The sequence below is a fragment of the Pseudomonas sp. NFX98 genome, from assembly GCF_047784845.1.
Taxonomy (GTDB): Bacteria; Pseudomonadota; Gammaproteobacteria; order Pseudomonadales; family Pseudomonadaceae; genus Aquipseudomonas.
Genome location: NZ_JBLNNF010000002.1, coordinates 344,438 through 459,780, shown reverse-complemented (window position 1 = coordinate 459,780; position 115,343 = coordinate 344,438). Strand labels below are relative to the sequence as shown.

Sequence of the window (115,343 nt, the reverse complement as noted above, 5' to 3'; positions counted from 1 at the left end):
CCTGAAGGAAGGGGCATCGACATGGCCGACCTGAGCCAGCAGCAAATCGACTTTCGCAACGCCATGGCGCAACTGCCTGCTGCGGTGAACATCATCACCACCAACGGCCCCGGCGGTCGTTGCGGTATCACCGCCAGCGCTGTGTGCTCGGTGACCGACTCGCCGCCCACCGTGCTGGTCTGCGTCAACCGCAACAGCGCCACCCACGATGTGTTCCGTACCAATGGCCACCTGTGCGTCAACGTGCTGTGTGGCGAACAGGAAGAACTGGCCCGACACTTCGCCGGCATGACCAAGGTGCCGATGGATGAGCGTTTCGCCTGGGACTTGTGGGACGACGGCGCGGCCGATGTGCCGGTGCTGCGCGACGCTCTGGTGCAACTGGAAGGACGTATCAGCGAGTGCAAGGAAGTGGGTTCGCATTCGGTGATGTTCGTGGAACTGACGAAGGTCGGCGTGCGCGAACCGCGTGACAGCCTGGTGTATTTCAACCGGTTGTTTCATCGTGTTGAGCATGCCAGCGCGGCTTGATTGAGACCGCGTTATCGTTCATCGCGGGCAAGCCTTGCTCCTACAGGATCTCCTGCAAACACAGAGTTTGTGTACGCAGAAGATCCTGTAGGAGCAAGGCTTGCCCGCGATGGCGGTCTATCAGACCTGCAAATACTCCCGAGCCAACAAGCAAGCCCGTTCAATCAACATCGGCGCCATCTCAATCGCCGTCGGCGTGCCCTGGCGGGTGTGAATCCAGCCCAGGTACGTGGTGCCGCGCAGCATCAGGAACAACGCCAGGGTCTTGCGATCCGCCTCGGTCAGTGGCTTGACCGCGTTGTAACCGTCGAGCAGCGCCGCCTTGATCTGCTCGTATCGCGGATCATCCAGACAGAAATACAGCGCCGTCGCCAGTTCGAACATGTGCCAGCCAAACCCGGCGTCGTCGAAGTCGATCAAACGCAGTTGCGGCCCTTCGACCAGCAGGTTCTCCGGCACAAGGTCAGCGTGAATCATGCCGAAGTTGCCCAAGTGCCGACCGTACTGGCGCAGGTCCGTGCGCGCCGTGCGCCGGGCCTGTTGCAACAAATCCCGCTGCTCATCGCTGAGCTGCGCAAGCTCCCAGAAACGCCCCCAGAACGGGTTGGCGCCAATCAAGCCTTCCTCGTCCCAAGCATGTCGGACAAATTCGTCCGGCTGCTGCCAATCCGCCGAATGCAGGTGAATGCGCGCAGCAATTGCACCGGCTTCGTTGAACAGGAAATCGATTTCGGTATCGGCCTGCACGCCAGCCTCGGAGGTGCCAGCGGTGGCGCCGGGTAGCCAGGCGAGCATGTCGATATGACGCGGCTCGCCGATGTCCTGGTGGGTGACTTCGATCAAATGACTTTGATTCTGCGCACGGATGATCTGCGGCACGGTGATACCGGCACCCGCCAGCGCTTCCATCCATTGCAGCTCGGAGCGTAGCGCGGCCTCGCAGTGATAGCCGTTGCGATGAATGCGCAGGGCTACCCGCTGACCGTCATGGCGACGGGCGGAGAACACCGCGTTTTCGCGGAATTTCACCAATTGAATGTCGGCGAACTCGCCGTCCCAATGTTGCAGGGCATGGCGCGCCAGATCGTGCAGCCGGGCGACTTGTTGTTCGTGGTTCAAAGCATGGAAATCAGTCATGGCAAGGCCTCAAATCGCGCTGAGCGCGTGATCCAGCGTGTCAACAAACAGGTCGGCGTGATCGCGGCCGAACACCAGCGGCGGGCGCAACTTGAGAATGTTGTCGCCGGCGCCGATCTTGCTGATCAGCACACCGTTGTCGCGCATGTCGTTCACCACCTTGCGCGCCTCAAGTCCGGCCGGCTCCTTGCTGGCGTGGTCGCGTACCAGTTCCATGGCGAAGAACAGGCCTTTGCCGCGCACGTCGCCGATGATCGAGTGTTTGCCGGCCAGCACTTGCAGCCGTTGCTGTACATAGGCGCCGACGCTTTGCGCATTGCGCAGTAGTTGCTGATCTTCAATCACATCCAGTACCGCCATGCCGACTGCCGCCGCCACGGGCGAACCACCGAAGGTGTTGAAGTACATGGCGTGACGGCCAAACGATTCGACCAAGGCCTTGTGGGTGATCAACCCGGCCAGTGGATAGCCGTTACCCATCGGTTTGCCGAGGGTCACGATGTCCGGCACCACGCCGTGGGCCTGATGGCCCCACAGGTGATCGCCGGTGCGACCGAAACCGGACTGCACTTCGTCAGCGATGAACAAACCGCCCGCCGCGCGGATCAACGCGGCGGCCTTGTTGACGAAACTGGCCGGCACCCGTGGCAGGCCTTCGTTGGCGAACAGGGTGTCGATCAGCAACGCTGCCGGGCGAATCCCTTGGGCCTGCATCGAGGCAATTGCCGCCGCGATGTTGGCCGCATATTCCTCGGCCAGTTGCGCTTCAGTGGTGCCGGCCGCCGCGTGGTACAGGCACGGAATCGGCACCGCACGGGCGTGGGCGGCGAAGGGTTCCGGCGAGGGCAGGGCAGTGGTGACTTCGGCCAGCGACGCCGAGTTGCCGTGGTAGTTGTAGTCGCTGACGATGATGCCGGTGCCGCCGCTGGCGAAACGCGCCAGACGCAGCGCCAGTTCATTGGCCTCGCTGCCGGTGCAGGTGAACATCGCTGTGTCCAGCGGCTCTGCGAAGGTGGCGGTCAGACGTTCGGCGTAACGCACCACTTGCTCATCGAGGTAGCGGGTGTGGATGTTCAGCGTGGTGGCCTGACGGTGCATCGCCTCGGTTACGTGCGGGTTGCAGTGACCGACGCAAGGTACGTTGTTGTAGACGTCGAGGTAGCGGCGACCGTCGACATCGAACAGCCAGACGCCTTCGCCGCGTACCAGGTGCAAGGGTTTGTCGTAGAACAGCGGCGAGGCGCTGCCGAGTACGCGGTGACGGCGTTGCAGGAGAGTGTCTTCAGGCATGGTCTGGAACCTCGATAACGCTGCGGCGAGTGCGCAGCAGGTAATTGAAAATGCACAGGGTGAAGGTCACAGCGAGGGCGATCAGCATCAGCATGTCGAGCTGGAAGCAGGCGGCGATCACCACCAGGGTCAGGGCCAGGCCGAGCCATGCCACCAGTTTTCCGCCGATCAGGGTGAACGGCCGAGGCAAGTCCGGCTGGCTGTTTTTGATGCGCAGGTAAGCACCGAAAATGAACAGGTAGCAAACGTTGAGCAGCAGCACGACCGCGAGCATCACCGTGGCTGGGTCGACTTCGGAAAGCGGCAGGCCGATGGCGCCGATCAGCAGGAGTGCCGGGTACGGCGTGCCGCGCTTGCCGGTCTTGCCCAGCCATTGCGGGAACAAGCCGTCGCGGGCCATGGCGAACAGTTGCCGTGATGCTGCGTAGACCAGCGAAAAGAAGGTCGCGATCAGACCAAACACGCCACCGCAGCCAATCACCTTGGCCAGCCATGAGCCTTCGCCGAACGCGCTGTTGCTGGACATCGCCGCGTACAGCGGGTCGCCCGCCGAGCCCACCAACTCGACACCGCCAGCACCCGGCGCGCACACCAGCACCACCAAAGCAGTCACCAGCAACGTGCCGATGGCCGCGAGAATGCCGCGTGGCATGGTGCGACCGGGGTTTTCCGCCTCTTCCGCCGCCGAGCCGGTTTGCTCGACGGTGATGAACAGCCAGATGGCGAACGGCACGCAGGCGAAGATGCCGCCGAGGCTGACCGGGGTTGTGACATTGGCTGGCAACGCCAGCAGGTTGGCCAGTTCGACATGCGGCGCCATGGCCACGCCGAAGGTCAGCAGGGCGACGACAGCGATCACACCGGCAATGAACGTCAGCCCCATGGCTTCACCGACACCGCGCAGGTGAATGCCGATGATCACCACGAACAGGGCGATCTTCACCGGCCAGCCACCGATGCCGAAAATCGACTCGGTGTAGGCACAAATGAACGTCGCTGCCGCGCCGGTGCCAATGGTCAGGGCCAACGCGCAAGCCACGCCAACCAGATAACCCACGAACGGCCCGAAGGCACTTTGCGCATAGACGAACACACCGCCAGCGCTTGGCAACGCCGTGGACAGTTCCGCCACACACAACGCCAGCCCGCCACAGAGCAGCGCCATCAACAACGTGGCGATCAACATGTTCAACCAGCCCCCGGCCGCCAGCCCGAAGTTCCAGCCGGAAAACTGCCCGGCCACCACCAACGCAATTCCAAGGCCGGCGATCTTTGGCCAGCCCAACGCACTTTTCTTGAGCACAGAAGTCTCCCGCGACCCGAAGGCCGATTTATTGTTTTAGTGAGAAATGAAGGGGGTTCAGCGTTGCTTCGCGCCCACTGGATGGGGCAGTCTCGATACTACGCCGGGGGTGCCGCGCGGCATGTTTGCGTGCATGCCATGTGGTTGGTTGTGGGTGCCAGATTCGACACGAACCCTGTGGGAGCCAGCCAGCCAGCCAGCCAGCCTGCTTGCGATGGCGGGTTGTCAGTCGATAGTGATGTTGGATATGCCGGCCTCATCGCGAGCGGGCTCACTCCTACACGGGATCTTCAGTGAGCACAAAATCTATGTACGACGAAAATCCAATGTAGGAGCGAGCTTGCTCGCGATGGCGGGGTCTCGGTCACCATTAATGTTGAATATATTGGCGTCTTTACGGGTATGCCCGCACTTTCAGGGGAAGCTTGTTGGTTTTGGTAGCTATTGATATGTGGGAGCAACGTTTACCGATGGGCTGAGGAAGTCTATGTGATAGCCAGAAGAGCCATCCCCAATAGCCAAGTGAACTCCACTGATGCCCTCGTTTAATTGAGAGTTGGTTTTGTAGTTGATGCTCGTGGCGATGCTGTCGTTTACTCCAATGGCAAATTCAGTCAGTTTGAGTCCTCGACGGCCCGCGGCTAGATCAAGCAATTTCACATGCTCGTCATCGTTTATTTTTAGTGAGGTAACGGTGTTGTTTTTAACGGATAGCACGGCTCCTTTCTCGGATATCAGATCGCTCAACCACTTTAGAGAGTTTTTTAGCCCGTCAGGTAATTTTGAATTTGGTTTTCTGAGAACTGTAAGTATGCCGGCTATCTTCATGGTTCCATGAAAACAGAATGGACTTGGATTTTGTGAGTTCATGTGGGCGTAATGAACTTCGAAAAATTCTGCTACAGACTGAATAAAATCGATTTCAATATCTTCTGCAATCAACGCGTAGGGCTGTGCGTGAGAAAAAATCGTTACCTGTGCGTCGGCGTCATTTCCCGTCAACGCAAAAGAGTCGTGTGAGTTCAGCATGTTCAGCACCCGTCTCTGTGCAATTAAAGCCCGCTCAAAGTCACTCCTCAATAGGAGGTTCAGGCTATAAAGTGCGCTATCCAGAGTGGGGTCGAATACTTGCACGGCACAAAAAACGATTTTCTTGTTTTCAGTGTTTTTCGCTATCTCAAATACCCGTTTTGCTGCGTCATTGGTGAAAGAAAAAACGATGCTGTTTTTTGGAAGAGCAGCAATATCGGAAATGTTGGCTGTCTTGAATCCAAGCTTTGAGCATTCCTGTAGGAATACTTCAGAGTCAGCGATTATCGAAGGTTCCTCTGTGCCGAAGAGCGTTTTTATCATTGTTGATGTTGACATGAATACCTCCTTGTTTAATCGATGGGCGGCAAGATTTCTCTTGGCGCCCATTGGCATCATTTATCCTTCAATGTGAGCCCAGGCTAACGGAGCCCAACCAAAGTTCTCCGGACCAGAAGCGATGCGGTTGAGTTTTTCTTTAGACGTGATTTTGTTAGTCATTTGATCATCCTTTTTCATTTTGTTGGTTTGTGCTACCCCGTTGATTTGCAGGGGCGGAATAATTAATACAGATTTTCTTGATGTATTAAATGATTAATTTTGAACTTTTTAGACTTAATAATGCTTTGGAAAGCTCGTATACGGCGTTGTGAGTTATTTGTGTAGTTCGCAGCTGTAGTCCACTTCTGAAAACTGAGTGTTTCGCCGCATTTTGGTTGTAGCTGTAGAGCCGAAATCGTTAGTTTGATTGATGGGGTCGGTTTTTAGGGGATCTCAAACTCCAACGGTTAATAAGGAGCTTTTCAGTGCAGGAATCGAAGAAATATCTGACGGAAATGTCCATACAAAAAGCCTTGTTGCTGGCTGACTTAACAGAACCTGCCACACCCGATCACGCCGTCCGGTTATTGCTGAATGAAATCCTTCAAGGATTGGCTAATCAGGGTTGGCCAAAAGCGCAAGTGCAGACAGGAGCGAGAATTGTCTCGGCGGAAGAAAACTACGGTTTGCTTGGTTATGACCCATCTGAAATCACCCTTGGAAGTGCGCATACCCGGTGGGTTGACGCGTGCTCTCTGCTGCGCACGCAAACCACTAGCCAAATTCCGGTAGCGCTTCAGCGAGCGGCCAAAATACGACAGCCAGGTCAGACAATATTGCTAGCCGCGCCCGGCATCACTTTCCGTCGCGATAGCCGTGACCGTTGGCATTGTGCGGAGCCGCATCAGATGGACATTTGGGTTCTGGGTGATCCCGAGTTGGCGACCCCTGAACACTTGTTGCGCCTGGTAAGCGATATTCTCAAATCTGCCGTGCCTGACAAAGCCTGGATCTACAGCGACAGCCCCCACCACTACACCGAGGGCGGGATCGAAGTGAATGTGCTGAATGATGGTGTCCCGGTGGAGGTCCTGGAGTGCGGTCGAATTGCCAAATCCTTGTTGGAACGGCTGGAAATCGATCCTTCGCTTCATGGAGGACTGGCCTTGGGAATGGGCCTGGATCGCCTGACCATGCTGCGCAAAGGCATCCCGGATATTCGCTTGTTGCGTGACCAGAACGAACGAGTGAGGGCGCAAATGCAGGATTTGAATCCTTGGAACGCTGTCTCACGTCTGCCTTCGATTGCCCGTGACATTTCGTTAGCTGTAACGCCGGGACAAAGCGAAGAAGTATTGACCGAAAAAATGCTGCAGGCTGCTGGCGATTGTTCTGACTGGATCGAAGAGATGCAGGTAAGGGGACGGTGGAAAATCTCTGATCTGCCATCGCAGGCCATTGATCGACTGGGGATGTTACCGGGGCAGGAGAATGTTCTGCTGCGCGTTGTACTGCGTGATTGTTCGCGGTCAATCACCACAGCCGAGGCAAATACCTTGTACTCAAAAATCCAGGCGGCGCTGCATGAGGGCACGCCGGGAGCGGGTTACAAAATGGATCTTCCCGCTGTTTAACGGGCATTGGTGTTGCCAGTGTCGGCCTCATCGCGGGCAAGCCCGCTCCCACAGGTTTCTGCGGTGACTGCAAAAATTGCATTCATCACAAATCACTGTGGGAGCGGGCTTGCCCGCGATGGTGGCCGGTCAGACACCATCAAATTCAGATGCGAAAACTCCCCACCAACTGATTCAACCTTGCCGCCTGTTGCTCCAGCTCGGTACACGCGCGCAATGTCGCTTGCAGGTTTTCCACGCCTTGCTGGTTCAGCGTGTTGATCTGGGTGATGTCGACGTTCAGCGCTTCGACCACGGCAGTCTGTTCTTCGGTGGCGGCGGCGACGGACTGGTTGACGTTGTCGATCTCGCCGATGCGTTGGGTGACGCTGCCCAGGCGGGTGCCGGCGAGGTTGGCGATGGTGACGCTTTCTTCGCTGTGTTGCTGGCTTTCGGTCATGGTGATGACCGAGTCGCGGGCGCCGACTTGCAGCTCTTCGATCATCTGCTGGATCTCCAATGCCGAGGCCTGGGTGCGTCCGGCGAGGCTGCGCACTTCGTCCGCCACCACGGCAAAACCACGTCCCGCTTCACCGGCGCGGGCCGCTTCGATCGCGGCGTTGAGCGCCAGCAGGTTGGTCTGCTGGGAGATGCCCTTGATCACTTCGAGGATCTGCCCGATGTTCACGGTCTTGTCGTTGAGCACTTCGATGTTGGTGCACGACGCACTGATCTTGCCCGACAACTCGTTCATCACCTCGATCGTGCGTTGCACCACCTGGCGACCGTCTTCGGCTTGTTGCCGGGCGCTGGACGCCTGATGCGAAGCGTCGGAGGCGTTGTTGGCGATTTCCTGGGCAGCGGCGCCCAATTGATTGATCGCGGCGGCCACGCTGTTGGTGCGGCTGGATTGATCGTCGAAATTGCTCAGCGACGAGTTGGACGCGTCCAGCACGCGGCGGGCGCCTTCGTTGACGCCGAGGGCCGCTGACGACACCTCGCGCATCGAATGGTGAATGCGCTCGACGAAGCGGTTGAACGCCGTCGCCAGTTGGCCGATCTCATCCCGCGATTGCACCTGCAGGCGTCGGGTCAGGTCGCCTTCGCCCAGGGAAATGTCTTCCATGACCCGCGTCAGCACTTGCAGCGGCCGGGTGATGCGTTGCGCGGTGTACCAGATCAATAGCAGGCCGAGCAGTGCCGAGCCGCCACCGAGCAGCAGTTCCAGCGCCGTGCTCTGCACGCCTTGGGCGTCGAGTTCCTTTTGCAGCGTCGCGACCGGCGCCAGCAACACGTCTTGCGGCACGCCCACCAACACTCCCCACGGCGCGGCGCCGGCAATCGGCGGCAGTGGTTCGAGGACCTTGATCTGTTGCGGGTCGACAAACACCTTTGGCTGGCCCTGACGCAAGACGTCCATCACCTCGGTATTGTCCATCGGTTGGCCGAGGCGGCTGACATTCTGACTGTCGGCGGAGATCACGCCACGGGGGCTGACGATGCTGATCTGACCGTGACCGTCGAACAGTTCAAGCGCACTGGCTTCGCTGTTCTTTTGCAATGCGGCGAGGTTGATGTCGAGGCCGACCACGGCGATGACCTTGCCGTTTTCCATCAGCGGGAAGGCGACGCTGGTCACCAGTTTTCGACTGCCGGAGGCCTCGTCGAAATAGGGCTCCAGCACACAGGCCTGACGGGTGTCGCGGGCGCAGGTGTAGAAGGCGTTGTACGGTGCGCCGCTCGGGCCGGGCTCGGTGTTGGCCAGCAGGCCTTCGTCGCCGATCACCGCTTGCAGTTCGCCGGGTTTGCTCTGCACCCAGTACAGGGAGAAACGACCGGTTTCGTTGCTGCCCAGATCCGCTTTGTCGACGAAACCAGCGTCGGCGCCGTCCAGGGCATCGGGTTCAAAAATGACGTAAAGCCCGAGCAGGTCGGGCTTGTCGATCAGGGCCTGGTGAAGCTGGGTACTCAGCTCCTGGCGCAGTTGTTGGCGGGTCAGATTGCCCTGATGTTGAAGTTGCCTGAGGTACAGCAGATACCGCGACAACCCCTGGCCGAATTCGTGGGTTTGCATGAAGGTGCGTTGCACCTGCATGGCCTGCACTTTGCCCAGCGCCTGCATGTGTTCCTTGGCGGCGTCGGCGAGCATTTCACCGCTGGCCTCGGCCACTTGCTGGCTGCTTTTGTGCGTCTGGTAGAGCGACAACCCCATCAGCAAACCGACCACCAACAACAGGCAGAGGCCGGCGAGCAGGGCGATCTTGCTCTGGATCGTGAGGAAACTTTTCTGCATTGGAAATACCTTTTTCCTTGGAGAACAATGGCGCTGCCGTCACGACCTTGTAGGAGCTGCCGCTGGATGCGATATTTTGACTTTTAAAAACAGGGTCAAAAGATCGCAGCCTGCGGCAGCTCCTACAGGGCGTGTGTGACCGCCGGCGAGTTTAGAAAGTGGTGGCGAAAATCAGCTGGCTGTAGAGGTTCTTGTCGTTGTTGCCCAGCTGCGTACCGCCCTGATCAGCGCTCTTGTCCGGCTGGAACAGACCCACCAGCGGCATGACCGTGATGTGGTCGTTGAGGTGCCATTCGGCGTACAGGTCGATTTCGTGGCCGTCGGTGTTGCCCAGGTCGCGGTCGATGGTGTCGAAGTTGAAGTACATCGCGCCGACGGTCAGGTTCTCCAGCGGCGAGACAGTGAACTTGAGTTGCTGGATGCGCGAGTTGCTGTTGAACGGGCCGGCGTAGTTGCCCGCCACTTCACCCTGGAACCAGGTGCCGAAGCCACGGCTGAAACCGTAGAACAGGGTGTCGTAGCCTTCCGAGAAACGGCTGTAGCGGTAGCCGGCATACGGCGTCCACGGTGCGTCGGAAAAGGTCCAGCCAGCTTCCAGATACCAGGCGTCTTCGGTAGCGGTGTGCGGTTTGTCCTGCTTGGCGTATTCGCCGGAGAGGAACAGGTCCTTGACCCCGGCGTTGCCGGTCGCGCGCAGGCTGTAGGTTTTCATGCCGTCGCGTTCGAGTTGCGCGGGGGAGGCGTACTGCTCGTCGATGTCTTTGGTGTCGACGTAGGTCAAGCCGACGGTGCCGGCTTCGGACACGTGCTCCAGGGTGCCGACGTACATTTCGGTCATGGCCTGGGCGCGGTTGTTGGATTTGAGCCACATCAGGTCGCTGCGCCAGCCTTCCTTGCCGCCGATCCGCAGCACTGCCGTTTCGTCGAAGGCCTTGCGCGCGGCCAGCCAGTAGGCGCCGCCACGGTTGAACTCGCCGTCGGCCAGGCCTTTACCCATGTTCAAAGCGTCGCCGTCAATCAGGAAGCCGTCGCCGACCACAATGTTCTGGCGACCGAACGACAGGTCGATGCCATCGGCACCCAGGACCGGGAACAGGTCAGCCGAGCGCCAGCCGAGGTAGGCGTCTTCGAACTTGGTGGTGCGTTCCGAACCATCGCTGAAACCTGCGGCATCGCCGTCGCCCCAGGTGCCGGAGCTGAGCATGTTCGCCGCGCCGTAAGCGGTGCCGACACCGCCCAGGCCTTGGTCGAAACTCAGGCCGTACTTGATGTAGCCCTCGCGCCACGACGACGAACCTTCGTCGAGACGACCCGACAGAGCATAGTTTTCCTGGCTGTGGAACACGCCGAAAACCGCTTCCAGCGTGGCGTTCAGGTGACTGTCGTCATCGGCGTAGAGTTCGTAGGCTCCGGCCTGGCCAGCGCTGATCATCAGCGCGAGAGTCGAAAGGCGAAGCAAGGGGGACTTGAGCATGGTGTGGCATCCGTTCTTGTTCTTGAGCGCAGGTTTGCGATCTGCCCGGATACTAAGTCGCGGCTTTTTTCCAGCCTTTTGCCTGTTTGCCAATTAGTTGGTCGTGCGTGCCAGATTGGTCGGTTTGGCAGAAGCGCCAACACAACTGGCACGCAGGGCAAAACCTGCAAGCCAATGACCACCGACAATCCCGCTCAACCTGCCGAAGCACCGTGGTGCCGGCATCTTCAGTGTTGGCGTTCGTCTGCTGGCGAACGCGTGGATTTTCAAGGTCGTTTCTTATGTTCACCGCCCTGCGTTTGCCCCTCATTGGTTTGTTGTCTTTCACCCTGGCCCAGGCCGCACTGGCGGCCGATTGCGCACCGGTCAAAAGCCGTGGCGCCGAAGTCTTCGCCAATGAATGCGGGGTTTGCCATGCCGTGAGCAAAGGCACGGCCGGCATGATGGGGCCAAACCTGGCGGGTGTGGTCGGGCGCAAGTCCGGCTCGCTGGAAGGCTTCAACTACTCGCAAGCCATGCGCAACAAGAACATCGACTGGCAAGCCGAGAACATCGAACAACTCATCACCCAACCCCAGGCCTATGTGCCTGGCACCTACATGCCCTACATGGGCATGGCCTCGGCAGATGATCGCCAAGCGGTCGTGTGCTTCCTCAAAGAACAAAAGTAATCAGCCGGATCACCGACTGAACAACTCATCTGCATGAAAGGTGATTTATGAGCAACGTTGAAATTCTGCCGCAGGTCGCTGCATTCCTGGATCGTCGTCACGGCTGCTTCATTGATGGGCAGTGGGTGTTTGCCGAAGGCGAGAGCATTGCCGTGGTCAACCCGGCCACCGGGCAAACCCTGTGCGAAACCCTGGACGCGCCGCTGGAAATCGTCGAGCGCGCCGTGCAGTCGTCGCACAAAGCGTTCAAGTCCGGTGTGTGGTCTGCGCTGCGCCCGGCTGATCGCGAGCGCATCCTGCTGAACTTCACCCGTCTGGTAGAAGAACACGCCGAAGAGCTGGCGCAACTGGAAACCCTGAGCCAGGGTAAGTCGATCAACATGGCTCGCGCCCTGGATTTGAACGCCACCGTGGAGTTCATGCGCTACATGTCCGGATGGGCAACCAAGATCGAAGGCCAGACCTTCGATGTGTCGATCCCGCTGCCGCCAGGTGCCAAATTCACTGCGTTCACCAAGCGTGAGCCGGTGGGTGTAGTCGTTGGCATCGTGCCGTGGAACTTCCCACTGCTGATCGCTGCCTGGAAACTGATGCCGGCGCTGGCCACCGGTTGCACCGTCATCATCAAACCAGCCATGGAAACCCCGCTGACCGCCATGCGTCTGGCTGAACTGGCGCTCGAAGCCGGGATTCCCGCAGGCGTGTTCAACGTCGTGACCGGCGGCGGTGCTTCGGTCGGTGGCGTGCTGACTTCGCATCCGCTGGTGAGCAAAGTGTCGTTCACTGGCTCCACCGCCGTGGGCAAAAGCATCGGTGTGGCGTGCATGGAAAACATGACGCGCTTCTCTCTGGAACTGGGCGGCAAGAACCCGATGATCGTGCTCGCCGATGCCGATATCGAAAAAGCCGTGCAGGGCGCGATCCTAGGCGGCCTGCTGAACAACGGTCAGGTGTGTGCGGCGGCCTCGCGTTTCTATGTGCATCGTTCGATTCACGACAAATTCGTCGAAGCGCTCGCCGCGGCAGTCTCGGCCATGCCGATTGGCGACGGCATGAACTGCGACGCAGCGATCAACCCGCTGGTGTCGCGCAAGCAGCAACAAAGCGTGCTCAAGCACATTGAACTGGCCCGTCAGGAAGGCGCTCGGGTCGTGACCGGTGGCGAGTTGCTGGAAGGCGATGGCTTCTTCGTGCAGCCGACCATCCTGGCCGATATCGACCACAGCATGGCCGTGGCCCGCGAAGAAGTGTTCGGTCCGGTGCTGGGCGTGATGCCGTTCGACGATGAAGATGCCGTCATCGAACTGGCCAACGACAACCGCTACGGTCTGGCCGCCAGCCTGTGGACCAACGATCTGGGCAAAGCGATGAACCTGGTGCCGCGCATCGAGGCCGGTACGGTTTGGGTCAACGCCCACGTGCTGCTCGACCCGGCGATGCCATTCGGTGGCGTCAAGCAGTCGGGCATGGGCCGCGAGTTCGGCCGCGCGGTGATCGAGGCTTACACCGAGCTCAAGTCGGTGTGCATCGCGCATTGATGTTCGACTTGTAGGAGCTGCCGAAGGCTGCGATCTTTTGATTTTGGTTTTTCGAAACCAGATCAAAAGATCGCAGCCTCGTTGCACTCGACAGCTCCTACAGGATTGGCGTCACGCCGCAGGCGGTTTCGCCAGTTCTATCCCGGCGGCGCTCAGCCGCTTGAGAATTTCGAACAGCAGCTCGCTCTTGATCGCGGTGACCATGCGCGGGCTGCTGACATAACCGGTGATGGTCAGGGTAATGCCTTCAGGCTTGAGCTGGCTGAAACGCACCATCGGTGCCGGTTTGTCCAGAATGGTTTCGTGCTCGATGTAGGTGTTGTACAGCAGGTTGCGCACTTGCTCGGGGTCGATGTCCAGCGGGAACATCAGTTCGAGTGTCGCCACCCCTTGGGCGCTGCCGCCGAGGGTGACGTTGCGCAGGTTCTGCGAGATCAACTGCGAGTTGGGCACGATCACGATCGAGCGGTCGGCCAGTTGTATTTCCGTGGCCCGCACGTTGATCCGGCGGATGTCACCCTCGACCCCGCTGATGCTGATCAGGTCGCCAACCTTCACCGGGCGTTCGGTCAACAGGATGATGCCGGAGACGAAGTTCTTGACGATTTCCTGCAAACCGAAGCCGATCCCCACCGACAAGGCGCTGACGATCCAGGCCAGATTCGTCCACTTGACCCCCAGCGACGACAGCATCAGCAGAATCACCAAGGCGTAGCCGATGTTGGAGAACAAGGTGCTGAGCGAGGCGCACATGCCGGGGTCCATTTCGGTTTTCGGCAGGAATTCATTGTCCAGCCAGCGGCGCAATGAGCGGATCAGGTAGATGCCGATGATCAGCGCGAGCAAGGCTTGCAACAGGTTGGCCGGGACGATGTTCAGTTTGCGCAGGCCGTCGCCCCCGAGGATGGCGAGGATGTTGGTGGCCAGTTGGCCGAGCGTCGACCCGACCCCACCCACCACCAGCGTGATCAGCGCCAACAGCAACAGCATGGCGCGGCCGAAACCGGACAGCAGGATCGAAATCTGCTCCAGGCGCGTGTCACCAATGCCCAGTAATTGCTTGAGGGCCTTGCCCGTGGAATAGCGGGGCGAAAACAGGAATTCGCAACCGTCCTTCACGATCTGGATCAACAAGTAGAAGCCGGCAAAAATGATGAAGAACCACACCAGCTCGTAAGTGATGAAGCGCGACAGCGACACATAGCCGATAAGCAAGGCAACGAGCGAAACCACAATCGCTATGCTGGCGAACGAATAAATCACTCCGGCCAGCGTCCGACCCGCTTCCGGGGCGACGCCGGCAATGACCATGGCTCGGCGGGTTTTGCTGACGCGCAACAGCAGCAACGCGATCAATGACGAGACAATCAGTGCAACCAGTCCCCGGACAGAGATCACCATCTGCGAGCTCATGCCGGTGGCATTGGTCATTTGTGCCAGCGATACCAACACCAGCAGCGCAAAGGACAACCGTACCGGGTAGGGTTTGATGGCCAGGGCGAGTGGGTCGGCAAAGGCCGGCAGTCGCCACGAAGGGTGTTGCGTGGACAGCAGCGCGCGGCTCAGACCGGTGATCAGCACACAGGTATAAACGATCTTTTCGAAGTCTTGGGAAAACCCCAGCAGTTGCGGCGTCAGGGGCAGTTCTCGGGTAACGGTAAAGAACAGCAACTGCAGGGCAATCCAGGCAGACAGGATCGTGGCCACGACCGAGGCCAGCGCCAGGGCACTGCGCCGCAGGCGACCTTCAGGCATTCGATGAACGCACAACCAGGTCAGCCCGCGTTCGGCCACCCTGCGACCGAAGATCCAGAAAACCAGGGCCACGGCGAGCAACAGGCTGGTCAGCAGGCGTTCGCCGGGTTGCCAGGTGGCGCCTAGCGTGGTGCCGATCTGCTGGATGAATGCGCTGAATTTTTGCCGGTCTTCCTGCGGCGGATTGAACAGGGGGGCCCAGAACCAGGGATTGAGCACGCTCCGGGTTTGCTGGGTCACTTCGGTTTCCAGCAGGCTGCGGCGGATGGCGGCGATCTGGAGCAGCAGTTCGGCGGCGCTGGTTTTGAGGGTCGCCAGGGTTTTGAGCCGGGAGTCGATGCGGTTTTTCTGCTCGGTCAGGGCCGTTCTCTGATTGGCGATTTCGGATTTTTCCGACGCGGCCTCTGCCAGCGGGGTTGGCCCCAACACACCCAGTTGCGCCTGCAATTGAGCCTGTTCGGGCAACAGCAGTGCCGTCAGCCGATCAACTTCCCGGATCAGTGCCTGGACCAGATCCTGCGGGCCTTCGAGCTGGCTGTAGTTGCTGACCAGGGACACCTGCTGTTTCAGGTTGCCGAGCTGGTTGAGCAGCGCATCCAGATCGCCTTCGGAAACGCTGGCGGGGGCTCTCGTGAGGCTGTCGGCCGGAGCGTCTGGTACGGGCGCCGCCGCGAGCATCGCGGCGCTCGACGCGAACAGCAGCAACGCCATGACCATCATTAACTTCAATGCATTACGCATAGGAGCGCTCGACTGGTTGTTTGTCACTCAGCCTATGAGGTTAGGTCATGACTCACGTTATCGAGGCTTTTTTGATCGGATGCGCTACAGCAAGAGCAAAAGATCGCAGCCTGCGGCAGCTCCTACAGGAGATCGCATTCCAATGTAGGTGCTGCCGCAGGCTGCGATCTTTTGACTTTTCAGGCGTTATTCACCTGGCCGCCGCGCCGGGAAAACCAGCTCAAAACAGGTAACGCCATCAGCGCTGCTGACGCTGTACGCGCCGTTGTGCAACTGCATGATCGTCGCCACTATCGACAGGCCCAGGCCGTTGGATTGCGCCGAGCGTTCGCGGGATTCGTCGACCCGGTAGAAGCGTTCGAACAGCCTGGGCAGGTGCTCGGCAGGAATGGTCTGGCCGTGGTTGCGCACTTGCAGGTGGATGCCGTCGGCCTGCGGTGCGGCGTGGATGTGCAGCGCCGAGTCAGGCGCGCCGTACTTGATCGCATTGGCGCACAGGTTGGCCAGGGCGCGGCGCAGCAGCATCGGTTCGGCCCAGATCACGCCGCTGCCCCGGGCATCGATGCGGATTCCGACATCCGCCGCGAGCCCTTCGAAATAGTCGGCCATGCGTTCCATCTCGTCGGCGGCGTCCAGCTCCTGGCGTTGACGCAGGGCGCTGGCCGGGTCGGTGCGCGCGAGGAACAGCATGTTGTCGAGCATGCGCGCCAGGCGTTCGAGTTCCTCGACATTGGACGCGAGCAACTGTTGATAGGCCTCGATGCTGCGGTTCTGCTGCAAGGCGACCTGGGTTTCGCCGAGCAGATTATTGATCGGCGTGCGCAGCTCATGGGCCATGTCGGTCGACACTTGTCCCAGTTGCACGAAGCCTCTGCCGAGGCGATCGAGCATGGCATTGAAGGCGTCGATCATCGGCAGCAGTTCCAGCGGTGCACCCTGGCTGTTGAGGCGCTCACCGAGGTTGCCCACGCCGATGCCTTGGGCATGTTGGGCCACGCGCCGCACCGGCAGCAGACCGCGCTGCACCAGCACGTAGCCGGACAGTGCCAGCAGAATCGCCGCCACGCTGGCGAACAGATAGACGTTGAGCCGATAGTTGGCGAGCACCGCCGTGCGCTCGGTCATCAGGCGCGCGGTGACCACTTCCAGGGTGCCCTGGTCGCCGGAGTCGATGGTCGCCGCCAGTGCCGAAAAAGGCACGCCGTTGATGCTGGGCAAGTGATGCACGTCGCCAAGGCTCAGCGGGTGATTGAGAGGCATCGGCGCCAGCGTTGGCATGCTCAGGTTGCCCGGATTGACCACCAGCAACGGTGTTTGGCCGGGCGCGCCTATGGTCAGAAGGGCCTCGCGGTTGCCCAGCATGTTCTGGAACAGCGCCGGTTTGGTGCGGATAAGCTCCAGGGTGTTGCTGTCGTTGAGGAACGTGCGCAGTTGATCGATGCGGGTGATCAGGGCGGCATCGTCGCGACGGATCAATTCGTGCTCCAGGTCGTGGTACAACGCCACGCCCAATGCGGTCAGTGAAACAAACGCGAGAAACGCAAACACCAGCGCCAGATGCAGCGTCAGGGAATGGCGCAGACGCGACAGGCGGTTCATGGCTGCGTATCGAAGCGGTAGCCGATACCACGCACGCTGTGGATCAACTTGAGCTGGAACGGGTCGTCGATCTTCAGCCGCAACCGGCGAACCGCTACATCCACCACGTTGGTGTCACTGTCGAAGTTCATGTCCCAGACCCGCGAGGCGATCATCGAGCGCGACAGCACTTCACCCTGATGCGTGGCGAACAGGTGCAGCAGGGCGAATTCCTTGTTGGTCAGGGTAATGCGCGTGCCGGCGCGGGTGACGCGGCGCTTGAGCACGTCGATTTGCAGGTTTTCGATCTGCAACTGTTCTTCTTCACGGGTGGGACCGCGGCGGGTCAGGGTGCGCAGGCGGGCGACCAGTTCGGCAAAGGAAAACGGCTTGATCAGGTAATCGTCGGCGCCCAGTTCCAGGCCCTTGATGCGGTCGGCGATGTCATCGCGGGCGGTGAGGAACAGCACCGGTGTGTCGGCTTCCTTGCGCAGGCGGCGCAGGACTTCCCAGCCGTCCATTTTCGGCATCATCACGTCCAGCACGATCACATCGAAATCGTGCTCCAGCGCCAGGTGCAAGCCATCGACGCCATCGCGGGCCAGGCTCACGGTGTAACCGAGTTCCTGCAAGCCGTTGAGCAGGTAATTACCGGCCTTGGGTTCATCTTCGACGACGAGAATGTTCATGGGGTTCTGCCAGGTGTGGGGTCAGCAAGGTTCAGCGCCGAGCAGGCGGGCTACAGCGGCATGTCCGTGCCGCCAGTGTAGCCCGTTCATCTGCCGATACGCAGGGATGACGATCAATGCTCATTGGTGCAACCGCTGCCCTGGACCAGGTAATCCAGCTCGTGCTGGCGACCCTGATGGTCGAGGTAGCTCAGCTCGGCGGGGATGATGCCGCATTGCTGCGAAATGTCGGTTTCGCCGGTGACTTTGGCGATGTCGAGGTGGACGAACGCAGCGTCTTTGTCGTGGATCACTGGCGCGGTGCTTTGGGTATCGGCAAAGGCCGAACCGGTGGCGAGGAGGGCAGCGAAACCGAGGATGTACATTTTCATGATAAGTCTCTCTTTTAAAGGTGGTGGTGGCTGTCGGCGAGTGGGCCTGGCAGTGAGTTCAGGTTAACCAGGCGATCCGAACAGCCAGCCAACAGCTTGATGACAAAGTTGTAATAAACCGGCGGCGGGTTATGACTGGCGACCGGCGGCAGCGAGGATCAGGTCGGCGATTTCCTTGGAGTGGGACACCAGCGACAAGTGGCTCGACGGCAATTCGATAGTGGTCGCACCCATGCGCTTGGCGAGGAAGCGTTCCAGGTCCGGATTGATCGTCTGGTCCAGGCTCGACACCGCGTACCACGACGGCTTGGTGTGCCAGGCTGCGGCGGTGATGCGCTCGCTGAACAGGGTCTTGGCGATCGGTTGCTGCACGGCGAACAGCTCCATGGCCCTGTCGTGGGGCACGTCGCTGGCGAAATACTTGAGGAAGGCGTCTTGTTTGAGGCTTACATAACCGTCGTGTTCTTCAGTGCCGGCACGCACGGGCATGGTCGGGTACTTGGCCGAGAGAGCGACGAAATCTTCCCCGGCATCCGGTGCCCGCGCGGCGACATACACCAGCGAACTGACCTTCGGATTGACCCCGGCCTCGCTGACCACGGTGCCGGCGTAGGAGTGGCCGACCAGTACCGTCGGGCCATCCTGCTGATCGAGTACACGCTGGGTGGCGGCGACGTCGTCAGCAACTGAAGTCAGCGGGTTTTGTACGGCGGTGACGTGCAGGCCGGCAGCCTGCAAACGGGAAATCACGTCCGACCAGCTGGAGCCATCGGCCCAGGAACCGTGCACCAGCACGACGTTGTTGGCCTTGACCGGAGCAGTCGCGGTGGCAGCCATGGCGGAGCCGGTGCCCAACACGAACAGGCTGGCGGCGATCAGGCAGAGTTTGCTCAATGGATTCATGGTATCGACCCTTGTGATCATCAGTGGATGGCGTGTCACCCGGTGTGGGTGACTGACGACTCCACTGTACGAAGCGAGGGTGCTGGCTTCGCTGACAACTCAATGACAAGTTTGTAATGAACTGCTTTTTGTAGGAACACGGCTTGCCGGCGATGCCGTTCTCAAGGGCGCCATCGCCGGCAAGCCGTGCTCCTACAGGTGATAGGCGGCATGCAGGTTTAGGTGTACGCCAGCAATCGGCCGCAAAGGATCACGCTGACCCAGATCACGATGGAAACCAGCGCCTGCAACTTGGCCACGCCGGGTGCCGGGGCGTCGGTATTCCAGGACGTGACGGATCGGTATACGCCGACATGGAACAGCACGGCGTTCAGACCCGCCGTGGCAATCAGGCTCAGCTTGAGGATGAAAATGTCATTGGAGGCGAAGTCGTGCGGGTGGGCGGAAAACATCATCAGCCCGGCCGGGACGATCAACAGCAGGGCCGCCACGGACCACGGCAGGAGATGGCGGGCGAGGGCGGTCACCTGAATAGTGCGCGAAACCCCGAGCACCCGCAGGTCGAACATCACCACCGAACCGACCAGGATCGCGAAGCCGAGAATGTGCACCACCTCGACCAGCGGGTACAGCCACAAATCGCCGCGCATGGCAGCCCCAAGCGACGAGTCATTCAGCCAGTCCATCCAGCCCGCTTCGGTTGGCATCAGCGCAACTCGGTGGTTTTGTCGCCGATGGTGATGCGTTCTGCGCGCAACTCATCAGGTTTGTTGCGGTTCTGATAGCCGACCACGGTGGCTTGATTGCCGACCGCCAGCATGTCCTTCGATAGCCCTCGGTTTTCCATGCGCGAAGGCGGCGCGAGGACCACGTTCCAAGTCTTGTCCGCCGTTTTCAGGTTCACGAAGCCGTGGGGATGGGAATAGCCGGCTTCTTCGATGGTGCCGCTCAGTTGCAAGGGCTTGCTGGAGTCGTACTCGCTCCAGCCGTGATGGGCGAAGGCCGCCGTGGCCATTAGCAGCAATGACACGCCGATGCACTTGAGCATGATGTTCATGGCAGGGATCTCCTGTTTGCGTCGTTGTTATTCAGGATAGTTGGCGCATTTCGAGGGCTGGAACACCCTGATCAAAAGAATGTTTCAGTCTGTGACGCAAGACCCGCAAGACCCGGCAGGCCTTCGACGGAACCATGTTCTACGCTTACCCGCAAACGGCACCCATAAAAACAATGCTAAAGGGAGATACACCATGTCCGCTTTGTTTCGTCGCGTCGGTCATAGCCTGGCTGTGGGCCTTGTCGCTGCCGCACTCACCACACCTGCGCTGGCGCTGGACACCGTCAAGTTCATGGCCCCCGGTTCCGTGGGCGGCGGCTACGACCAGACTGCCCGAGTGCTGGGCAAGGCCCTGATCGAGGCCAATGTCGCCAAGGCCGTCACCTTTGAAAACAAGGGTGGCGCGGGTGGCACGCTGGGGCTGGCGCAGTTTGCCAACAGCACCAAGGGTGATCCGAATGCGCTGCTGGTGGTCGGCGCGATCATGGTCGCGGGCATCGAACAGAACAAACCGCAAATCAGCTTGAAGGACGTAACGCCGATCGCCCGGTTGTTTACCGAATACAACGTGATCGCCGTGCGCAAGGAATCTCCGTACAAGACCCTCGACGACCTGATCAAGGACTTCAAGGCCAAACCCTCCAGCATCACCTGGGGCGGTGGCTCCAAGGGTTCCATCGACCACATCGGCATTGCCGAACTGGCCGGCAAGCTGGATGTGCCGGTCAACAAGGTGAATTACATCGCCACCGGCGGTGGCGGTGAAATCGTGGCCCAAACCCTGGGCGGGCAAATCAAAGTGCTGACCGGTGGCTATGCCGAACTGGGTCAATACATCAAGAACGGCCAGATCCGCGTACTGGCCATCGGCGCCCCGGAGCGCGTTCCGGAGATCGACGCGCCCACCCTCAAGGAAAGCGGCTACGACGTGGTGATCGGCAACTGGCGGGGTGTGTATGGTGCCGCCAACCTCACACCGGAGCAGCGCAAAGAAGTGACCGATGCCGTGCTGGCCGCCAGCAAAAGCAAGGTCTGGCAGGACAACATCCGTATCAATGCCTGGACGGAAAGCGTGCTGACCGGTGATGACTTCGGCAAATTTGTCGATGAAGAACACGTGCGGTTGCGCGCGATGCTGGTCAAGGTCGGGCTGCTCTGAAATGGCCGGCGCGCGTGCAGTCGTGCCGGTGCAACTGGCGATCGGCATTGGCCTGATCGCCCTCAGCGTCGTGTTGGCGGTGGGTGCTTTTCGGTTCCCGCCCGAGATGGGCTTCGTGATTCTGCCGGCATACGTCTATCCCTACGTGGTCGCGGGGTTTCTCTGCGCGGTGGGCGTGTTGCTGAGTTATCAGGCGTTAACTGGCGGATTTCGCGAACTGGACAGCGGCAATCCCGGCATTGCTGGCGGAAAAACCGGTGCGGCCTGGGTGACCGGCGGGTTGGTGGGTGTGGCATTGCTGATCAACCTGATCGGCTTCGTGCTGGCCGCAGGCTTGCTGTTTGCCTGTGCGGCCCGGGGTTTCGGCAGTCGTCATCCGCTGCGCGACCTGGCCATCGGCATAGCCTTGACCCTGCCGATCTACTGGCTGTTCAACGCCGGGCTGGGGGTTTCCCTGCCGCCGCTGGTCAACGCCTGGATCTGACTCGGGCCGAAGGAGATCGACATCTTGGACATTCTCGCAAGCCTGGCGATGGGGTTTTCCGCAGCGTTGACGCCGATCAATCTAATGTGGGGTTTCATCGGCTGTTTGCTCGGCACCGCCATTGGCGTCTTGCCGGGTATCGGGCCGGCGCTGACGGTGGCGTTGTTGTTGCCGATCACCGCCAAGGTCGACCCGACCGGTGCGCTGATCATGTTTGCCGGGATCTACTACGGCGCGCAGTTCGGCGGTTCAACGACCTCGATTTTGCTCAACACGCCCGGTGAATCGTCCTCCATGGTCACGGCGCTCGAGGGCAACCGCATGGCGCGCAATGGCCGGGCGGGACCAGCGCTGGCGACGGCGGCGATTGGCTCGTTCGTGGCCGGCACCATCGCGACGATTCTGTTGACCTTGTTCGCCCCAATCGTGGCCAGGCTGGCGCTGAACTTTGGCCCGGCCGAGTATTTCGCGATCCTGGTGCTGTCGTTCACTACGGTGTCGGCGGTGCTCGGCGCGTCAATGCTACGCGGCTTTGCTTCGCTGGGGATCGGTTTGACTATCGGCCTGATCGGCCTGGATTCGACCTCGGGCATTGCCCGTTACACCATGGGCGTTCCCGAACTGGTGGATGGCATCGAAGTGGTGCTGGTGGCGGTTGGCTTGTTTGCGGTCGGCGAAGCGTTGTACAGCCTGCTTTATCAATCCGAACAGGCAGAAGGGCGGCATCGCCTGACCTCGTTGTGGATGACCCGCGCTGACTGGAAACGCTCGGTGCCCGCCTGGCTGCGGGGCACGCTGATCGGCTTTCCGTTTGGCTCGATTCCGGCCGGTGGTGCGGAGATTCCGACGTTCCTGTCTTATTCCGCCGAGCGCAAACTCAGCAAATATCCGAAAGAGTTCTCGGCCAACAAAGGCGAGGGTGCCATTGAAGGTGTGGCCGGCCCGGAAGCGGCGAACAACGCCAGCGCAACGGGTTCGCTGGTGCCATTGCTGACGCTCGGCATTCCAACGTCCGCCACGGCGGCGATCCTGTTGGCCGCGTTCCAGAACTACAACCTGCAACCGGGGCCGATGCTGTTTGAAACCTCCGCCGATCTGGTCTGGACCCTGGTGGCCTCGCTGTACATCGGCAACGTCATCCTGTTGGTGCTGAACCTGCCGTTGGTGGGCCTGTGGGTCAAGCTGCTGCAAATTCCCAGGCCTTACCTGAACGCCGGCATTCTGGTGTTTGCCACCATCGGCGTGTACGGCATGCGTCATTCTTCCTTCGACCTGCTGCTGATGCTCGCGATCGGTTGGGCCGGAGTGTTGATGCGCCGCTTCGATTTCCCCGTGGCGCCGGTGATCGTTGGCATGCTGCTGGGGCCGATGGCCGAGAAGCAACTGCGCAACGCCTTGTCTATCAGCGAAGGCGACTGGACGATATTTTTCACCCAACCGATCTCGGCGGTTTTCATGGCCCTGACCTTGCTGGTGCTGTTGGTGCCGTACCTGCTGCACAAGCGTGGGATCAAGTTGCACGAAGACGACTGAGCGTACGCAACAACTGTGGGAGCGGGCTTGCCCACGAAAGCGTCGGCTCAGTCACATCAATATTGAATGTGCCGACGTCTTCGCGGGCAAGCCCGCTCCCACAGGGTTTGGCGTTGTTCACAAAATCGAGCAGGCAGGTTCGCTCCTATAGGTTCAGGCCAGCATCGACATCAACCCACCCTGGCGATCCAGTTTTGCCAGGTCATCAAAGCCGCCGATGTGCGCGTCACCGATGAAAATCTGCGGCACGCTGCGACGACCGCTGCGCTCAAGCATTTCCTCAAGTTTGCCCGGCTCACGCTGAATGTTGATCTCGTGCATCGTCACGCCTTTGCTGGCCAGCAGTGATTTGGCGCTGCGGCAGTAAGGGCAGGTGTCAGTGGTGTAAAGGGTCACGGTGTTCATGCTCATTTTCTCCGCAGCGGGGTTGATCAGGCGTTGATGGCCGGGAAGTCGATATCGGTCAGGGCGACATTGTTCAGGTAGTTGGTCAGCGTCTGCGAGGCCACGTGGGCGATCACTTCGATGATCTTCGTGTCATTGATCCCGGCGGCGCGGGCGGCGGCGATCTGATCGCTGCTCAGGTGGCCACGGCTTTCAGTGACTTGCTTGGCCAGCAGGGCATAGGCGTCGAGTTGGCCTTCACGGGCGCTGAGGATTTCCTGGCTGGAGAGCCCGGCCTTGCCGGCAAACAGCGTGTGCGCCGCCAGGCAGTAATCGCAGCCGTTGACCTGCGAGGTGGCGAGGAAGATCGCTTCCTTCTCCGTAGCGCTCAAGGATGTCTTGCCCAGTGCCGCCGAGTTTTGCAGGTACGAGGCCAGCACGGCGGGGGCGAGAGCCAACACGCGGAAGACGTTGGGCAGGAAACCGATTTTCTTCTGCACGCCTTCCAGGAGCGGGAGGGTGGCGTCGGTGGCGTGTTCGAGGCTGACAGGGACAATGCGGGTCATGGTGACTCTCCGAGGATTCAAGCGCGACAGGCGCTGGGTACGGAGTCCATGCTAGTGATTCGCTCTGGTCAATTGGATGCAAATCGTCGACGATATGCGACAGATCGTCCAGAACTGCTCCCGGGAGCCTCCCCATGGATCGCTTGTCCACCTTGCTCACGCATTTCGGTGTCAATGCCGGCACCTTCCACAGCGGCACGTTTTGCGGCACGACCGCCTTCGATGGCACTCAGGTGTGCGGGCATGTGCACTTGCTGCAGGCCGGCGAGGTCGCGCTGAAGCTGGGTGACGAGCGCGAGTTGCAACTGACCGAGCCGACACTGATCTTTTTTCCTCGGCCGTACCGCCATCGATTGTTCGCTTCAGAGGCGTCCGCCACGCAACTGGTGTGCGCATCGCTGAATTTCGATGGCGGCTCGGGCAATGCACTCGCTTCGGCATTGCCGGAGTATCTGGTGCTCAAGCTTGATGAAATCCCCACGATGGCCAGCACGTTGCAATGGCTGTTCGACGAAGCTTTCGCCGGCACCTGTGGCCGTGAAGCGGTGATGGATCGGCTGTTCGAACTGGTGGTGATCCTGTTGTTGCGGCACATCCTCACCAGCCGCAATCAACAGCCGGGCATGATGGCCGGCCTCGCCGATCCACGGCTGGCACGCCCCTTGAACCTGATGCACGAAGCACCGGGCAAGCCTTGGAGCGTGGCCGAATTATCAGCGGCGGCCAATATGTCCCGCGCCAGCTTTGCGGAACATTTCAAGCGAGTAGTGGGGCAGGCACCGGTGGATTATCTGGTGAGCTGGCGCATCAGCCTGGCGCAGAAACGCTTGCGCGAAGGCAAGCCGATTGCGCTGATCGCCGAAGAGGTCGGCTACGAAAGCCCTTCGGCGCTGGCCCGCGCATTTCGCCGCAAGACCGGCGTCAGCCCGCGCGAGTGGAGAGGATAAATTTCCGGATTATTGATCGGCGAAAATGACTTCCTCACGATACAAACGTAATCTCGCCAGTTCGCTGACCAAAAACAAAAAATCAGGAGTCATTGATGCAACCGATCCGTCTCGGTCTGGTGGGCTACGGCAAGATTGCCCAGGATCAGCACGTTCCCGCGATCAACGCCAACCCCGCGTTCCAGTTGGTGGCTGTCGCCACGCAAGGACAGCCCTGCGCCGGGGTGGAGAACTTTCAGTCCCTTGGCGAGCTGCTCGAAAACGGCCCGCAGGTCGATGCGATTGCGTTTTGCACGCCGCCGCAAGGGCGATTCGCCTTGGTGCAACAAGCGCTCGCCGCGGGCAAACACGTGCTGGTAGAAAAACCACCGTGCGCCACCCTGGGTGAAGCGATGGCGTTGGTGAGCCAGGCAGAGGCGCAAGGTGTCAGCGGTCTGTTCGCCTGGCATTCCCGCTACGCGCCCGGCATCGAAGCCGCCCGCGACTGGCTGGCCAGCCGCACCGTGCAAAGCGTACAGATCGACTGGAAGGAAGACGTGCGCAAGTGGCACCCCGGCCAGGCGTGGATCTGGCAACCCGGCGGCCTGGGTGTCTTCGATCCGGGCATCAATGCCTTGTCGATTGCAACCCATCTGCTGGCGCTGCCGCTGTTTGTCGAGTACGCCGAACTGCGCGTCCCGAGCAATTGCCAGTCACCGATTGCCGCTTCCATCAAAATGTCTGACGCGCGCCACCTCGACGTCCGCGCGGAATTCGATTTCGACCATGGTCATGACGAACTCTGGAGCCTCGAGATTCGCTGCGCCGAAGGCGTCCTGCGACTGGACAACGGTGGCGCACTGTTGAGCATCGACGGCGTGCGCCAAGCCGTATCGGAAGAGGGCGAGTACGCGGCGGTGTATCGACACTTTCAACAGCTGATCGGCGACCAGGCCAGTGACCTGGACCTCCAGCCGCTGCGACTGGTGGCCGACAGTTTTTTTGTTGGCAGTCGTGTTTCGGTTGGGGCGTTTTACGATTAACGGCAGGGTTGGCCGTAATTAAATGCACTTTGGCACAAAAAGGAAGTAAACACCCCCACAGGGTCGCTTGATCCTCGTTACCCTGATGTTCATCGGGTGCCGAGCGTGGGGGCAAATCCGATTCACGTGATGCTTGATCTCGAAGTTTCCCGTCAGGTTTTACCCACCTACCACCAACGAGAGAGCCAACCGAGCGGCAGGGATGACCGTGAATTCGCGAGAGAATCACATGATGAACATGAGAAAACTGAAACACGTCCTTGCCGGTTTAACCCTGTCATTTGGCGCTGTGCATGCGCACGCCGAAGAGGCCAAAAAAGTCGATGTACTGCTGATCGGTGGCGGCATCATGAGTGCGACGTTGGGCGTCTGGCTGCATGAGCTGGAGCCCGGGCTCTCCATGGAAATGGTCGAGCGCCTCGACGGTGTAGCACTGGAAAGCTCCAATGGCTGGAACAACGCAGGTACAGGCCATTCGGCATTGGCCGAGTTGAACTACACGCCGCAGGACGAAAACGGAAAAGTCACGATCAACAAGGCTGTTGAAGTCAACGAAGGCTTTCAGCTGACCCGGCAATTCTGGGCCTGGCAGGTCAGGCAAGGCGTGCTGAAGAACCCGCGCTCGTTCATCAATTCCACGCCGCACATGAGCTTCGTCTGGGGCGAGGACAACGTGCGCTTTCTGAAAAAGCGTTATGAAGCGTTGCAGGCCAGCCCGTTGTTCCGCGGCATGCAGTACTCCGAAGACCCGGCTGTCATCAAAAAATGGGTTCCGCTGATGATAGAAGGGCGTGATCCGAAGCAGAAAATCGCCGCCACGTGGAACCCCAATGGCACCGACGTGAATTTTGGCGAAGTGACCCGGCAACTGGTCGGTTACCTGCAAACCTCGCCGGGTTTTGCCCTGAAGCTGTCCAGCGAAGTGCAGGACATCACCCATAACAACGATGGCAGTTGGCGCGTCAGCTACAAAAACCTCAAGGATGGTAGCGAATCCGTCACCGATGCCCGGTTCCTGTTCATTGGTGCGGGCGGCGGCGCGCTGAAGCTGTTGCAGAAGTCGGGCATTCCCGAAGCCAGGGAATATGCGGGCTTTCCGGTGGGCGGCTCATTCCTGGTCACGGAAAATCCGGCCATTACCGAGCGCCATCTCGCCAAGGCCTACGGTCAGGCTTCAGTGGGAGCGCCACCGATGTCGGTTCCGCATCTGGACACCCGCGTACTGGATGGCAAGCGCCTGATCCTGTTTGGCCCGTTCGCCACCTTCAGCACCAAGTTCCTCAAGCAGGGTTCTTATCTCGACCTGTTGAGTACCACCACCACAGACAATGCGTGGCCGATGACCCGCGTTGGCATCAAACAGTATCCACTGGTCCAGTATCTGGCGGGTCAACTGATGCTGTCGGACGAGGATCGTATCAATGCCTTGAAGGAATACTTCCCCAACGCCAAAGCCGAGGATTGGCGTCTGTGGCAGGCAGGCCAGCGCGTACAGGTGATCAAACGTGACGAAGCGGCCGGTGGCGTGCTGAAACTGGGCACCGAGATTGTCACATCCCAGGATGGCACCATTGCCGGGCTGCTGGGTGCTTCCCCCGGCGCGTCGACCGCCGTCCCGATCATGGTGAGCCTGCTGCAGAAAGTCTTCAAAGACAAAGTCGCGACGCCGGCATGGCAGGAGAAACTCCACCAGATCCTGCCGAGCTACGGCACCCAGCTCAATGACGATCCGGAAAAAGTGGCGCAGGAGTGGGCCTATACCGCCAAGGTGCTGGAACTGATGCCGCCACCGGCGATCAGCCAGGTCGCCACACCGGATGTTGAAAAAGAAGCGACCCGTCCCGCAAAGGACAATGCGTCGGCTGACATGGCGCTGTGATCAAAAAGCCCTCTGGCAGCCGACCCGCAAGGTCAGCGCCAGCCTCCCGCCCACTCAAGCATGGGCGGGAGGCTGGCTTATCAATGAGGCAGTCCTTTCACTTCTTCTCATCAATTTTTGCATCCACTGCCGCGCGGATCTGATCGATGCTGAAACTGGCCGGTTTTTGGCTCGGTGGATAGTCGATGAAGGTCTGCAGGAATGCAGCTGATTTCATCACGGCCAATTCGGTCAGATAAACGTTCTTGGTGGACCAGTCATAATATTGATCGGATACCACGTCGGCACGTTCATACGGGTCCATGCGCAGGTTGAAGATTTTCGGCACCCTCAGGCACACGAAGGGTTCGCTCCAGACTTTGAACCCACCCGGTTCACGCTGTTCACAGAAGACTGCTTTCCAGTTGCCATAGCGCATGGAAACCAGCACGCCGTCGTCGTTGAAGTAGTAGAACTCCTTGCGCTCGCCCTTGGGCTGCTGGCCTGTCAGGTACGGCAATTGGTTATAGCCGTCCAGATGCACCTTGAAGGTGGCGTCGCCGGAAACCGGTGCCCAACCCTTGAGCAGCTTGTCCTTCACGCTGGTGTCGCCAGCGGCAGCCAGCAAGGTGGGGAACCAGTCCAGGCCGGAGAATATCTCGTTCGAAACCTCTCCCGGTTTGATCTTTCCCGGCCAGCGGATCATCGCCGGCACCCGGAATGCGCCTTCCCAGTTGGAGTTTTTCTCGTTGCGGAAGGGCGTGGTCGCGGCGTCCGGCCAGCCGAACTGGTTCGGGCCATTGTCGGTGGTGTAGACGACGATGGTGTTGTCGGCGATTTTCAAGTCGTCGAGGGTTTTCAGCAGCTTGCCGACGTCACCGTCGTGCTCGAGCATGCCGTCGGCGTACTCGTTGCCGGGCATGCCGCTTTGTCCCAGCATCGAATCGCGTACGTGGGTGTATGCGTGCATCCGGGTGGTATTCATCCAGACAAAGAAAGGTTTGTCGGCTTTGGCCTGCTTCTCGATGAACGCCTGCGCAGCGGCGGTGGTCTCGTCGTCGATGGTTTCCATGCGCTTGGCGGTCAGGGCCCCGGTGTCTTCGATCTTGCCGTCGGCGAAGCTGTGGATCACCCCGCGAGGAGAGGCAGCCTTGACGAACTCGGCATCATCCTTCGGCCAGTAGGGCCGTTCCGGTTCTTCTTCGGCGTTGAGGTGGTAGAGGTTGCCAAAGAATTCGTCGAAGCCGTGGTTGGTCGGCAGGTATTCGTCCCGGTCGCCCAGGTGGTTCTTGCCGAACTGGCCGGTAGCGTAACCCTGGGACTTGAGGGCCTGGGCGATAGTGATGTCACGCTTTTGCAGACCGACAGTCGAGCCTGGCATACCCACTTTGGTCAGGCCGGTACGTAACGGTGCCTGGCCGGTAATGAAGGACGAGCGTCCGGCGGTGCAACTGTTCTCTGCGTAATAGTCGGTGAATAGCATGCCTTCCTTGGCAATGCGGTCGATGTTTGGCGTCTTGTAGCCGACCACACCCATGGAATAGGCGCTGATGTTGGTCTGGCCAACGTCGTCACCGAAGATCACCAGAATGTTGGGTTTTTCCGCGGCTGCGGCAGTTGCCGAAATAGCCATCACCGAGACGACCACCAGCGCATACCCCGTTAGCCACTTGCGTTTACGGGTCATATTGGCTGCTCCCTTAAACTTGAGTTGAGGTTGATCACTAACCTTGGGAGGTAGCACTAACTCAAGGGCACAAGCGTCAATGCGACCAGACAAGTGCAATGCGGACAGCGTTTTTACGGTACTCCAATTGAGCTTTCCAACTTCATTAACCGATGGCTGGTTTGCTTTACCCCCCATTGAGGGTAGCCCCCGTAACCGTGGTGCTCAGTAAGCTGTTGCTGATGCGCGGTATACGGATTCCCTGCGAATGGAGTGGCAATGAAAAACCAGAAAAAACCAAAGGTGCACCCTGAGCGACCGGCTATCGGTATGCCTCGCGTGTTGCGCGCACATCAACCCGACCGTGAGGCGCGTGCATTCCTGCGTCTGGCCAACCTCTCCATGAGCCTGCGCCGCGCAGAAGATTACTCGCTGCCCAAACTGCGCCTGGGCTGGCGGTTGGCGGCGCTGGCGCTCGGGCGCAATCCGACCGTGGGCTCCGTGACTGAGCAACTGATCGACGGACCGGATGGCGACATCGCCCTGCGCATCTTCAAACCAGACAATGCGCAGCAACTGCGACCTGCGTTCATGTGGTTTTTCGGTGGCGGATTCATCATCGGCGATCTGGATACCGCCGACGGCATCTGCCGCAGTATTGCGCTGGCCGCCAACTGCATCGTCATTGCCGTGCGCTACCGACTGGCGCCGGAGCACGACCTGTCTGCGGGCCGTGCCGATGCCCTCGCGGCATTCGAGTGGATGGCAAAAAACGGCGCGCAGTTGGGTATCGATACGACGCGCCTGGCGATTGGCGGCGATTCAGCGGGCGGCAATCTCTGTGCTGCCGTTGCCCAGGAAAGTCTGCGCCGCGGCGGCCCGTCACTCAGCCTGCAAGTGCTGGTTTACCCGGCCACCGAACTGGTGGAGAAATTCCCGTCCTACGCGGAGAACGCCTACGGGCATGTACTGCTGACCGATCATGCAATTCAATGGATCGAGCAGACCCTGGCCCCTTCGCTCGATACGCTGGACCTGCTTGATCCCTGGTACTCCCCGCGCCGCAGCCCGGACCTGCGCGGCCTGGCGCCGGCAATCGTCGTCAGTGCCGGTTTCGATCCGATCCGCGATGACGGCCTGGACTATGCCGCTCGCTTGCGAGCAGCCGACGTGCCGGTGGAGCTGTTGCATTACGGGGGCCAGTTCCACGGATTCCTCAATTTTGATTCGGTCAATAGTGCCAGCCGCGATGCGTTGCAGCGCATCGGCAATGCACTGACGACGGCGTTCGCCCGACAACCGGCTGCGGACAGGACGATCGAGATCGCCGACAGAGGGCCACGCAGGCATTCGCGCCTGCGCGCTACTGCCGACGAGCTGGCAACCGCCACCTTGACCACTTGGGTAGTCACCGAACGGTGGGGCATCGCTTTGTTGCGGCTGCTATCGCCAAAAGCGGCCGGTGCCTGCCGGTTGTTGATCAGGCCTTGGCTCCTGCCCACCGTCATCATCCGGCGAAGAGCCATTTCCAGCCTTGACCGGCTGGCCGCGCGCCAAACCTGGCCGGCAGATAAAAACTGCACTGTGAAACCTTGATCGAGGACTACGTCATGGCATTACCGGATCCGTTCAAATTGTATCGCGAGGCCATCACCCGGTTCGAAAACGGCGTCAATGCCCTGGCCGCCCGTAACGTCGATTCGAAAGAAGTCGGTCTTGTGATCGATCAATATGCGAAGGTCACCCTCGGCTTGCAGCACCTGTCGCAAACATCGCTGGAGCGTTTGCACAAGCGCATGGGCCTGCCCAGCCGCGCCGAAGTCAATGCCCTGGCCGCCGCTTTACGGCGCGTAGAGGACAAGCTCGATCAATTGCTTCCCGCCCACACCAGTCCGGCGATTGCACCGCAACCGCCACGCACGCGGCGCCCATTGGCTGAAGTGCCCCCGGCGCCGCTCAAAGCGGCATCCAAGCGCAAAAGAAAGGCAGGAGGCAACGATGAGCCGGCCGCATGACAACAAGATCGCTGACAGGTCGGTGGCTGACAGACTCCGTTCGGAGGTCGGCATGATGGTCCAGCGCGGCCTCAAGGGCCTCGAATACCTGAGCACTCCGCCACCAACGGTGGGCTTGACGCCCAAGACACTCCTGCACCGTCGCGGCACTTTGAGCCTGTACCACTATCACGCAACTGCGGACGAGATCTATCGCGTGCCGTTGCTGTTTGTCATGGCGACGACCAGCAAGGCGGCCATTTTCGACCTGACAAAGGGGCAGAGCCTGATCGAGTTTCTGCTCGCAAAGGGCTACGACGTCTATGTCATGGACTGGAATGCGCCGAGCCGGGAAGAGGCCCATCTGAAGCTTGACCACTACGTGCTCGACTTCATTCCGGACTGCATTCGCCGCGTGCAGCAAGACTCGGGCGTGGAAGACATCACCTTGATCGGCTACTGCATGGGTGGCGTCCTGTCGACGCTTTACGCCGCTCTGCATCCCGGCGGCCCGTTGAAGAACCTGGTGTGTTTCACGACGCCCATCGACTGGACGAAGATGCCCCTGACCAAACAACGCCACTTCAAGGCCGAACGCTTGATCGATGCGACGGGCCTGGTCCCGCCAGAGGCGATTATCAAGGCGATCGAACTGCATCGTCCCGCCGGCCGAATTGCCGGCCAGGCCCGGCTCTGGGACAACATGTGGAACGACGACTACGTCAGGGGATACCGCATGATGGCGCGTTTCAATGACGAAACCTTGCCGCTTCCCGGCGAGTTTTTCCGGCAGATCCATCAAGAGTTCGGGCTAAAGAATTCGCTGTACGAAGGTGGCTTGCGCATCGGCGGTAAAGAGGTCGATTTGAAAAGCATCGAGGCATCGCTGCTGCACATCATCGCGCAATACGATTCCCTGGTGCCGCCCGATTGTGCGCAGCCTCTGGTGGCCCGCGTGGGTTCGCGCGACAAGGAAGAGCTGATGCTTCCGGGCGGGCATGTCAGCCTGGTAGCGGGACCGGCCGCGGTCAAGCGGATGTGGCCCAGGCTCGATCAATGGTTGGGAGGGCGATCCGTATGAACCTCTCGAGGATGTGGCGCAGGGCGTGAACGGGTAGGGGTGGGAGGTTCCACCCATAGGGAGTGGGGTCGGCATGGTTCCGTACCTCTAGTGTCTTGAGCCGCAGCGAACAGCCTTCCTATCACAAAAGAGAACCCTGAGATGCCCGGACCTTTGGCAGGTGTGAAAGTAGTGGAAATGAATGCGATCGGCCCCGCGCCGTTCGCCGCCATGGTGCTGGCGGACATGGGCGCGGAGGTCATTCGCGTTGATCGTCATGCGGCCGGGTTTCTCAATGCCGACGGCAGCCTGCTCGGGCGCGGACGTCGCAGCATTGCGATTGATCCGCGTAAACCCGGCGCCACTGAAGTGTTGTTGCAACTCATCGACGACGCCGACGTGCTGATCGAAGGTTTCCGCCCCGGCGTCATGGAGCGCCTTGGCCTGGGGCCGCAAGTCTGCCTTGAACGTAATCCGAGGTTGATCTACGGGCGCATGACCGGTTGGGGTCAAAGCGGGCCGCTGGCACATGCGGCAGGGCATGACCTCAATTACATCGCGCTGTCAGGCGTGCTCAACGCTATGGGCCATGCCGATCGGCCACCGACGCCGCCACTGCATCTGGTGGGCGACATGGGGGGTGGGGCGATGTTTCTGGTGACAGGCATTCTGGCAGGGCTGTTCGAGGCGCAGAAATCCGGTCTGGGGCAGGTGGTGGACGCTGCCATCTGCGACGGCGCGAACTTGCTCGGCAGTATGTATTACGACTGGCGCCATCAGGGGCAGTGGGACGACCAGCGCCAGCACAACATGCTTGATGGCGGTGCGCCTTTCTATGGTTGCTACACCTGCGCCGACGGCAAATTCGTGTCGATTGGCGCCATCGAACCGCAGTTTTATCAGTTGCTGCTGGAGTTGTGCGGTATCGACGATCCTGACTTCCAACAGCAATGGCAGAAGCAGAACTGGCCGGTGCTTCGCCAGAAGCTCGAGACGTTATTCGTGACTCGCACCCGCGATGCCTGGAGTCAACTGCTGGAAGGCACTGATGCCTGCTTCGCTCCGGTACTGGATTTCAGCGAAGCCTTTACCCACCCGCACAACCGCGCTCGCGGCCTGTTCATGGAAACGGCCGGCGTAATGCACCCGTCACCGGCTCCGCGTCTGAGCCGTACGCCAGTGGAGGCAGGACGGGTGGTAAAGAATGGCGAAAATACCTTGGAAATCCTTGAGCAACTCGGTTTGAGCATCGAGCAGATCGACGACCTGCGCAACGTCGGCGCGATTGTTTGAAATGGCTGCCAATCAAGCGATACAAAACTGTCGTCTCAAGTTCTCCCCCCAATAATGTAGAGGATTCATGAAATGGGCACTTTTTCTGGTCAGGTGGCTTTGGTTACCGGTGCCGCTGCCGGCATTGGTCGCGCAACGCGGTATGCCCAGGCGTGATCGACACCGATATGTTCCGTCGTGCTTATGAGTCCGATCCCAAAAAAGGCGAGTTCGCCGCTGCCGTGCATCCGGTTGGCCGCTTCGGCAAGGTCGAGGAAATCGCCGTCTGGCATCCGGTGTTTGCGAGTGGCCATGAGCGGTCACCGCTTTCTTCATGTTCCTAAGAGGCTGTGCAATGAGTCAGGATCACTTGAACGCGCCGACACGGCAATTGCTGCATACCCGCAATGTGACCTGTACCGGCTATCTTCGCAGCGATGGTTTATTCGACATTGAGGCCCGGTTGCTGGACACCAAAGGAGTCGATACACAGCTTTCCTACGGAACCATTCCGGCCGGCGGTGTACTGCATCAGATGGTCATGATCATGACGGTAAATTTGCAATTGGAAATCCAGCACATCGAAGCGCGCTCCGAAGTGACACCCACTCCGCTGTGCGCAGAGATATCCGCGGCCTATGCGAAACTGAAGGGTATTCGGATCGGTCCCGGGTTGAAGAAACAAGTGGCCGAGCGGGTGGGTGGCATACAGGGCTGCACGCACCTGACCGAATTGCTTGGCCCCATGGCGACCACCGCAGTTCAGATCGTCGGGCCAATTGTGCAGAAGGAATTGCTCGAGCGTGCTGCCCGCGATCCTGGCTTCAAAATGCCTGAGCAAAAGATTATTGGCACCTGCCACGCCTTTCAACCGGGTGGGGAACCCGCGCGCCGTCTTACCGAATGGCGCCCGCATGTGCTGACAGGAAAAAATGTCGAGAGTGAATGAACAACTCGACCGGATTTGGCGATCCAGTGCATGCGCCTGCAAAGCCCCCCTTCCGTGGGGGGGGAGGTCATGCTGATCAATCTTCTAACGTGGTTGCCAGTGGGTCAGTCGAACTGTCCTTGCCCACTTTCAGCCGAATGTGAGGAGTACATCAGTGGACATCCAATTCACCCCTGCCGAAGTGGCCTTCCGCGAGGAAGTCCGGGCGTTTTTGCGTGACAGATTGCCGGTCGATATCGCAGCGCGTGGTCGCCAAGGCAAGCGTTTCAACAAAGAAGACCAGGTCACCTGGATGCGCCTGCTCAATGAGCGCGGATGGTTGGCAGCCAGTTGGCCTGTGGAGTTTGGCGGCACTGGCTGGGGAGCGGTGGAGAAACATATCTTCGACGAAGAATGCTACGCGTTCGGCGCACCGTGGATCGTGCCGTTCGGCGTCAACATGGTTGCCCCGGTGATTATCAAGTTCGGCACGCCTGAACAGCAGGCGCGCTTCTTGCCCCGAATTCTCAACGCTGAAGACTGGTGGTGTCAGGGCTATTCCGAGCCGGGCGCCGGTTCTGATCTGGCTGCTGTCAAGACGCGCGCCGTACGTGATGGCGACCACTACGTGGTCAATGGCCAGAAGACCTGGACCACTCTGGCCCATTACGCCGACTGGATCTTCTGCCTGGTGCGCACCGACCCCGAAGCGCAACAACAGCGGGGCATCAGTTTCCTGTTGATCGACATGAAATCGCCCGGCATCACCGTGCGCCCGATCATCACCCTCGATGGCGAGCACGAAGTCAACGAAGTGTTCTTCGACAACGTGCGCGTGCCGGTGGAAAACCTGGTGGGCGAGGAGAACAAGGGCTGGACCTGCGCCAAGTACCTGCTCACCCACGAGCGCACCAGTATTGCCGGGATTGGCCAGGCCAAGGAGATGCTGGGGCGGCTCAAGCGCATCGCCAGCCAGGAGCAACGCGACGGCCTGCCGCTGATCGATGACATCCAGCTGCGCATGCAGATCGTCGAGTTGGAAATCCAGCTGATGGCGATCGAAATGAGCAACCTGCGCATTGTTGCCGCTGCCCGCGACGGCGGAGTGCCCGGTACCGAGAGCTCGTTCCTGAAGATCAAGGGCAGTGAAATCCGTCAGGCCATCACCTACTTGATGAGCAAGGTTCTGGGGCCGTATGCCATGCCCTTCATTGAAGAAGAGCTGGGCTATGGCAAGCAAGCGGATCTATACCGCGACTACAGCGCCACGCCTGCCAGCCAATACCTGGATATGCGCAAGACTTCGGTTTACGGCGGTTCCAATGAAATCCAGAAGAACATCATCGCCAAGATGATTCTAGAGCTGTAAGGGGAATAGCGATCATGGACTTCAAACTTACCGAAGAGCAGCAAATGCTGCAGGACACCGCCGTTCGCCTGGTGCGTGACAATTACGCGTTCGAAGCGCGCGAGCAGTTCGCCAAGAGTGAGCTGGGCTATAGCCTTGCGTTTTGGCGTCAACTGGGCGAGCTGGGCCTGACCGCCGTGCCATTTGCCGAGGAACTCGGTGGCTTTGATGGCAGCGGCGTGGAGACGCTGCTGATCATGACCGAGCTGGGACGCGGTCTGTGCCTTGAACCCTATCTGCATTCGGTGATTTTCGCCGGTGGCCTGCTGACCCAATCAGGCAGTGACGAACAACGCAACGAATTACTGCCGGCGGTTGCCAGCGGGCAATTGCAACTGGCAGTGGCCGTGGACGAGCCGACCAGCCATTACCAGTTGCACGATGTGCGCACCCGCGCCGAAGCCGAGGATGGAGGCTGGCGTCTGAACGGGCGTAAATCGGTGGTGGTCGCGGGGCACAGTGCAGGGTTGATTATCGTGTCTGCGCGAACCTCAGGCAGCGATCGTGACGAAACCGGCATCAGCCTGTTCCTGCTCGATCCGCGCGCGCCGGGTGTCAGCCGCCGCGTCTATCCGACCATGGATGGACGCAATGCGTGCGAGCTGTATCTGGACGATGTGTTCGTCAGTGCCGCCAGTGTGCTCGGTGAGCCCGGCCAGGCCCTGGCCGCGCTGCGTTATCAGCAGGGCCGCGCGATTGCGGCGCAGTGCGCCGAAGCGGTGGGCAGCATGGAAGCGGTGTGCGACCTGACCCTCGATTACCTCAAGACCCGCCAGCAGTTCGGCCAGGCGATCGGCAAGTTCCAGGCTCTCCAGCACCGCATGGTGGACATGCGCATCGAACTGGATCAGGCGAACTCCATGGCCATCCTCGCCGCGTGCGCAGCCGACGCGCCGGACAGTGACGAACGCAGTCGCACCCTGGCCGCCGCCAAGGTATTGATCGTGCGTGCCGGCCGGTTCATTGCCGAGCAGGGTATCCAGCTGCACGGCGGCATCGGCTTGACCTGGGAATACGTGCTTTCGCACCACGCCAAGCACTTGCTGATGCTCAGCCACCAGTTCGGCAACGACGACCATCACCTCAAGACCTACAGTCGGCTGCTGCAGGTCGACTGAGAAACGACGGAATGCCCATCCGTTAGGAGATCGACCTGTGCGGATTAACCCGTGGCGAGAGAGCAAGCTCCCTCGCCACGGGCTCGTATTCCCCACGGGAAAGAAATTGAGCCGTAGCATTTCTACCCCTGACGGGCCAGCTCTTGGCGCAAACCCAGTTGCCAGGCGGCCCGGTGTTTTTTTGCGGCAACCTGAATCTCGCCTGCTTCACCTCATCGCTTATTTATCCATCCCCCCCGTTTTCCCCCTCCTGCGGGTGGGCGTGCCAACCGGTCCGACTCTTAGGATCGAACCGCTCTAAATACAAAAACTACAAGAAACATTTCGCACAATCGGAGTGCCGCATGACAAAAACAATAATGCAGGGTGGCTTTCGCCCCCAACTGCTGGCGGCTGCTGTTGCCATCGGCATGAGCACCCAGGCCAATGCCGTCAACTTCGAAATCGGGGAAATCAAGGGGCAGTTCGATACGTCAATTTCCATGGGCGCCAGTTGGGCGCTGCGCGGAGGTGATCCAGACTTCATTTCCCCTTTCAACTCGCAAGGTGCGCGCGGCAATTCGTCGTCCCGGCTATCTGACGACAACCGCCTGAACTTCAAGAAGGGCGAAACCTTTTCGAAGATATTCAAGGGCATCCATGACCTGGAGTTGAAGTACGGCGACAGCGGAATCTTCGTACGTGGCAAGTACTGGTACGACTTCGAGCTGAAGGACGAGCACCGGATGTTCTATGACATCGACGACAGTGGTCGCAATGACATGGCCAAGGCGTCCGGCGCCGAATTCCTCGATGCCTTTGTCTATCACAGCTACAACATCGGTGAATTGCCGGGCAACGTGCGCCTGGGCAAGCAGGTGGTGAGCTGGGGCGAGAGCACGTTCATCGGCAACAGCATCAACTCGATCAACCCGATCGATGTGGCCGCATTGCGTCGTCCCGGTGCCGAGGTCAAGGAAGGTCTGATCCCGGTGAACATGTTCTACATGTCGCAGAACATCACCGAGAACTTCAGCGCCGAGGCTTTCTATCAGCTGGAGTGGGAGAGCACTGTCGTTGACAACTGCGGCACCTTCTTCGGCGCCGACCCGCTGGCCAAAGGGTGCAACGACCGCCAGGTCGGCGCGGGGCTGGATCTGGCACCGGGACTGGCCAACAACACGGCCAATCCGCCTGGTTTCAACAACAATACCGACGACGCCTACACGCCGCGGGTGAAGGATAACGATGCCCGTGACAGCGGTCAGTATGGCCTGGCGTTGCGCTGGTTCGTGCCAGAGCTCCACGACACCGAGTTTGGTGCGTACGTAATGAATTACCACAGCCGTGGCCCTTATTTGAGCGCCCTGCGTTCGAGCGTGGCTTTCAATCCCGCCAACCCGGTCCCGGCGGTTCGCGCTTCGCGCTATTTCGTCGATTACCCCGAAGATATCCGTCTGTATGGCCTGAGTTTCCAGACCAACGTCAACGGCACCTCACTGGGCGGCGAAATCAGTTACCGGCCGAACATGCCACTGCAGATCAACACCATCGACATGGCGGGTGCCACGACCGGTAACCCAACGGCGCTGTTGAACCGTATCGGTTATGCCACCACGACCCTGGGCGGCGAGATCAACGGGTACAAACGCATGCCGGTGCTGCAGACGCAGATGTCCGCCACCCAGTTTTTCGAGCAGGTCATGGGGGCCAGTCGCCTGACCCTGGTGGGTGAGGTGGGTTACAACCGCATCAATGGGCTGAGCGATGCCGACGGCACCGATCTGCGCTTCGGTCGCAGCGGGATTTTCGGGGTCGGCGTCCAGCCTGGGGCCGCGAATGCCGCGTGCCTGAATACGACCAATAACCCACAACAGGAATGCAACGACAAGGGCTTCTACACCACCAGTTCCTGGGGCTATCGCGCCCGCGCTCGTCTGGACTATCCGAACGTATTCGCTGGCATCAACCTGGCGCCGAACCTGGCGTGGTCGCATGACGTCGATGGCACCGGCCCGAACTTCGAAGAAGGGCTCAAGGCCGTCAGCCTCGGCGTCGATGCCGATTACAAAAACAGCTACACCGCGAGCCTCAGTTACACCGACTTCTTCGGTGGTCATTTCAACACCAATGGTGACCGTGACTTCGTTGCGCTCAGTTTTGGCGTGAACTTCTAAACAGAAGACAGACGAGAGAAAGCAAGCATGAAAACAACAACAATGATGCATATAGGCGCACTCGCGCTGACCCTGCTGGCCGGCCAGGTGATGGCGGCAGTTTCTCAGGAAGAGGCGGCAAAACTGGGTACTACCCTGACCCCGCTCGGCGCGCAGAAGGAAGGCAATGCCGATGGCAGCATTCCGGCCTGGACAGGTGGCTTGAAGCCCGGCGCGGCGCCGGTCAGCCATCGATTCCTGGGCGATCCGTTCAGCGCTGAAAAGCCGATCCTGACGATCACACCGGCCAACGCCGAACAGTACAAGGACAAGCTCACCGCCGGCCAGTTGGCCATGTTCAAGCGTTACCCCAACACCTACAAGATTCCGGTGTACAAGACCCATCGCACAGCTGCTGCCCCGCAGGAGATCTACGACGCCACGAAAAAAAGTGCTTTGAACACCCAGCCGGTCGATGGCGGCAATGGCTTGAGTAATTTCAGTGATTCCCGCAATTTCGCGTTCCCGATCCCGAAGAACGGCGTTGAAGTACTCTGGAACCACCTGACGCGCTATCGTGGTCTCAACCAGCGACGTCAGATGGTCCAGGCCACGCCGCAGGTCGATGGTTCGTTCACCATCGTCGAGTTCGAAGATGAAATGGCGTTCCCGCAATACATGACCGGTGACGACAAGGAGAGCACCGCCAACATTTTTGCCTACTACAAGCAACGCGTGACAGCGCCGGCACGCCTGGCCGGTAACGTCGTGTTGCTGCATGAGACCATCGATCAAGTGAAGGAACCACGTCTGGCGTGGGTCTACAACGCCGGTCAGCGTCGCGTGCGACGTGCTCCGCAGATCGCCTACGATGGGCCGGGAACAGCCTCGGACGGCATGCGCACTTCGGACAACGGCGACCTGTTCAATGGTGCCCCGGATCGCTACGACTGGAAGCTGATTGGCAAGAAGGAGATGTACATTCCGTACAACAACTATCGCCTGGCTTCGCCTTCGCTGAAATACGCCGACATTCTCAAGGCCGGTCACATCAATCAGGACCTCACCCGCTACGAGCTGCACCGTGTGTGGGAAGTGGAAGGCACCCTGAAACCCGGTGAGCGTCACATCTACGCCAAGCGTCATATGTACTTCGATGAGGACACCTGGCAACTGGCCGAGGTCGACCATTACGACGGTCGTGGGCAGTTGTGGCGTGTCGCCGAAGGCATGGCCATGAACGACTATGAACAAGGCGTCGGAACCTACGCCGGCCAGGTGCTGTATGACCTGATCGCCGGACGCTACCTGGCCATGGCACTGGGTAATGAATACAAGGAAGGGATCGAATACGGCGTGAAGCCGAACCTGGCTGAATTCACTCCGGCCGCCTTGCGCAACGCGGGTATTCGCTGATTCATGCAATCCCCTGTAGGAGCGAGCTTGCTCGCTCCTACAAATTCCCCTTATTGCTCAGCCCTTTGCCGTAAGGCAGTCAGTGCCTCATAACGGGACGACACACCGAGCTTGGTGTAGATGTTCTTGAAGTTCCACTTGATGGTTTCCTGACTGAGATTCAGCGTCTGTGCAATGCGCTTGTTGGGCATCGACTGCTCAAGCAGGCTGATGATTTCCAGTTCTCGCTTGGTAAACAGCGAGTGCTCACCCGCCGCCGAATCCTTCGCCACGCGGGCCGATGCCGGGCCGGTGCTGGCGCAGTTCAGCGGCACGGCAGCCAGTCGACTGCGATAGCTGTCCAGAACCGGATCGTCCCGGCAATCCAGGTTGGCCAATAGCGCCAGCAGGGAAGGGCCTTCATCCAGCAGGGTGCGCACCAGGCCAAGTCCATAGCTTTCGCCCACGACAGCACGCAACAGTACAGCGGACTCCGACGGGCGCCCCAGGTCATTGAGCGCCACCGCGCGCAACAGGTTCGACTGGACTCGCCATTTGCCTCGACTGTAGCGGCTGGCGAATTGCTCGACGATGTCCAGCGCCAGTAGCGCCCGGTCCGGCTCTTGCCGGGCCAGGCAGATGCGCGCGCGCGACAAGGCCGCAAGGGCGCTGATTTCGTGCGCCAGCGGAGTGTCGCCGCAGTGCCGGTGAGTCAGCGCATCGAGGCCGGCTCTCTGGCTTTCACACTGTCGCCAGTCGCCATTGCCCAGCAGAATGCGGACTTGCTCGGTCAGGTTGTGGGCCAGCGCACGATCGAAACCTCTGGCGCGAAATTCCCCGGCCATTTTGGTCAGGTACGTCAGCGCACTGGCCGACGACTCCTGCAGGTAACTCATACGGGCGACGCTGATCATCGCCGAGATGCTCACCGATGGCGGGGCGAAGCGCAAAAGATCGAGGCGGTTGCTCAAGGCTTCGCGCACGTCGTCGATGCGGTCCATTTCGTAGTGCGCCTCGGCAACCGCCACGGCGCAGGTGCAGGCGCTGACCGAGCGACGACCGTGTTTGTTCTCGGCCAGAAGCAGGACATCGATGAGATGCCGCGAGGCCTCCAGCACATTCCCGCACAGCAGAATGCCATGGGCGGTGGTGGCGACGATCATCAGCGCCAGCTCGTCATGGCTGGTGCGCAGCGTTTCGCATTCGGGGCCGTTGAGGTATTGCCAGGCCTGCTGTTGCTCGCCGAGGTAGACCAGGCAGTTGATCAACAGGCAAACGCGCATTCGTTCATTGAATGGATGGCTAAAGGTTCGCTCGCGTAAACCCTGAACAAGCTGGCTGCAGCGTGCCAGGTCATCGTGTTGCAGGGCGATCGCGGCCCTGACGAGATCGATGTGGGGTCTCCAGGTGGAAGGGTCCGCCGTGCTTTTTTCGAGAACCTCTATCCAGGTTTCCGCCTTGCTGGTCAGCATCGTCAACAGGCAGCCCCAAGCGCCTTGCAGAAGTACCTTCGGGTGCTGTGTCAGCTGCTCCAAGGGAACACAATCGAGCCAGCGCATGAACTGGCCAAGATGGCTCAGGCCGTGATAGGTCGGCTGTTTGCGCTCCAGCAGGCGCACCAGTTCCTCGAGGTTTTCGCTCAGCACGGCATGGCGTGTCGCCTCGCTCACCATCCCGGCCTGTTCGAACCACTGCGCGGCGCGCAGGTGCAGCCGGGACATGTCGACGTCCGAGGCGGTCAGGCGTTGTTGCAGGAACTCGGCGAACAGCGGGTGCAACCGATACCACTGCTGTTGGCTCTCCATGTCGACAGGCAGGATGAACAGGTTGTGGGCCTCGATGCTGGCGATGAGGTCAACCGCTTGCGGCGTCTGGCTGACATGCTCCGCTACCTGCGCATTGAAACGGCGCAGGATCGAAATTTTCTCGAGGAACCCGATGACCTCTGCCGGCAATCCGTCCATCACGTCTTCAGCCAGATAGTCCCGCAGGTCGCTGTTGCCCGGTAGCAGTCGATGGATTTTCGCTTCCTTGCGCGGGTTGGCCTTGAGAGAGATGGACATCAATTGCAGGCCGATGGGCCAGCCGTCCGTATTGTCGTGGATGGCGTGCGCCAGCTCCATGTCGATGCCGTCGTCCAGATAGGCCTTGAGGAAGGCCAGGGACTCGTTGAAATCAAAGCCAAGCTCGGTAGCGCCGATCTCACAGAGCTCAGCCATTGCGCGCAGCCGGCCGAGTTTCAGATTGGCATTGACCCGGGAGGCCAGCACGATGTGAAGTTGGGTCGGGGCGCCATCCACCACCAGCTGTACCAGGCGCGAAATGCGTGGATCGGTGGCGAAATGGAAGTCATCGATCATCAAATACAGCGGTGCACTGACCCGCGCCAGCGTATTGATCATGACCGAAGCGAGGGCGAGCAGACCGTCCAGTGACTCGCGCTCGATCAACAGCAGCAGGTCATCCTCAAGGGGCACGCCGGCGTTTTGCAGGGTGCAGATGAGGTTCGCGCAGAAAGACTCCAGCGCGGCGTCTTCCTGCGCCAGAGACAACCATACAACGCTGTTGCCGTCCTTGATCAGGCTTTGTCGCCACTGCGCCATCAGCGTGGTCTTGCCGAAACCTGCGCTGCCGTTGATCAGGATCAGCCGGCAATCCCGAGCCGCCTGCAGGCGGGCCAGAAGCAACTCGCGCAGCACCGCGTGACTGCTGATGCGTGGCGGCGAGAATCGGGTGGTGATTGGCGGGGCATTCGGAGGCATGGCTAATCCAGTCTGCAACGGATTTGAAGGGCCTTGGTGAAAGGGTCCCACTGCGTTGTTATGTTTTGCAGGATTTTAGGCCGATTACCGAGCGTTTGTGCAACGACAAAATTGATCGCGGGCGAACACTGGTCGGAGCGAGGGTGGGGGGGCCACCCCTTTACCCCCCGTAGCGAGCGGGTACAGCCTGCAACGGCTTCGCAACGATGGCAGTCCGGATAGTTCGGGCGGTCGGGCAGTAGAGCAAGACGCCGAAGCAGGGCCTAATTTTTATGGAGAATGTGATGTCGCACAAACCGTATGTTGCCGGGGTTGGCATGATCCCGTTCCTGAAGCCCGGTGCCAGTGGGTCCTATATCCAGATGGGCGCTGAAGCGACTCGCCAGGCATTGAAAGATGCAGGCCTGGACTACCATCTGGTTCAGCAGGCTTATGTCGGATATGTCTATGGCGACTCGACCTGCGGTCAATCGGCGCTCTACGAAGTGGGCATGAGTGGCGTGCCGGTGGTGAACGTCAACAACAACTGTTCCACCGGTTCCACGGCCCTGTACCTGGCGCGTCAGGCAGTGGAAAGCGGGGCGGTTGAATGTGCTCTGGCCCTGGGTTTCGAGCAGATGCAGCCGGGTGCCCTGGGGGCGGTGTTTACCGATCGCCCGGCGTGCATGGGCAAGCATCTGCACGTGTCGGACGAACTGACCGCCGATGCCGGCGCGATCGGCGTGCCGATGACCCTTCGCCAGTTCGGCGGTGCCGGTCGTGAACACATGCAACGCTACGGCACCGAGCTCAGTACCTTCGCCGCGATCCGCGCCAAGGCCAGTCGTCATGCAGCCAACAACCCACTGGCACTGTTCCGCAAAATCATCACCACCGAGGACGTGATGAACGATCAGGTGCTCTGGCCTGACGTGATGACGCGTCTGATGGCGTGCCCGCCGACCTGTGGCGCGGCTGCCGCGATCATTTGCAGCGAAGCGTTTGCCAAAAAGCACGGTTTGCGCACCGATGTGGTGATCCTGGCGCAGTCGATGACCACCGACCGCGGGATTTCCTTCGAACCGGCGTCGATGATCCAGGCGGTCGGTTTCGACATGACCCAGCGCGCCGCCAGCGAGGTCTACGAGAAGGCCGGCGTCGGTCCGCAGGACATCCTGGTCGCCGAGATGCATGATTGCTTCGCCCAGAATGAATTGCTGACCTATGAGTCGTTGGGCTTTTGCCCGGTAGGCGGCGCCGAGAAGTTCGTGCTCGATGGCGACAACACCTACGGCGGGCGCGTAGTGACCAACCCGTCCGGTGGCCTGCTTTCCAAGGGTCACCCGCTGGGCGCCACGGGGCTTGCCCAGTGCTATGAACTGACCCATCAGTTGCGCGGCACCGCCGACAAACGCCAGGTCGAAGGGGTGAATCTTGCCCTGCAGCACAACCTTGGGCTGGGCGGGGCCTGCGTCGTTACGCTGTACGGGCGCGCCTGATGTCACGTGCGTGCGCGCCATGGCGCGCACGCGCGTTGCGATTGTGAATCAGCCTTACGTTCACCCTGTATTAGACTTGTACTTGATCAAGATTGTCTGCGGAATTCAGTCGATGCCCAATCCACCCTCAGGCTCCAAGCTCCATCTGCCTGCCGACCGGGTGCTTCAGCTAATCCCTGACACCAAGGTCATTCCCCCTCGCGGTGCGCGCCAACTGATGCCACGCGCGGCACTGATGAGCCGCCTGATGGAGGCGCGTCGGCAGCGCTGCGTGGCAATCCAGGGTCCGGCAGGGAGCGGCAAGACCAGCACCTTGCTGGCCTGGCGCCGCGAACTGATAGCGATCGACTTCGACGTCGCCTGGTTATCGCTGACCGGTGAGGACAACGACCCGGCGCGGTTGACCAATTGCCTGCTGGCCAGCGTTGCCGAAGTCGATGCCGCACTGGCCCGCGAAGCGACCCTGCTGTTCGGCGAGGGTGCCGGCGAGTTGGCGCTCGAACACTGGATCATCGTCCTGCTCCAGGCGATTGCCGGTCACGCCAACGACCTGGTGTTGATGATCGATGACGTGCATCACCTCAACGACCCTGACATCTTCAAACTGCTGGGCTGGCTGCTCGACTATGCGCCGCCGAACCTGCACCTGGTGCTCGGCACGCGCAGCGCTTTACCTGCCACGCTTCCGCTGGCCCGTCTGCGCACTCAGGGCCAGTTGACCGAGTATGACTTGCAGGACTTGCGCTTTACCGTTGAAGAATCGGGGCGCTACCTGCGGCAGTTCGGCGAAATCAGCCATCACGATGCCGAGCTCTTGCACGACTTGACCGACGGCTGGGTGGCTGGCCTGCAATTGTTCGCGATTGACTTGAAATCCAAACATGGCGCCGGCTTCAGTCGTATGCAGGTACGTGGTGCCGGCGCTTTCGCGCAGTATTTTGAACAGGAAGTGCTGGTCCATTTGCCCCTCGCGGATCTGCAGTTGTTGACTCACTCTTCGATCTGCAGCCGATTCACCGCCCCGCTATGTGCCAGGCTTGTCGGCAAGCCGCATGCGATTGCCGGGATGATGAGCCAGTTGACCCGACTGGACAGCGACAATCTGTTCATCACGCAGATCAAGAGCCACGACAAAGAAACCTGGTACCGACTGCATCCGTTATTGCGCGAGGTTCTGCGTGATCACCTCAGTCGTCAGCCAGAAGAGGAGCAGAAAAAACTCCATGCGCTGGCTCGGGACTGGCTGTTTGAGCAAGGTCATATCGACGAGGCGGTGCGTCACGCGGTCCTGGCCGGCGACTTTCAGATCGCCGCCGAGATTGTCGAAGCCTGTGCGCACGAGCTGATGGCGCGTGGCTCCCTGAGTCAGTTGCCCAACCTGCTGCGCAAGTTGCCCCAAGAGCAGATGCGTGAGCGCTACAGTCTGCAATTGGTGATGGCCCAGTTGCAGCTCCATGCGCATAACTTCACCGAAGGGCAACAGATACTCGACCATCTGGAGGCGCAACAGTATCGGCTCAACACCCAGCAACGTCAGGGGCTGCTGGTCACCCGTGGCACCCTGGCCATGCAACGCGACCTGACGGAGGTGGCGTGGTCACTCGCTCCTGAACTGGAGGCGATACCTGACGATGCCGATGACCTGATTCTGACCGGTCGTGCCTCCATTCTGGCGTGGCTGTATCTGTTCAGTGGCGATCACGAGCGAGTGCGCGAGATCATCCAGCACAGCGACCGCCCGAATACTTCACCGCGCCGGACCCTGATCGGCCGTTGTATCTATGGCGTGAGCCTGGTCCACGAGGGCCGCATCAGCGAAGCGGAAAATATCTTTCGCAATACCCTGGATGAGGCAAAACCGCACGGCAGCAGTGCGGCGGTCGCCGGCCATGCTGCCGCGGCGTTCCTGGCCAGCCTGTTGTACGAACAGAGCAATCTGGCCGAAGTCTGCCAATTGCTCGAACCTCGCCTCGACGCCCTGGAGCGGATTTCCCTGCCCAACATCGTTCTGCACAGTCTGCTGGCGCTGAGTCGGGCTTACTGGCTCAAAGGTGAGCAAATCCAGGCGCTGGCCTATCTGGACCGCCTGCAAGAATACGCACAGCGCTATGACCTGGGCCGACTGCTTGCCTGGGCGCTGTATGTGCGCATACGTTGGCACCTGGAAAAATACCAGACCTCGCAGGCCGAGGTCCTTCTCGCAGAGCTTCAGGCGCTCGCTGACAAGCATGCCGGCATCCTGCGCGGCACCCCGTTGATCATCCATTTGCTGGCCATGCGGGCGGCGGTCGAGATGAGTTTGTATCAGCGTGAGTTCGGCCAGGCAATCCAGCAAATTGCACCACTGATCACTCTCTGCGAATCGGCCAGGCACTGGCAGTTAGCCGCGATTGTGCGACTGCAACTGTCTATGGCCGAAAAAGGTCGAGGGCACGACGAGCAAGCGCTTGAGCAACTGATGGAAGTCTTGCGAGAGGGACACAGGCTGGGCTTGGTACGCAGCCTGCTCGACGTTGCACCGCAACTGCCTCGAATGCTCAACGACCTGCTGCAAGACAACGCGCTTGACCCGGTGCTCGCCTTCTACGCGCAGCGGCTGATCGCTGCCGCCAGGCCAACAGAGAACGCCGAACGCAAGGTGACTTCGCCGATGGCAAGCCTGAGCGAGCGAGAGACCGAGGTGTTGCAGTTGATGGCGCAAGCCATGACCAACAAGAAGATCGCCCGCACCCTCGGCGTGTCACCGGAAACGGTGAAATGGCACATCAAGAATCTGTTCGCCAAGCTCAATGTGGCCGGCAGGGTAGAAGCGATTGCCAAATGGCGTGATTTGAACATCGACTAATTAAAAACCACCGCCATCCTTGTAGGAGCCGAGCTTGCTCGCGATGGCGGCATCATATTCAACATTGATGTTGACTGGCCTACCGCTATCGCGAGCAAGCTCGGCTCCTACAGGGTTACGTCTGTGTTTCTGTTTCAGGTCAATTGACGTTACTCAGGCGGTCTTCCCAAAACGGTTTGCGCAGTTCGTTCTTCAGCACCTTGCCGACGCTGGACATCGGCAAGGAAGTGCGAAACTCGATGCTGCGGGGCACCTTGTAGCCGGCAATCATTGCCCGACAATGGGCGACCACTTCATCTTCGGCGACGCTGGCGCCAGGCTTGAGGATGATCACCGCATGCACGGTCTCCCCCCATTTAACGCAGGGAATGCCAATCACAGCCGCTTGGGCAACAGCCGGATGGCTGACAATGGCGTTCTCGACTTCGGCGGTGAAGATGTTCTCCCCACCGCTGACGATCATGTCCTTGAGACGGTCGCAGATGTAGATGAAGCCATCGTCGTCCATGTAGCCGCCGTCACCGGTATGCATCCAGCCGCCACGTAGCGCCTCGGCGGTGGCTTCCGGTTTGTTCCAGTAACCGAGCATGACGTTGGGGCCACGCACCAGGATTTCGCCGATCGTGCCACGGGGCACCTCGCGATCCTCGGTATCGGCGATGCGGATTTCCACGCAGCTGATGGGCAGCCCGGCTGAGTACATCTTGCCGCTGCGCTGATGTTCTTCGCAGTGGTACTCGGCGCCCAGCATGGTGATGCCGGGGGCCATTTCGGTCATGCCATAGCCTTGGGCGAATTGGGCCGAAGGGAAGGTCTGACGGGCACGTTGCAGCAGGACGGGGGTAATCGGCGAGGCGCCGTAGGTAATTTCCCGAAGCGAGCTCAGGTCCAGTGCCGTAAGGGGCGGATTTGCCTGGTGCCAGTCGAGGATCATCTGCAGCATGGTGGGCGCTAGAAAGGTGTCGGTGACTTGCTCCCGGCTGATCTGCTCGATGACCTCTTGCGCTTTGAAGGCGGGCAGCACGATATGCATGCCACCGCTGAGGAATAGCACGACCATCGCGGCCAGGTCGGCCAGATGGAACATCGGCATGGCATGCAGGTAGCGCGTCTGTGCGCCATAGCCCACACGATCCTGGTTGGCGAGGGCGGAGATTCCGATGTTGTTATGGCTGAGCATCACGCCCTTGGGGAAACCGGTGGTGCCGCCGGTGTAGAAAATGCCCAGCAGGGAGTCGCCGCAACGGTGTGCGTCTTCAACCGGTTCATTCTCGGCGATCAGGGTTTCGTAGTTGAGCATGCCCTCGGGCGTTTCGCCGTCACCGGCATAGATCACCAACCGGATGCTCTTGGCAGCAACGGCCACTTGGGTGCCCAGTTTCTGAAAGGCGTCATCGACGATCAGCACGCAAGTCTGCGAGTCATCCAGTGAGTAGATGATCTCAGCCGCGCTCCAGCGGATGTTCACCGGATTGAGCACGGCATCGGCCCACGGCACTGCCTGGTAATACTCGATGTAGCGTTGAGAGTTGAGCGAGAGCATCGCGACGCGCTCGCCACTGGTCACGCCCAGACGCTTGAGCGCGCCAGCCAGCCGGGCAACGCGATCACCCAACTGGGCGAAGGTCACACTGCGGCCCTGATAACGGATTGCCGTGGCATTGGGGCGCTGCTGCCGGTGGCGCTGCAGCCCTTGGGTCATGTACATCGAAACCTCCAATCTTGTTTTTGTAGGGAGTCCACTTGCGAGGTGTCAGGCCGTGGTCTCATTGTCCGGGCATTCTTCCCACTGTGGGAGGGAAGAATGCCCGCAGAGACGAACGGCGGCTTACAGGCTGCCGTAGCCGCCGCCGCAGACCAGGGCCTGACCGGTGACGTAGTTGGCTTCCGGCAGGCACAGCATCACCACCGAACCGGCCGCTTCTTCGGCTGTGCCAGGGCGTCCCAAGGGAATCGCAGAACTGGCGGTATCGATGCGTTCCTGTTGAACGCCGACCTTGATTTCACGACCTTCAATGTTGATGGTCTTGCTCTCGTCGCCGGCCAGCGCCTGGGTCAGTCGGGTATCAATGAAACCGAACGCCACGGCGTTGACGTTGACTTTCAGACGGCCCCACTCCTTGGCCAGGGTCTTGGTCATGCCGATGATTCCGGCCTTGGCGGCGGAGTAGTTGGATTGTCCGGCGTTACCGCCAGCAGCGACCGAGGAAATGTTGACGATCTTGCGCAATACTTCGCGGCCTTCGGCGGCGTCTTTCTTGGCCTGGGCGCTGATGATCGGCTGGGCCGCCCGCAGGATGCGGAACGGTGCGGTCAGGTGGCAGTCGATGATCGCGTACCACTGTTCGTCGGTCATTTTCTGGATGACGTTGTCCCAGGTGTAGCCGGCGTTGTTGATGATGATGTCGATGCCGCCATAGCTCTGGACTGCGGTCTGCACGAAACGCTCAGCAAAATCGGCGGCGGTTACGCTGCCGACGCAAGCGACAGCTTCGCCACCGGCCTGGCGAATTTCAGCCACGACTTCTTCGGCCGGTGCCGAGTCCAGATCGTTGACCACGACTTTGGCGCCGTAAGCTGCCAGTTGCAGTGCGACGCTACGACCGATACCACGACCGGAACCGGTGACCAGGGCGACTTTGCCTTCAAGCTTTTTCATTGAAATTGTTCCTTGGGCTTTTGGTTGAAATATCAGGCGAGGGCTACAACGGCTTCGCCGGCCAGCTTCTCTTCGCCGTACTGGTTGGCGCAGCGAAGCGCCAGGCGCACGCGCTGCTCGCCGGCATCGATGAACTTCTCGATGACCTTGCCGGTACAGGTCGGGATGTGGCCGAGCTGAGTGATGCCGGTGAAACGAACCGACAGGCTGCGCACCTGGCTTTGCGGCACCCAGGTGGTCAGCAGGCGACCGAAATACGCCGCGGACAACATGCCGTGGGCGAACACATCGTCCATCCCCGACTTGCGGGCGAAGTCGAGGTCGACATGGATCGGGTTGTGATCACCCGAAGCGCCGCAGTACAAGGCGAGGGTGGTGCGGTTGACCGGCTGCAGCTTGAGCAGCGGGATCTCGTCACCGACCTGGATATCGGAAAATTGAATGCTCATGACGATTCCTTAGCGCTGCACAAGGGAGGAGCGGATATCGGCGATGTGCTCACCATTCTGATTGGTCACTCGTGCCTCCATGACCACGAATTGCAGGGCGCCACCCTTCTTTTCGTAGAGGTCGGAGATGAAGCCGTCGAACGTCAGCACATCACCGGCATAGGCCATCTTGTGGTAGACGAAGGACTGCTCGGCGTGAAGAACCCGGCCCAGGTCAAAGCCAACCAGATTGAGCAGTTCCACCACGTCGCGGCCTTCGCTTTCCAGGCACTTGAGGAAGGTCGGAGGGACCGGCAAGGATTTGTGGCCGGCCGCCTTTGCGGCGGCTTCGTCGATGTAGACCGGATCGGTTTCGCCGATGGCCTTGGCGAAGAAGCGCAGGCGACCCTTTTCAACGTCGACGCTGTACACGCCGGTTTTGTGCCCGATCAGATTTTTGTCTGCCATGTTCACTTGGCTCCTATGTCAAAACGCGCCTGAACAGGGCGATCAGTTTTTACCAAACAGCGTGACGACGCAGGCGCCACCCAGGCCCAGGTTGTGTTGCAGGGCAATCTCCACACCTTCCACCTGGCGCTTGTTGGCGGTGCCACGCAGTTGGTGGGTCAGCTCATAGCACTGGGCAAGGCCGGTCGCGCCCAGCGGGTGGCCCTTGGAGAGCAGGCCGCCGGACGGGTTGGTCACAACCTGGCCGCCGTAGGTGTTGTCGCCATCGAGGATGAAACGTTCGGCCTCGCCGATCGGGCATAACCCCAGGGCTTCATAGGTCAGCAGTTCGTTGTGGGCGAAGCAGTCGTGCAGCTCGACCACGCGGATATCTTCCGGGCCAATGCCGGCTTGTTCGTAGACTTGGCTGGCGGCAGCCTGGGCCATGTGAAAACCGGCAAAGCTGATCATCGACGGCGGATCGAAGGACTCGACTACGTCGGTGGTCATCGACTGGGCGAGGATCGCCACGTCGGTGCGCAGGCCGTGTTTTTTGGCAAAGGCTTCGCTGCAGACAATCGCAGCGGCGCCACCGCAGGTCGGCGGGCATGCCATCAGGCGAGTCATGACGCCGGGCCAGATGACCTTGTCGTTCATCACTTCTTCGGTGGTGACCACGTTCTTGAACAGCGCCAGCGGGTTGTTGGCGGCGTGGCGACTGGCCTTGGCGCGGATCGCGGCGAAGGCCTCCATCGAGGTGCCGTAGCGTTGCATGTGCTCGCGACCGGCACCGCCGAAACCACGCAAGGCTTGAGGAATGTCCGCCGCATCGGCGGTGAGCGATTCGAGTACGTGCAGGAAGCGTGCGCGGGGGCGAGGACGGTCATCCCAATGCGATCTCAGTGCGCCGGCCTGCATCTGCTCGAAGCCCAGTGCCAGGGCGCAATCGACCTGACCGCTCGCCACGGCGGCACGGGCCAGATACAGCGCAGTAGAACCGGTGGAGCAGTTGTTGTTGACGTTGACCACCGGAATACCGGTCAGGCCCACTTCGTACAGGGCGGTCTGGCCACTGGTGGAGTCGCCGAACACGTAGCCGGTGAAGGCCATCTGGATCTTGTCGTAGCCAATCCCGGCGTCCTTCAACGCAAGGCGCAAGGCTTCTGCACCCATTTCGGTGTAGGTCGGGCTCGCGCCCGGCTTGCTGAACGGAATCATGCCGACGCCGGCAACGATAACTTTGTCGCTCATGTCTTTGCTCTCGGTAGAAGAGAAGGGGGGTTAAAGTTTGCGGGCGATCAGTTCGCGCTGGACTTCGTTGGTGCCACCGAAGACCCGGGATATGCGCAGGTCGACAAAGGCGCGGGCAATCGGATACTCGAGCATGTAGCCGTAACCACCGTGCAACTGGACCATGTCGTCCAGGTGCTTCCACAGGGTTTCGGTGGCGAACAGCTTGGCGATGGCAGCCTCTTCCACGGTCAACTTGCGACGCATGTGCTCGCTGATGTAGTAGTCGATCATGGTGCGTACCGCGACGGAGGCGGCCTTGGCATCGGCGAGTTTGAATTTGGTGTTCTGGAAATCCCACACCGACTGGCCGAAGGCCTTGCGGTCCTTGACGTATTCGATGGTCAGGTCAAGCAGTCGCTCCAGGTGAATGGCGGCATAGATGGCGATACCCAGCCGTTCCTGTGGCAGCTCCTGCATCATGTAGGCGAAGCCTTTGCCTTCCTCGCCCAGCAGGTTGCCGACGGGGACGCGCAAATCGTCGAAAAACATCTCCGCGGTGTCGGAAGCGCGCTGGCCGACCTTGTCGAGCTTGCGGCCACGACGGAAGCCTTCGCGACTGGTTTCTACCATGATCAGGCTGATTCCCTTGGAACCCGCCGTCAGGTCGGTCCGACAGGCCAGCAGGACCATGTCGCAATTGATGCCATTGCTGATAAAAGTCTTGCTGCCATTGATGACGTATTCGTCGCCATCGCGGATCGCGGTGGTGCGCCCGGCCTTCAGGTCACTGCCGCTGCCCGGCTCGGTCATGCCCAGGGCAAGGATGGTTTCGCCACTGCAGATGCTCGGCAGCCAGCGATGTTTTTGCTCTTCGGTGCCGAAGCGCACGATGTACATCGCAATGATGTCCGAGTGCAGGCCAAAACTGACGCCCGAGACGCCGGCGCGGTGCATTTCTTCGTTGATGACAGTCGCGTGGCCGAAGTCGCCGCCGCCACCGCCATACACCGCAGGCACCATGGAACACAACAAACCTTCGCGGCCGGCCTTGAGCCAGGTCTGGCGGTCGACCTTGCCGGCCTCATCCCATTCGGCCTGACGGGGCACGCATTCGCGCTCGAAGAAGCGGCGGGCGGTTTCGCGGAACATTTCATGGTCTTCGCGAAAGATGGATCGTTGAATGTGCATTACGGACTCCAGTGTCTGTAAAAGGATCGGCAGGCGACTCCTGGGGGGTGAGCCTTGTGTCCGAGGGACTGGAGGAATGCTGCCGGGGCGGCTGTCGCGGGATCCCTCCCCACGGTGGGGGGGGATGAAAGTTGCGGGAATTCACGGTGGAGCCTTACCGCTCAGGCCATCGGCGGTGACCTACTCATCGTGGGGGGGGGAGTGAGTGAACGGGGCTTCGTAGGCTCTGCGTCGCAGGTGTTGCTCCAGCGCGTTTAGCGCCTTGGCACCGAGTTCATTCCTTCAAGGAGTTGCACAATGAGAAGCATAACAATCACAAAGCTTCGCTTCGCACAGTTGGGCGCGGGCCTGGCGCTGGCGGGTTTGTCCGTCATGGCAATGGCCCAGACTGCGCCTCCCATGAACCCTTATCTGGCCCAGAGCTTCAGCAATCAGGCGCATTGGAACAGCGCGCAGACCGACAGCACCGAGATTGCGGTGCCGCGTGGTTCCTACGAGCTGACGCCGGAGTCGGTGACGTACCTGCCCAGCGATGCGGGCGGCATGCCGCATTTTGTCGACAAGGTCGGTGACACCATGGTCACGTGGTGGTGGTCCGGCCTCGGCTTGCGTAAATACAACAGGGTCGATGGCAAGCTGGTTGAAGTGGCACGCACCGAAATGCCGCTGAAGTTGCCTGAGTTTCAGAAGGTCAGCGACGCTCAACGCCTGAAGCAGACGCAGGATGTCCAGCGATTGCTCGACAACAAGGACGAGCAGGGGTTGCTCGACTACATGCGCGGACAGCCGAACCGAGTGATCAGCAGCATCAACGATCAGTTGCGTGGCGGCGCCCTCTATTCGATGTTGACCCGCGAAGATGCCTTCATCGGTGCGGGTGGCCGGCAGATCTTCCGCGTCGATCAACTCGATCCGAAAAAACCGGACTCGGGCATGGGAGCACCGTTGGTGCGTGTGTTGCCGGAAACTCTGTATGACAACGAAAAGGTCAAGCGTGGCACGGATTTCCCGGTCGACTTCAACTTCGGCATGGGTATGACCTTCAACGGCTATCTGGTCCTCAACACCGTCGGCGGCAAAGTCATCACCCTCGACCCGAAGACCCTGGAAATCGTCGACACCTATGCCGTCGATGGCGCGGACGAATTGTTCCTCAACGGTTTTGCCAATGGCGATGAGGCGGGTGGCGGGGCAGTCTATGTGGCCTCGAACCAGAACATGTACCGCCTGGTGGTCGATGCCAAGGGCAAGATTCACAGCGACGAGGCCAGCGGCGCCTGGAAAGCAGCCTATGACCGTGGCATCCGTATCTCCGCCTTGAAAGTCGCCGACGGTACGGGCTCGACTCCGACGTTGATGGGCTTCGGACCGGACGAAGACAAACTCGTGGTGATCACCGATGGCGCGCAGAAAATGCGTCTGGTGGCTTTCTGGCGCGACCAGTTGCCGGCCGGCTGGAAGCAGAAGCCCGGCACGCTCTCGGCACGCATTGCTGACCAACAGCAAGTGGACATGGGCGCCGACGTGGAAACCGTGCAGTCCGAGCAATCGGTGTCGACCTATGGCGACTACGCCTTCGTGGTCAACAACATCATCAGCAAGGATGCCCCGTACCTGGCGCGCGACAACTACTACGTGAGCATGCTCAATGGTGCGACGCGTCCGGGACCGAAGGGTGTCGCGATGCTGAAGTGGGATCAGGACAGCAATGGCTGGAAGCAGCTGTGGATGCGCAACGACGTGTCGTCGATCTCCACGGTGCCGATGATCAGTGGTGGCGGCCGGATGGCGATCATCGATGGTTACTTCACCCGCGACTGGAACGACCGCTATCACATTGGTATGGACCTCGACAGCGGCGACACCGTGTTGAAGATCCATACCGGCAGCGACCCGCGTTTCAATGGCATGTACTCGGCAATCAAGGTCAATGAAACCGGTGCGATTCAGTACGGCATGGCCTTCGGCCTGGTCCGTCTGGATACCACCAAAATGAAAAAACTCGATTGACCTGTAGCGGCGCGGGAGCAGTGCCCCGCGCCGACCCCCAAAGGTCGTATCAACCCACAATGAGAAGGTAAACCCTCCAATGAGCAACATCGAACACCCTGAAGTGGTGCGCATGCGTGGAATCCTCGCCATGCAGCGGACCGCTTATCTGTCGAATGACATCTGGACCGCCGAGAAACGCTGCGAATTGTTCGATCGCCTGATCGGCATGCTGGTCGAGTACAAGCAGGAAATCGTTGAGGCGACGGCGGCCGACTTCGGCCATCGCAGCCACGACCTGACGCGCATCATCGACTTGTTGGGCCCGCTCTCGTCGTTAAAGAAAACCAGGGCCAGGATTGCCGAGTGGATGCAGCCCGAGCAGCGTGCTGCCGACCGTAGCGAGGCCTGGATTCAGTATCAGCCGCTGGGCGTGGTGGGTATCGTTACGGCCTGGAACTTCCCGGTGGGCATGGTCATCCAGGGACTGGCCAGTGCGCTGTCGGCCGGGAACCGAGCGATGGTCAAAGTCTCTGAGTTGACCCCCAAATGTGCCGAACTGATGCAACGAATGTTCCGCGCCACCTTCGCCGAGGACGAGATCGCCATCGTCACCGGTGACGCGCAGGTCGGCCAGGCGTTTTGCAGTCTGCCATTCGACCATCTGCTGTTCACCGGGGCGAGCAGCGTAGGCAAACATGTGATGCGCGCCGCCGCCGAGAACCTGGTGCCGGTTACCCTGGAACTGGGTGGGAAGTCGCCAGCCATTGTGTCGCGCTCTGCCGATCTAAAATCCGCTACGAGCAAAATCCTGGCGGGCAAGCTATTGAATGCCGGCCAGGTCTGTCTTGCGCCGGATCATGTGTTTGTTCCCGAAGAGTCGCTGGAGGAATTCATCGAGCATGCCAAAGCGGCGGTCGGCAAATTCTATCCGAGCCTCAAGGACAATTCGGATTACACCTCGGTGATCAACACCCGCCACTACGAACGCCTGCTGGGCTACCTTGAAGAGGCCCGCGCGGCTGGCGTCGAGTTGGTCGAGCTGAACCCTGCGCAGGAAGATTTCGCCGACCAGCCTCATCACAAGATGATCCCGACGTTGCTGTGCGATCCGGGGGACGAGCTGAAAATCATGCAGGACGAGATCTTCGGGCCACTGTTGCCGATCAAGCCTTACAAGGACATGCGCGAGGTGGTTGCCTACATCAACGCTCATCCGCGTCCGCTGGGGCTGTACTACTTCGGTAACGATGCGGCCGAGGAGAAGTTTGTCCTCGAACGCACCGTTTCCGGCGGGGTGACGATCAATAACGTCGCGCTCCACGCCAGTGTCGACAGCCTGCCGTTTGGCGGGGTTGGCAACAGCGGCATGGGCAGCTATCTGGGTCATCAGGGCTTTGTTACCTTCAGCCATCCGAAACCGGTACTGCGCGCCGCAGACGGTCCGGATATCACCCGACCTCCGTTCACCGATCAGGTGCGGCAGATGGTGGACGCGATGATCAAGCGATAAGCCTTGAGGGTATGGCGCCCACCGGTGAGAACCGGTGGGCGTTTTTTATTGACGCGGGTTAATCGCAGGGCGAGGTCAGCAGGGTCTTGATGAGTCGAAGCAGTTGTTTATGCAACAGCGCCGGTTCAGACGTCGATGGATCGAGCAGCAACTGAAGAATCATGCCGCGCATCGTGCCAATCAGCACAGTGGCGGTTGTCAGCGGATCGTTGTCGGAATGGATTTCGCCGTTAGCGATGCCGATTTCGATTTGTTTGGCGAGGGTCATTCGCACTGAGTTGTTGTACTCGGCCAGTATCGCTGCGGATTCCGACTCCACTGTCACGCCCTCTGCCATCAAGGCGAGCAAAGCGCGGGCGTTGGTCCATTCGGCATCGTCACGCAGGAAGTACGCATCGATGTAGCCGAGCAAGGTATCCAGCCCTGGCTGGCGCTGGGGTGCCTTGTCGTCGACCACACCCATGAACCTGGTGTTCACGAACCCGGCCAAGGCACGCAGCAATCCGGCTTTGGTGCCGAAGTGATGCGCTGCCAGGCCGCGACTGTAACCGGCCTGCAGACCCACTTCAGCCAGGGTGATGCCAATCCAGCCCTTGCGCGCGACGATCTGCCGTGCGGCCTCCAGCATGCATTGTTCAGCTTCGGTGCGTCGTTCCACCTGGGTTCGACGGGTGCTGCTGGGGGTGTTCTGGTTGGGAGTGTCCATAGACGATTTATCAGTTACCGGTGAATTCAGGATCGCGACGTTCGCGCATCGCCTTGTTGCCCTCGGCAAAGTCGTTGGTGAGGACCTGCCACTCTTGTTCGGAGGCCTCGCGGTCGATGATCGCATCCACTGCATCGGCGAGACCGGCGCGTAGCGTCTGGCGGCTCGACATGACGGCAAGGGGTGCGCTCTTGGCGATTTCTTCAGCCAGGGCGCGGGCAGCCTGACGCTCTTCGCCAGGTTCGGCCAGCACATCTGCCAAACCGATGCGGACGGCTTGCGCGCCATCGATACGACGGCCGGTGGCGATCAACAGAGAGGCCATCTGGATGCCGACGACGCGCGGCAGCGTAACAGAAATGCCGAAACCCTGGTGCATGCCCAGGCGATTGAAATTGGCGGAGAAACGAGCCTTTTCGCTGGTGACGCGGTAGTCGCCCACCAGCGCCAGGCCCAGGCCTCCACCGATGGCTGCACCCTCTACCACGACGATCAGTGGCTTGGCCGTGCGGAACAGGCGCACGGCGTGTTTGTACAACTCGCGCGGCAGAATTTTTTCACCGTTCTGCCCCAATCCACTGAAGTCGGCGCCGGCACAGAAGGTCTTGCCTTCGGCCTGCAGGATAACGACGCGGCACGCCGATGATTGGTCCAGATAGTCCAGCGCGGCCACCAGATCAATGATCAATTCCTGATCGAAGAAGTTCAGTGGCGGACGGCTGAACTCGAGGATAGCCACGTGACCTTGCAGATCAAGCGTCAAGCCACGGCCGGGAGTGAAGGGTTCGAAAGTAGTCATCGGATGCTCCGTAAGGCTTAAGAAATCGACGGGATCGATGGTGCTTGATCCCATTGCGAGAATGCTGATAGCTTAGTTGCTTGCTGGTCGACCAACAAGTGATTTGATCGGCTACTTCTAAAAATCCAATGAGCAGAAACCATGCAGGCACTCGATATCAGGCCTTGTAGGCTGGACGCCAAGACGCAGGCGCTGCGTGCAGAAGTGCGTACATTTCTCGCCGAAGAGCTCAAGCATTATTCACCGTCCGATCGCGCCAAAGGGCTCGTCGGTCTCGTCCCGGAATTCACCCGCAAGCTGGGCGAACGTGGTTGGCTGGGCATGACCTGGCCTAAACGCTACGGCGGTCACGAACGTAGTGCGCTGGAGCGCTACGTGGTGTTGGAGGAACTACTCGCGGCAGGTGCCCCGGTGGGCGCACACTGGGTCGCGGAACGCCAGAGCGGCCCGTTGCTGATCAAGTTTTCTCCGGAAGTCCTGGCCCCGCAGATCGTCCCGGGCATCACCCGCGGCGAAACGCTTCTGGCGATCGGCATGAGCGAACCCGACGTCGGTTCCGACCTGGCGGCCGTGCGTACCCGCGCGGAAAAAACTGACGGCGGCTGGATCGTCAACGGCAGCAAGGTCTGGACCTCGGGCGCGCATTTGGCCCACTACATGATCACGTTGCTGCGCACCGGACCGAAGGAGGAGGGCAATCGTCGTGCGGGCCTGTCGCAACTGCTGATTGACCTAAAGGCCCCCGGCGTGACCGTGCGTCCGATCTACAACATGCTCGGCGAGCATGATTTCAATGAAGTGTTCCTGGAAAACGTCTTCGTTCCCGATGATTTTGTCATTGGCGAGTTGGGCAATGGCTGGCTGCAGGTCACTGCAGAGCTGGCGTTGGAGCGCAGCGGTCCGGAACGCTATTTGAGCAGTACCCAGCTGTATCTGGCGATGCTCGACGAGGCCGACCCGCAAGACACCCGGCATGCGGTGAGTCTCGGCCGTCTGGCGGCACGCTATGCGGCGCTGCGGCAGATGTCGCTGGGCGTCGCCGGCATGCTCGCCCGTGGGGAAAATCCGGCGATCCCGGCGACGGTGGTCAAGGACCAGGGCGCCTTGCTCGAACAGGCCATTCCGGAAGTCGCTCACGATCTGTTCGGTGATCAGCGTGAACGCGGCTCCGACCTCGATCAGGTGATGCGCTTTCTGACTCAGAGCGCGCCGTCCTTCTCGTTGCGAGGCGGCACTCGTGAAATTCTGCGCGGCATTATTGCCGGAGGCCTTGGTCTGCGATGAATACAACAATGAATCAAGAGGGTGCGGACGACGGCATCCCATCCGAAATGCAAAGCATGATCGCCGACAGCGTCGAACGTCTGTTCGCCAAACAAGTCACCCGTGAACTGCTCGAACGCTTCGATGACGGCCACCGTGCCGATTCGCTATGGCAGATGGTTGTCGACAATGGTTTGCCCGGCGCGCTGGTAGCAGAAGCCGCGGGTGGCAGCGGTGCCAGTTGGCTCGACGCCAGCCCGGTGCTGCACGCCATCGGCTATTGGCAGGCGCCTTTGCCGTTGGCGGAAACCATGCTCGGTGCTGCACTGCTGTCTTACGCCGGGATGGAAGTACCGGAAGGGCCGATCACGCTGATTCAGACCGGCCGCCTGGGCGATCTGCAACTGGATAAAGAGGGGACGCATCTGCAGGGCCGAGCCGTCAACGTGCCGTGGGCGCGCAGTTGTCGGTGGGCCGTCGTTGCCGATGGTCAGCGTCTGGCACTAGTCGACTTGCGTCAGGCGACCATTACTTTGACCGCTGGTAGCAATTTTGCCGATGAAGAGCGCGATACGCTGGTTTTCGCCAACGCCAGCTGTCAGGCCACGGGTCGACTGCAACTGGCCGATCTGCAAGATCCGGTCTGGCATCTCGGTGCATTGGTGCGCGCTTGCACGCTGGTAGGCACGCTTGAAGCCGTGGTCGACAAGGCGGTGCTGTACGCCAATGAGCGTGTGCAGTTCGGCAAGCCAATCGGCAAGCAACAGGTATTGCAGCAATACCTGGCACAGATGGCCGGTGCCACCGGCGCAGCGCGAATGGCTGTGCAAGTCGCCTTGCGCAGCGCGAGCGACCTGTTCCTCGGGACGGCAGGCAATCACAGCACCCTGGCGTTCGACATCGCAGTGGCCAAGGTGTGTACCGGCGAGGCCGCGACGCTGGCCGCGTCGGTGGTGCATCAGGTGCACGGCGCTATCGGTTTTACCCATGAACACACTCTGCATTTCGCCACGCGTCGCCTTTGGTCCTGGCGTGAGGAGTTCGGCAGTGATGCGCATTGGGCCAAGGTGCTGGGGCAGGCGGCAATTGCCGCAGGCTCCGAGGGTTTCTGGGCCGGGTTGACCGATCGAAGTTTGTGACGATTTTTCCCGTTCCGTCGTAACGCGAGCGGTCTGTGCGCTTGCGTAACCAAAACAAGAACAACAATTTTTTCATCGAGGTAAATCATGAAAGCAGCCGTATTCCACACGCCGGGTTCTCCTTTGACCATCGAGAACGTCGGGATCAGCAAACCAGGCCCACGTGAAGTCCTTGTGCGCACTGTCGCCGTAGGCGTTTGCCATTCGGACCTGCATGTCGTCGACGGGATGTACCCGCATCCGGCCCCCGTGGTGCTCGGTCACGAGGCCGCCGGCATTGTCGAACAAGTGGGTTCGGACGTACGCACCGTCAAGCCGGGTGATCATGTGGTCACGTGCCTGTCGGTCTACTGCGGCCATTGCGCTCATTGCGTCACTGGCCGCTTGTCGCTATGCGTATCGCCGGAAACGCGCCGCAGCAAGGGCGATGAGCCACGCCTGACCTACGTGCAAAAACCCATGCCGCAATTTGCCAATCTGTCCGCCTATGCCGAACAGATGCTGGTCCATGAACATGCGCTGGTCGCCATTCGCCGCGACATGCCGCTCGACCGCGCCGCGCTGCTTGGTTGCGCTGTTACCACAGGCACCGGCGCGGTATTCAACACCGCCAAAGTGCGCCCGGGCGAGACCGTGGCGGTACTGGGTTGCGGCGGTATTGGTCTGGCTGCAATCAATGGTGCGGTACTGGCCGGTGCCGGTCGCATCATTGCCATCGACATGCTCGATTCGAAGCTGGAACTGGCCCGGCAGTTTGGCGCCACCGATGTCATCAATGCGAAGAATGGTGATACGGCCCAACAGGTGATTGAACTGACCAGAGGCGGCGTCGATCACTCGTTCGAATGCATTGGCCTCAAGCAGACGGCCGAGCAGGCATTCGGCATGCTCAAACGCGGCGGCTGCGCGACGATCATCGGCATGATGAAACCGGGCACCAAGCTTGAAATCGATCCTTTCCAGCTACTGCAAGCCCGTCGCATTCAAGGGTCAATCATGGGGTCGAACCGTTTTCCGGTCGATCTGCCGAGCCTGACCGACTTCTACATGCAGGGGCGGCTCAAGCTCGACGAGATGATCTCGCAACGCATCAAACTGGAAGACATCAATATTGCCTTTGACGAGATGCGTCGTGGCGAGTTGGCGCGGTCGGTGATCGTCTTCGATCAGTGAGTTTCAGGTGAAAGGGCGGGCGGGGCCAGCTAATCCTGGTCCCGCCCGGCGTCGTGTGAGTGAGTGAAACCATAATAGCCACAATAATAAAAACGCTATCGAGGAATTTGCATGACTGTATTGACCGCTACTGCACCTGTTGAATGGGTGAATGCCGATTGCCTGTACCGCAAAGTCACCATTCGGCTTCTGCCGTTCCTTTTTATTTGTTATGTCGTCAACTATATCGATCGCGCGAACATCGGCTATGCCAAGTTGCAGTTTACCCAGGACTTGGGTTTCTCTGACGCGGTGTATGGCTTGGGGGCCGGTCTCTTTTACATCAGCTATTTATTGTTCGAAGTGCCAAGCAATCTGTATCTGCAAAAGATCGGCGCACGTGCAACGCTTACCCGCATCATGGTCATCTGGGGCATCGCCTCAGGAATGACGTGTCTGGTCACTACGCCAATGCAATTGTATGTAGCACGCTTTGTGCTCGGTGCTGCCGAAGCAGGTTTTTTTCCCGGCGTTGTTTTATATCTCAGCTATTGGTTCCCGGCCGCGCGGCGTGGGCGCATCAGCTCGATCCTGTTAATGGCGGTAGCCACCGCTGGTTTGCTGGGGGGGCTGGTCTCCGGGTGGATCATGCACGAGGCCGATGGACTGCTCGGTCTGCGTGGCTGGCAGGCGTTATTTATCATCGAAGCAATCCCGGCGGTGTTGCTCGGGCTGGCAGTGTATTGGGTACTCGACGATTCGCCGCAAAAAGCCAAATGGTTATCGCCGGCCGAAAAGGAAATGATACGTCAGGATCTGGAAAACGATCAGGCGGCCAAGGCTGAAACCGGGCATTCCGGTGTGTTCAGCGCCTTGCGCGATATGCGAGTTTATCTTTTGGCCCTGGTTTATTGTGGGGTTTGCGCAGGTTCTGGAGTGATCAGCATCTGGGGACCGTCGATAATTAAAAACGCCGGGGTTACTGATCTTAAACACGTCGGCTTTTTGATGATGCTCCCGTTCGCAACGGCAACTATCGTAATGTATTTGGTTGCCCTCAACTCCGATCGCATGCTGGAGCGTCGCTGGCATGTAACAGTGCCGTCCCTGGCGGCAGCGGTTGCCTTTTTCGTGCTCAGTCTGCCTGATCTCGGCGCACCGGTAACCGTTGTGATGTTGTGTCTGGCGACGGCGGGCGTGTACTCGGCCTCGTCAATTTTCTGGGCTATCCCGCCCACCTATCTTGGCAAGAATACCGCAGCAACCGGAATCGCCTTTATCAGCAGTGTCGGCGCAGGCGTCGCGGGGTTCGGTGCTGCTGCTTTGCTGGGTTGGATCAAAACAGAAACGGGCAGCTTGAGTGTTGGCTTGTCTTCAGTCGGCGTCCTCATCGTCCTGGGATGCTGGCTTTTAATGGTTGGCATGCCCGTTCATTTACTTGGGCTCAAGCGTGCATAACCTCTCCGGTGCTTCTCTATAGATGCCTCTGGCAGAACATCGGAAGTTGAGGTTTGGCGAGTCGCACCGAGGGCCCCAGTCGACGAAATCAAAGTAGCAGGCAAAAAAAAGCCCGCGATGGGGAGTGCGGGCCGGGAATCACAAAAGGAGTGGGATCTACCGTACGCCGACGGTTGTGAAAATATTGTGAGAGGAGTTGAGCAAGGCGAGGCACAGAGCCTGGCCACCTCTATCGCACGGCGATCAACCTGTTGCTGGACAAGCAGCGACAGGATACGACCCATGGCCGTTACCTTGGCGAAATCGAGTTGGCCGAAGAAGTGGAGTGCCCGTTGTCACCACCGGACACGGCTGCCGGGATTCGTCAGGAACTGGAAAGACTGTCCGACGCGCTGGACGATCTGCCGGAAAAATACCGCGCAGTTTTTCTGCTCTCCCGTTGCGAAGGATTCATCCTGCGTGAGATCGCTATGCAGTTGGATATCAAGGAGCGCACCATCGAAAAGCAGATCGCCAAAGGGATGCAGCACTGTCGTGCCCGCCTGATCGGGGCATAACGGTACCTGGCTCGGTGAAAGCCGCCGGTCACCAGTGCCGACGGTTTCCATCAATCGGCCCATTCATCCTGTGGCTTACTTCAGCAGCGAGAGGGACTTGAGCAGGTCGAGCAGGCCTTCAGGCACCAAAGGGGAGGCGGGGCTGAAGTTCGTGCTGTCGCACCATTTGGCATGGAAAACCGCCCCGTTGCTTTCCTGACCTTCTATCTCGTTTTTTTCGTAGACAAGCATGTCGTCGAATGTTGCGTCGCATCAGCACCTCTCTCGCCAAATTCGATGCCGCCGCCGATGGGGCGATAGAGGGTTCGTTGTTCCTCGGTATCGTGGAACTGATTGACCAGGATCTTGCCACGATGATGAAAGATGCAGAGGGCGAGGGGGCGAATGCGATGTTCAGACACCGGGAAAATTCCTTTTTATAAAGAGGTTTGTGAAAGTCCAGGTAAGCAACCCATCTGGGGTTGTAATCATTAATTCTGGAATCTAGCGTTCCAGATTGAGAGTCGCCTGAACATGAGCGGGCAGGGCGGCCAGAAACGCGGAGTAGTTGATTCAATGAGCCCGGTGCGCCAGATTGCCTCAATCTTTTAGCGGGTTTTTATCGTTTGGTGTTTTCCGAGTACGGCGATTTATGCCACGGATAGCCCTTTACGCTGAGTTGAAAGGCGTAATCGAATAGACGCTTCATGTACTCGCCATCGAATTTCCGCAGGTGCGGAAAGTTAAAGTCGGAGTCAATGTACGCAAGATTGAAATCCGCTCCATCCTGCTGCGCCATACGGTAAATTCGCTCCAGGTCACTGATCCCCTGAGTTTGAATCAACGCACTGATGGCGCGACCGCCGATGCTCAATGTACGGCGTTTGGTCCCGGACCACTGTGGCTCCAGTGTCCCGTTGCGAATGACATAGAAATGGCGGTCGAGTCGCAAAGGGGCTCCGACGGCTTTGCTCAGCGCCATCACCGTGTTAGGTGGGTATAGAAACACTTGCGTGATGACCCCGCCGTCCACGTGCATTTCCTGAAACTGTTTGCCGTCAACCTCCACATCGATCATGACGGGTGAGACTGCACCGGGAATACTCATGGAAGCGAGCATGATGCTGCGAAAGAGTTCGAGCGCTCCCGGTGCTTTGCTTGCGGCAATAGCGCCCATGTTCCAGGTGACTGGCCGCCCTGAATCAAGGTCAGTGGTGCCGATCAGCAGAATTCGACCTTTGGAATACTCCAGCGCAATCGCCGCAAGAATCTCTGCCGTGACGTATTTTGCGATGAGCCGCGACAGTGGCTTGCTGTCCGCGATACCGTCGCTGGCAAAACGCGTTAACACGTTTCGCGAATGAAAAATGTCTTTTGGACCGATAGCGTTGGAGACGTAACGAATCACGCCGTCGTATTCAGACCCCAGGTAGGCAAACGGGGCGACGAGGGCGCCCGCGCTAATGCCTGTGACGACCTTGAAAATGGGGCGGGTCCCGTGCGTGGTCCATCCAGCAATCAGTCCCGCTGCGAATGCGCCTGCATCTCCACCGCCGGAAACTGCCAGCATGTGTGCCAGCGGCAGGACATCGTTCGGTTTCCCGGCCTCGGCGAGCAACAGGCTCTCACGTTTGTTGGACTGAACCGCATCCTCAATGAAAGGCGTCTGGTCATGGTCCAGCCTGTAGCGAGCATCAGGGATGCCCGTGATGATGGCTTTTTCCGTCAAGGTGGGCGGCACCGCGTCTCGGCGAGGCAGACACGCTTGAAGAAACATGTCCAAAGAGGCACCAGGTCTGAGCGGAAATGGTTTCAAATTGCCTCCTCCGGCCCTGCCGGTCGACAGCCAATGCGCTCATCGTGAAGCCCGCAGCTATCCTACGTTAGTTGAAGTCTCTCTAATGCGTAATCCTTACCTGTCAAGGTAAGTTCAAAAGTGGTGGCGCCGAACGTGCCTCTTGTCACTTGTTGCTTCACAAGACGTTTAGCCTGGAGTTGCTTCAGACCGGCTTCAACGTCCAATGTGCTGAGCGAGACAAGTTTGCAAATCGAGTCCAGGTTTGCAACTTTTCTGAAGTTCGCATGATAGGCCAAAGCTTCCATCAGCAGCGTTTGGTTATCTGTCAACTTTGGAAATTGAGGGTTGTTCTTTTTGTAAATTTTTCGCTCTATCTCGTGCAGCTCGCCGTAAGTTCCATCAGTGATGCGGGCGTAATAAATCGCTGCAGACAAAGTGCCGATTAAAATCGCGATAATCATCAGCGACCAATTCGGTATTGGCGTTTCCAGCAAAAGCCAATCCCAAAAACGCAGCAGCCAGCCTGTGGCATCTGCCAACAACGTCAGGTCGAAGTGAGTGTCGAGCAGCTTTATGACAGCCCAAGCGACAAGGAAAATTCCAGCCGGGTAGGCCATTACCTTGAACCTGAACGGGGAATGCCTGCCTTGTGCTGCCATGGTGATCGTCTCTAGTGCAGAAACAGATGCAATCAGCATAGCAGTGGAAAAATGGCCCTATGGCAGACGACCTGCAAGGTGCCAAATGCGGTCAGTCAGCGCAGTGGATGCGACCTGTTTGTACTGTAAGCGACACGCCATCGAACTCTGCCTGGGGTTTCCTGTCGACCCATCACCCGTTTCTCAACACGCTCGGCGGTGACTTCAAACACGATCACGATTAGCTCGCGACCGTCTGACACACACTCCCGGCTATGGTGATCGCGATGAATTGTCTTATATGTGTCGGTACTGCGCAGCGCATTCAATGTCACGGCCCCTGGGAAGAGCGGGATTGTCCGGAGTGTGGTCGCTATCGCGTGTCGGATGAGCTCCTCATGATGCTGATGGAGCAAGGTCAAATATTCGATGTGATCAAAACCAGGCGTTGGCTCGATAGTCAACGAGGGGAGGGGACTGTTCCTTCAATCGAAATCCATGAAGCGCTTCTACGGCCCTGAAGTCAGGGGTATCAGTCGACCTTCGCTGGTGAGGCCATGGCATCGCTTGATCCGACACTCATTTTATTTGCGTCCCGGGCACGAAAAGTTTACCGGGGTCATCGAACTCCTTCAGGTCAATCAACGCTCGGCAAACGCAATGCGAGAACTGTTTCTGCAGCGTATCGGGGTCTTTCCAGGCTATTTGCGATGCTTGCAAATGCTTATTCTCGGGCGATTTATAGCAGACACAATTGTCGAGTCGAGTGATGCCGTCATTTGTGCTCTGACAAGCTGTGGTCAGCAAAGAGATCGCGATGAGCATTGCATAGCGTTTCATTGGCTCCCCTCCGAGACGATTGCGAAGGACTTACCAAGCAAAACGCAATCTGCTCGATAAGCCCGAAATTAGAAAGAAGCTTAGCTGTCATTTTCCAACGCTGGCAGAATCCCCTTAACTTGATCGTTTTGGAGAACAACATGCTTCGTGCGTTTGAACGAAGACTCGACCCTTTCCCGCCCGACGAGGTGCCACCGCCACCCAACGGCCTGGCTCGATTCCTGTGGGCCTGTACGCGGGGCGCCCGCGGTTACATCCTTGCGCTTACGTTGCTCAGTGCCGCTGTGTCGATCTACGAAGCCTGGCTGTTTTCTTTCCTCGGGCAGGTCGTGGACCTGCTTTCGACCTGGCAGGCAGGTGGCGAGGCGGCTGCGCAGGAAACCCGCGTGTTGTGGGGCATGGGCATCGTCATGGTGACCAGTGTCGGGCTGGTGGCGTTGCGCACCATGGTGCAGCACCAGATATTGGCGATTAACTTGCCGTTGCGACTGCGCTGGGATTTCCATCGCCTGATGCTGAGGCAGAGCCTTTCGTTTTTTTCCGATGAGTTTTCCGGCCGGGTCACCACCAAGGTGATGCAGACTGCGCTAGCGGTGCGCGATGTGCTATTCACCCTGATCGAGATCGCCCCCGGGATCGGGGTGTATTTCATCGCGATCATCGCATTGGCCGGCGGCTTCGCACTGAAGCTGATGCTGCCTTTCGTTGCCTGGGTCGTGTTGTTCGGGCTGGCCATGCTGTACTTCGTGCCGCGCTTGGGGAAAGTCGGCCAGGAACAAGCCAATGCGCGGTCGCTGATGACCGGGCGTATCTCGGACGCCTACACCAACATCACGACGGTGAAACTGTTCTCCCACTCCAATCGCGAAGCGCACTTCGCGCGAGCAGCGATGGAGGATTTCAAGCAAACCGGCTTTCGCCAGATGCGTCTGGTCAGCCAGTTCGAGATCGTCAACCAGGCATTGGTGGTGGCGTTGATCATGGCCGCCGGCGGTTATGCGTTGTGGTTATGGCATCAGGGCGAGGTCGGCGCAGGTGCCGTGGCGGCAATCACCGCCATGGCGTTGCGCATCAATGGCATGTCGCACTGGATCATGTGGCAAATGACCTCCCTGTTCGAGAGCATCGGCACCGTGCAGGATGGCATGGCGACGTTTACCCGCGGCCCCAAGGTGCAAGATGCGCCGGACGCGGGCGTGCTGGTGACCTCCGGCGGTGCGGTCACTTTCGATAAGGTGAGCTTCAACTACAGTGGCGAACGCCAGGTGCTCGATGGCCTGAGCCTGAACATTCGTGCGGGCGAAAAAATCGGCCTGGTTGGCCGCTCAGGCGCGGGCAAATCCACGCTGATCAACCTGCTGCTGCGCTTCTATGATGTCGACAGCGGGCAGATTCGTATCGACGGACAAGACATCGCAAAAGTGACACAAGACAGCCTGCGCGGTGCCATCGGCATGGTCACCCAGGACACTTCCCTGCTGCACCGTTCAATTCGCGACAACATCGCCTACGGCCGTCCAGATGCGACCGACGCACAGATCCGCAGCGCCGCGGCCAGCGCCCAGGCCCATGAATTCATCAGCCAACTGAGCGACCGGCAAGGCCACACTGGCTACGACACCCTGGTGGGGGAGCGCGGCATCAAGTTGTCGGGCGGCCAGCGCCAGCGCGTCGCGATTGCCCGAGTGATGCTCAAAAACGCCCCGATCCTGCTGCTTGACGAGGCCACCAGCGCGCTGGATTCGGAAGTCGAAGTGGCTATTCAGGAAAGCCTTGATGAAATGATGGAGGGTAAAACCGTGATCGCCATCGCCCATCGGCTGTCCACGATTGCGGCGATGGATCGACTGGTTGTCATGGATGACGGACGCATCATCGAACAGGGCACCCACAGCGAATTGCTCGCGAAGAACGGCATCTATGCGCGGCTTTGGCAGCATCAGAGTGGCGGATTTCTGGGTGAGGATCAGGGCGTGGTCGAGGCGATGGATCAGGTGTGAGGGTGAAGGGTGCGCGGGGTTCGATCGTTGTCAGTCGGGGAGCTAACGATCCGAAGCGGACATTCACGAAGGTCTGCTTTCGGCTATCAATGACATTACCGTGTTTGCCCTGCGCTCGCTGCACGCTGCCAACCTCGTCGGCATTGGTTCGCTTTTTTAGCTTGCTGAAACGTTTCATCAAGTTTATAAAAATGGCACAACTCCAAGAAAGGCTGCCGCCATGACCCCGCTCAAACTCTTTGTTGCCCTCAGCACAGTGTCCGCTGCCTCCCACGCCATGGCCTGGGATTACGTTCTGCTCGACACCGAAAAAGCCGCCCAGAACTGGCAGATCACCAGCCAGCAACTCGGAATAAAAACCGACAAACCCTTCAGCGTCACCCTGCGCACCTTGCACGGCGGTCGGCAGGAGGGCGTCAGCATCGTCGACATCGATAACGGCACGATGAAACTCTCGGTAGTGCCGACTCGCGGAATGAACGTCTTGCAGGCCTCGGTCGGCAATGTGCGCATGGGCTGGGATTCGCCGGTCAAGGAAGTGGTCAATCCGTCCTTCATCGAACTCAATGGCCGCGGTGGTCTGGGCTGGTTGGAAGGATTCAATGAGCTGGTCACCCGCTGCGGATACGAATGGGTCGGCCACCCCGGCGTCGACAACGGCGAACTGCTGACCCTGCACGGTCGGGCCGCCAACATTCCTGCGAACAACGTGACCCTGCATATCGATGAAAAACCACCGTACGCCATCACCCTGCGCGGCGAACTGAAAGAGCAGGCGTTCAAGAAGGTCGACTTCTCGGTCGCGACCGAACTGGTCACCGAACCCGGCAGCGTCGTCTTCGCCCTCAACGACACCCTGACCAACAACGGCGACTATCCAAAGGAATACCAGGCGCTGTATCACAGCAACTTCAGCACCCCGTTCCTGGAGCAGGGCGCTCGTTTCGCCGCGCCGGTGAAACAGGTGTCGCCGTTCAACGACAAGGCCAAGGGCGATCTGCCCGACTGGCAAACCTACCGCGCACCGACCAGGGACTACGACGAAACGGTTTACAACGTGGTGCCGTATGCCGATGCCAAGGGCGATACGTTGACCGTGTTGCATAACAAGGCCGGCAGCCTGGGCGTTTCGGTCGGCTTCAATACCCAGACACTGCCCGTGTTTTCCCTGTGGAAAAACACCGATACCCAAGGCCAGGGCTATGTCACGGGGCTGGAGCCGGGGACAAGTTTTTCCTACAACCGCCGTTATCAGCGGCCACTGAACCTGGTACCGACAATTGGGCCCAAGGAACACAAGCAGTTCCGCATCAGCTACAGCTTGTTGGCGGATAAGGCGGCGGTGGATAAGGCCTTGAAGCAGGTGAGCGAGATTCAGGATGGGCGGGAGACTGAGGTGCGGCAGGCGCCGCTGGTTGATCTGACCAAGGGGTGACACCGGCTGGAGCATTGTCGGCCGATATTGCAGCCCCTCGGCCAAATGTTCGTATCTGATCCCATCGCCTAGTTACAGGTCCGCCAGCGAGCGCGCGACCTTGAGCAGTCGATGGGCTGCTCGCGACGATTTGGTCACTGTTCGCTCCTGGCCGCTTTCTGCCATCGCGAGAGGCAGAAAGCGACCCAATAGACGGTCGCGAACGTAAGAAACCCAGGGGTGAAGTTGACGCGGTTTAAAGCTTGGCTATCACCGATTCCCAGTGCGCTTATTGGCCAATCTTTGAATGGCTGTAACAAATCTGATTCCCTGGCCAGCGGCGGCTCACCAGGGCCGTCCGCTGGATACAGTTGTCAGCGCGTCATGTACTTTGACGATCCGCGGTGGACTCCATGTCCCTTTGCCAGGAGGCAGGATGGAAGGTGTTTCCGTCTTCGGCCAATACAGGCGCATCACCATGTAGATCAGATCATTTGGTGCGGGCAGCCAGTTGCTTTCCTTGTCTGCGCCGGGTGAATCCTTCTGGATGTACAGCGTCAGCGAGCCGTCGGCGTTCTTCTTCATATCGGGTAGCATCGGCGCGTTGATTAGGTAGCGGTTGATCGGATTCTTGATCAGCAGTTGCGACTTGCCGTCGTACATCGTCACCGACCAGAAGGCATTGACTGGCGGGAGTTGCCCGGCAGGAAAGGTGATCGTGTAGTTGTGCTTGCTGCCGTCGAGTTGCTCGCCATTGGGTAAGGTGCTGGTTATTGGATACGTAGCCTCATCGGCATCGTTGGCGTAGATGCCCGCTTGCGCGACGGCGGCGCGCTTCAGCCAGTCACCGTTATAAAAGGCACGGTTGCCTCCGGCACCGGCAATGTTCCAGCCGTTGATCTTCGTGCCGAGGTTCTTGATCCCATCCTCGACTTTCGCGTGCCCAGCCTGCATGCCCTGAACGATGGCGGCCTTCTGCTCGGCCGATAGAGCCTGGAAGCTAAAATCCTTACCTACGCCAATTCGGGCAAGTTTCTCGCGGATCGCCACTTCATCCGGTGCGGCGGGATCAAACTGCAAGGCGAAGCCCAGGTACTTGAAGAAGTCGGTCTTGACCAGGTCTTTGTCGATCTTCGGGAAGTCAATCGGCGGCGCGGCAGGTGGTGCGGGTTGCTTGAGGTAGGCGGAAAGCGGTTGTGCCTTGTAGCCGGACTGGATCTTTTCGACGTTCGACATATCAGTTGGGTTGAACAGCTGAGTTCGGTAGATCGCGAAGGGCAGTTGCGTGCGGGAATGGAACACCTTCTTGATGCCCGGCGGAGTCGCGCCTTTCCAATCGGGGCCGACCACCATGTAATCGCCGGCTTCATTGCCGGTGGTACGGTTGCCGATGTAACCGAAGTTGTAAGTATTGCCGTCGATGAGCTGCACAGAGTAGTAGCGCGGTTTCTCTACCGTTGGCACCGAGAGCACGACTGGCTCGCTACGCACGTCCATGAACATCAGGGAATAGGGCGTGTCGCTGTTCGGTGAGATGATGGCCGTGTCCTGGTAGGTAGCGACGTGATGCAGGCTATGGATCTGGTTGAACGGCGCCTTGAACTGGCTAGAGTTCTTGTCCACCGCGTATTCGTACATGATCGCGTAGTTCATCACGATGGGCAGGCCGTAGACGTAGCCATCCTCGGCGATGGCTTTCGTTTCGGCGGGAGTGATGTCCGTTGCGTAGGTGAGGGTCGATGTAATCGAGGTGAGCAATAACATCGCACAGCCAACGGCTCTCGGTAGTGGGTTTTTCATGAACCTGCTTCTCCATTCCTTGAATCGGATAGTGAGTCGATAAACTAACCACTAATCAGGCGATACGAAGGGTCGCGCTGTTCACGACCTGATGACACATCGCGCTTCTTGTCTTCCTGTACGTCTTTGTCTGGCCCGAAAATATCACTCCGGACGCGACACTGTGCGAGGAGAATTCGACATGGATGGCAAACCCAGGCTGCTCGATCAGTATAAGCGGCAATTCAAATAACGCCGCGGAGATGCTAGCCGCTTTTCCAGGCACTGCTAGGCAGTTCATATCCGGGCATGGCTAAAGCGACACCCAGGCACTTTCGACTGGCTGCTATTGGCCGTTTTCTGCCTGTCGTGAAGGACTGTTTCCAACCCATTGCAAACATTCGTGAGATTAAAAATCTGGCTGGATGACCAGTTTTTTTGGGTCGCGCCGGGCATCTGATTTAAAACGGACGAGCACTGCAAGCCTCATCAATGATGTCGATAAAGTCATCGTGGGACACCGGTTTGCTCACGTGGTAGTTGAAGCCCGACTGTCTGGCTTTCTTCTGGTCATTGCTGGTGGCATAGCCGGTGAGGGCGATCGCGGGGGTGTGTTTCAGATGAGTGATCTGGCGGATGGCCTGGATGAGTGCGTGGCCATCCATGACCGGCATGCCGATGTCGGAAATAATCACGTCGTAGTTTCCATCTTTCGCAGCCTTCAGCGCCAATAGTGGGTCGCTGAAGGCTTCCACGTGGGCGTCCTCCATTTCCAGCAGCATCTGCAGCACGTCCATCACATCCTTGGAGTCATCGACCAATAGCACTTTATGACCTACGAGGCGCCCCGATTGCCCGGAAGTTTTCGCTTGGTCGTCTGCCTGCTGGTGGGGCTGGCACAGTGGCAGGCGGATGGTGAAGGTGCTGCCTTGATCAATGCCTTCGGACTGCACGTCCACCGTGCCGCCATGGGCTTCAACCAGTTGCCGCACCAGTGACAGGCCAATGCCCAGGCCTCCGCGCTGTTGAACGGCATGCTGGTTATCCGCCTGGCTGAAGAGGTCAAAGACTTTGTGCAGGTTGTCCTGTTCCAGGCCAATGCCGCTGTCGATGACATCCAGTTGCGCCATGTCGCCGACGCGTCGGGCGATCAGTTCGACGCGGCCATCGCTTGGGGTGAATTTCAATGCATTGTTCACCAGGTTCCAGATGATCTGCTCCAGGCGAGTGCTGTCGGCATCGACCACGAGCGGTGGTTCTGGAGGCTGCGGTACTTGTAGCGTGACCACGCACGGGTGCTGGTCGTTGGTCACCACGGTATGGATGTCCTGAAGTATCCGCCCGAGGTCCACTGCCTGTTTCTTCAGTTTGAGCTTGCCGGTGCGCACGCGGGCCACGTCCAGTAGGTCGTCAATGATCCGGGATTGGCTAGTGACTGCATCGCAAATGGTATTCACCGCTTTCATCGCCGGGCCGACGGCTTTGGCCATCGGCAGGCGCCGCAGCAGTTCGGCATTGAGCTGAATGAGGTTGAGCGGGTGCTTGAGCTCGTGGGACATCACCGCGAAAAACTCATCCTTGAGATGGCTGCTGGTCTGGGTTTCGGCCAGCCGCTGACTTTGTTCGTCATGCATGCGTTTGTGCCCGGTCAGGTCGCGGGCAATCTTCACATAGCCCTTGAGACTCTCGCCTTCGAGCAGTGTCACCTCGCCGCTGCAGTAGAATCGACTGCGGTCCTTGCGCAGGTGCCAGCGTTCGTCTTCGCCACGGCCATGCTCGCGCGCGGCGCGCAGCTCAGTTTCCGGTACGCCTTCACTGCGGTCCTCGGGCGTAAAAATCAGGTCATAGTAGGCGCCGAGCACTTCCTCCTTGGCATAGCCGAAAATCAGCTCGGCTCCAGTGTTCCAATCAGTAATCACGCCATGATCATCCAGAATGATGATCGCGAAATCGTGGGTGCTTTCGGCAACCAGACGCATGCGCTCTTCGCCCAGGCGCAATTCATCTTCGGCGGCGCGACGCTTGGTGATGTCGATGAAGGTCAGCACCGTGCCATCGATATGATCCTCGCTGGAGCGGTAAGGCAGCAGTCGAGCGATGTACCAGCGATGGTCGCTGCTACAGACCTCGCGCTCGATCATGTTCAGCGACTCGAACACCGTCGCTGCATCTTCGGCCATCTCCAGATAGTCCAGCCGGTGGGTGATGTCCATCAGCGAACGCCCGGTGTCGACGGGCAGCATGCTGAAGATTTCGGTGGCGCGCGGGGTGAACCAGCGGATGCGCATGTTGCGATCGACGAACACCGTGGCAATGTCGGTGGAAGCGATGAGGTTGGTCAGGTAATCGTTGATCTTGTCGGTCTCTTCAACCTTGGTCTTGAGTTCGTAGTTGACTGTCAGCAGCTCCTCGTTAATCGACTGCAACTCTTCCTTGCTGGTTTCCAGTTCTTCGGTGGCCGAGCGCAGCTCTTCGTTGATGGCCTGCATTTCTTCGTTGGACGCCTTGAGCTCTTCGCTGGAGACCTCCGATTGTTCGATGGTCTCCTGCAAATGCAGCTTGGTACGCTGAAGCTCGTTCTCGAGGATGCCGAGCATCTGGTTATCGGTCTGGTTGGCGGCGACATCCAGCAGTTCGTGTGACTCGACCTCCTTCTCTTCGAAGATCACCAGCACATATTCGCTTTCGGATTCCTCGTCTTTGTAAGGATGCGCGGTCAGGTCAACCAGGTATTTGCGCTTTTCGCGCTTGATGCGCACTTTGCGCGAGGTGACCGGGATCCCGCCTTGGTGGACCTGGGATAAAGTGGTACGAATTTCCAGGCGCAGGTCCGGATGGGCCAGGGTCAGCAGGTTGCGTGAGATTTCCCCTGCCACATAACGCAGGAAGCGACCCGCGCCTTCACTCATATGCAGGATGTTGGCGTTGGCATCGACGATGATGCTTGGCGGGACAGCCTTCTCCAGCGCACGCAGGTGAATATCGGCAAACGAAACCTTGCGGGCTACCGTCGGTTCCTGGGGACGAGTGGTGAGCGTGGTACGCGCGTAGCCGCCCCGCGGCATGGCCGGTGCGCGTCGGGGGCTACTGGACACGCTTTTTGCGCGGAAAATCCGGTTGCGCTTGTCCACGGGGGTGAACAGGTCAAAGCAGCCGTCAGCGGATTCCGAGGTGCCGAGGAATAGGTAGCCGCCCGGACGCAGGGCAAAATGGAACATCTGCATGATGTCGCGCTGCACTTCGCGATCGAGATAGATCAGCAGGTTTCGGCAGACGATCAGGTCGATCTGCGAAAAAGGCGGATCGAGCAACAGGCTGTGCTTGGCGAACAGGACTTTTTCGCGGGCCTCCTTGTTCACCCGGTAGTGCTGGTTTTCCCGGATGAAATACTGGCGCATGCGCGTCGGCGGCACGTCAGTGATGATCGCCTCTGGGTAGACGCCGTTTCGTCCGAAGGCAATGGCGCGATCATCGATGTCGGTGGCAAACACCTGCAGCCTGGCTGGGCAGGCTTCCAGGGCCATCTGCTCGGTCAGCAGGATCGCCAGGCTGTAGGCTTCTTCGCCGGTCGAGCAGCCTGCCGACCAGACGCGGACTTCATCGCGATGCGGCTGGCTGTCCTGCAGCGATTTCAATAGATTCGGAATGACGTCGCGTTCCAGCGCTTCGAAAGCTTCACGATCGCGGAAGAAATTGGTGACACCGATCAGCATGTCTCCCAGCAGCGCTTTGGTTTCTTCCGGGTGGGCCAGCAGATAGTCGTAATAGGCCGTCAGGTCCGGTTGCGCGGTCACTTGCAGGCGACGCTCGATGCGGCGCAGTACCGTGGCACGCTTGTAGTGTTTGAAGTCATGGCCGGTGCCAGCGCGTAACTGCAGCAAAATGTCCTGCAACGCTTGTTCGGCTTTGGCGGCATCACGCTCCGAAGAGGGCGGGATGGTCCTGATTTCCGGATCGTTGGCTGTTGGTAAGGTGATGGCGCGCGAGTTGTGCCAGAGCTCGAGCAATTTTTGCGGCATTTCCACCACGGGTAGCACCAGGTCGACCATCTGCGTATTGATTGCAGCACGCGGCATGCCGTCAAACTCGGCATCTTCCGGTGTCTGAACCAGGGTGACGCCGCCTTGTTCCTTGATCCGGGAAAGCCCCACGGCGCCATCGGATCCGGTGCCCGAGAGCACCAGGCAGAAGGCGCGCTCCTTGTGTACATCTGCCAGGTCCCGGAAGAACAGATCGATCGCGACGTGCAGGCCGGTTGGCCGATCAGACGGTGTCACCGACAGATAACCATCGTTCATCGTCAGATTGTGCGCCGGCGAAATGACATACACGGTGTTCTTTTCGATGGCGATCGTCTCGGTCACCTGCCGCACCGGCATCTTGGTGACTTCCTGGAGGATCTTGTCGGCGAGGCTTTGGTGATCGGGTGACAAATGCAGGATGACGACGAAGGCCATGCCGTTATCGTTGGGCATATGTTCGAGGAATGACTTCGCCGCTTGCAGGCCGCCAGCGGAAGCGCCAATGCCGACCACAGGAAAGGGCAGGGTGCTGGGTATCAGCTCCTTGCGCTGTGGGACGTTGGTTGAGCGCTTCACGTTGGACGGCATAAGTTTTGGCCTTGATCGGCTTTGGAAAAGGGGTCTTGGTTAAGTTTAATCGTACTTCCGTGATTGGTCGATTTTGCAGAGGTTAGTCTCTTGCGAAATAGTGCTGCCGACCTATAGCGGGTATGCCAGTTATTGGAGCAAGTCAGACCCGCATCGCATAACGCTGGGTCTGTGTTGCTCCAGCTTGCTGAAGACGATTCAAATCGACGCCATACGTCGAGACCAATGAACGTGCGGATGCTGTCGTCCTCTACCGATTAAAGGCGACGGAGCGTTCCATCATGTACAGCGAAGCGAAAATGTTGGCGTACGCAAAGTGGCATGACTTGTTGACGGATTCAGAAATCCCGTTGAATGCAGATGAAAGGTATGACGAGTTGCTGAAGCTTGCTGATGATTTTCGAAGTCGAGGAATTATCGATACCTCGGCGCGCAATACATTGATAAAAATTGCGACGGTGGCTTATACGCGATCAGTAGCACACCTGCTTCCGTAAAACCGTTTTTTCAACGGGAGATGCTTGCTATGTGAAAGTCTGCTTTTGGCTGATAACCGCCTGGCCACGTGTCCGCCATCGATTCACTTCAGTTGGCGGTGGACGAAACCACATCATCCGGCGATTGCACCTGGCACAAGCCTTTTCCAAACACATCGGTGGCTTTTGTATTGGGCCAGCCTGGAAATTGCAGGTCATGGGACAGGTTCGTTATCGCCACGTTGGCCAGGAATGGGTGGGCCTTTTTGATATCGACAACGGCCTTCGCAAAGTCGTCTCGATTGGAAAGACACATCGTCAGCGAGTTTGCATGGAAGTTGCCAATATAGACGGCATCCCCAGGCTTGACGCTGAAGAGTAGGGGCGTTTTCTGATCGGCACTGAACCCGTCAAAAAAACGGTAGTACCAGTGGGTGACTTCATAAGTGCCGGCTGGTACTTCGTAAACGAAGGTGTTGCCCATGATATGTGAGGTGCCACGAATTTCGTTGTTCTGGTCCAGTGTTGTAAGTGCGATGCGCGTCGCTTTCGCCTGCGGGGCCGGATCATGGTACTTGAGCAGTACATTCAGTCCGTGGGGCTGAGTGAGAAACCCCTCGGAAACGAACCCGACAATAATGGCTCTTTGGGGATCGATGGGCTTATGTTCATCGGCTCGATCAATCATGTTGGAAGCGGTGACGCAGCCACCCAGCGATAGCATGGCGGCAAGCGCCAATATCCACTTGCTCATCCTTTATTTCCTTGTGGTGAAGTTGCGATCCGGCAGGGCATGCCTGAGTCAATCGTTGGTGAGAAACACCATGGTTTGCTGACCTTCTTCGACAACGACTCGTCTTATCAGCGAATTCATGTCGACTACGCTCCAGATGAAGTAAGCGCCTGCCGGTATTGCGTCAAACTGGAATTCACCTGAGCTGTTGCTGTGTGTGCGACGGGTGAGCGGATCAATTCGGGGGTCAAACCGATCCGGCAATCGAATACCTTCCCGTTCGGCCTGTTGCCGCTTTTCTGTGTAGGGCGTTGCTGGCCACAGCAGCATATTGCTGTTGTCGCCATAGAGTATCCGGCCTCTGCGGTCCGTGAAGTACAGCTTTCCCGAGATAGACCCAACGCCTGCTGTTGCCTGTGCCTGCATCAATTGCGCGTATTCGGCTTCGGGCATCCGCGAGATGGGTTTGGGCTCGTTGTTGGTAGCGCATCCGGCCAAGGTGAGTGCCAGTAATGCGGTGGTAAAGCGCCATACAGCCACCAAAAAGCTCCATTTACTGCACGAGTGGACGTGCGTGGTCCTGTTCGGTATTTCGATTTGTTGTTGTGAGTCGGCCAGCGCAGTCGTCTGAGGCTGCGCGATTGTGAACACTCCGCGGGTCGCCCTCGATACGCGCAACCGGCGAAATGATACCTCGGCGCGGATGAATTTAAGCGGGACAAGGCATCAAAGCGCTCAGGTCGGTCAGAGGGCATGGTGCATTGTCAGGCGTATTCAACGGACTGTTCCATCAAAGATTTTCTGCCTCGGGCGCACGGAAGGCTTTGCTGTAGAAGCCGGACTGGTCGAAACAGCAAACCTGCTTCTTGCCGGATGCAAGCATATCGCAGGCATCACCAATCCGTTTTGCGCGCGTCTTGAGTTGCTTGGCTGAAGTCATCCAGTGTATCCAGTCCACTCGGGCGAGGGTCGTCGTATTGTTCCAGACTTTACGAGCCTCAGGAGAGGCTGCCAGTGCTTCCTCAAAATCTTCCGGGATGTCAGGTTCAGGTTCTTTTTTTACAGGGGCCAGCTCGATGGTAACGATATCCCCAACGGCCGCGCCTGCGGCTTCGAGCAATTCGCTACTGACCTGCAGCCAATGGCTCAGCTGACCATCGGGCTCAAGTGTCGCCTGGAAAGGGTGCCCATTGATTGCGCCTTCAACTGTCGTCCTTCCTCGCCTCGGAAGCGGTTCGCTCGCGTCTCTTGGCAGAACCACGAACGCCCACGACGTATCATTACCCGTCTTTGCCGGACGAAGAAGCTTTGCTTCGAATCGGGATTTCACATCGATTGTTGTCATTGCAACTCCTCCAACCCTTACGCCCGACTATTTTCTGGCGATATCACTGTCGCGTTTAAATGCGACAGTGATATTGCCAGGATGAGGGCTTAGTTAACCATCACCTCGTCCAGTGCCTGCTCAAGGGTGCTGACCGTGCGCTCGATATTGTGCAGCTTTTCGAGGCCGAACAGGCCGATGCGGAAGGTCTGGAAGTCGGCCGGCTCGTCGCATTGCAACGGCACTCCGGCGGCGATTTGCAGGCCATGGCTGACAAATTTCTTGCCGCTCTTGATGTCGGCATCATCGGTGTAGCTCACCACGACGCCAGGGGCCTGAAAGCCGGCGGCGGCTACGCTTTTTATGCCTTTGGCGGTCAACATTGCGCGCACCCGATCACCCAAATCCTGTTGTTCGCCGCGGACCTTGTCGAAACCGTAGGCTTGCGTCTCTTTCATCACTTCATTAAACCGCGCGAGGGAATCGCTGGGCATGGTCGCATGGTAGGCATGTCCGCCCTGTTCGTAGGCCTGCATGATCTGAAGCCACTTTTTCAGGTCGCAGGCGAAGCTGCTGCTCTGCGTTTGCTCGATGCGCTCGAGGCCCAAAGCACTGAACATCACCAGGGCGCAGCAAGGGGAGGCGCTCCAGCCTTTCTGCGGTGCGCTGATCAGCAGGTCGACTGCGCATTTGCGCATATCAACCCAAAGCGTGCCTGAGGCGATGCAGTCCAGCACAAACAGGCCACCCACCGCATGCACGGCATCGCCGACGGCCCGCAGGTACTCGTCGGGCAGAATAATCCCTGAAGAGGTTTCAACGTGGGGGGCGAAAACAATCTGCGGCTTCTGCGTCTGAATGGCTGCCAGCACTTCGTCCAGAGGGGGCGGGGCGTACGCAGCCTGGCGACCGGTGTCGACCGGTCGGGCTTTGAGCACCGTGGTGGCGGCCGGGATGTTACCCATCTCAAGGATCTGGCTCCATCGATAACTGAACCAGCCGTTGCGTATCACCAGGCATTGCTGGTCGGTGGCAAACTGTCGCGCTACCGCTTCCATGCCGAAGGTGCCGCTGCCCGGGACCACCGCAACAGCCTGGGCGTTGTAGACCTGTTTCAGCGTCGTGGAGATGTTCTTCATCACGGCCTGAAATGACTGCGACATGTGGTTGAGCGAGCGGTCGGTGTAGACCACTGAGTACTCGATCAATCCCTGAGGATCGATACTGGGATAGAGCTTTGACATGCGGTGACTCCTTTGGCAGAGATGTCAGTGGTATCGACCCTGCCCCATTGATGGAAGATCAGTGTGATGACACGAAGGGCGACGGGGTTGTCGGTGCCGGCAACGCATAGGTACGCTTCATCCACGCCACTTCCGCTAACGGTGTGCGGCCGAAGAGGCGTTTGAAGTCGCGGCTGAATTGCGACGCACTTTCATAGCCCACCAGAAATGCTGATTTGGCGGCTGTCAGGTCGTTACGCAGCATCAGCAATCGCGCCTGATGCAACCGTGTCGACTTGAGGTACTGCATAGGCGAGGAATCGGTCACCTTGCGAAAGTGTAGATGAAAGTTGGGCACGCTCATCTGCGCTTCCTGCGCCAGGGCTTCTACATCCAGATGCTCGTGATAACAGCTGTGGATTTTGTGAATGGCGCGCGTCACTTTGCCAAACTGGCCCTGCTGGGCGATGGCCGCGCGCAGGGTGCCGCCTTGTTCGCCAGTGAGGATGCGGTAGTAGAGCTCGCGCAGCATCGCCGGGCCGAGGATTTGCGCGTCGGTGCGGTCGCCCATGACTTCCAGAAAACGCAAGGTCGACTGGCGCAGCGGTTCGTCCATGGGCGAGGCGTACATGCCCATAGGCTGAGCCGCGCTGAAGTGCCATAGCTCATCCACCTGCTGAATCAGCTCGCCGGCCAGGGTGAAATCCAGACGCAGGTACACCGCCAGCATTGGCTCCGCCTCGCTGGCCTCGGTCTCCATCGTAAAGGGCACCGGCACCGACACCACCAGATAATGCTGGGCGTCATAGACGTAAACTTCATCACCCAGGTAGCCGCGTTTGCGCCCCTGACAGAGGATGACGATGCCCGGTTCATACAACACCGGCGTGCGCGTCAGCGGCCGGTTGGAACGCAGAAAACGCACATCATCCAGCGGGCTCAGGTTGTAACCCTCCAGCGGCGCAAGCTGGCCCATCAACTGCACCATTCGCGCTGTGCTTGGGTCCTTGGGTTTCGGCATCGACCGCACGCTCTCCACATTGATGCTCAGCCATCCGTAGAACAGCTGAGCGCTTCCCATTGCTCAATACTCTCCGCCGTCCGGTGCAGCTTGTCACGCACCAGAGCCAGGGCGTCGCTGCCCAGCAGCAGGTGAGCTGGCGGGGTAGGGCTGGCGATGATTGTCAGCATGGCCCGTGCGGCTTTCTGCGGGTCGCCCGGTTGATGGCCGCTTTTTTCCTCACGGGCTTTGCGCACCGGGTCGAAGCTCGCATCGTAGTCACTGATGCTGCGCGGTGTACGCTGCATCGAACGGCCCGCCCAGTCCGTGCGAAACGACCCCGGTGCCACGGCCGTGACAAAAATGTTGAAGGGTGCAAGCTCCTTGCTCAACGTGTCGGAAATGCCCTCCAGCGCAAATTTGCTGCCGCAATAATAGGCAATGCCCGGCATGGTGATATAGCCGCCCATGGAAGTGATATTGAGGATATGCCCCATCCGCCGCTGGCGAAAATACGGCACAAACGCCTTGGTCATCGCCACCGCGCCAAATACATTGACGTCGAATTGGCGGCGCATCTCTGCCAGCGACGACTCCTCGAAAATCCCCTCGTGACCATAACCCGCGTTGTTGACCAGCACATCCACCGGGCCGTGCCGGTCCTCAACAGCGGCGACCACCGCGTCGATGGCGTCGAAGTGGGTAACGTCCAGCACCACGCCGTGAGCCCGCTCAGGCGAGAGCGCCTCGAAGGTTGCCAGAGAGGATTCGCTGCGAACAGTGCCGATCACTCGATGGCCCTGGGCGAGCGCTTCCTTGGCCAGCGCCTGGCCGAAGCCGCTGCTGACGCCGGTGATGAAGAGGGTTTTTTCTGCACTCATGGCGCGCACTCCTGACGATGTAAGGTGAGGCCATGCTAGTGCTGGGAGCAGTGGGGGACTATGCCGAATTGGATTTGAGTATTGCCTGATCCTATCGCTGAGGTGTGGCATAAGCGTTCGGCGATGTCACCTTTTCGGTCCCGACCAGGAGGCTGATGGCGTTCACTTGAAATGACGTGGACACCATCAACCTGATCATCCGATTACTTTTCGCCAAAGAGCTTCGCTAGTACGGAATTAGCGAATCCCTTCCTGGCGCAATGCCGCCGGGGTATAGCTGGAGGCCGAGGCCGTGGCGCCGAACGTAATGCTGCGTTTCTCTTCGTTCTTCAAGCCCAGTACCGAATAGCGGCCCGACTGCAGGTCATACAGGGCTTCTGCGGTGTAGCCCGGTACTTGTTTGTGATAGTACTGCTGGGCAAATCCTTCACCTACGCGCCACAGTTCGCCGCGCCCGTCGTAATGGTCTACCTCGGCCAGTTGCCAGGTGTCTTCATCGAAGTACATGTGGCGTGTCGCGTAGATGTGACGCTGGCCCGGCTTGAGTTTGGCGACCACCTCCCAGACCCGGTGCAGTTCATAGCGGGTCAAGTCCTGATTGATGTGGCCAGCCTTGAGAATGTCGGCGTACTTGACGTTTGGCGAGTCGAGCTTGTAGTTGTTGTAGGGGATGTACAACTCTTTCTTGCCGACCAGTTCCCAGGTGTAGCGATCCGGTGCGCCGTTGAACATATCGAAGTTGTCGGTGGTAGCCAGGCCATCGGAAGCGGTACCGGGGCTGTCGTAAGCGACTTGTGGCGCACGGCGCACGCGACGCTGACCGGCGTTGTACAGCCATGCATCGCGCGGTTCCTTCACCTGGTCAATGGTTTCGTGGATGAGCAATACGTTGCCGGCCAAGCGGGCAGGGCCTGTTACACGCTGGATGAAGTAAAACAGGATGTTTTCGGCCTTTTCCTTGTCCAGGTCTGGCAACTCGCGAGGATAGGAGATCTCGTCCTCGAGTTGAACCATATTGAAGTCCCCGTTGGCTTGGGGCTGGACTCGCGTGCCCAGGCGGTTGAGGTTACCGCCGCGATAGCGCGTCAAGTGGTTCCAGAGTACTTCGACGCCATTTTTTGGTACAGGGAAGGCGTAGTAACGGCTATCGGAAAAGCCACTGAGGCCGTTGCCGTTATCAACCTCTTCGGTCTTTACCGCGCTGGTCTTGATCGCCGAATAGATTTCAGCCGGAACTGTCGCTGTCCGATGGGTGGGGTATACCGGAATCTTGTAGGTCTGCGGGTAACGCTTGAACATCGCCATCTGCCCGGCAGACAACTTGTCCTTGTACTTCTCGGCGGTGGCCGCGGTGATGACAAACAAGGGTTTTTCGTTGGCAAACGGATCACTCAGGAAGCCTTTGCTGTCGACCGTGCCAGCGGTGGCCGGCAGGCCGCCGCTCCACGCGGGAATGCTGCCATCCGCGTTCGCGGCTTTGACGGCGCCCATTGGCGTCAGCGTAGTGCCCAACTGCGCGGCCTCCTCGGGAGAGACCTTGGCCATGACTGCAGTGGCCAGTAAAGACAGTGCCAGCGCTCCGGTTTGCAGAAACATTTTTGTTGTTTTCATCTGTTTGCTCTCAGGATTACGATCCACTTGGAAATTCACACCCAGCCGAACGCAGTCACGCCGCGACTTGCGAAGGTGTGGTTGGTGCCATCGAAAAAAGGGTGCAGGGCAGGCGTGTTTATCGCCCCAGGAAAAGCAGGCCGATTACCAATGCCGCGAGAAAAAGCGTTTCGCCCACCAGCAAGGCGATTGGGCGCCAACCCACCGAGGCGAGTTTTTGCAGGGAAGTTTTCAATCCCAGGGCAGCGATGGCGATCACCAGGCAACCGCGTGACGTTTCATTCATTGCGCTGGTCAACGAGGACGGCAGATAACCACTGCTGTTGACGGCGACCAGGCAAACGAAAGCGAGCAAAAATCCCGGCACCAGGGGTATCCGTCGACCGTTGTCCGATTGCGTGCTCTGTTGCCGGCGAAACAACCAGGCAATCATCACGACCGCCGGGACCAGCAACGCGACCCGCAACAGCTTCACGACGGTGGCGATATCGCCGGTTTCCGGTGAAATCATGTAGCCGGCGCCGACCACCTGTGCCACGTCATGAATGGTCCCGCCGAGGAACGTGCCGGCCTGTACAGGAGAAAAACCGAGTAATTTGCTGATGATCGGATACGTGATCATTGCCACCGTTGAAAGGCTGGTGACACCGACTACCGTCAACAACGTATCGCGCTCGCTGTTCTCGTGCCTTGGCAGTACGGCGGAGATCGCCAGGGCTGCCGAAGCACCGCATATGGCCACGGCGCCACCGGTCAGCACACCGAAGTCGGCGCGTACTTTCAGCAGACGCGCGCTGATCCAGCCAATCAGAATCGTGGTGCTGACCGCAAACACTGCCGCCAATACCGTCTGCCAACCGAGCGCGCCAATTTGTTCCAGGGTAATGCGCGCGCCCAGCAGGGCCACGCCGATGCGCAGCAAAGTCCGCGATGCGAATTCAATGCCGGGCAGGCAACGGCTGTGCTCGCTGAGAAAATGGCAAGCCATGCCGAAAAGCAAGGCATACAGCAGTGTAGGGCCGCCGTAATGGTCTGCGATGAAAGCCGAGGCCATGGCAATCGCCAGGCTGACCAGCAAACCGGGACCCATCTGCCGCAGGCGACCTAGCAGTTGCCGCGGCGCGCCGACGGCGCTGGTGTATGACGCGTTCTTGATCATCTTGCTCATCTCTTTGACGTCCAGAACCACGCGCATGTAGCCGCGTCGCTCTGGCCGTCGAGCCGGGTTTATTCGGTGGGTGCCTTCTCGTAGCACGGTAAGGTGCGATCTATCGCAACCCACGGCTGCGCGGAGGCACACCACAAATGCAAGGCGGGTTTGAGTGCCGAGCTGTCGCTGAGGGTCCCAGCCTTGACGGCAAACAGTCCTGGCATGGTGGTCACCGCGCTATAGAGCGCAGAGCCGCAAGTGCTGCAGAAAAACCGGCGCACCGGAAAACCGCTGCCGCCATTGCTGGCGTAGCTGCTCAGGCTGCGGCCTTCCACTTCGAAACCTTCTGTCGGCACCAGCACATTGACCGAGAAGGCGCTTCCCGATTGCTTCTGGCAATCGCTGCAGTGGCAAACTGCAGTCATCAGCGGTGTTGCGAGGGTGGAATACTGAACGTTGCCGCACAGGCAACTGCCATTGAGGGTGCTCATGGATGTTTACTCGTTGGTGGTGAGAAAAGTGATTACCGCTGCAGGAGGCGCTTGGCTTCCCATTGCAAGGCTTTTTGCGCGGTGCGCTGGAAACTGCTCCAGGCACTGCAAAAAATCAGAATGGCCAGGCCGCAGCCCGTCAGGGAGACATAGAGGATCGAGTATTTGATCGCCTGCGGGTCCTTGAACGCGTAGTCGGTCAGCATCCCCATGATGACGGGACCAAAACCATTACCCAGCAGGTTCAACACGCCGGTGTACATCGCCATGAATTGGCCCCGCATCGGCGCGGGAGACACTTCTACGATCAATGCCGCACCGACGCCGAACAGACTGGTCCAGAGGATGGCGATCAGCACCAGAAACGGGATCGCGCGCTCCAGGCTCGACGCCGTCAACAACGGCACGCTCACCACGGCCACTAAAAGGCAGACGATCAGAGCGATGCGCAGATTGCCGTTGGTGACCCCGCGATTACGCCAGTATTCACCCAGCCAACTGGCGATGATGACGCCAAGCGGACCGCAGACGCACATGATTGCGCCCATCAATGCGCCGACCTTGGCGTAAGTCCAGCCGAACTCACGCACCAGGTAAGTGGGCACCCAGGTGCCACTGCCATAGACCGCCGCATAAAAGCAGCCGGCACCGACAAATATCGCGCCAAACGTGCGACGGTTCTCGCGCAGATAAGTCATGACTTCATGCAGCGGCACAGTCGCCTGGGCCATCGGTTTCACGCCTTGGGCGTTTTTGCGTGTGCGTGGTTCGGGCACACCTGTCATCAGTAGCAAAACCAGCAGGCCCGGCAGGCCGATCGACATCAACGTGGTCTGCCACGGCTGCAGCAATCCCAGCCCGGGCAGCGTCAGCGGGTGTGCGGTGAAGTAACCCAACACCAGGCCGGTGGCGAGCAGTCCGGCACCCACACCGAACGAGGCGCCGGTGCCGAACACGCCGAGGGCGCGTCCGCGCTTTTCAGCCGGGAACAAGTCGCTGATCAGGGACACGGCGCCTGGCAGCAGCACAGCCTCACCGACCGCCACTACGATTCGAGCGACGAGCAGATGCCAGAATTCGGTGGCCAACCCGCTGGCAGCCGTGGCGAGGCACCAGAGGCCAATACCAACGGTGATCACCAGGCGGCGATTGCCACTGTCGATCAGTCGTGCGATGGGCAGGCCGACCAGCGAGTAGAACGCGGCGAAGGTAAAACCGTGAAGAGCTCCCATCCAACTGTCGTTGACGTGCAGCGATTGCTGGATAGGGCCGACCAGCAGGGTCAGGATTTGCCGATCCATGATGGAAAAAATGTAGGCAATCAACAGGACGCTGACGGTGTAATACGCTTGTCCACTGGTGGGCGAATTTACCGATGCAGGGGCAGTAGTGGTGGCCTGGATACCGCTTGAACTCGACATCACGTGGTGACCTCATGGCAATGTATTGTTCTTGTTATTGAACCTTGGTCATGGGGGAATACATCCCCCATGAAACCCTGCCTGAAAAGGATTATCCGGGTTGCTGCCAAAGGTTGTTGTCCTGCCAGATATTTTCCTTGCGCAAGTGCGCCGGCAGCGACTCACCGGTTTGCTGGATCACTCGTCCGATGAGCAACTTGAGCTGCTGCGCCTCTTCGTAATCAAGGGATTCCATCGCGGTCATTTCCGCGGCCTTGGCAAATGCCAGCCACTGAATGGTCAATTGCCGACCAGACTCGGTGAAGTAAATCCGTGCAGCGCTATCAGCCGTGTCTTCAAGCGTCAGCAAACCTTTGTTGACCCACACATCCAGGTGTGACTGGAGCAAATCCTTGCCGACGAACTCGAACAAACGGCGCAGTTCAGTCAGGGTTTTGCCTTCACCGAAGCTGAGCATGCCCAGCAGTTCGAAATCGAGATCGTTCATGCCCATGGTCTTGAGCTGCTGGCGAATCGGCAGTTGCATCTGGTAATAGGCGCGACCGAGCAGAAAACCCAGCCAGTTGTCGCCGTAGACACTATGGTCCACCGCGATCACAGGTTCCAGCAGACGCCGATAACCACCGCCATGAAACACCAGCGGCGAGCTGTCAAAGCGATCGTAGGCGAGGACTTCACCGACCAGAATGATGTGGTCGCCGCCTTCGTACTGATAGCTGGTGCGGCATTGGAAACGCGCCGAACAGCCTTCCAGCAGAGGCACCTCGTCGTGACCACGGGTGGTGGTCAAGCCAGAGAACTTATCCGCGCCACTTTTGGCAAACTTGTTGGACAGGTGTTCCTGATCATTGGCCAGGATGTGCACCGCGAAGTGCTCGGAACCGGTGAATGCGTGGGCCGACGAGGAGTCTTTCTTCAGGCTCCAGAGCACCATCGGCGGGTCGATCGAGACCGAGTTGAAACTATTGGCGGTCATGCCGTAGTCCAGTCCGTCAGGACCTCGGGTGGTAACGATGGTCACGCCAGTGGTAAAGGCGCCCAGCGCCTGGCGAAACTGTCGCGGATCGAAATTCGAGTTGTTCATGCACGGGGACTCCGTCGCCGCTGACGTATCGCGGCGAACTTATTGTTGTTCTCGGAAAACGCGTTGCTTCAAGGGCAGAGCAATGGCATGACCAAACGGCCAAAGCGCTCGGCTTCCTCGTGATGCGGATAACCCGACAGGCAGAAACCGGTGCAGCCGGCCTCGACGAATTCCATCAGTTGCGCGGCAACCTGTTGTGGGTTGCCCACCACGGCGACACCCGCGCCCGGACGGACTTCGGTAATCCCGGTCCACAAGTGTGGGGTCATTTTGCGCCCGGCGGTTTTCGACAATTCAGCATTACGCTGGCTGGCAACCGAGCTGCTTTGGCCGGCCATTTGCGCAGCGGCGGCCATTGCCGAATTTTCTGCACCGGCGATCAGCGCTTCTGCGGCCGCCCAAGCGTCCTCTTCGTTTTCTCGGCAGACGATCTGCAGGCGCATTGCAAAGCGGATCTCGTCGCCTCGTCCATATTTGGCTGCGCGCGCACGCATTTCGACGATCTGCCCGGCTATGCGCTCCGGGTAGTCGCCCCAGAACAGGTGCACCGCCGAATGCTTGGCCGAAATTTCCGCGGCCTGCTCCGAGCCGCCGCCGAGGAAGAAGGGTGGATGGGGTTTCTGAACCGTTTCGGGAATGATCTTCGGGCTATGGACTTGAAAATATTTGCCGTTGTGTTCGACGTTTTGCTCGGTCCATAGACGCTTCATCAGCTCGACCTCTTCGAGCAACTGATCGTAGCGATCCTCTTTTGCCGCAAGCTGACCTTCAGCGTAGGAGTCCTTTTCGCTGACACCGGCAATCAGATTGATGTAGATGCGGCCTTGGGACATCTGGTCGAAGGTCGAGATCATTTTTGCCTGGGTGACCGGATGGACGTAGCCGGGCTTGAGTGCCGCCAGCATTTTCAGGCGGGTTGTGCGCGAAGCCAGATACGAAGCGACAACCCAGGCGTCCCAGCAAATCGCGCTGACGGGAATCAGCATGTAGTCGAAGCCGGCATTTTCTGCCGCAATCGCGACGCGCTCGAAGTGTTCCAGCGAGCGAGGAATGTCCTGGCTTGGGTCACCAAACGCCGTGGTGTCGCCAAGTGTTGGACAGAACCAGCCCATACTCAGGGGGATTTTATTGTTCATTGTGGGGGCTCCCGCCAGGTGTGAATGACGGGGAGCACTACATCAAAAACCTGACAATGAGTAAAATGTATATGTATCATTCCGCCTATGCACAATACTAATATCTATTCGCTGGATCTAAATCTACTGGTGGTGTTCGTCACACTCTGGGAAACACAGAGTGTGACCCGGGCCAGTGAACGTCTTGCGCTCAGTCAATCCGCCGCCAGCCATGCCTTGCGGAGGTTGCGCGAACGTCTGGGTGACGAATTGTTCGTGCTCGGACGAGGTGGACTGCTGCCAACGCCACGAGCCACCGAACTGATCGGACCGGTGCGCGAAGCCTTGGAAAAGATTGATCAGGCGTTACAGGGCACTGAGCAGTTCGTTTCTGCCACCGCGCTGCGAACCTTCCGTATTGCGGCCGGTGACTTCATCGAATTTCTCATTCTGCCCAAGCTGCTTCAGCATATTTCCGTTGCCGCGCCGGGAATCATCATCGAAATCGTGCCCTTGCCGGAACCCAGTGCATTACCCGCGATGCTGGAGAGCGGCGCCATTGATTTGATGATAAACACGCCGGCAACACTAGGCGCGGGCGTTCGTTTTGAACGTTTGGCCTTCGTGCAGTTGCTGACCTTGATCTGGCAGCGAGAGCGTTTGCCTGCAGGACGCTTTCCGTTAGACCTCTATCTTGAACGACCGCATGTAGTCATCAGCCTGCACGAGCGTGGCGGGAATATCATTGATCGCACGTTAGCCGAACAGTCCCTGAGTCGTCGTATCGGTGCGGTCGTACAAAATTTCATGGCAATGCCGGTCATCGCCTCACAAACGGGCTACATCTGCAATTTACCCAGTCCGATTGCACGCGCTTTTGCCGATACGTTCAGCCTGAGTTGCCACACCCCCCCGGTTGAATTTCCCGAGCCCGAAATTTTTGCCTACTGGCACATGCGATTTGATGCCGATGAAGGTTTGCAATGGCTTCGTGAACAGGTGAAGCAGTGCACGCTCAGTTGAGTCTTCATGGCGGCTTGTTCGAGTTTGGTCGATAAACCCATGCATGAATTGAATAAATAGAATGTAAAGAATTCACTTCACTCATTTAATCCCGAACGTTTCAATGGTGGTCAGCCCGAACAATAAGACCCATAAGGGATAGACATGACTTCCATCGATCCGCGTACTCGCCTCCTTCTGGAGGCTCCCATCGTACCAACCGTATTGCGCCTGGCGGCCCCCAACGTTTTGGTAATGGTCATCCAGGCCTCTGTAGGCCTGATCGAAACTTATTTTGTCGGCAAGCTTGGCGGCGATGCCCTGGCCGCAATGGCACTGGTGTTTCCAATTGTCATGTTGATGCAGATGAGTTCTGCGGGAGCGATAGGTGGCGGTATCGCTTCGTCCATCGCGCGAGCGCTTGGCGGGCAACGCCTGGAAGATGCCAATGCTCTGGTACTCCATTCATTGGTCATCGCACTCGGTTTCGGTCTCGCATTCATGCTGGCGCTTCTTTTTGGCGGGCGGTGGTTGTATGCGCTAATGGGGGGAGCGGGGGCGTCACTTGAGGCGGCGTTGGTCTATTCGCATTGGGTATTTGCCGGTTCCGTGCTGGTGTGGTTGTTCAACGCCCTGTCTGCTGTAATCCGTGCCACCGGCAACATGGCAGTGCCCGCCAATGTGACAGTCGCCGGTGCTGTAGTGCTTATCCCGCTGTCACCCTTGCTGATCTTCGGCTGGGGATCGATTCCCGGTATGGGTATCGCTGGTGGTGCAGTGGCGCTACTTCTTTACTATTTTGGCGGCACGGTCGCGCTTTGGATGTACCTTCGTTCGCCACGCAGCTTACTCAAGCCGAAGCTGGCAGGGGTGAGGCTTCGCTGGCCGCTGTTTAACGATATTTTGCGCATTGGCCTGGTCGGTGCCATCGCGACGGTGGCTGCTAATTTGTCAATCGGCATCGCGACGGCCTTGGCGGGACAGTTCGGGCCAGATGCGATTGCGGGTTATGGTACTGCCGCGCGCCTTGAGTACTTGCTGGTGCCCTTGGCATTTGGCTTTGGCGCACCGCTGTTGGCCATCGTCGGTACCTGCATCGGCGCCGGCAACCGTGAGCGTGCACTCAAGGCTGCCTGGGTCGGAGCCGCGATGGTATTTGCGATTACGGAAACGATTGGTCTGGCTGCGGCCATGTTTCCTCGTTCCTGGCTGATGCTATTTGGCAACGAGCCCGCCATGCTTGAGGCCGGTACTCAATACCTGCAGGTGGTCGCCCCGCTGTATGGATTTTTCGGTGCCGGCCAGGTCCTGTACTTTGCATCTCAAGGCACAGGTCGGCTGTTTTGGCCCGTGATGGGCAATCTCGCACGCCTGGCTGTGGCTAGCCTCGGGGGATGGCTGGCGTTGCGCTGGGGAGGCGACCTGGTCCATGTGTTCGTTGCGCAGGGCATGGCATTGGTGGCATACGGCACCGTCATCGCATCCACCATCGCGGGGGGTGCCTGGTTCGGCCGCGTAGGTTGGCCGCGCAGCACGGCCGCTTTGATGCGGCGCATCCAGATGACTTAAAGACATTTTGTATGTTTAGGGCCTGCTTCTCGATCGGGCTCTGAATGATGGTAGCCATGCGCAGGGCTCCTTCGGGGGCGCCGGGTCCTGGCTACCGGTCTACAACCCGCGTATGGCCGCCACCCCCCCATTTGGTCGCGAGCTGAAGGCTCCTTCATTCCAGCTAGGAGTCCTGGCCTCGGACCAATCAATACTGCGCCCGCAGCGCCAGTGTCAGCGTACGCGGGTCGCCGTAGAAGTTGGTGCCCCAGGAGGCATCGACGCGATCGTAGTACTTGCGATCGAACAGGTTGTTGGCGGTCAGGGTCGTCGACAGGTTGTCGTTGATCTTGTAACCGACCTGGGCCATGGCGATGCCGTAGCCGCTCTGTTCGAATTTGACTTCACGCTGGTAGTAGGTCTCGCTGACCACGCGCACGCCACCGCCAACGCTGAAGTCCTTGAGCGGGCCGTCGGTGAATTCGTACTTGGTCCACAGGTTGAAGTTGTGTTTGGGCGTGATGGTGCTGAAGGTCTTGCCTTCATTGCCATCGTCGGACTTAAGGTACTCGGTGGAGGTGAAAGCGTAGCCGGTGACGATGCTCCAGTTATCGGTCAGGTTGCCGCTCAACTCGGTTTCCCAGCCCTGGCTGCGGGCCTTGCCCTGTGCCTTGTAGGCGGCGGTGGCGTTGTCGTATTCGGCGCGGTTTTCATCGTAGATTCGGAACACCGCGACGCTGGCGTTCAGGCGCCCGTCGAAGAATTCGCGCTTGAGGCCGACTTCATACTGCTCGCCTTCGCGTGGGCCGATGGGCGTGTTGTCGGAACCCAGTTCGCTTTGCGGTTTGAACACGCCGGTGTAGCTGGCGTAGGCCGACAGTTCCGGAGTGAGCTTGCCGATGACCGCGCCGTACGGCACGACCTTGCGGTTGATGCTGGTGTGGGCGCTGCCGAAGTTGTTGAAGAAGGCGTTGGCGTTTTTCGCGTCGCTTTCGTACCAGGTCACGCGGCTACCGCCGATCACGTCGAGCCAGTCGGTGACGTTGATTTTGGCGCGGGTATAGAGGCCGTATTGGTCGGACTTGGACCAGTTGCCGTTGTTCTTCACGTAATCCTGTTTAGGGATGTCGATGCTGCCCGGATCGAAGACGTTGATCGGGAAGTAGTCGCCGCCGCCATAGGTGAAGTCTTTGTCGAGGTGCTGGTATTCGGCGCCCACGGTGAATTCATGGGTGCGGCCGAGGGCTTCGAACGGTGTGGTGACGAAGCTGTCGGCGCCGATGGTCTTGATGTGCGTGTAGTAGTTGTAGGCCACGGCCCAGCTGTCGCCGGTGTCGGGGTCGACCGCGCCGTCGGCCCAGGTAAAGTTGCGCTTGGGTGTCTCGGCATCGCGGTAGGTGAGGGTGGTCTTGAACTGGCCGCCGTTGTCGAGGGCATGATCGACTTCGGCGAAGGTTTCCCAGACTTTTTCGTTCAGTTCGTTCCACTTGGCATCGACGAAGGTCGAGCGCGGCACGTCCAGCAACTTGCCACTGGCGTAGGCCGGCAAGCCGAAAGCCGGAGTGGAGTGGTTTTGCTGGTAAGCGCCGCCGACCGACAGGGTGGTGGAAGGATCGAGGTCGAATTCCAGGCGACCGTAGACCATCGGGCGTTCGTTCTGGGCGTAGTCGACGAAAGATTTGTTGTTCTCATACGCGGTGATGAAACGGCCGCGCACGGTGCCCGCATCGTTCAGCGGCCCGGTGACGTCCACCGAGGAACGGTAGTGGTCGTACGAACCGGCAGCCAGTTCACCACCGAGGGCGAAGGTGTTCAAGGCACGCTTGCGCACCACGTTGATCGTCCCGCCGGGTTCGCCGGCCCCTTGATACAGGCCCGATGGACCGCGCAACACTTCGACCCGATCGTACATCGCCAGGTCGAACGCGGTGGCCATGTCGCCCTGGCCGGTGGGTTGCGAGACGCCGTCGACCTGCACCTGATCCACGAGGAAGCCGCGCATGTAGACGTCGTTCAGGCTGGAACCGGAGTTGTAAGTCTTGATCGTAACCCCGGTGACCTGGCGCATGGCGTCTTGCAGGCTGTTCATGTTCTGGTCATCCATGCGCTGGCGCGTGACCACCGACACCGACTGCGGAATGTCCTTGAGCTTGATGTTGCCCTTGCCGATGCTGACTTCGTTGGTGGTGTAGGAATGGGTATCTTCGGTGGTGACGCCCAACAGCTGGCTGGTGATCGAGGTCGCGCCCAGTTGCAGGGCGCCGGTGTTGGCCGAGCGCACGAGGGTGTAGCTGGCGTCGGCACGCTGGGTCATTTCCAGACCTGTGCCGTTCAACAGTCGGGTCAGTGCATCAAGCGCCGAATAGCTGCCGGATAAACCGGGACTATGCAGGCCGTCGGTGAGGGCCGGATCGAATGACAGGGCGATGCGGCTGTCGGCGGCGAAGCGCGACAGCGTTTGGCCCAGCGGGCCTGCCGGAATCTGATAGCTGCGCGTATCGGTAATGGATGAGGGTTGCGCTGCCCATACCTGGGTGCAGGCGCCGCCGATCATCAAGCTGAAGATCGCATGGCGAAAGGGCGGCGTGAGGCGTAAAGCGCGTTCAACGGGCATGTGAGAAGTGATCCTGTCGGCAAGAGAAACGGGGTGTGTCTTCCCTTGCCAGCCCAGCGCGAAAAAAGTATCACCTCTTTGCAAATATTTTTTCGAGCAGTTCAGGCCGGTGAAAGGGTCACCCAATACCCACCGAAGTGCGTCGTCACTTTTACCGGGTACGTCAGGGCCAGCATGCTCAGCGCACGACGGCTGTCGTCCAGCGGGAAAGCCCCGGAAATCCGGATTCGCGCAACGGCCGGATCGCAGCGCACGAGGCCATGGCGGTAGCGCGCCAGTTCCTTTGCGAAGTCACCCAGCGACATACCGTCCGCCACCAGCATGCCTTGGGTCCAGGCCGTCAAGGCGCTGTCGGCGTGGGTCACCGGCCCGATCACGGTGGCTGAAAATTCGGTTTGCTGGCCGGCGCTGAGGATCATCGGCGTGGCCTGCGGCCGTTGATAGAGTTCGATCTGCACACGGCCGTCGAGTACCGCCAGCCGTGTGGTGTCGGCGTCTTCGCGAACGCTGAATCGCGTGCCCAAGGCCTGCATGATGCCTTGCTCGGTCGAGACCCGGAACGGTCGGGAAGGCACCTGAATGTCCGGCGCGGTCTGCACCAGGATTTCGCCTTTGCGCACCCGGATCAGGCGCTGCATCTGATCGAACATCACATCGATGGCGGTGTCGGTGTTGAGGGTCAGTTGACTGCCATCGGCGAGCGTCAGTTGGCGGCGTTCGCCAATCGGCGAGTGGTAGTCGGCGGTCCAGCCCTGACGCTGGTTCACTTGCCAACCGAGCCAGGTAGCAGGCGCGATTGCCAACAACGCCGCCAGACGAGCGAGCATCGCCCGGCGCTGCGGGTTGGCCGGGCGATCGAGGGTCGGCATCGCCAGTTCCGGCGGTAGCCCGCCGAGTTTGCCCAGCAAACTTTCGGCCCGCTGCCAGGCGTATTCACGCTCGGCGCTGCTGGCTCGCCATGCTTGCCATTGCGCGCGTTCTTGCTCGCTGAGCGAGCCTTCCGTCAGGCGCATCAGCCACTCGGCGGCTTCATCCAGCACGGCCGGGCTGACCATTGAAGGGCGGTTCATTCGGGCATCAACGTCAGGCACTGCAAAAAGGCCTGTTTCATGTAGCGTTTGACGGTAATGAGCGAGATGTCGAGTTGTTCGGCGATGTCCTGGTATTTCATCGCGCCGATCTGCGACAGCAGGAACGCACGCTTGACCAGTGGTGGCAGGGTATCGAGCAGGGCGTCAACCTCGTGCAGGGTTTCCAGAATCAGAAAACGCAGTTCAGGGGAGGGCGCCAATGACTCCGGCATCTGCGCCAGCGCCGACAGGTAGGCGCGCTCCAGCGCCTGACGCTGGTACCAGTTCACCAGGATGCCTTTGGCAACACAGGTCAGATAGGCCCGTGGCTCGGCAATGTTCGGAAGTGGTTTGGCCGCCAGAATGCGTGTGAAAGTGTCGTGCAGCAGATCCGCCGCATCCACCCGGTTCCCTAGTTTTCGCTGCAACCAGGCGTACAACCAGCCTTGATGGCCGACGTACAGGGCTTCGACGCATTGCACATGTTGCTGGTCAGTGGCGGACAAAGAGTTGCTCATCGCATCATAATTTTTGCTAGTGAGAATTATTAGCAATTGTAAATGAGCAACAATCGAAGCGGCAAGGGCAACATTGCGCTGCCCGTGTCCAAAAAAATGGCCACTCCGGCGCGTTCATCGCCGAAGTGGCCAACCTACACGTCGCTATCTCACTTCAGGTCAAAACGGTCCAGGTTCATGACTTTGGTCCACGCCGCCACGAAGTCCTTCACCAACTTCTCCTGTCCACCGGCGCTTGCATAGACTTCTGCCAGTGCCCGCAGCTGCGAGTTGGAGCCGAAGACCAGATCAACGCGCGTCGCGGTCCACTTCTGCTGGCCGGTCTTGCGGTCGCGACCGGTGAATTCTTCATTGGCCTCGGACACGGGTTTCCATTCGACGCCCATGTCCAGCAGGTTGGTGAAGAAGTCGTTGGTCAGCGCTTCCGGACGGCTGGTGAAGACGCCGTGGGTGGTTTTGCCGACGTTGGTGTTGAGCACGCGCATACCGCCAATCAGCGCGGTCATTTCCGGTGCGGTGAGGGTCAGCAGCTGTGCCTTGTCGATCAGCAGTTTTTCCGCCGGAACGGTGTAGCGGCCCTTTAGGTAGTTGCGGAAGCCATCGGCAATCGGTTCGAGGAAACCGAAAGATTCGACATCCGTCTGCTCCTGACTGGCGTCCATCCGCCCTGGCGTGAAAGGCACCGTGACGGTTTGCCCGGCGTTCTTCGCGGCCTGTTCGACACCGGCACAACCGGCCAGCACGATCAGATCCGCCAGCGAGACTTTCTTGCCGCCGGCATTGAACTCGCTTTGAATGCCTTCGAGTTTAGTCAGCACATCTCCCAATTGCTCAGGCTGGTTGGCTTGCCAGAACTTCTGTGGGGCCAGACGCAGACGCCCACCATTGGCACCGCCGCGTTTGTCGGAACCACGGAAAGTCGAAGCCGCGGCCCATGCTGTGGAAACAAGCTGCGAAACCGACAGGCCGGAAGCCAGCAGTTTGCCCTTCAGCGCAGCGACATCACTGTCGTTGATCAGCGCATGATCGACCGTTGGAATCGGGTCTTGCCACAGCAACACTTCGTTGGGCATTTCCGGGCCGAGGTAACGCGAGAGCGGGCCCATGTCACGGTGGATCAGTTTGTACCAGGCGCGGGCGAAGGCATCGGCGAGTTGATCCGGGTTCTCCAGGAAGCGCCGCGAAATCGGCTCGTAGATCGGGTCGAAGCGCAGTGCCAGGTCGGTGGTCAGCATGGTTGGATCACGACGTTTCGATGGATCGTGAGCATCCGGGATAATGCCGGCGCCGGCACCATTTTTTGGTTTCCACTGGTGGGCGCCCGCCGGGCTCTTGGTCAGTTCCCACTCGAAACCGAACACGTTCTCCAGGAAGTTGTTGCTCCATTTGGTCGGCGTTGTGGTCCAGGTGACTTCCAGGCCGCTGGTGATGGTGTCGGCGCCTTTGCCGGTGCCGAATTTGTTTCTCCAGCCAAGACCCTGTTCTTCAAGACCGGCCGCTTCGGGCTCGGCCCCGACATTGTCCGCAGGGCCTGCGCCGTGGGTCTTGCCGAAGGCGTGGCCACCGGCGATCAGCGCCACGGTTTCTTCGTCGTTCATGGCCATGCGGCCAAAGGTTTCGCGAATGTCCAGGCCGGCAGCGACCGGATCGGGATTGGCCTCCGGACCTTCAGGGTTCACATAGATCAGGCCCATTTGCACTGCGGCCAGCGGGTTTTCCAGATTGCGACCGGGCTCGACGCGGGTGTCTTCGTTTTCCCCAGGCTCGGCAACCAGTGGGCCTTCGCCGGGTTTCTGCATCGGTTCATCAGTTTTGCCGTAGCGGGTGTCGCCGGCCAGCCATTTGCTTTCCGAACCCCAGTACACGTCCTCGTCCGGTTCCCAGACATCCGGACGGCCACCGGAGAAGCCAAAGGTCTTGAAGCCCATGGATTCCAGCGCAACGTTACCGGTGAGTACGATCAGGTCGGCCCAGGAAATGTTGCGGCCATATTTTTGCTTGATCGGCCACAGCAACCGCCGGGCCTTGTCGAGGCTGACGTTGTCCGGCCAACTGTTCAGCGGGGCGAAGCGCTGCTGGCCGGACCCGGCGCCACCACGGCCGTCACCGGTGCGGTAGGTGCCGGCGGAGTGCCAGGCCATGCGCACGAAGAGCGGGCCATAGTGGCCGAAGTCGGCGGGCCACCAGTCTTGAGAGTCGGTCATCAGTGCCGTCAGGTCGCGTTTGACCGCTGCAAAATCCAGGGCCTTGAACGCTTCGGCATAGTTGAAGCCCTCGTCCATGGGGTCGGACAGGGACGAGTGCTGGTGCAGGATTTTCAGATTAAGCTGGTTAGGCCACCAGTCGCGGTTTGTTGTGCCACCACCGGCGGCCTGGTGAAACGGGCATTTCGATTCAGTTGCCATGTGTGAGCTACCTTTGGTCGAGTTCATTCAGCGGTTCGGCCCGGTGCGGGCTCGGGACAACGGTGAGTGAGATCCATGACACAGGCTGCGGGACCGGCATATCGATCAAATGATCGTTGTGGTCGCGTGGGTATTCTCGAGAGTGGCAAGGGAATTGCCAACACAGGGACTCACGGTACGCCCTGTCAGTTTCTGACTCATTCTTATCTCCTCATCAGGTCTGAACCGGCCAGAAAGCGCCGGCGCTAGATAAGGCTAGACCCCTATTGGGAAGTCAGCTAATAGTCGGAGTATTAGTTGCTGATAGGCGCAATCTCTCAGCGGAGCACGTGACCATGAGCAATGTGCCACAATGGCTCTATTCACCTCAGCATTATCAGGCGAACTCAATGGATGGCCCCGGATTTCGGCTCGAGCAGGAAAGCTACATCGCCCAGCAGGTGCGCACCGACCGGTTGCATCAGTTGTTTCGGCAATCGGTTTCAGCGGTTTTTGGCAGTTTCCTGGCATTGGTCATGCTGTGCTGGCTGTGCTGGGAGCGTTTTGATCATGGCGTCGTTGCCTGGTGGGTCGCCCTGCTGACGGGCTCGACGTTGTTGCGCATCCTGATGTTCGTGGCCTATTTCCACAGCCCGGACGAGGCGCGCACACCGCAACGCTGGGAACGTATCTATTTCGGTACGCTGGTGCTGTCCGCCGCCATCTGGGGCGGTGGCGCGCTGGCGGTCATGCCGGCCGACGATCTGCTGGCCCAGGCGCTGGTGATGCTGTTTACCGTAGGCATGTCCGTGAGCGCGGTGTCCTGCTATTCGGCCTATCGCTACATGACTGTGGTGTCCATCGCGCTGGTGTTGTTGCCCTGTACCTTCTGGCTGTTGTTCCAGCCGTCGACCTTGCAAGTCGGCATGGCCATGGCCGTTCTGGTGTTCGCCTCATTCGTGTGCAGCGCCACCCGCAAACTCTCCGATGCGCTGGAAACGGCCTTCCGCCTGACCCGTGAAATGGAGCTGGCCCACAGCATTTCCACACGCGCCGCACAGACTGACGAACTGACCGGCCTGAAGAATCGCCGGGCGTTTTTCGAGCAGGCCCAGCGCCTGTATAACCATTGCCAGAATTATCAGTTGCCGCTGTGTGCGGTGATGCTGGACATGGATCATTTCAAACACATCAACGACACCTATGGGCATCAGGTCGGCGACCAGGTGCTGCGTCAGATGGGTGTGGTCATCTGCCGGTCATTTCGCGAAACCGACGTCTACGGTCGACTAGGGGGAGAGGAATTTGCCGTGTTGCTGCCGGACACTTCCCTTGAAGCCGCACAAAACATCGCCGAAGAACTGGTGCACTCCATTTCCGGCCTGATGACCGGGCCTGTGCACTGCATAACCGCCAGCATCGGGGTGGCGTCCATGGAATCCAGTGAAAAGGATTTGCACAGCTTGATGAGCAACGCCGACAAGGCGCTGTATCGCGCCAAGGCCCGTGGGCGTAATCAGGTGGCGGTGTCCGAATAAGTCTGCAAACCAGCGACTGGCCCCATGTTAGGATTGGCTCAGTATCGGGGTGAAGGAATTTATGGACAAGCATCAACTAGACAAGCTCATTGAAGAAACTTTTCATTCGCTTACGCCAACGCTCCAGCGCGCAGCCCGCTTCATTCTTGATCACCCCAACGATGTTGCCTTGCAATCGATGCGCACGGTGGCGGGTATGGCCAGGTTGCAACCGGCATCCATGCTGCGTCTGGCCCGGCAGTTGGGATTTGGTGGCTACGAAGAACTTCGCGATTGTTTCCGCCAATGGCTGACCGAACGGGATTCGATGTTCACCCAGCGTGCCGACGCCCTGCGCAAACGGTCGAAGGGGGATCAGAACACCGGGCTGATCAGCGAGATGGTGAGCGCCGAGCAGAGCAACCTGGAAGACACATTCAGCCCCGAACGTTACGAGCAGATCCTCGCTGCCCATGCGCTGTTGACCGGTGCCAAGGACATTTATGTGGTCGGTCTGCGCAGCCTGTTTCCGGCGGCGTACTACTTCAGTTATGTCTGCGGAATGTTTTTGAACAACACCACACTGCTGAGTGGAATTGGTGGGGCCTTTGCCGACGAATTGCGCCGAATCGGTCCGGATGATGCTTTGGTGGTGTTCAGTTACCATCCCTATGCGCAGGATGCATTGCGAGCAGTGCAGTTTTCCCGCGAGCGCGGGGCCAGGGTCGTGGCGATTACCGACAGCCCGGTGTCGCCGGTGGCGGCGCCTTCGGATGTGTTGATCGTGGTGCGTAATGCCACGCCTTCGTTGTTCCCTTCGGTCGTGCCGGCACTGGCGGTGTCCCAGACACTGGCAGCCTTGCTGGTTGCCAATGGCAGTGAAGACAGCCTTCAGCAAATCGCCAACAGTGAAGCGCAACTCAAGCGGTTCAGTGTCTATGTCGAGTGAGCACAACCGAATGCATTTCCCCCGGTAGGCGCTGTGGAGTGCAATGAGGCTGCGATTTTTTGATTTTTCAGGATCAAAAGATCGCAGCCTTCGGTGGCCCAGCAGAGGAACGCGTGCTCCTGTAGGGGCGAGCCTACGGCTGCAACCGGTTGTACTTTTTCAATATGCCGGTCAGTTCGCCATGAGGCAGGGCGTACGAGGTATAGCCGTCGATACCGGTCATGTCTCGAGCCGCCACCAGTGCATTGGTGATGGCTTCTTCGGTGGCCTGCACGGTGGCGTTGAACACCGGATCAATCTTGTCGTTCGGGAACTGGGTCACGGTGACCGGTTCGGCTTCTTCGACATCGTTGATCGCGTCACCGGTCGAAAACGACACGATGATATCTCCGGAGCCATTGCCGGCGAATGAGCCCATGCGCGCCAGACCCATGGAGGCGCGTTTGGCGATGCGGTTCAACTGCGTGGCCAGCAGCGGTGCGTCGGTGGCGACCACGATTATGATCGAACCCTGGTCCTTGCTCGGGGCGCCGCCATCACCGCTCTTCTGACAATGCGGTGTTTTGTCCGTCGCCGCGACACCGGGCTGGAAGCACCCCAGCCATTTTTGTGCCAGTTCCTGACCGACCGGAATGCCTGCGATGCGCAAGACGTCACGCTGCCCGGTATTGCACTGGACCAGCACGCCGACGGTGTAGGGCTTTCCATCAACCTCGACCACCCGCGACGAGGTGCCAATACCGCCCTTGAAGCCAAAACACACCATGCCGTTGCCGCCGCCGACGTTGCCTTCCTGCACCGCTCCACTCTTGGCGGCCTTGATCGCGCTAATCGCATGTTCGGGTTTTACGTGCAGCCCTTCGATGTCATTAAGGCGACCGTCCCAAGTCTCAGCCACCACCGGCCAGATGGCATTGCCGAAGGTGTTGGCTGACCATTCGGTGATACCGGCGTAGACAGGGCCAATGGCATTGGTATTGGAAATGCCGATCGGGCCGTAAACCAGTCCGAAATCCTGCAAATAGGATTGACCGGTCATTTCGCCGTTACCGTTGAGGTTGAAAAAACCACCGTTCACGCCTTTGACCGAGGCTTTGCCACGGGGCAGGACCATGGTTACGCCAGTACGGACCGGGCCTTTGCCCTGCACCAGTTTGCCGTCGCCACTGTTGAGCGTGATTTGGCCGACTTCGACGCCGGGTACGTCGGTAATCGCGTTGAGCTTGCCCGGTGTACCTTCGAACGGAATTCCCATATCCCGGGCGCGTTGTGGTGTTTCAGCGGCGAGGGCTGCCTGGGTGAGTAGGGTTGCACTCAGAGCAAGCAGCGCTGTGTTCATATAACGGTGATTCATTGCCTATGCCTCTTTTTGTTGTTGAATTGGACGAGTGCCCAGGCATTCATCCAGCGCCACGACGAGCGTGTCGGCAGCGAAAGCCAGTTGTTCCGGGCTACTGATGAAGGGCGGTGCAAGCAGGACGTGATCGCCGTTCACTCCGTCGATGGTGCCACCACCGGGGTAGCAGAGCAGGCCGTGAGCCTGTGCCGACTGTTTGATCCGGGCGTGCAGGCGCAACTCGGGCGGGAAAGGCTGGTGGCCGTCACGGTCCTGAACAAGCTCAATCGCCCAGAACAGTCCGCGGCCTCGTATGTCAGCGACATTGGGATGCTGGCCGAAGCGTTCCTTGAGCAGTTGTCCAAGCAGCTCACCGCTGCTGCGGACTTTGCCGCACAGGTCCTGTCCGATGATTTCCTGCTGCACCGCCAGGGCTGCGGCGCAGGCCAGCGGATGCCCGATGTAGGTGTGGCCATGCTGGAAACTGCCGCTGCCGGCGCGGATGGTGTGCACCACCTGATCACTGGCCATCACCGCGCCGATGGGTTGGAAGCCGCCACCCAGGCCCTTGGCCAGAATCAACAGATCGGGCAGCACGTCCTCCTGTTCGAACGCGTGGTAGGTTCCGGTCCGTCCGATGCCGCACATCACTTCATCGAGAATCAGCAGCACGCCGTAGCGATCGCAAATCTCGCGCATCCGTGCTAGGTAACCCGGCACCGGGACAACCGCCCCGGACGTCGCGCCGACCACAGTTTCGGCGATGAAGGCGGCCACCGTGTGCGGCCCGAGTTCAAGAAACGTTTGCTCCAGTTCCACGGCCAGGCGCTCGACATAGTTGGCGTCGCTTTCACCTGGTGACCGGTAGCGAAAGGCGAAGCAGGGCGAGACTTGTGTGGTCTTCATCAGCAAGGGTTCGTACAGCTTGCGCCTGGGCACATTGCCGCCGATGGCCAGGGCGCCGAGGGTATTACCGTGATAGCTCTGGCGGCGGGAGACGAAGTGGTGGCGTTGCCCCTGGCCGTTTTCAACGTGGTACTGACGGGCCATTTTCAGCGCGGTTTCCATCGCCTCCGAGCCCCCTGAAAGAAAGTACACATTGCCCAGCGTCGATGGGCTGTGTTCGGCGAGCAGGCTGGCAAGTTGTTCGGCCGGCTCGCTGCTGAAGAAGCTGGTGTGGGCGTATTCCAGCGCCTCCATCTGCTGTTTCATGGCCCGGATCACGGTCGGGTGGGAATGGCCCAGGCAGGAGACCGCCGCGCCGCCGGAACCATCGAAGTAGCGACGACCGTTGGCGTCAATCAGATAGCAACCTTCGCCACGCACGGCGACAGGCAGATTTTGACCAGGATTGCGGTGAAAAATATGACTCATGCGCACACTTCCTTGGCGCCACCCGTCGAGCGGGTGAAACGCGAGCTGTCTCGATTGTTTTATTTGTTATATCAATGAAACAAATGGTTTATTTGCTGGCGTGACAAAGCTTTCCAGGCTGCGATGTGAACTACCGAGGAAGGTTTTCAACCGCTCGCTGGACGGTGCCCGGAACAACTGCGCCGGCGGGCCTTGTTCTTCGATCCGGCCTTGGTGCAAAAAGATCACGTGGCTGGACACCTCACGGGCAAAGTTCATCTCATGGGTCACCATAATCATCGTGCGGCCCTCGCTGGCCAGGCTCTGGATGACACTTAGCACTTCGCCGACCAATTCCGGGTCGAGGGCTGACGTTGGTTCGTCGAGCAGAAGCATTTGCGGCTCCACCGCCAAGGCCCTGGCAATCGCAACGCGCTGCTGTTGCCCGCCCGACAATTGCGAGGGGTAGCTGTTGGCAAACCGCGTCGGATCAATCTGCACCTTGTTCAGGTAGCGAACGGCTTTTTCCGTGGCTTCAGCCCGGCTCAGCTTCTGCACTCGCATGGGGGCCGCGATAACATTTTCGAGCACAGTCAAATGTGCCCAAAGATTGAAGCTCTGGAACACCATCGACAGTTGAGTGCGCAGACTCTGCAACTGCCTGGCTTCCCGTGCCTGCAGGCTACCGTCCCGGCCGCGTTTCATGGCGATGGGCGTACCGTCCCAGATGATTTCGCCGGCCTGAGGTTGTTCCAGCAGGTTTAGGCAGCGCAGGAAGGTGCTTTTTCCCGAGCCGCTGGAGCCGATCAGAGTAATCACATCACCGGCATTGGCGGTGAGGGAAACACCCTTGAGCACTTCATGCTGCCCGTAGCTTTTGTGCAGGTCGTTGACCTGGAGTTTGGACATGTGATTCACCTTTGCAGCCATGGGCGGCTGTCTTGTCATCAATGGGCTGAGCGAGGTCGCAGGTATGCCAGCCATTTGCCTTCGGCGAGGCGGAACAGCAGAAACACCAGGGCGGTGAACGCCGCATAAAGCACCAGTGCCGCGATGTAGGCTTCGTAGGGCGAGGCGTAGCGCATGCTGATCGCGCGACCGACACCCGCCAGGTCAAGTAACGTGATACTGGAGGCCAGGGCGGTGCAGTGCAGAGTCAGGACCACTTCATTGCTGTAGGTCGGGATCGCACGACGCATCGCCCCGGGCAAGATGATGTGGCGCATCTGCGTCCACCGGCTCATACCCATGGCACGTGCTGCCTCGATCTCGCCATGAAAGGTTTTTTGGATGCACCCGGAGAGGATTTCGATGGTGTAGGCCGCGGTATTCAAACCAATCGCCAGCCAGGCACAAATGTACGCCTCGCGCAGGAAGGTCCAGGCCCAACTGGTTCGAATCCAGCTGACCTCGGCCAGACCGAAGTAAATGATGTAGATCTGCACCAGCAGCGGCGTGCCGCGAAACACGTAGGTAAACAACCAGACCGGCGTGCGTAGCAACGGATTGCTCGACACCCGCAGCAGCGACAACGGAATCGCCAGTATCAGTCCCAGCCCGAGGGAGGTCGCGAACAACTGCAAGGTCAGCAGTAGCCCCGTTGTGCGGGTGCCGTCGCCCCAGAGAAACAGCGCCAGATTATCGAAGACAACGTGCCAGTTCATAAGGTGATCTCCTTGCTGCCGGCGGCATAGTGCGTGGCGAGAAGCCTGAGCGCGATGACTGAAACCGTGCTCAACATCAGGTAGACAAGAGCGGCGACCAGCAACAACGCCAAGCCGTGCCCGGTGGCTTTGCCGGCCGAGCGCGAGAGGAAGATCAGCTCATTGAGGCTGACCATCGAGGTAATCGCTGTAGCCTTGAGCATCACCAGCCAGTTGTTGCTGATTCCCGGCAAGGCGAAGCGCATCATTTGTGGAAAGACGATGTGCAGTTGTACCTGCAGCTTGTTGAAACCGAATGCCTGCGCCGATTCCGCCTGGCCTCTGTCGACCGCCAGAAAGGCACCGCGAAAAGTCTCGGCGAGGTAGGCCGAATAGATCACCCCGAGAATGATCACGCTGGCGGCAAAGGCATCGATATCGATGACCTGGAACCCCATGCGCTGACCGAGCAGGTTCAGCGCGGTTTGCCCGCCGTAGTAAAGAAACAACAACCAGACAAAGTCCGGCGCACTGCGCATGACCGAGGTGAAACCGGTCGAAACCCACACCAGCCAGCGATGCGCGGAGAGTTTGCCGTTGGCAACCACAAGGCCCAGCGCCAAGGCTACGGCGAAGGAGCACAGGCCGACTTTTATCGTCACCCACGAACCGGTCAGGATGCTGTCTGCGTATCCATATAGCATGTCTGCAATCTCATTTTTTAACGGGCACGGGCATTATCCAACCTGGATCAGCGGCAATTCCCGAGCGTATTCGTGGGGCGCCAGATCACTGTCCAGATAGCGGGCGAATTTGTGTCCCTGATACACCGCAGCGGCGATAGTGCCGGGTGCCTGGCTGTCACCGATCAGGCTGACGGTACTGATGCCGGCTTCGCTCAGCACACTGCTGTTGCCGAGCAACTCTTCGTGCAGGGCATCGTTGGGCAAGCGAGCCGTAACATTGATCAGTGATCGGCATTGCAGTTCGCGCAGCTGACCGGTGATCTCGCAGCGCAGATACACGCTGCCGTTTTCCAGGCGAGTGATGTTGTGATGACGCACCAGGTCGACGTCCAGCGTCATCAGGCGCTTGAGGATGCTGGTGGATTCCAGGGTGTTGCTGGCCCAACTGGCGATTTGCAGGGCAGGGGTGACCAAGGTCACTTTCAGCCCCAGTTCCACACAGCGTTCGGCCAGGACATTGCCCATGTAGTAATGATCGTCATCGAAAATGACCACCGGTCCCTCAGGCACGTGCCCGGCCATCAGGTCGTCGGGTGTGAACACATGGGGGGAATCGAAACCCGGGATCGCCCACCCGTTTGCTCGACCGACACCGTCGCGGCGCCAGTGTGAGCCGGTGGCAAGCGCCACGTGCCCGGCCCCGAACTCGAGGATGTCGGCAGCGCCCAGTGGGCTCTCGCGGTAGATGTTGACGTTGGTCATCGGCAGCAGTTGACCGATTCGCCATTCGCGCACCCGACCCCATTCGATCAAGCCCGGCAGGCTGGATTCGCGCAAAACCCGTCCGCCCAATTCGCTGCTGGCTTCGGCCAGGTGCACATCGTAGCCGCGCTTGGCAGCGGCCAATGCGGCCTCCAGTCCCGCGGGGCCAGCGCCGACCACCAGCAAGGTCTTGTCCGAGCCGCGTGGCGGAATCTTTTCCGGGTGCCAGCCGCGGCGCCATTCTTCGCCCATGGTCGGGTTTTGTGTGCAGCGCAGGTTGGAGCTGGAGTAATCGCTGGACACGCAGATGTTGCAGCCGATGCATTCGCGAATGTCGTCGGTGCGTCCTTCGTTGATCTTGTTCGGCAGGAACGGGTCGGCGATGGAGGGCCGGGCCGCGCCGATGAAATCCATCACGCCACGGCGAATCTGACTGACCATGGTATCGGGCGAGGTAAAGCGACCGACGCCAACCACCGGCTTGCTGGTCAGGGATTTGACGAAGGCGGTGTGTTCTTCCTGGTAACCCTCCTTTTTGAACCGCGAGGTCACGCTGTCGTTGGACCAACTGCTGACGTTGACGTCCCACAGGTCCGGCAGTTCGGCGAGCATGGCGATGATGTCACGCCCTTCCTCGGCGCTGACGATGCCGTCGGGTCCCAGCAGTTCCTCGACGCCCAGGCGCACGGCCACAGCGCAACGATCGCCCACGGCATCCTTGGTGTCTTCGATCAGCTCGCGCAACAGGCGCACGCGATTTTCCAGGCTGCCGCCGTATTCGTCGCTGCGATCGTTCTTGCGCCGTTGCAGAAAGTGCATGGGCAGGCCCAGGTCGTGGGAGGCGTAAACGTAGACGATGTCGAACTCGGCGCGTTTGGCGCGCAATGCCGCTTGCCGGTGCCACTGGCGCAACTCACGGATGTCGCTCTTGCTCATGGCCCGCGCCTGGACCGGCGAGTAATAGGTAATCGGTCGATGGGAGGGGCCGATCGGGATTTCCCGGCTGTCATAGTTAGCGCATGACGGGCCGTGATGCATGATTTCGATCCCTGCCAGTGCGCCGTAACCGTGCACGGCTTCAGCCATCAAAGCCAAGGCTGGAATATCCAGATCGCTCCACAGACGACCTTCATGGAACGGTGAGCAATCACTGGTGGGATGAATTTCCACTTCTTCGGTGCAGATGACACCCCAGCCTCCCTCCGCTTTGACGCGACGCAGTTCGGCCAGTCCGCGCGGCTGTGTCCAGCCCATGCCGTTGCAATGGGGAACCTGGAAAAAGCGGTTCTTGGCTGTGACCGGCCCAATCTGCAAGGGCTCGAAAAGTATGTCGAAACGTGGATCGCGAGACACGGCAAAACCCTCCCGGCTGATCAAGCAGCCGCATTGTTTTTGTTATTCATGGTCGATGATGTGGACGCGGCTCGTTGGGCCGCGGCCGTCGCCGGTCAGAGGATTGGTACGTCAAAGTACTTTTTGCGCACGGCCTCGTACGTTCCGTTGGCGATGATTTCCGCTAGGGCTTTGTCCATCGCTACCTTCAGGTCGACGTCTTCTTTGCGCAAGCCAATGCCTTGGCCTTCGCCGAAGTATTCGGGGTCGCTGACTTGCTCGCCGACTAGCGCATAACCGACCCCGTCAGGCTTCTTGAGGAATCCTTCTATACCCGGAATGGTGTCTTGCAGCGCGGCATCCAGACGACCATTTTTCAGGTCCATGTAGGTTTCTTCCAGAGACTGATACGTGACGATCTCAGCGCCGCCTTTGGCCAGCACTTCCCTGGCGAATTTTTCATGGGTGGTTTCCGACTGCACGCCAATGCGCACGCCTTTGAGCGTGGAGGGTTTGGCTGCGTCATACGGCGCGCCGGCCTTGGCGATCAGTTGAGCGAAAGAGGTGTAGTACTTGTTGGTGAAGTTGATTTTTTGCTGACGGTCCGGGGTGATCGTCATCGAGGCGGCAATGGCGTCGTATTTCCTTGCCAGAAGCGCTGGAATCATTCCGTCCCAGGACTGGATCGTCCAGGTACATTGAGCTTTCATCTGCTTGCAAATGGCGTCTGCGATGTCGATGTCAAATCCCCGTGGCTTGCCGTCCGGCCCCATTTCATTGAAGGGCGCGTAGGTACCCTCGGTAGCCAGGCGAATCTCCTGCCAGTCTTTTGCCGTTGCGGCGAGGGTCGTCAGGCTCAATACAACTGCCAATACACCGTGCAACTTCTTCATGTCTGCTTTCCTCGGGGAGTGATGTTGAATCAGGCGTTCAGGGTTTCGGCGAGTGCGGCTTCGAGCAGTTCAATGGCTTCGTCGCACAGGGTTTTGTCGATCATCAATGGCGGCATCAGCCGCACGGTGCTGACACCGCAGGTCAACAGCAACAGGCCTTTTTGATAGGCGGTATGCAACAGTTGGTCGGCGAAGGCCTTGGCCGGTTCACGCGTGACGCGGTCGGTGATCAGCTCGATGCCGATCATCAGGCCTTTGCCGCGTACCTGGCCGATCAGGTCCGGGTAGCGCGCTTGTAGCTCCAGCAGACGACCCGTGAGGTACTCGCCCATTTGCGCGGCGTTTTGCATGAAGCCGTTTTCCACCAGGTCCAGAGTGGCGGAAGCGGCAGCACAGCACAGAGGATTGCCGCCGTAGGTGTTGCCGTGGGCGCCGCGTTTCCACTGTTGCATGATGGTTTTCTTGGCAGTGACCAGGCCGATCGGCAAGCCTGAACCCAAGCCTTTGGCCATGGTCACAATGTCCGGTTTGAGGCCCCAGTGCTCGCAAGCGAACATCTTTCCCGTGCGCCCGGCGCCTGACTGCACTTCATCGGCAATCAGCAGAATGCCGTGGCGGTCACAGAGCGCGCGCAGGCCCTCCAGGAAACCATCCGGTGGCACCAGATAACCGCCTTCGCCCTGAATCGGCTCAAGCAGGATCGCTGCGACTTCATGAGCCGGAACGTTGCTCTGGAACAACACGTTTTCCAGATAATTGAGCACCGCCGCGCCCTGATTTTCACCAGCCAGCAGCGGCCGGTAGTTGTTCGGGTAGGGAATATGGGTCACACCCGGCATGCTCGGGAAGAACCCGGCCTGTTGCGTGTATTTGCTTGCGGTAAAGGCCAACGAACCCATCGTCCGGCCATGGAAACCGCCGATGAAACCAATGAATCGCGAGCGTCCGGTGACATAGCGTGCGAGCTTGATCGCACCTTCGACCGCCTCCGTGCCGGAGTTGCAGAAGAAGGTCATGGCGGGTTCGCCGAAGGGCGAGAGACGGTTGAGGGTTTCCGCCAGGCGCACTTGTTCTTCATGCCAGTAATCGGAAGAAATATGCAGGAATTTATCGGCGGCATTTTTTACCGCTTCGACCACTTTTGGATGACTGTGGCCGGTCGAGCACACTGCGATGCCGCTGGCGAAATCGATGAAGCGATTGCCATCCACATCCCAGACTTCGGCGCCTCGGCCGTGACTCATCACGAATGGGTAGTCGCGCGGGTAGGACGGTGAAACCACAGCGTTGTCGCGCTCGATCATGGCGAGGGATTTGGGGCCGGGCAGGGCGGTGAGCAGATGCTTGTTATGGGCGTTTTGCACGTGCGTGTTCCTTGTGAATGTGTTTATTCGACGCGGGTCTGGGACTGTTCGCGCAGGTACTGGGGCAAGTAGTAGAACGAGGCGATGGCCTTGCCGGTATTGCCCGAGCCTTTCCAGCCTCCGAATGGCTGATAGCCTGGCCAGGCTCCGGTTGTCGCACCTTGAGGGCGGTTGGCATAGGTGACGCCAGCCTCGACATTGTCGAAGAACCAGCCGGTTTCCTCGTCGTTGCCATAGAAACCTGCCGTCAGTCCGTACTGACTGGCATTGGTCAGCTGCATGGCCTGGTCGAGGCTATCTACCCGGGCAAGCATGACGATTGGCAGGAACATTTCGACCGTCCACAGGGGGTGGCTCAGCGGTGCTTCGGCCAAGGTAGGTGTGCAGTAAAAACCGGCGACATAAGGCTCGCTTTTCAGTTGTTCGCCACCGGTGATCAGGCGTGCACCTTGTTGCTGCAGTTGCGTGCTGTAGGTGGCGAAATTTTCGTAGGCCTTGCGGGTCACGACCGGGCCCATCCAGTTGCTCTCTACGGCGGGATCGCCGATCTTGATGGCGTGGATTTTTTCGGTGAGCAGGGCGATCAAACGCTCGGCCACTTGTTTCTCCACGTAGATGCGCGATAGCGCCGAGCACTTTTGTCCTTGCATGCCGAAGGCGGAGCGAATGATGCCCAGGGCCGCGCGATCAAGGTCGGCATGGCGGCTGACAATCACCGCATTCTTGCCGCCCATTTCGGCGATGCAGGGCTTTGGATAGGGCTTGTCAAGTTGAGCGCGCGCAATGTGCATGCCCACGTCATAGGAGCCGGTGAATGTAATGCCGGCGGTTTGCGGATGGTCGACGAGCGCTTGCCCGACCACGCTGCCGCTGCCATTGAGGTAGTTGAAGACACCGTCGGGTATGCCGGCATCGTGAATGCATTCGGCCAACAGGCGACCGGCCCACGGAGTTTCGCTGGCGCCCTTGAGCACCACTGTATTACCCGCAACCAAGGCCGCGGCGCTCGGACCGCCGGCGAGGGCGAACGGGAAGTTGTAAGGCGCAATCACCACCCAGGCGCCGTAGGGTTTGAGCACGCTGCGATTGGTGCTGGTGAAATCGTCCAGGGGGTCGTTGGGCAGGACCTGATCAAAACCCTGGTTCTGCTCCATCAGATCGCAGTAGTGATCGAAGAACACCGCGGTTTCCTGGACTTCGCCCAAGGCTTCCATGCGGTTCTTGCCGGTTTCGAGACTGACCGCCGCAGCGATTCGATAGACCCGATCTTCGATCAGTCGCGCCACTTTACGCAGCCGTTCGACGCGGACTTGCCAAGCGGTTGCGCGCCAGCCCGCAAAGGCTTTGCACGCGGCGGCCATCGCGGCGTCGACCTCCGATTCACCGGCCATGTGAAAGCGTCCCAGCAACCAGTATTGGTCGATCGGACTGCGTTTTTCGATCTTGTTCAGACTAACCACGTTCTTGCCATCGATGAACAACCCGTAATCGCGCCCCAGATCGTGCTTGAGCACGGCCATGGCGCGCTCGAATTGCTGATGCAGTTCGGCGGGTGGGTTGAACATCGTGGAATACGTCAGTTTGAAATCGCTCATTGTTGTTTTCCTCGGGTACCGGCGGGGTACGGCGACTTGGGAGTGACACAGTGAGCGAATGATTCACTTGAATCATAATCTAGTCAAGTGAATCATTTGGTTTATTTCTTGCGGTCGCTGAGCGCGATTGAAGTAGCGGTCAACGGAGCCTCAACGCAATGAACGAAACGCCGTGCGCAGTTCTTCGGTGAACAGCTGCGGCTGTTCCCAGGCTGCAAAATGACCACCTTTCTCTGCCTGGCGGAAGTAGATCAGATTGCGGTAGGCGCGCCGGGCCCAGCTCTCCGGCGGGGAGTAGACGTCTTGCGGAAACACCGTAATCGCCACCGGCAGCGAGATTTCGCTGGTCTTCTGGGCAGTGGATGACAGCGGGCTGCGGCCTTTGTTTTCCCAGTACAAGCGGCCCGAAGATGCGCCGCTGTTGGTCAGCCAATACAGCGTGATGTCGTCCAGCACTTGATCGCGGGTCGGCAACTGTTTCGGGTCTGCGCCGTAGGTCCATAGGGAAAACCCCGGATGCACCAACAGGAACGCGGCGAGGGCGACCGGGGAATCCGTCACGCCGTAGCCAATCGTTTGGGGGCGGGCGGCCATCATCGCGCTGTAAGCCAGGTTTCCCTGCTTGATCAGTTTGGCAACGGCATCGTAAGTCGCGCGTTCCTGTGGGGTGAAATCCGCCGGTGCGGGGCCTGCGACGGCCTGCGCGGCGCCTGCCTCGGGCGGGATCGTCGCCGGCAAATTGAGATGAATGCCGCGCAACCCCGGCGGCGCCTGCCGCGCCATCGCGCCGGTGATGGGGCCGCCCCAGTCGCCGCCTTGCGCGACGTATTGCTGGTAGCCGAGGCGTTGCATCAACTGCGCCCAGACCTGCGCAACGCGATCCGGATCCCAACCGGTGCCACTCGGTTTGCCGGAAAAGCCGTAGCCGGGAATGGACGGAATCACCAGGTCGAAGGCATCTTCAGCCTTGCCGCCGTGGGCGACCGGATCGGACAGTGGGCCGATGACCTGGACGAACTCGAACACCGAACCCGGCCAGCCGTGGGTCATGATCATCGGCAGGGCTTTGGGAGCAGGGGAGCGCACCCAGATGAAATGGATGTCGACGCCGTCAATGGTCGTCACGAATTGCGGCCATGCGTTGAGCTGGGCCTCGGCCTTGCGCCAGTCGTAGTCCGTGGCCCAGTAGCGCATCAACGCCTGCATCTGCGCCAGTTGCGCGCCCTGGGAGGTATCGTCGACGGTCTCCTTATCGGGCCAGCGGGTGGCCGAGATGCGTTGGCGCAAATCGACCAGATCCTGTTGCGCAATCGCGATCTTGAAGGGGCGGATGCTGTCGTCGGCGGACGCTGTATTTGCCGGGATGGATACGTAAAACAGGAAGCTGAAGACGACCGCAAACATGAGCTTCATCTTCATCACCTCTGCTGTGTGGGGACGATGAAATCGCCCGTATTGAGCATGGCACGTGCCCCGGAAACGGGCCTGCGCCACTGGTCGCAGTTAACTTGATCTACAGATTCGCTATGGCTATGTTTGAGTCTATAGATTCATAACGGGGTACAGGACATGTCACTCGCCCTCCAGGCGCAAACATTCACCAAGAACCAGTGCGTCACCGGCCTGCGCGCAGCCGTCGGCATCCTTGAGAAATGGGCGGCGTCCAGTGAACAGGCCTGTCGCATCCTGCGCATTTCCCGCAGCACCTACACTCGCGCCCGCCAACGCGATCCCGAGTGGGCGGTGGCGCTGGATGCCGATCAGATGCAGCGCATCAGCTTCGTGCTGAACATCCACGCCACGTTGCGCTTGATCTTCGATAACCCGGAAAACGTCTACGGCTTCCCGTCGATGGCCAACGACAACGAGTTTTTCAATGGGCGAAGTCCGCTGGAGATCATGTCTCAGGGCGACATGATTGCCTTGTACGAGACGTTTCGGCGGATCGATGCGCTGCGGGGCGCGCAATGGTGAAGGTCAATCAGCTGCCGGTGTTTGCCGGTGAGCCGTTGCAGGCCTACCGCTTGGTCAATTCAAAGTTTCCGCCGATCGCGATGTTTGATGACGTGGCCGATGCGGACGAGTTCGAGGTCTTGTACGAGATCCAGGCGCTGACCAATCCGCGCTTGAAGAACGAAGTAGGGCACCTTGAACTGATCGCCCGCAGCGAGATCCCGTTCGGCATTCCCGGTTGCTCTTACGCGACCGCGCCGTTCACCCACGTCAATCCGGCGGGCTCACGCTTCAGCGATGGCAGTTTTGGCGTGTTGTACCTGGCCGACACCCTGGAAACGGCGTTGGCCGAGGTGCAGCATCATCAAACGCTGTATTGGTCGAAGGTGCACAACCTCAACTATGAACGCTTTGTTTT

General features: G+C 59.4%; 91 protein-coding genes and 5 pseudogenes (1 of these 96 cut by a window edge). 38 read left to right on the top strand and 58 right to left on the bottom strand.

Annotation, left to right across the window (positions count from 1 at the left end; translation table 11 throughout):
- Positions 1–21: 21 nt before the first annotated feature.
- Positions 22–531, top strand: coding sequence for a 4-hydroxyphenylacetate 3-monooxygenase, reductase component (gene hpaC / locus ACM110_RS04485; RefSeq protein WP_056723075.1), 510 nt, complete (start codon positions 22–24; stop codon positions 529–531).
- Between the two features lie 120 nt (positions 532–651).
- Here hpaC and ACM110_RS04480 read toward each other — a convergent pair whose 3' ends face one another.
- From ACM110_RS04480 to ACM110_RS04465, 4 genes are all read right to left on the bottom strand, one after another.
- The gene (locus ACM110_RS04480) at positions 652–1,668 is read right to left on the bottom strand and encodes a phosphotransferase enzyme family protein (RefSeq protein ID WP_416126749.1); all 1,017 of its coding nucleotides are present in this window, start codon (positions 1,666–1,668) and stop codon (positions 652–654) included.
- A 9-nt stretch (positions 1,669–1,677) separates the two neighbouring features.
- Entirely contained in the window at positions 1,678–2,958 is a 1,281-nt protein-coding gene (locus ACM110_RS04475; RefSeq protein WP_416126748.1) for an aspartate aminotransferase family protein, read from the bottom strand.
- Positions 2,951–4,261 (bottom strand): amino acid permease, encoded by a 1,311-nt coding sequence (locus tag ACM110_RS04470; RefSeq protein WP_416126747.1) that lies wholly within the window; start codon positions 4,259–4,261, stop codon positions 2,951–2,953. Before ACM110_RS04470 ends, ACM110_RS04475 begins: the two co-directional genes overlap by 8 nt.
- Positions 4,262–4,702: 441 nt before the next feature.
- The gene (locus ACM110_RS04465) at positions 4,703–5,629 is read right to left on the bottom strand and encodes a hypothetical protein (protein ID WP_416126746.1); all 927 of its coding nucleotides are present in this window, start codon (positions 5,627–5,629) and stop codon (positions 4,703–4,705) included.
- Between the two features lie 467 nt (positions 5,630–6,096).
- Between ACM110_RS04465 and ACM110_RS04460 the strand changes: the two genes are divergently transcribed.
- On the top strand, positions 6,097–7,245 hold the full coding sequence (locus ACM110_RS04460) for a hypothetical protein (protein WP_416126745.1): 1,149 nt from the start codon (positions 6,097–6,099) through the stop codon (positions 7,243–7,245).
- A 145-nt stretch (positions 7,246–7,390) separates the two neighbouring features.
- Here the strand turns inward: ACM110_RS04460 and ACM110_RS04455 are convergent.
- The 3 genes and pseudogenes from ACM110_RS04455 to ACM110_RS04445 all read right to left on the bottom strand — a co-directional run.
- Positions 7,391–7,990 (bottom strand): annotated as a pseudogene (locus ACM110_RS04455) (methyl-accepting chemotaxis protein); the annotation flags it as partial.
- Positions 7,991–8,248: 258 nt separating this feature from the next.
- Positions 8,249–9,298 (bottom strand): annotated as a pseudogene (locus ACM110_RS04450) (HAMP domain-containing protein); the annotation flags it as partial.
- Positions 9,299–9,668: 370 nt separating this feature from the next.
- Positions 9,669–10,991 carry a hypothetical protein gene (locus tag ACM110_RS04445; protein ID WP_416126744.1) on the bottom strand — a complete coding sequence of 441 codons (1,323 nt, stop codon included), beginning with the start codon at positions 10,989–10,991 and terminating at the stop codon, positions 9,669–9,671.
- Positions 10,992–11,272: 281 nt separating this feature from the next.
- On the opposite strand from ACM110_RS04445, the gene ACM110_RS04440 reads away from it, so the two are divergent.
- Both ACM110_RS04440 and ACM110_RS04435 read left to right on the top strand, forming a co-directional pair.
- On the top strand, positions 11,273–11,662 hold the full coding sequence (locus ACM110_RS04440; protein WP_416126743.1) for a c-type cytochrome: 390 nt from the start codon (positions 11,273–11,275) through the stop codon (positions 11,660–11,662).
- A gap of 47 nt (positions 11,663–11,709) precedes the next feature.
- The gene (locus tag ACM110_RS04435) at positions 11,710–13,200 is read left to right on the top strand and encodes an aldehyde dehydrogenase family protein (protein ID WP_416126742.1); all 1,491 of its coding nucleotides are present in this window, start codon (positions 11,710–11,712) and stop codon (positions 13,198–13,200) included.
- 111 nt (positions 13,201–13,311) lie between these two features.
- Here ACM110_RS04435 and ACM110_RS04430 read toward each other — a convergent pair whose 3' ends face one another.
- The 7 genes from ACM110_RS04430 to ACM110_RS04400 form a co-directional block, all read right to left on the bottom strand.
- Complete coding sequence (locus ACM110_RS04430) at positions 13,312–15,696, bottom strand: DUF3772 domain-containing protein (RefSeq protein ID WP_416126741.1); 2,385 nt, start codon at positions 15,694–15,696, stop codon at positions 13,312–13,314.
- A gap of 186 nt (positions 15,697–15,882) precedes the next feature.
- Positions 15,883–17,295, bottom strand: coding sequence for a heavy metal sensor histidine kinase (locus ACM110_RS04425; protein WP_416126740.1), 1,413 nt, complete (start codon positions 17,293–17,295; stop codon positions 15,883–15,885).
- Positions 17,292–17,963: a heavy metal response regulator transcription factor gene (locus tag ACM110_RS04420; RefSeq protein WP_416126739.1), complete on the bottom strand. Its 672-nt coding sequence runs from the start codon at positions 17,961–17,963 to the stop codon at positions 17,292–17,294. Before ACM110_RS04420 ends, ACM110_RS04425 begins: the two co-directional genes overlap by 4 nt.
- Before the next feature lie 113 nt (positions 17,964–18,076).
- A complete protein-coding gene (locus ACM110_RS04415) occupies positions 18,077–18,334 on the bottom strand; it encodes a DUF2790 domain-containing protein (RefSeq protein WP_416126738.1) in 258 nt (85 codons plus the stop codon).
- A 129-nt stretch (positions 18,335–18,463) separates the two neighbouring features.
- Complete coding sequence (locus ACM110_RS04410) at positions 18,464–19,237, bottom strand: alpha/beta hydrolase (RefSeq protein WP_416126737.1); 774 nt, start codon at positions 19,235–19,237, stop codon at positions 18,464–18,466.
- Between the two features lie 218 nt (positions 19,238–19,455).
- Positions 19,456–19,944, bottom strand: coding sequence for a DUF6644 family protein (locus tag ACM110_RS04405; RefSeq protein ID WP_416126736.1), 489 nt, complete (start codon positions 19,942–19,944; stop codon positions 19,456–19,458).
- Entirely contained in the window at positions 19,944–20,294 is a 351-nt protein-coding gene (locus tag ACM110_RS04400; protein ID WP_416126735.1) for a DUF6152 family protein, read from the bottom strand. The genes ACM110_RS04405 and ACM110_RS04400 overlap by 1 nt, the downstream gene beginning before the upstream one ends.
- Before the next feature lie 193 nt (positions 20,295–20,487).
- Between ACM110_RS04400 and ACM110_RS04395 the strand changes: the two genes are divergently transcribed.
- From ACM110_RS04395 to ACM110_RS04385, 3 genes are read left to right on the top strand one after another with little or no spacing between them, the layout of a single operon-like run.
- Complete coding sequence (locus ACM110_RS04395; protein ID WP_338581545.1) at positions 20,488–21,453, top strand: tripartite tricarboxylate transporter substrate binding protein; 966 nt, start codon at positions 20,488–20,490, stop codon at positions 21,451–21,453.
- 1 nt (position 21,454) lies between these two features.
- Entirely contained in the window at positions 21,455–21,937 is a 483-nt protein-coding gene (locus ACM110_RS04390) for a tripartite tricarboxylate transporter TctB family protein (RefSeq protein WP_416126734.1), read from the top strand.
- Between the two features lie 24 nt (positions 21,938–21,961).
- Positions 21,962–23,470 (top strand): tripartite tricarboxylate transporter permease, encoded by a 1,509-nt coding sequence (locus ACM110_RS04385; RefSeq protein WP_416126733.1) that lies wholly within the window; start codon positions 21,962–21,964, stop codon positions 23,468–23,470.
- Positions 23,471–23,623: 153 nt separating this feature from the next.
- Here ACM110_RS04385 and grxC read toward each other — a convergent pair whose 3' ends face one another.
- Both grxC and ACM110_RS04375 read right to left on the bottom strand, forming a co-directional pair.
- Positions 23,624–23,875: a glutaredoxin 3 gene (gene grxC, locus ACM110_RS04380; RefSeq protein ID WP_416126732.1), complete on the bottom strand. Its 252-nt coding sequence runs from the start codon at positions 23,873–23,875 to the stop codon at positions 23,624–23,626.
- 26 nt (positions 23,876–23,901) lie between these two features.
- Positions 23,902–24,420, bottom strand: coding sequence for a carboxymuconolactone decarboxylase family protein (locus tag ACM110_RS04375; RefSeq protein ID WP_416126731.1), 519 nt, complete (start codon positions 24,418–24,420; stop codon positions 23,902–23,904).
- Positions 24,421–24,554: 134 nt separating this feature from the next.
- Between ACM110_RS04375 and ACM110_RS04370 the strand changes: the two genes are divergently transcribed.
- From ACM110_RS04370 to mqo, 3 genes are all read left to right on the top strand, one after another.
- Entirely contained in the window at positions 24,555–25,367 is an 813-nt protein-coding gene (locus ACM110_RS04370; RefSeq protein WP_416126730.1) for a cupin domain-containing protein, read from the top strand.
- A gap of 95 nt (positions 25,368–25,462) precedes the next feature.
- Entirely contained in the window at positions 25,463–26,389 is a 927-nt protein-coding gene (locus ACM110_RS04365) for a Gfo/Idh/MocA family protein (RefSeq protein ID WP_416126729.1), read from the top strand.
- A 238-nt stretch (positions 26,390–26,627) separates the two neighbouring features.
- A complete protein-coding gene (mqo, locus tag ACM110_RS04360; protein ID WP_416126772.1) occupies positions 26,628–28,268 on the top strand; it encodes a malate dehydrogenase (quinone) in 1,641 nt (546 codons plus the stop codon).
- 97 nt (positions 28,269–28,365) lie between these two features.
- On the opposite strand, the gene ACM110_RS04355 is transcribed toward mqo, so the two are convergent.
- Positions 28,366–29,934 (bottom strand): arylsulfatase, encoded by a 1,569-nt coding sequence (locus tag ACM110_RS04355; RefSeq protein ID WP_416126728.1) that lies wholly within the window; start codon positions 29,932–29,934, stop codon positions 28,366–28,368.
- A gap of 258 nt (positions 29,935–30,192) precedes the next feature.
- Between ACM110_RS04355 and ACM110_RS04350 the strand changes: the two genes are divergently transcribed.
- From ACM110_RS04350 to ACM110_RS04305, 10 genes and pseudogenes are all read left to right on the top strand, one after another.
- Positions 30,193–31,509, top strand: coding sequence for an alpha/beta hydrolase (locus tag ACM110_RS04350; RefSeq protein WP_416126727.1), 1,317 nt, complete (start codon positions 30,193–30,195; stop codon positions 31,507–31,509).
- A 14-nt stretch (positions 31,510–31,523) separates the two neighbouring features.
- Positions 31,524–31,928 (top strand): hypothetical protein, encoded by a 405-nt coding sequence (locus ACM110_RS04345; RefSeq protein ID WP_416126726.1) that lies wholly within the window; start codon positions 31,524–31,526, stop codon positions 31,926–31,928.
- Positions 31,912–32,988 (top strand): alpha/beta fold hydrolase, encoded by a 1,077-nt coding sequence (locus tag ACM110_RS04340; protein ID WP_416126725.1) that lies wholly within the window; start codon positions 31,912–31,914, stop codon positions 32,986–32,988. Before ACM110_RS04345 ends, ACM110_RS04340 begins: the two co-directional genes overlap by 17 nt.
- Positions 32,989–33,129: 141 nt before the next feature.
- A complete protein-coding gene (locus tag ACM110_RS04335; protein ID WP_416126724.1) occupies positions 33,130–34,260 on the top strand; it encodes a CaiB/BaiF CoA transferase family protein in 1,131 nt (376 codons plus the stop codon).
- A gap of 134 nt (positions 34,261–34,394) precedes the next feature.
- A pseudogene (locus ACM110_RS04330) lies at positions 34,395–34,523 on the top strand (short chain dehydrogenase); the annotation flags it as partial.
- A gap of 71 nt (positions 34,524–34,594) precedes the next feature.
- Positions 34,595–35,188 carry a DUF2889 domain-containing protein gene (locus ACM110_RS04325; protein ID WP_416126723.1) on the top strand — a complete coding sequence of 198 codons (594 nt, stop codon included), beginning with the start codon at positions 34,595–34,597 and terminating at the stop codon, positions 35,186–35,188.
- Positions 35,189–35,342: 154 nt separating this feature from the next.
- Entirely contained in the window at positions 35,343–36,536 is a 1,194-nt protein-coding gene (locus tag ACM110_RS04320) for an acyl-CoA dehydrogenase family protein (protein ID WP_416126722.1), read from the top strand.
- Positions 36,537–36,550: 14 nt separating this feature from the next.
- Entirely contained in the window at positions 36,551–37,693 is a 1,143-nt protein-coding gene (locus ACM110_RS04315; protein WP_416126721.1) for an acyl-CoA dehydrogenase family protein, read from the top strand.
- A gap of 344 nt (positions 37,694–38,037) precedes the next feature.
- The gene (locus ACM110_RS04310) at positions 38,038–39,849 is read left to right on the top strand and encodes a DUF1302 domain-containing protein (RefSeq protein ID WP_416126720.1); all 1,812 of its coding nucleotides are present in this window, start codon (positions 38,038–38,040) and stop codon (positions 39,847–39,849) included.
- A 27-nt stretch (positions 39,850–39,876) separates the two neighbouring features.
- Positions 39,877–41,244: a DUF1329 domain-containing protein gene (locus tag ACM110_RS04305; protein WP_416126719.1), complete on the top strand. Its 1,368-nt coding sequence runs from the start codon at positions 39,877–39,879 to the stop codon at positions 41,242–41,244.
- A gap of 50 nt (positions 41,245–41,294) precedes the next feature.
- On the opposite strand, the gene ACM110_RS04300 is transcribed toward ACM110_RS04305, so the two are convergent.
- Positions 41,295–43,985: a LuxR C-terminal-related transcriptional regulator gene (locus ACM110_RS04300; protein WP_416126718.1), complete on the bottom strand. Its 2,691-nt coding sequence runs from the start codon at positions 43,983–43,985 to the stop codon at positions 41,295–41,297.
- A gap of 284 nt (positions 43,986–44,269) precedes the next feature.
- Between ACM110_RS04300 and ACM110_RS04295 the strand changes: the two genes are divergently transcribed.
- Positions 44,270–45,463 (top strand): lipid-transfer protein, encoded by a 1,194-nt coding sequence (locus tag ACM110_RS04295; RefSeq protein WP_416126717.1) that lies wholly within the window; start codon positions 44,270–44,272, stop codon positions 45,461–45,463.
- 112 nt (positions 45,464–45,575) lie between these two features.
- Positions 45,576–48,308 carry a LuxR C-terminal-related transcriptional regulator gene (locus ACM110_RS04290; protein WP_416126716.1) on the top strand — a complete coding sequence of 911 codons (2,733 nt, stop codon included), beginning with the start codon at positions 45,576–45,578 and terminating at the stop codon, positions 48,306–48,308.
- Between the two features lie 139 nt (positions 48,309–48,447).
- Here ACM110_RS04290 and ACM110_RS04285 read toward each other — a convergent pair whose 3' ends face one another.
- The 6 genes from ACM110_RS04285 to ACM110_RS04260 form a co-directional block, all read right to left on the bottom strand.
- Entirely contained in the window at positions 48,448–50,016 is a 1,569-nt protein-coding gene (locus tag ACM110_RS04285) for a long-chain-fatty-acid--CoA ligase (RefSeq protein WP_416126715.1), read from the bottom strand.
- Positions 50,017–50,136: 120 nt separating this feature from the next.
- The gene (locus ACM110_RS04280; RefSeq protein ID WP_416126714.1) at positions 50,137–50,967 is read right to left on the bottom strand and encodes an SDR family NAD(P)-dependent oxidoreductase; all 831 of its coding nucleotides are present in this window, start codon (positions 50,965–50,967) and stop codon (positions 50,137–50,139) included.
- Positions 50,968–50,999: 32 nt separating this feature from the next.
- Positions 51,000–51,416, bottom strand: a complete 417-nt coding sequence (locus ACM110_RS04275; protein WP_416126713.1) for a MaoC family dehydratase — start codon at positions 51,414–51,416, stop codon at positions 51,000–51,002.
- A gap of 9 nt (positions 51,417–51,425) precedes the next feature.
- On the bottom strand, positions 51,426–51,863 hold the full coding sequence (locus tag ACM110_RS04270) for a MaoC family dehydratase N-terminal domain-containing protein (protein WP_416126712.1): 438 nt from the start codon (positions 51,861–51,863) through the stop codon (positions 51,426–51,428).
- Positions 51,864–51,905: 42 nt separating this feature from the next.
- The gene (locus tag ACM110_RS04265; RefSeq protein ID WP_416126711.1) at positions 51,906–53,093 is read right to left on the bottom strand and encodes a lipid-transfer protein; all 1,188 of its coding nucleotides are present in this window, start codon (positions 53,091–53,093) and stop codon (positions 51,906–51,908) included.
- A 30-nt stretch (positions 53,094–53,123) separates the two neighbouring features.
- On the bottom strand, positions 53,124–54,263 hold the full coding sequence (locus ACM110_RS04260; RefSeq protein WP_416126710.1) for an acyl-CoA dehydrogenase family protein: 1,140 nt from the start codon (positions 54,261–54,263) through the stop codon (positions 53,124–53,126).
- 297 nt (positions 54,264–54,560) lie between these two features.
- Here ACM110_RS04260 and ACM110_RS04255 point away from each other — a divergent pair, with 297 nt between their 5' ends.
- Positions 54,561–56,273 carry a hypothetical protein gene (locus ACM110_RS04255; RefSeq protein ID WP_416126709.1) on the top strand — a complete coding sequence of 571 codons (1,713 nt, stop codon included), beginning with the start codon at positions 54,561–54,563 and terminating at the stop codon, positions 56,271–56,273.
- A gap of 79 nt (positions 56,274–56,352) precedes the next feature.
- Positions 56,353–57,765, top strand: a complete 1,413-nt coding sequence (locus tag ACM110_RS04250) for a coniferyl aldehyde dehydrogenase (protein ID WP_416126708.1) — start codon at positions 56,353–56,355, stop codon at positions 57,763–57,765.
- A 58-nt stretch (positions 57,766–57,823) separates the two neighbouring features.
- Here the strand turns inward: ACM110_RS04250 and ACM110_RS04245 are convergent, their stop codons facing one another.
- Complete coding sequence (locus ACM110_RS04245) at positions 57,824–58,471, bottom strand: TetR/AcrR family transcriptional regulator (RefSeq protein ID WP_416126707.1); 648 nt, start codon at positions 58,469–58,471, stop codon at positions 57,824–57,826.
- A 10-nt stretch (positions 58,472–58,481) separates the two neighbouring features.
- On the bottom strand, positions 58,482–59,270 hold the full coding sequence (locus tag ACM110_RS04240) for an enoyl-CoA hydratase/isomerase family protein (protein ID WP_416126706.1): 789 nt from the start codon (positions 59,268–59,270) through the stop codon (positions 58,482–58,484).
- A 141-nt stretch (positions 59,271–59,411) separates the two neighbouring features.
- Here ACM110_RS04240 and ACM110_RS04235 point away from each other — a divergent pair, with 141 nt between their 5' ends.
- The 5 genes and pseudogenes from ACM110_RS04235 to ACM110_RS04215 all read left to right on the top strand — a co-directional run.
- A complete protein-coding gene (locus ACM110_RS04235) occupies positions 59,412–60,554 on the top strand; it encodes an acyl-CoA dehydrogenase family protein (RefSeq protein WP_416126705.1) in 1,143 nt (380 codons plus the stop codon).
- 8 nt (positions 60,555–60,562) lie between these two features.
- On the top strand, positions 60,563–61,672 hold the full coding sequence (locus tag ACM110_RS04230; protein WP_416126704.1) for an acyl-CoA dehydrogenase family protein: 1,110 nt from the start codon (positions 60,563–60,565) through the stop codon (positions 61,670–61,672).
- A gap of 87 nt (positions 61,673–61,759) precedes the next feature.
- Positions 61,760–62,845 carry a Zn-dependent alcohol dehydrogenase gene (locus ACM110_RS04225; protein WP_416126703.1) on the top strand — a complete coding sequence of 362 codons (1,086 nt, stop codon included), beginning with the start codon at positions 61,760–61,762 and terminating at the stop codon, positions 62,843–62,845.
- Positions 62,846–62,956: 111 nt separating this feature from the next.
- Positions 62,957–64,282, top strand: coding sequence for an MFS transporter (locus tag ACM110_RS04220; protein WP_416126702.1), 1,326 nt, complete (start codon positions 62,957–62,959; stop codon positions 64,280–64,282).
- A 233-nt stretch (positions 64,283–64,515) separates the two neighbouring features.
- A pseudogene (locus tag ACM110_RS04215) lies at positions 64,516–64,839 on the top strand (RNA polymerase sigma factor); the annotation flags it as partial.
- Between the two features lie 75 nt (positions 64,840–64,914).
- On the opposite strand, the pseudogene ACM110_RS04210 reads toward ACM110_RS04215, so the two are convergent.
- From ACM110_RS04210 to ACM110_RS04195, 4 genes and pseudogenes are all read right to left on the bottom strand, one after another.
- Positions 64,915–65,240: pseudogene (locus tag ACM110_RS04210) on the bottom strand (NUDIX hydrolase).
- Between the two features lie 197 nt (positions 65,241–65,437).
- The gene (locus tag ACM110_RS04205; RefSeq protein WP_416126701.1) at positions 65,438–66,634 is read right to left on the bottom strand and encodes a patatin-like phospholipase family protein; all 1,197 of its coding nucleotides are present in this window, start codon (positions 66,632–66,634) and stop codon (positions 65,438–65,440) included.
- A gap of 62 nt (positions 66,635–66,696) precedes the next feature.
- Positions 66,697–67,275: a hypothetical protein gene (locus tag ACM110_RS04200; protein WP_416126700.1), complete on the bottom strand. Its 579-nt coding sequence runs from the start codon at positions 67,273–67,275 to the stop codon at positions 66,697–66,699.
- A 558-nt stretch (positions 67,276–67,833) separates the two neighbouring features.
- Complete coding sequence (locus ACM110_RS04195) at positions 67,834–68,094, bottom strand: hypothetical protein (protein ID WP_338581525.1); 261 nt, start codon at positions 68,092–68,094, stop codon at positions 67,834–67,836.
- Between the two features lie 140 nt (positions 68,095–68,234).
- Between ACM110_RS04195 and ACM110_RS04190 the strand changes: the two genes are divergently transcribed.
- Together ACM110_RS04190 and ACM110_RS04185 are read left to right on the top strand one after the other, a co-directional pair.
- Complete coding sequence (locus ACM110_RS04190; RefSeq protein WP_416126699.1) at positions 68,235–70,094, top strand: ABC transporter ATP-binding protein; 1,860 nt, start codon at positions 68,235–68,237, stop codon at positions 70,092–70,094.
- Between the two features lie 220 nt (positions 70,095–70,314).
- Positions 70,315–71,529, top strand: a complete 1,215-nt coding sequence (locus ACM110_RS04185; protein ID WP_416126698.1) for an aldose 1-epimerase family protein — start codon at positions 70,315–70,317, stop codon at positions 71,527–71,529.
- Between the two features lie 324 nt (positions 71,530–71,853).
- Here ACM110_RS04185 and ACM110_RS04180 read toward each other — a convergent pair whose 3' ends face one another.
- Both ACM110_RS04180 and ACM110_RS04175 read right to left on the bottom strand, forming a co-directional pair.
- Positions 71,854–73,308 (bottom strand): DUF1254 domain-containing protein, encoded by a 1,455-nt coding sequence (locus ACM110_RS04180; RefSeq protein WP_416126697.1) that lies wholly within the window; start codon positions 73,306–73,308, stop codon positions 71,854–71,856.
- Between the two features lie 440 nt (positions 73,309–73,748).
- On the bottom strand, positions 73,749–77,897 hold the full coding sequence (locus ACM110_RS04175) for a CheR family methyltransferase (RefSeq protein WP_416126696.1): 4,149 nt from the start codon (positions 77,895–77,897) through the stop codon (positions 73,749–73,751).
- A gap of 281 nt (positions 77,898–78,178) precedes the next feature.
- Here ACM110_RS04175 and ACM110_RS04170 point away from each other — a divergent pair, with 281 nt between their 5' ends.
- Positions 78,179–78,394 carry a hypothetical protein gene (locus ACM110_RS04170; protein WP_416126695.1) on the top strand — a complete coding sequence of 72 codons (216 nt, stop codon included), beginning with the start codon at positions 78,179–78,181 and terminating at the stop codon, positions 78,392–78,394.
- An 88-nt stretch (positions 78,395–78,482) separates the two neighbouring features.
- Here the strand turns inward: ACM110_RS04170 and ACM110_RS04165 are convergent, their stop codons facing one another.
- The 12 genes from ACM110_RS04165 to ACM110_RS04110 all read right to left on the bottom strand — a co-directional run bounded on the left by ACM110_RS04165 (position 78,483) and on the right by ACM110_RS04110 (position 90,427).
- Complete coding sequence (locus ACM110_RS04165) at positions 78,483–79,127, bottom strand: hypothetical protein (RefSeq protein WP_416126694.1); 645 nt, start codon at positions 79,125–79,127, stop codon at positions 78,483–78,485.
- A gap of 48 nt (positions 79,128–79,175) precedes the next feature.
- Positions 79,176–79,646: a hypothetical protein gene (locus tag ACM110_RS04160; RefSeq protein ID WP_416126693.1), complete on the bottom strand. Its 471-nt coding sequence runs from the start codon at positions 79,644–79,646 to the stop codon at positions 79,176–79,178.
- 250 nt (positions 79,647–79,896) lie between these two features.
- Positions 79,897–80,451, bottom strand: coding sequence for a YdeI/OmpD-associated family protein (locus ACM110_RS04155; RefSeq protein WP_416126692.1), 555 nt, complete (start codon positions 80,449–80,451; stop codon positions 79,897–79,899).
- Positions 80,452–80,540: 89 nt separating this feature from the next.
- Positions 80,541–81,674 (bottom strand): aminotransferase class V-fold PLP-dependent enzyme, encoded by a 1,134-nt coding sequence (locus ACM110_RS04150; RefSeq protein ID WP_416126691.1) that lies wholly within the window; start codon positions 81,672–81,674, stop codon positions 80,541–80,543.
- A 58-nt stretch (positions 81,675–81,732) separates the two neighbouring features.
- Positions 81,733–82,674: an AraC family transcriptional regulator gene (locus ACM110_RS04145; RefSeq protein WP_416126771.1), complete on the bottom strand. Its 942-nt coding sequence runs from the start codon at positions 82,672–82,674 to the stop codon at positions 81,733–81,735.
- A 26-nt stretch (positions 82,675–82,700) separates the two neighbouring features.
- Positions 82,701–83,534, bottom strand: coding sequence for an oxidoreductase (locus ACM110_RS04140; protein WP_416126690.1), 834 nt, complete (start codon positions 83,532–83,534; stop codon positions 82,701–82,703).
- A 237-nt stretch (positions 83,535–83,771) separates the two neighbouring features.
- Complete coding sequence (locus ACM110_RS04135) at positions 83,772–85,145, bottom strand: DUF1329 domain-containing protein (protein WP_416126689.1); 1,374 nt, start codon at positions 85,143–85,145, stop codon at positions 83,772–83,774.
- Between the two features lie 118 nt (positions 85,146–85,263).
- The gene (locus tag ACM110_RS04130; RefSeq protein WP_416126770.1) at positions 85,264–86,304 is read right to left on the bottom strand and encodes a YeiH family protein; all 1,041 of its coding nucleotides are present in this window, start codon (positions 86,302–86,304) and stop codon (positions 85,264–85,266) included.
- Positions 86,305–86,372: 68 nt separating this feature from the next.
- Positions 86,373–86,786, bottom strand: coding sequence for a GFA family protein (locus tag ACM110_RS04125; RefSeq protein WP_416126688.1), 414 nt, complete (start codon positions 86,784–86,786; stop codon positions 86,373–86,375).
- 32 nt (positions 86,787–86,818) lie between these two features.
- Positions 86,819–88,207 carry an MFS transporter gene (locus tag ACM110_RS04120; protein ID WP_416126687.1) on the bottom strand — a complete coding sequence of 463 codons (1,389 nt, stop codon included), beginning with the start codon at positions 88,205–88,207 and terminating at the stop codon, positions 86,819–86,821.
- Between the two features lie 91 nt (positions 88,208–88,298).
- The gene (locus tag ACM110_RS04115; RefSeq protein WP_416126686.1) at positions 88,299–89,291 is read right to left on the bottom strand and encodes a flavin reductase; all 993 of its coding nucleotides are present in this window, start codon (positions 89,289–89,291) and stop codon (positions 88,299–88,301) included.
- Between the two features lie 68 nt (positions 89,292–89,359).
- Positions 89,360–90,427 carry an LLM class flavin-dependent oxidoreductase gene (locus ACM110_RS04110; protein ID WP_416126685.1) on the bottom strand — a complete coding sequence of 356 codons (1,068 nt, stop codon included), beginning with the start codon at positions 90,425–90,427 and terminating at the stop codon, positions 89,360–89,362.
- A gap of 87 nt (positions 90,428–90,514) precedes the next feature.
- On the opposite strand from ACM110_RS04110, the gene ACM110_RS04105 reads away from it, so the two are divergent.
- Both ACM110_RS04105 and ACM110_RS04100 read left to right on the top strand, forming a co-directional pair.
- On the top strand, positions 90,515–91,429 hold the full coding sequence (locus ACM110_RS04105; RefSeq protein ID WP_416126684.1) for a LysR family transcriptional regulator: 915 nt from the start codon (positions 90,515–90,517) through the stop codon (positions 91,427–91,429).
- A 144-nt stretch (positions 91,430–91,573) separates the two neighbouring features.
- On the top strand, positions 91,574–92,977 hold the full coding sequence (locus ACM110_RS04100; RefSeq protein WP_416126683.1) for an MATE family efflux transporter: 1,404 nt from the start codon (positions 91,574–91,576) through the stop codon (positions 92,975–92,977).
- Positions 92,978–93,164: 187 nt separating this feature from the next.
- Here ACM110_RS04100 and ACM110_RS04095 read toward each other — a convergent pair whose 3' ends face one another.
- The 4 genes from ACM110_RS04095 to katG all read right to left on the bottom strand — a co-directional run bounded on the left by ACM110_RS04095 (position 93,165) and on the right by katG (position 99,563).
- Positions 93,165–95,570: a TonB-dependent siderophore receptor gene (locus ACM110_RS04095; RefSeq protein ID WP_416126682.1), complete on the bottom strand. Its 2,406-nt coding sequence runs from the start codon at positions 95,568–95,570 to the stop codon at positions 93,165–93,167.
- A gap of 101 nt (positions 95,571–95,671) precedes the next feature.
- Positions 95,672–96,640, bottom strand: coding sequence for a FecR domain-containing protein (locus tag ACM110_RS04090; protein WP_416126681.1), 969 nt, complete (start codon positions 96,638–96,640; stop codon positions 95,672–95,674).
- The gene (locus ACM110_RS04085) at positions 96,637–97,158 is read right to left on the bottom strand and encodes a sigma-70 family RNA polymerase sigma factor (protein ID WP_416126680.1); all 522 of its coding nucleotides are present in this window, start codon (positions 97,156–97,158) and stop codon (positions 96,637–96,639) included. Before ACM110_RS04085 ends, ACM110_RS04090 begins: the two co-directional genes overlap by 4 nt.
- Positions 97,159–97,307: 149 nt before the next feature.
- Positions 97,308–99,563, bottom strand: coding sequence for a catalase/peroxidase HPI (gene katG / locus ACM110_RS04080; protein ID WP_416126679.1), 2,256 nt, complete (start codon positions 99,561–99,563; stop codon positions 97,308–97,310).
- A 389-nt stretch (positions 99,564–99,952) separates the two neighbouring features.
- On the opposite strand from katG, the gene ACM110_RS04075 reads away from it, so the two are divergent.
- On the top strand, positions 99,953–101,080 hold the full coding sequence (locus ACM110_RS04075) for a diguanylate cyclase (RefSeq protein ID WP_416126769.1): 1,128 nt from the start codon (positions 99,953–99,955) through the stop codon (positions 101,078–101,080).
- Between the two features lie 61 nt (positions 101,081–101,141).
- Entirely contained in the window at positions 101,142–102,008 is an 867-nt protein-coding gene (locus tag ACM110_RS04070; protein WP_416126678.1) for a MurR/RpiR family transcriptional regulator, read from the top strand.
- Between the two features lie 133 nt (positions 102,009–102,141).
- Here the strand turns inward: ACM110_RS04070 and ACM110_RS04065 are convergent, their stop codons facing one another.
- The 10 genes from ACM110_RS04065 to ACM110_RS04020 form a co-directional block, all read right to left on the bottom strand.
- Positions 102,142–103,362 (bottom strand): P1 family peptidase, encoded by a 1,221-nt coding sequence (locus tag ACM110_RS04065; RefSeq protein ID WP_416126677.1) that lies wholly within the window; start codon positions 103,360–103,362, stop codon positions 102,142–102,144.
- Between the two features lie 3 nt (positions 103,363–103,365).
- Complete coding sequence (locus tag ACM110_RS04060) at positions 103,366–104,718, bottom strand: aspartate aminotransferase family protein (protein WP_416126676.1); 1,353 nt, start codon at positions 104,716–104,718, stop codon at positions 103,366–103,368.
- 66 nt (positions 104,719–104,784) lie between these two features.
- Positions 104,785–105,606 (bottom strand): ABC transporter ATP-binding protein, encoded by an 822-nt coding sequence (locus ACM110_RS04055; protein ID WP_416126675.1) that lies wholly within the window; start codon positions 105,604–105,606, stop codon positions 104,785–104,787.
- A gap of 38 nt (positions 105,607–105,644) precedes the next feature.
- Positions 105,645–106,361, bottom strand: a complete 717-nt coding sequence (locus ACM110_RS04050; protein ID WP_416126674.1) for an ABC transporter permease — start codon at positions 106,359–106,361, stop codon at positions 105,645–105,647.
- Positions 106,358–107,044, bottom strand: a complete 687-nt coding sequence (locus ACM110_RS04045) for an ABC transporter permease (RefSeq protein ID WP_416126673.1) — start codon at positions 107,042–107,044, stop codon at positions 106,358–106,360. The genes ACM110_RS04050 and ACM110_RS04045 overlap by 4 nt, the downstream gene beginning before the upstream one ends.
- 33 nt (positions 107,045–107,077) lie before the next feature.
- Entirely contained in the window at positions 107,078–109,141 is a 2,064-nt protein-coding gene (locus ACM110_RS04040) for an FAD-dependent oxidoreductase (RefSeq protein WP_416126672.1), read from the bottom strand.
- A gap of 95 nt (positions 109,142–109,236) precedes the next feature.
- On the bottom strand, positions 109,237–110,013 hold the full coding sequence (locus tag ACM110_RS04035; protein ID WP_416126671.1) for an ABC transporter substrate-binding protein: 777 nt from the start codon (positions 110,011–110,013) through the stop codon (positions 109,237–109,239).
- Between the two features lie 29 nt (positions 110,014–110,042).
- Positions 110,043–111,377, bottom strand: a complete 1,335-nt coding sequence (locus ACM110_RS04030) for an acetyl ornithine aminotransferase family protein (RefSeq protein ID WP_416126670.1) — start codon at positions 111,375–111,377, stop codon at positions 110,043–110,045.
- A gap of 23 nt (positions 111,378–111,400) precedes the next feature.
- On the bottom strand, positions 111,401–112,972 hold the full coding sequence (locus tag ACM110_RS04025; protein ID WP_416126669.1) for an aldehyde dehydrogenase family protein: 1,572 nt from the start codon (positions 112,970–112,972) through the stop codon (positions 111,401–111,403).
- 150 nt (positions 112,973–113,122) lie between these two features.
- Positions 113,123–114,385, bottom strand: a complete 1,263-nt coding sequence (locus ACM110_RS04020) for an epoxide hydrolase family protein (protein ID WP_416126668.1) — start codon at positions 114,383–114,385, stop codon at positions 113,123–113,125.
- Between the two features lie 156 nt (positions 114,386–114,541).
- Here ACM110_RS04020 and ACM110_RS04015 point away from each other — a divergent pair, with 156 nt between their 5' ends.
- Together ACM110_RS04015 and ACM110_RS04010 are read left to right on the top strand one after the other, a co-directional pair.
- Positions 114,542–114,946, top strand: a complete 405-nt coding sequence (locus ACM110_RS04015) for an antitoxin Xre-like helix-turn-helix domain-containing protein (protein WP_416126667.1) — start codon at positions 114,542–114,544, stop codon at positions 114,944–114,946.
- Positions 114,940–115,343, top strand: partial view of an RES family NAD+ phosphorylase gene (locus tag ACM110_RS04010; RefSeq protein WP_416126666.1) — the 5' portion only. The gene runs 289 nt beyond the window's last position; 404 of the gene's 693 nt are visible here — the first part of the coding sequence; the start codon lies at positions 114,940–114,942; the stop codon falls past the right edge of the window. Before ACM110_RS04015 ends, ACM110_RS04010 begins: the two co-directional genes overlap by 7 nt.

What these genes read in the sequence shown, in the direction of transcription:
- hpaC (WP_056723075.1), top strand. Translation starts at nt 22, where the DNA reads ATGGCCGACCTGAGCCAGCAGCAAATCGACTTTCGCAACGCCATGGCG.
- ACM110_RS04480 (WP_416126749.1), bottom strand. Translation starts at nt 1,668, where the DNA reads ATGACTGATTTCCATGCTTTGAACCACGAACAACAAGTCGCCCGGCTG.
- ACM110_RS04475 (WP_416126748.1), bottom strand. Translation starts at nt 2,958, where the DNA reads ATGCCTGAAGACACTCTCCTGCAACGCCGTCACCGCGTACTCGGCAGC.
- ACM110_RS04465 (WP_416126746.1), bottom strand. Translation starts at nt 5,629, where the DNA reads ATGTCAACATCAACAATGATAAAAACGCTCTTCGGCACAGAGGAACCT.
- ACM110_RS04445 (WP_416126744.1), bottom strand. Translation starts at nt 10,991, where the DNA reads ATGCTCAAGTCCCCCTTGCTTCGCCTTTCGACTCTCGCGCTGATGATC.
- ACM110_RS04440 (WP_416126743.1), top strand. Translation starts at nt 11,273, where the DNA reads ATGTTCACCGCCCTGCGTTTGCCCCTCATTGGTTTGTTGTCTTTCACC.
- ACM110_RS04435 (WP_416126742.1), top strand. Translation starts at nt 11,710, where the DNA reads ATGAGCAACGTTGAAATTCTGCCGCAGGTCGCTGCATTCCTGGATCGT.
- ACM110_RS04430 (WP_416126741.1), bottom strand. Translation starts at nt 15,696, where the DNA reads ATGCGTAATGCATTGAAGTTAATGATGGTCATGGCGTTGCTGCTGTTC.
- ACM110_RS04425 (WP_416126740.1), bottom strand. Translation starts at nt 17,295, where the DNA reads ATGAACCGCCTGTCGCGTCTGCGCCATTCCCTGACGCTGCATCTGGCG.
- ACM110_RS04420 (WP_416126739.1), bottom strand. Translation starts at nt 17,963, where the DNA reads ATGAACATTCTCGTCGTCGAAGATGAACCCAAGGCCGGTAATTACCTG.
- ACM110_RS04415 (WP_416126738.1), bottom strand. Translation starts at nt 18,334, where the DNA reads ATGAAAATGTACATCCTCGGTTTCGCTGCCCTCCTCGCCACCGGTTCG.
- ACM110_RS04410 (WP_416126737.1), bottom strand. Translation starts at nt 19,237, where the DNA reads ATGAATCCATTGAGCAAACTCTGCCTGATCGCCGCCAGCCTGTTCGTG.
- ACM110_RS04405 (WP_416126736.1), bottom strand. Translation starts at nt 19,944, where the DNA reads ATGCCAACCGAAGCGGGCTGGATGGACTGGCTGAATGACTCGTCGCTT.
- ACM110_RS04400 (WP_416126735.1), bottom strand. Translation starts at nt 20,294, where the DNA reads ATGAACATCATGCTCAAGTGCATCGGCGTGTCATTGCTGCTAATGGCC.
- ACM110_RS04395 (WP_338581545.1), top strand. Translation starts at nt 20,488, where the DNA reads ATGTCCGCTTTGTTTCGTCGCGTCGGTCATAGCCTGGCTGTGGGCCTT.
- ACM110_RS04390 (WP_416126734.1), top strand. Translation starts at nt 21,455, where the DNA reads ATGGCCGGCGCGCGTGCAGTCGTGCCGGTGCAACTGGCGATCGGCATT.
- grxC (WP_416126732.1), bottom strand. Translation starts at nt 23,875, where the DNA reads ATGAACACCGTGACCCTTTACACCACTGACACCTGCCCTTACTGCCGC.
- ACM110_RS04375 (WP_416126731.1), bottom strand. Translation starts at nt 24,420, where the DNA reads ATGACCCGCATTGTCCCTGTCAGCCTCGAACACGCCACCGACGCCACC.
- ACM110_RS04370 (WP_416126730.1), top strand. Translation starts at nt 24,555, where the DNA reads ATGGATCGCTTGTCCACCTTGCTCACGCATTTCGGTGTCAATGCCGGC.
- ACM110_RS04365 (WP_416126729.1), top strand. Translation starts at nt 25,463, where the DNA reads ATGCAACCGATCCGTCTCGGTCTGGTGGGCTACGGCAAGATTGCCCAG.
- mqo (WP_416126772.1), top strand. Translation starts at nt 26,628, where the DNA reads ATGAGAAAACTGAAACACGTCCTTGCCGGTTTAACCCTGTCATTTGGC.
- ACM110_RS04355 (WP_416126728.1), bottom strand. Translation starts at nt 29,934, where the DNA reads ATGACCCGTAAACGCAAGTGGCTAACGGGGTATGCGCTGGTGGTCGTC.
- ACM110_RS04350 (WP_416126727.1), top strand. Translation starts at nt 30,193, where the DNA reads ATGAAAAACCAGAAAAAACCAAAGGTGCACCCTGAGCGACCGGCTATC.
- ACM110_RS04345 (WP_416126726.1), top strand. Translation starts at nt 31,524, where the DNA reads ATGGCATTACCGGATCCGTTCAAATTGTATCGCGAGGCCATCACCCGG.
- ACM110_RS04340 (WP_416126725.1), top strand. Translation starts at nt 31,912, where the DNA reads ATGAGCCGGCCGCATGACAACAAGATCGCTGACAGGTCGGTGGCTGAC.
- ACM110_RS04335 (WP_416126724.1), top strand. Translation starts at nt 33,130, where the DNA reads ATGCCCGGACCTTTGGCAGGTGTGAAAGTAGTGGAAATGAATGCGATC.
- ACM110_RS04325 (WP_416126723.1), top strand. Translation starts at nt 34,595, where the DNA reads ATGAGTCAGGATCACTTGAACGCGCCGACACGGCAATTGCTGCATACC.
- ACM110_RS04315 (WP_416126721.1), top strand. Translation starts at nt 36,551, where the DNA reads ATGGACTTCAAACTTACCGAAGAGCAGCAAATGCTGCAGGACACCGCC.
- ACM110_RS04310 (WP_416126720.1), top strand. Translation starts at nt 38,038, where the DNA reads ATGACAAAAACAATAATGCAGGGTGGCTTTCGCCCCCAACTGCTGGCG.
- ACM110_RS04305 (WP_416126719.1), top strand. Translation starts at nt 39,877, where the DNA reads ATGAAAACAACAACAATGATGCATATAGGCGCACTCGCGCTGACCCTG.
- ACM110_RS04300 (WP_416126718.1), bottom strand. Translation starts at nt 43,985, where the DNA reads ATGCCTCCGAATGCCCCGCCAATCACCACCCGATTCTCGCCGCCACGC.
- ACM110_RS04295 (WP_416126717.1), top strand. Translation starts at nt 44,270, where the DNA reads ATGTCGCACAAACCGTATGTTGCCGGGGTTGGCATGATCCCGTTCCTG.
- ACM110_RS04290 (WP_416126716.1), top strand. Translation starts at nt 45,576, where the DNA reads ATGCCCAATCCACCCTCAGGCTCCAAGCTCCATCTGCCTGCCGACCGG.
- ACM110_RS04285 (WP_416126715.1), bottom strand. Translation starts at nt 50,016, where the DNA reads ATGTACATGACCCAAGGGCTGCAGCGCCACCGGCAGCAGCGCCCCAAT.
- ACM110_RS04280 (WP_416126714.1), bottom strand. Translation starts at nt 50,967, where the DNA reads ATGAAAAAGCTTGAAGGCAAAGTCGCCCTGGTCACCGGTTCCGGTCGT.
- ACM110_RS04275 (WP_416126713.1), bottom strand. Translation starts at nt 51,416, where the DNA reads ATGAGCATTCAATTTTCCGATATCCAGGTCGGTGACGAGATCCCGCTG.
- ACM110_RS04270 (WP_416126712.1), bottom strand. Translation starts at nt 51,863, where the DNA reads ATGGCAGACAAAAATCTGATCGGGCACAAAACCGGCGTGTACAGCGTC.
- ACM110_RS04265 (WP_416126711.1), bottom strand. Translation starts at nt 53,093, where the DNA reads ATGAGCGACAAAGTTATCGTTGCCGGCGTCGGCATGATTCCGTTCAGC.
- ACM110_RS04260 (WP_416126710.1), bottom strand. Translation starts at nt 54,263, where the DNA reads ATGCACATTCAACGATCCATCTTTCGCGAAGACCATGAAATGTTCCGC.
- ACM110_RS04255 (WP_416126709.1), top strand. Translation starts at nt 54,561, where the DNA reads ATGAGAAGCATAACAATCACAAAGCTTCGCTTCGCACAGTTGGGCGCG.
- ACM110_RS04250 (WP_416126708.1), top strand. Translation starts at nt 56,353, where the DNA reads ATGAGCAACATCGAACACCCTGAAGTGGTGCGCATGCGTGGAATCCTC.
- ACM110_RS04245 (WP_416126707.1), bottom strand. Translation starts at nt 58,471, where the DNA reads ATGGACACTCCCAACCAGAACACCCCCAGCAGCACCCGTCGAACCCAG.
- ACM110_RS04240 (WP_416126706.1), bottom strand. Translation starts at nt 59,270, where the DNA reads ATGACTACTTTCGAACCCTTCACTCCCGGCCGTGGCTTGACGCTTGAT.
- ACM110_RS04235 (WP_416126705.1), top strand. Translation starts at nt 59,412, where the DNA reads ATGCAGGCACTCGATATCAGGCCTTGTAGGCTGGACGCCAAGACGCAG.
- ACM110_RS04230 (WP_416126704.1), top strand. Translation starts at nt 60,563, where the DNA reads ATGAATCAAGAGGGTGCGGACGACGGCATCCCATCCGAAATGCAAAGC.
- ACM110_RS04225 (WP_416126703.1), top strand. Translation starts at nt 61,760, where the DNA reads ATGAAAGCAGCCGTATTCCACACGCCGGGTTCTCCTTTGACCATCGAG.
- ACM110_RS04220 (WP_416126702.1), top strand. Translation starts at nt 62,957, where the DNA reads ATGACTGTATTGACCGCTACTGCACCTGTTGAATGGGTGAATGCCGAT.
- ACM110_RS04200 (WP_416126700.1), bottom strand. Translation starts at nt 67,275, where the DNA reads ATGGCAGCACAAGGCAGGCATTCCCCGTTCAGGTTCAAGGTAATGGCC.
- ACM110_RS04195 (WP_338581525.1), bottom strand. Translation starts at nt 68,094, where the DNA reads ATGAAACGCTATGCAATGCTCATCGCGATCTCTTTGCTGACCACAGCT.
- ACM110_RS04190 (WP_416126699.1), top strand. Translation starts at nt 68,235, where the DNA reads ATGCTTCGTGCGTTTGAACGAAGACTCGACCCTTTCCCGCCCGACGAG.
- ACM110_RS04185 (WP_416126698.1), top strand. Translation starts at nt 70,315, where the DNA reads ATGACCCCGCTCAAACTCTTTGTTGCCCTCAGCACAGTGTCCGCTGCC.
- ACM110_RS04180 (WP_416126697.1), bottom strand. Translation starts at nt 73,308, where the DNA reads ATGAAAAACCCACTACCGAGAGCCGTTGGCTGTGCGATGTTATTGCTC.
- ACM110_RS04175 (WP_416126696.1), bottom strand. Translation starts at nt 77,897, where the DNA reads ATGCCGTCCAACGTGAAGCGCTCAACCAACGTCCCACAGCGCAAGGAG.
- ACM110_RS04170 (WP_416126695.1), top strand. Translation starts at nt 78,179, where the DNA reads ATGTACAGCGAAGCGAAAATGTTGGCGTACGCAAAGTGGCATGACTTG.
- ACM110_RS04165 (WP_416126694.1), bottom strand. Translation starts at nt 79,127, where the DNA reads ATGAGCAAGTGGATATTGGCGCTTGCCGCCATGCTATCGCTGGGTGGC.
- ACM110_RS04155 (WP_416126692.1), bottom strand. Translation starts at nt 80,451, where the DNA reads ATGACAACAATCGATGTGAAATCCCGATTCGAAGCAAAGCTTCTTCGT.
- ACM110_RS04150 (WP_416126691.1), bottom strand. Translation starts at nt 81,674, where the DNA reads ATGTCAAAGCTCTATCCCAGTATCGATCCTCAGGGATTGATCGAGTAC.
- ACM110_RS04145 (WP_416126771.1), bottom strand. Translation starts at nt 82,674, where the DNA reads ATGCCGAAACCCAAGGACCCAAGCACAGCGCGAATGGTGCAGTTGATG.
- ACM110_RS04140 (WP_416126690.1), bottom strand. Translation starts at nt 83,534, where the DNA reads ATGAGTGCAGAAAAAACCCTCTTCATCACCGGCGTCAGCAGCGGCTTC.
- ACM110_RS04135 (WP_416126689.1), bottom strand. Translation starts at nt 85,145, where the DNA reads ATGAAAACAACAAAAATGTTTCTGCAAACCGGAGCGCTGGCACTGTCT.
- ACM110_RS04130 (WP_416126770.1), bottom strand. Translation starts at nt 86,304, where the DNA reads ATGATCAAGAACGCGTCATACACCAGCGCCGTCGGCGCGCCGCGGCAA.
- ACM110_RS04125 (WP_416126688.1), bottom strand. Translation starts at nt 86,786, where the DNA reads ATGAGCACCCTCAATGGCAGTTGCCTGTGCGGCAACGTTCAGTATTCC.
- ACM110_RS04120 (WP_416126687.1), bottom strand. Translation starts at nt 88,207, where the DNA reads ATGTCGAGTTCAAGCGGTATCCAGGCCACCACTACTGCCCCTGCATCG.
- ACM110_RS04115 (WP_416126686.1), bottom strand. Translation starts at nt 89,291, where the DNA reads ATGAACAACTCGAATTTCGATCCGCGACAGTTTCGCCAGGCGCTGGGC.
- ACM110_RS04110 (WP_416126685.1), bottom strand. Translation starts at nt 90,427, where the DNA reads ATGAACAATAAAATCCCCCTGAGTATGGGCTGGTTCTGTCCAACACTT.
- ACM110_RS04105 (WP_416126684.1), top strand. Translation starts at nt 90,515, where the DNA reads ATGCACAATACTAATATCTATTCGCTGGATCTAAATCTACTGGTGGTG.
- ACM110_RS04100 (WP_416126683.1), top strand. Translation starts at nt 91,574, where the DNA reads ATGACTTCCATCGATCCGCGTACTCGCCTCCTTCTGGAGGCTCCCATC.
- ACM110_RS04095 (WP_416126682.1), bottom strand. Translation starts at nt 95,570, where the DNA reads ATGCCCGTTGAACGCGCTTTACGCCTCACGCCGCCCTTTCGCCATGCG.
- ACM110_RS04090 (WP_416126681.1), bottom strand. Translation starts at nt 96,640, where the DNA reads ATGAACCGCCCTTCAATGGTCAGCCCGGCCGTGCTGGATGAAGCCGCC.
- ACM110_RS04085 (WP_416126680.1), bottom strand. Translation starts at nt 97,158, where the DNA reads ATGAGCAACTCTTTGTCCGCCACTGACCAGCAACATGTGCAATGCGTC.
- katG (WP_416126679.1), bottom strand. Translation starts at nt 99,563, where the DNA reads ATGGCAACTGAATCGAAATGCCCGTTTCACCAGGCCGCCGGTGGTGGC.
- ACM110_RS04075 (WP_416126769.1), top strand. Translation starts at nt 99,953, where the DNA reads ATGGATGGCCCCGGATTTCGGCTCGAGCAGGAAAGCTACATCGCCCAG.
- ACM110_RS04070 (WP_416126678.1), top strand. Translation starts at nt 101,142, where the DNA reads ATGGACAAGCATCAACTAGACAAGCTCATTGAAGAAACTTTTCATTCG.
- ACM110_RS04065 (WP_416126677.1), bottom strand. Translation starts at nt 103,362, where the DNA reads ATGAATCACCGTTATATGAACACAGCGCTGCTTGCTCTGAGTGCAACC.
- ACM110_RS04060 (WP_416126676.1), bottom strand. Translation starts at nt 104,718, where the DNA reads ATGAGTCATATTTTTCACCGCAATCCTGGTCAAAATCTGCCTGTCGCC.
- ACM110_RS04055 (WP_416126675.1), bottom strand. Translation starts at nt 105,606, where the DNA reads ATGTCCAAACTCCAGGTCAACGACCTGCACAAAAGCTACGGGCAGCAT.
- ACM110_RS04050 (WP_416126674.1), bottom strand. Translation starts at nt 106,361, where the DNA reads ATGAACTGGCACGTTGTCTTCGATAATCTGGCGCTGTTTCTCTGGGGC.
- ACM110_RS04045 (WP_416126673.1), bottom strand. Translation starts at nt 107,044, where the DNA reads ATGCTATATGGATACGCAGACAGCATCCTGACCGGTTCGTGGGTGACG.
- ACM110_RS04035 (WP_416126671.1), bottom strand. Translation starts at nt 110,013, where the DNA reads ATGAAGAAGTTGCACGGTGTATTGGCAGTTGTATTGAGCCTGACGACC.
- ACM110_RS04025 (WP_416126669.1), bottom strand. Translation starts at nt 112,972, where the DNA reads ATGAGCGATTTCAAACTGACGTATTCCACGATGTTCAACCCACCCGCC.
- ACM110_RS04020 (WP_416126668.1), bottom strand. Translation starts at nt 114,385, where the DNA reads ATGAAGCTCATGTTTGCGGTCGTCTTCAGCTTCCTGTTTTACGTATCC.
- ACM110_RS04015 (WP_416126667.1), top strand. Translation starts at nt 114,542, where the DNA reads ATGTCACTCGCCCTCCAGGCGCAAACATTCACCAAGAACCAGTGCGTC.